This is a genomic window from Streptomyces erythrochromogenes (assembly GCF_040684695.1).
Lineage (GTDB): Bacteria > Actinomycetota > Actinomycetes > Streptomycetales > Streptomycetaceae > Streptomyces > Streptomyces erythrochromogenes_C.
In genome coordinates this window covers 1-110,199 of record NZ_JBFBGM010000028.1, presented here as the reverse complement: position 1 = coordinate 110,199, position 110,199 = coordinate 1, and the positions used below count along the sequence as shown (strand labels likewise).

101 protein-coding genes, 5 tRNA genes and 2 pseudogenes are annotated in these 110,199 nt (G+C 71.6%); 81 read left to right on the top strand and 27 right to left on the bottom strand.

Annotated features, from left to right (window positions below; translation table 11 throughout):
- The first annotated feature begins 201 nt into the window (after positions 1-201).
- Positions 202-1,203 (top strand): ketol-acid reductoisomerase, encoded by a 1,002-nt coding sequence (ilvC, locus tag AB0O53_RS31435; protein WP_030664757.1) that lies wholly within the window; start codon positions 202-204, stop codon positions 1,201-1,203.
- Positions 1,204-1,512: 309 nt separating this feature from the next.
- Positions 1,513-3,102 carry a phosphoglycerate dehydrogenase gene (serA, locus tag AB0O53_RS31430; protein WP_350987781.1) on the top strand — a complete coding sequence of 530 codons (1,590 nt, stop codon included), beginning with the start codon at positions 1,513-1,515 and terminating at the stop codon, positions 3,100-3,102.
- A gap of 91 nt (positions 3,103-3,193) precedes the next feature.
- Here the strand turns inward: serA and AB0O53_RS31425 are convergent, their stop codons facing one another.
- Positions 3,194-4,744 carry an MFS transporter gene (locus AB0O53_RS31425; protein ID WP_365200129.1) on the bottom strand — a complete coding sequence of 517 codons (1,551 nt, stop codon included), beginning with the start codon at positions 4,742-4,744 and terminating at the stop codon, positions 3,194-3,196.
- Between the two features lie 89 nt (positions 4,745-4,833).
- Here AB0O53_RS31425 and AB0O53_RS31420 point away from each other — a divergent pair, with 89 nt between their 5' ends.
- Entirely contained in the window at positions 4,834-5,421 is a 588-nt protein-coding gene (locus AB0O53_RS31420; protein WP_350987779.1) for a TetR/AcrR family transcriptional regulator, read from the top strand.
- Positions 5,422-5,459: 38 nt separating this feature from the next.
- Here AB0O53_RS31420 and AB0O53_RS31415 read toward each other — a convergent pair whose 3' ends face one another.
- Positions 5,460-6,851, bottom strand: coding sequence for a PucR family transcriptional regulator (locus tag AB0O53_RS31415; RefSeq protein ID WP_365200126.1), 1,392 nt, complete (start codon positions 6,849-6,851; stop codon positions 5,460-5,462).
- 159 nt (positions 6,852-7,010) lie between these two features.
- Here AB0O53_RS31415 and AB0O53_RS31410 point away from each other — a divergent pair, with 159 nt between their 5' ends.
- Together AB0O53_RS31410 and pruA are read left to right on the top strand one after the other, a co-directional pair.
- Positions 7,011-7,937: a proline dehydrogenase family protein gene (locus AB0O53_RS31410; RefSeq protein WP_365200124.1), complete on the top strand. Its 927-nt coding sequence runs from the start codon at positions 7,011-7,013 to the stop codon at positions 7,935-7,937.
- Positions 7,938-7,969: 32 nt separating this feature from the next.
- Complete coding sequence (pruA, locus tag AB0O53_RS31405) at positions 7,970-9,601, top strand: L-glutamate gamma-semialdehyde dehydrogenase (protein ID WP_350987776.1); 1,632 nt, start codon at positions 7,970-7,972, stop codon at positions 9,599-9,601.
- Positions 9,602-9,722: 121 nt separating this feature from the next.
- Here the strand turns inward: pruA and AB0O53_RS31400 are convergent, their stop codons facing one another.
- Positions 9,723-10,424, bottom strand: a complete 702-nt coding sequence (locus tag AB0O53_RS31400) for a nitroreductase family protein (protein ID WP_350987775.1) — start codon at positions 10,422-10,424, stop codon at positions 9,723-9,725.
- 176 nt (positions 10,425-10,600) lie between these two features.
- Between AB0O53_RS31400 and AB0O53_RS31395 the strand changes: the two genes are divergently transcribed.
- Positions 10,601-11,137, top strand: coding sequence for a GNAT family N-acetyltransferase (locus AB0O53_RS31395; RefSeq protein ID WP_365200121.1), 537 nt, complete (start codon positions 10,601-10,603; stop codon positions 11,135-11,137).
- Positions 11,138-11,165: 28 nt separating this feature from the next.
- On the opposite strand, the gene AB0O53_RS31390 is transcribed toward AB0O53_RS31395, so the two are convergent.
- Together AB0O53_RS31390 and AB0O53_RS31385 are read right to left on the bottom strand one after the other, a co-directional pair.
- Positions 11,166-13,193, bottom strand: coding sequence for a phosphocholine-specific phospholipase C (locus AB0O53_RS31390; RefSeq protein ID WP_365200119.1), 2,028 nt, complete (start codon positions 13,191-13,193; stop codon positions 11,166-11,168).
- A 119-nt stretch (positions 13,194-13,312) separates the two neighbouring features.
- On the bottom strand, positions 13,313-14,326 hold the full coding sequence (locus AB0O53_RS31385; protein ID WP_365200116.1) for an NADP-dependent oxidoreductase: 1,014 nt from the start codon (positions 14,324-14,326) through the stop codon (positions 13,313-13,315).
- Positions 14,327-14,427: 101 nt separating this feature from the next.
- Here AB0O53_RS31385 and AB0O53_RS31380 point away from each other — a divergent pair, with 101 nt between their 5' ends.
- The 4 genes from AB0O53_RS31380 (at position 14,428) to AB0O53_RS31365 (ending at position 18,146) form a co-directional block, all read left to right on the top strand.
- Positions 14,428-15,312 carry a LysR family transcriptional regulator gene (locus AB0O53_RS31380; RefSeq protein ID WP_365200113.1) on the top strand — a complete coding sequence of 295 codons (885 nt, stop codon included), beginning with the start codon at positions 14,428-14,430 and terminating at the stop codon, positions 15,310-15,312.
- A 259-nt stretch (positions 15,313-15,571) separates the two neighbouring features.
- Positions 15,572-15,700: a hypothetical protein gene (locus AB0O53_RS31375; RefSeq protein ID WP_350987770.1), complete on the top strand. Its 129-nt coding sequence runs from the start codon at positions 15,572-15,574 to the stop codon at positions 15,698-15,700.
- Between the two features lie 93 nt (positions 15,701-15,793).
- On the top strand, positions 15,794-16,834 hold the full coding sequence (locus tag AB0O53_RS31370; protein ID WP_350987769.1) for a 3-isopropylmalate dehydrogenase: 1,041 nt from the start codon (positions 15,794-15,796) through the stop codon (positions 16,832-16,834).
- Positions 16,835-17,060: 226 nt separating this feature from the next.
- Complete coding sequence (locus AB0O53_RS31365; protein WP_350987768.1) at positions 17,061-18,146, top strand: branched-chain amino acid aminotransferase; 1,086 nt, start codon at positions 17,061-17,063, stop codon at positions 18,144-18,146.
- A gap of 74 nt (positions 18,147-18,220) precedes the next feature.
- Here AB0O53_RS31365 and AB0O53_RS31360 read toward each other — a convergent pair whose 3' ends face one another.
- The gene (locus tag AB0O53_RS31360) at positions 18,221-19,645 is read right to left on the bottom strand and encodes a cytosine permease (RefSeq protein WP_350987767.1); all 1,425 of its coding nucleotides are present in this window, start codon (positions 19,643-19,645) and stop codon (positions 18,221-18,223) included.
- A gap of 157 nt (positions 19,646-19,802) precedes the next feature.
- Here AB0O53_RS31360 and AB0O53_RS31355 point away from each other — a divergent pair, with 157 nt between their 5' ends.
- The 4 genes from AB0O53_RS31355 to AB0O53_RS31340 all read left to right on the top strand — a co-directional run bounded on the left by AB0O53_RS31355 (position 19,803) and on the right by AB0O53_RS31340 (position 24,900).
- The gene (locus tag AB0O53_RS31355) at positions 19,803-20,852 is read left to right on the top strand and encodes an agmatine deiminase family protein (protein WP_365200107.1); all 1,050 of its coding nucleotides are present in this window, start codon (positions 19,803-19,805) and stop codon (positions 20,850-20,852) included.
- A 30-nt stretch (positions 20,853-20,882) separates the two neighbouring features.
- The gene (locus AB0O53_RS31350) at positions 20,883-21,506 is read left to right on the top strand and encodes a TetR/AcrR family transcriptional regulator (RefSeq protein WP_350987765.1); all 624 of its coding nucleotides are present in this window, start codon (positions 20,883-20,885) and stop codon (positions 21,504-21,506) included.
- 321 nt (positions 21,507-21,827) lie between these two features.
- On the top strand, positions 21,828-23,456 hold the full coding sequence (cimA, locus tag AB0O53_RS31345) for a citramalate synthase (RefSeq protein ID WP_350987764.1): 1,629 nt from the start codon (positions 21,828-21,830) through the stop codon (positions 23,454-23,456).
- An 88-nt stretch (positions 23,457-23,544) separates the two neighbouring features.
- Positions 23,545-24,900: a hypothetical protein gene (locus tag AB0O53_RS31340; RefSeq protein ID WP_365200103.1), complete on the top strand. Its 1,356-nt coding sequence runs from the start codon at positions 23,545-23,547 to the stop codon at positions 24,898-24,900.
- A 32-nt stretch (positions 24,901-24,932) separates the two neighbouring features.
- On the opposite strand, the gene AB0O53_RS31335 is transcribed toward AB0O53_RS31340, so the two are convergent.
- Positions 24,933-25,541, bottom strand: coding sequence for a YceI family protein (locus tag AB0O53_RS31335; RefSeq protein ID WP_350987762.1), 609 nt, complete (start codon positions 25,539-25,541; stop codon positions 24,933-24,935).
- Positions 25,542-25,816: 275 nt separating this feature from the next.
- On the opposite strand from AB0O53_RS31335, the gene AB0O53_RS31330 reads away from it, so the two are divergent.
- Positions 25,817-27,400 carry an acyl-CoA carboxylase subunit beta gene (locus AB0O53_RS31330; protein WP_359129351.1) on the top strand — a complete coding sequence of 528 codons (1,584 nt, stop codon included), beginning with the start codon at positions 25,817-25,819 and terminating at the stop codon, positions 27,398-27,400.
- 23 nt (positions 27,401-27,423) lie between these two features.
- On the top strand, positions 27,424-27,624 hold the full coding sequence (locus tag AB0O53_RS31325; RefSeq protein WP_136231844.1) for an acyl-CoA carboxylase subunit epsilon: 201 nt from the start codon (positions 27,424-27,426) through the stop codon (positions 27,622-27,624).
- Positions 27,625-27,778: 154 nt separating this feature from the next.
- Here the strand turns inward: AB0O53_RS31325 and AB0O53_RS31320 are convergent, their stop codons facing one another.
- The 8 genes from AB0O53_RS31320 to AB0O53_RS31285 all read right to left on the bottom strand — a co-directional run bounded on the left by AB0O53_RS31320 (position 27,779) and on the right by AB0O53_RS31285 (position 38,081).
- Positions 27,779-28,363, bottom strand: coding sequence for a GTP-binding protein (locus tag AB0O53_RS31320; RefSeq protein ID WP_007266770.1), 585 nt, complete (start codon positions 28,361-28,363; stop codon positions 27,779-27,781).
- Positions 28,344-28,886 (bottom strand): DUF742 domain-containing protein, encoded by a 543-nt coding sequence (locus AB0O53_RS31315; RefSeq protein ID WP_350987760.1) that lies wholly within the window; start codon positions 28,884-28,886, stop codon positions 28,344-28,346. Before AB0O53_RS31315 ends, AB0O53_RS31320 begins: the two co-directional genes overlap by 20 nt.
- 93 nt (positions 28,887-28,979) lie before the next feature.
- Positions 28,980-29,393, bottom strand: a complete 414-nt coding sequence (locus AB0O53_RS31310; protein WP_030037347.1) for a roadblock/LC7 domain-containing protein — start codon at positions 29,391-29,393, stop codon at positions 28,980-28,982.
- Between the two features lie 10 nt (positions 29,394-29,403).
- On the bottom strand, positions 29,404-32,595 hold the full coding sequence (locus AB0O53_RS31305) for a sensor histidine kinase (RefSeq protein WP_365200099.1): 3,192 nt from the start codon (positions 32,593-32,595) through the stop codon (positions 29,404-29,406).
- A 308-nt stretch (positions 32,596-32,903) separates the two neighbouring features.
- Complete coding sequence (locus tag AB0O53_RS31300; protein ID WP_046776286.1) at positions 32,904-33,485, bottom strand: GTP-binding protein; 582 nt, start codon at positions 33,483-33,485, stop codon at positions 32,904-32,906.
- A complete protein-coding gene (locus AB0O53_RS31295) occupies positions 33,466-33,858 on the bottom strand; it encodes a DUF742 domain-containing protein (RefSeq protein WP_030037344.1) in 393 nt (130 codons plus the stop codon). The genes AB0O53_RS31300 and AB0O53_RS31295 overlap by 20 nt, the downstream gene beginning before the upstream one ends.
- A gap of 152 nt (positions 33,859-34,010) precedes the next feature.
- Complete coding sequence (locus AB0O53_RS31290; protein ID WP_030846990.1) at positions 34,011-34,424, bottom strand: roadblock/LC7 domain-containing protein; 414 nt, start codon at positions 34,422-34,424, stop codon at positions 34,011-34,013.
- A gap of 9 nt (positions 34,425-34,433) precedes the next feature.
- Positions 34,434-38,081, bottom strand: coding sequence for a sensor histidine kinase (locus AB0O53_RS31285; protein ID WP_365200096.1), 3,648 nt, complete (start codon positions 38,079-38,081; stop codon positions 34,434-34,436).
- Between the two features lie 576 nt (positions 38,082-38,657).
- Between AB0O53_RS31285 and AB0O53_RS31280 the strand changes: the two genes are divergently transcribed.
- The 10 genes from AB0O53_RS31280 to AB0O53_RS31235 all read left to right on the top strand — a co-directional run bounded on the left by AB0O53_RS31280 (position 38,658) and on the right by AB0O53_RS31235 (position 43,320).
- Entirely contained in the window at positions 38,658-38,846 is a 189-nt protein-coding gene (locus AB0O53_RS31280; protein ID WP_030029864.1) for a hypothetical protein, read from the top strand.
- Between the two features lie 97 nt (positions 38,847-38,943).
- On the top strand, positions 38,944-39,732 hold the full coding sequence (locus tag AB0O53_RS31275) for a fumarylacetoacetate hydrolase family protein (RefSeq protein ID WP_350987757.1): 789 nt from the start codon (positions 38,944-38,946) through the stop codon (positions 39,730-39,732).
- Positions 39,725-41,200: a glutamate--tRNA ligase gene (gene gltX, locus AB0O53_RS31270; RefSeq protein ID WP_350987756.1), complete on the top strand. Its 1,476-nt coding sequence runs from the start codon at positions 39,725-39,727 to the stop codon at positions 41,198-41,200. The genes AB0O53_RS31275 and gltX overlap by 8 nt, the downstream gene beginning before the upstream one ends.
- 135 nt (positions 41,201-41,335) lie before the next feature.
- Positions 41,336-42,007, top strand: coding sequence for a DUF4241 domain-containing protein (locus AB0O53_RS31265; protein WP_350987755.1), 672 nt, complete (start codon positions 41,336-41,338; stop codon positions 42,005-42,007).
- 10 nt (positions 42,008-42,017) lie between these two features.
- Complete coding sequence (locus AB0O53_RS31260) at positions 42,018-42,746, top strand: HAD family hydrolase (protein WP_350987754.1); 729 nt, start codon at positions 42,018-42,020, stop codon at positions 42,744-42,746.
- An 85-nt stretch (positions 42,747-42,831) separates the two neighbouring features.
- Positions 42,832-42,903: transfer RNA gene (locus AB0O53_RS31255), tRNA-Gln, on the top strand.
- Between the two features lie 27 nt (positions 42,904-42,930).
- Positions 42,931-43,003, top strand: a tRNA-Glu gene (locus tag AB0O53_RS31250).
- A gap of 64 nt (positions 43,004-43,067) precedes the next feature.
- Positions 43,068-43,140 (top strand) — tRNA-Glu (locus AB0O53_RS31245).
- A gap of 21 nt (positions 43,141-43,161) precedes the next feature.
- Positions 43,162-43,233: transfer RNA gene (locus AB0O53_RS31240), tRNA-Gln, on the top strand.
- Positions 43,234-43,247: 14 nt separating this feature from the next.
- A tRNA-Glu gene (locus AB0O53_RS31235) sits at positions 43,248-43,320 on the top strand.
- Between the two features lie 160 nt (positions 43,321-43,480).
- Here AB0O53_RS31235 and ndgR read toward each other — a convergent pair.
- Positions 43,481-44,197: an IclR family transcriptional regulator NdgR gene (gene ndgR / locus AB0O53_RS31230; protein ID WP_007266782.1), complete on the bottom strand. Its 717-nt coding sequence runs from the start codon at positions 44,195-44,197 to the stop codon at positions 43,481-43,483.
- Positions 44,198-44,380: 183 nt separating this feature from the next.
- On the opposite strand from ndgR, the gene leuC reads away from it, so the two are divergent.
- The 4 genes from leuC to AB0O53_RS31210 all read left to right on the top strand — a co-directional run bounded on the left by leuC (position 44,381) and on the right by AB0O53_RS31210 (position 47,589).
- The gene (leuC, locus tag AB0O53_RS31225; RefSeq protein ID WP_350987753.1) at positions 44,381-45,805 is read left to right on the top strand and encodes a 3-isopropylmalate dehydratase large subunit; all 1,425 of its coding nucleotides are present in this window, start codon (positions 44,381-44,383) and stop codon (positions 45,803-45,805) included.
- A gap of 3 nt (positions 45,806-45,808) precedes the next feature.
- Complete coding sequence (leuD, locus tag AB0O53_RS31220; RefSeq protein ID WP_350987752.1) at positions 45,809-46,402, top strand: 3-isopropylmalate dehydratase small subunit; 594 nt, start codon at positions 45,809-45,811, stop codon at positions 46,400-46,402.
- 137 nt (positions 46,403-46,539) lie between these two features.
- Complete coding sequence (locus AB0O53_RS31215; protein ID WP_030009267.1) at positions 46,540-46,767, top strand: SCO5555 family protein; 228 nt, start codon at positions 46,540-46,542, stop codon at positions 46,765-46,767.
- Between the two features lie 144 nt (positions 46,768-46,911).
- Positions 46,912-47,589: an HU family DNA-binding protein gene (locus tag AB0O53_RS31210; RefSeq protein WP_350987751.1), complete on the top strand. Its 678-nt coding sequence runs from the start codon at positions 46,912-46,914 to the stop codon at positions 47,587-47,589.
- A gap of 307 nt (positions 47,590-47,896) precedes the next feature.
- On the opposite strand, the pseudogene cofC reads toward AB0O53_RS31210, so the two are convergent.
- Positions 47,897-48,502: pseudogene (gene cofC / locus AB0O53_RS31205) on the bottom strand (2-phospho-L-lactate guanylyltransferase); the annotation flags it as partial.
- 241 nt (positions 48,503-48,743) lie between these two features.
- Between cofC and AB0O53_RS31200 the strand changes: the two are divergent.
- From AB0O53_RS31200 to AB0O53_RS31190, 3 genes are read left to right on the top strand one after another with little or no spacing between them, the layout of a single operon-like run.
- Positions 48,744-49,496, top strand: a complete 753-nt coding sequence (locus AB0O53_RS31200; RefSeq protein ID WP_350987750.1) for a lysophospholipid acyltransferase family protein — start codon at positions 48,744-48,746, stop codon at positions 49,494-49,496.
- Positions 49,493-50,503, top strand: a complete 1,011-nt coding sequence (locus AB0O53_RS31195; protein WP_350987749.1) for an NAD(P)H-dependent glycerol-3-phosphate dehydrogenase — start codon at positions 49,493-49,495, stop codon at positions 50,501-50,503. The genes AB0O53_RS31200 and AB0O53_RS31195 overlap by 4 nt, the downstream gene beginning before the upstream one ends.
- Before the next feature lie 39 nt (positions 50,504-50,542).
- On the top strand, positions 50,543-51,700 hold the full coding sequence (locus AB0O53_RS31190; protein WP_350987748.1) for a D-alanine--D-alanine ligase family protein: 1,158 nt from the start codon (positions 50,543-50,545) through the stop codon (positions 51,698-51,700).
- A gap of 71 nt (positions 51,701-51,771) precedes the next feature.
- Here AB0O53_RS31190 and AB0O53_RS31185 read toward each other — a convergent pair whose 3' ends face one another.
- Together AB0O53_RS31185 and AB0O53_RS31180 are read right to left on the bottom strand one after the other, a co-directional pair.
- Positions 51,772-52,263, bottom strand: coding sequence for a DUF3515 family protein (locus AB0O53_RS31185; protein WP_350987747.1), 492 nt, complete (start codon positions 52,261-52,263; stop codon positions 51,772-51,774).
- 23 nt (positions 52,264-52,286) lie between these two features.
- Positions 52,287-52,520, bottom strand: a complete 234-nt coding sequence (locus AB0O53_RS31180; RefSeq protein WP_030028650.1) for an Lrp/AsnC family transcriptional regulator — start codon at positions 52,518-52,520, stop codon at positions 52,287-52,289.
- A gap of 245 nt (positions 52,521-52,765) precedes the next feature.
- On the opposite strand from AB0O53_RS31180, the gene AB0O53_RS31175 reads away from it, so the two are divergent.
- Positions 52,766-53,749 (top strand): thiamine-phosphate kinase, encoded by a 984-nt coding sequence (locus AB0O53_RS31175; protein ID WP_350987746.1) that lies wholly within the window; start codon positions 52,766-52,768, stop codon positions 53,747-53,749.
- Positions 53,746-54,546, top strand: a complete 801-nt coding sequence (gene thiD, locus AB0O53_RS31170; protein ID WP_350987745.1) for a bifunctional hydroxymethylpyrimidine kinase/phosphomethylpyrimidine kinase — start codon at positions 53,746-53,748, stop codon at positions 54,544-54,546. The genes AB0O53_RS31175 and thiD overlap by 4 nt, the downstream gene beginning before the upstream one ends.
- A 118-nt stretch (positions 54,547-54,664) precedes the next feature.
- Here the strand turns inward: thiD and rpmB are convergent, their stop codons facing one another.
- Entirely contained in the window at positions 54,665-54,850 is a 186-nt protein-coding gene (gene rpmB, locus AB0O53_RS31165) for a 50S ribosomal protein L28 (protein ID WP_007266795.1), read from the bottom strand.
- Positions 54,851-55,094: 244 nt separating this feature from the next.
- Between rpmB and AB0O53_RS31160 the strand changes: the two genes are divergently transcribed.
- From AB0O53_RS31160 to mutM, 9 genes are all read left to right on the top strand, one after another.
- A complete protein-coding gene (locus AB0O53_RS31160; protein ID WP_350987744.1) occupies positions 55,095-56,768 on the top strand; it encodes a DAK2 domain-containing protein in 1,674 nt (557 codons plus the stop codon).
- 26 nt (positions 56,769-56,794) lie between these two features.
- Positions 56,795-58,987 (top strand): ATP-dependent DNA helicase RecG, encoded by a 2,193-nt coding sequence (gene recG, locus AB0O53_RS31155; protein ID WP_350987743.1) that lies wholly within the window; start codon positions 56,795-56,797, stop codon positions 58,985-58,987.
- A 74-nt stretch (positions 58,988-59,061) separates the two neighbouring features.
- Positions 59,062-59,640, top strand: a complete 579-nt coding sequence (gene rsmD, locus AB0O53_RS31150) for a 16S rRNA (guanine(966)-N(2))-methyltransferase RsmD (RefSeq protein ID WP_350987742.1) — start codon at positions 59,062-59,064, stop codon at positions 59,638-59,640.
- Between the two features lie 14 nt (positions 59,641-59,654).
- The gene (gene coaD / locus AB0O53_RS31145) at positions 59,655-60,134 is read left to right on the top strand and encodes a pantetheine-phosphate adenylyltransferase (protein WP_350988380.1); all 480 of its coding nucleotides are present in this window, start codon (positions 59,655-59,657) and stop codon (positions 60,132-60,134) included.
- Positions 60,135-60,237: 103 nt separating this feature from the next.
- Complete coding sequence (locus AB0O53_RS31140; RefSeq protein ID WP_350987741.1) at positions 60,238-61,326, top strand: DivIVA domain-containing protein; 1,089 nt, start codon at positions 60,238-60,240, stop codon at positions 61,324-61,326.
- A 78-nt stretch (positions 61,327-61,404) separates the two neighbouring features.
- Positions 61,405-62,103, top strand: coding sequence for a YceD family protein (locus AB0O53_RS31135; protein ID WP_240803948.1), 699 nt, complete (start codon positions 61,405-61,407; stop codon positions 62,101-62,103).
- Between the two features lie 2 nt (positions 62,104-62,105).
- On the top strand, positions 62,106-62,279 hold the full coding sequence (rpmF, locus tag AB0O53_RS31130; protein WP_003965982.1) for a 50S ribosomal protein L32: 174 nt from the start codon (positions 62,106-62,108) through the stop codon (positions 62,277-62,279).
- Between the two features lie 19 nt (positions 62,280-62,298).
- On the top strand, positions 62,299-63,138 hold the full coding sequence (gene rnc, locus AB0O53_RS31125) for a ribonuclease III (protein ID WP_350987740.1): 840 nt from the start codon (positions 62,299-62,301) through the stop codon (positions 63,136-63,138).
- A gap of 115 nt (positions 63,139-63,253) precedes the next feature.
- Positions 63,254-64,123 carry a bifunctional DNA-formamidopyrimidine glycosylase/DNA-(apurinic or apyrimidinic site) lyase gene (mutM, locus tag AB0O53_RS31120; RefSeq protein ID WP_365200083.1) on the top strand — a complete coding sequence of 290 codons (870 nt, stop codon included), beginning with the start codon at positions 63,254-63,256 and terminating at the stop codon, positions 64,121-64,123.
- Here the strand turns inward: mutM and AB0O53_RS31115 are convergent.
- Entirely contained in the window at positions 64,096-64,506 is a 411-nt protein-coding gene (locus AB0O53_RS31115; protein ID WP_350987738.1) for a winged helix-turn-helix transcriptional regulator, read from the bottom strand. The two genes, mutM and AB0O53_RS31115, sit on opposite strands and share 28 nt — an antisense overlap.
- Positions 64,507-64,641: 135 nt before the next feature.
- On the opposite strand from AB0O53_RS31115, the gene AB0O53_RS31110 reads away from it, so the two are divergent.
- Entirely contained in the window at positions 64,642-65,244 is a 603-nt protein-coding gene (locus AB0O53_RS31110; protein WP_494517996.1) for a flavodoxin family protein, read from the top strand.
- Between the two features lie 9 nt (positions 65,245-65,253).
- Here AB0O53_RS31110 and AB0O53_RS31105 read toward each other — a convergent pair whose 3' ends face one another.
- Positions 65,254-66,264, bottom strand: coding sequence for a CAP domain-containing protein (locus tag AB0O53_RS31105; protein WP_365200076.1), 1,011 nt, complete (start codon positions 66,262-66,264; stop codon positions 65,254-65,256).
- Positions 66,265-66,401: 137 nt separating this feature from the next.
- Here AB0O53_RS31105 and AB0O53_RS31100 point away from each other — a divergent pair, with 137 nt between their 5' ends.
- The 4 genes from AB0O53_RS31100 (at position 66,402) to AB0O53_RS31085 (ending at position 73,034) form a co-directional block, all read left to right on the top strand.
- Positions 66,402-66,683: an acylphosphatase gene (locus AB0O53_RS31100; protein ID WP_350987735.1), complete on the top strand. Its 282-nt coding sequence runs from the start codon at positions 66,402-66,404 to the stop codon at positions 66,681-66,683.
- A 348-nt stretch (positions 66,684-67,031) separates the two neighbouring features.
- Positions 67,032-67,250, top strand: coding sequence for a hypothetical protein (locus AB0O53_RS31095; protein ID WP_030032603.1), 219 nt, complete (start codon positions 67,032-67,034; stop codon positions 67,248-67,250).
- 185 nt (positions 67,251-67,435) lie between these two features.
- Positions 67,436-71,416, top strand: coding sequence for an AAA family ATPase (locus AB0O53_RS31090; RefSeq protein ID WP_365200073.1), 3,981 nt, complete (start codon positions 67,436-67,438; stop codon positions 71,414-71,416).
- A 184-nt stretch (positions 71,417-71,600) separates the two neighbouring features.
- Complete coding sequence (locus tag AB0O53_RS31085; RefSeq protein WP_350987733.1) at positions 71,601-73,034, top strand: sugar porter family MFS transporter; 1,434 nt, start codon at positions 71,601-71,603, stop codon at positions 73,032-73,034.
- Between the two features lie 41 nt (positions 73,035-73,075).
- Here the strand turns inward: AB0O53_RS31085 and AB0O53_RS31080 are convergent, their stop codons facing one another.
- Entirely contained in the window at positions 73,076-74,062 is a 987-nt protein-coding gene (locus AB0O53_RS31080) for an LLM class flavin-dependent oxidoreductase (protein ID WP_350987732.1), read from the bottom strand.
- 62 nt (positions 74,063-74,124) lie between these two features.
- Positions 74,125-75,597, bottom strand: a complete 1,473-nt coding sequence (locus AB0O53_RS31075; protein ID WP_350987731.1) for a cytosine permease — start codon at positions 75,595-75,597, stop codon at positions 74,125-74,127.
- A gap of 141 nt (positions 75,598-75,738) precedes the next feature.
- Between AB0O53_RS31075 and ftsY the strand changes: the two genes are divergently transcribed.
- Positions 75,739-76,950 carry a signal recognition particle-docking protein FtsY gene (ftsY, locus tag AB0O53_RS31070; RefSeq protein WP_031148691.1) on the top strand — a complete coding sequence of 404 codons (1,212 nt, stop codon included), beginning with the start codon at positions 75,739-75,741 and terminating at the stop codon, positions 76,948-76,950.
- A gap of 75 nt (positions 76,951-77,025) precedes the next feature.
- On the opposite strand, the gene AB0O53_RS31065 is transcribed toward ftsY, so the two are convergent.
- On the bottom strand, positions 77,026-77,694 hold the full coding sequence (locus AB0O53_RS31065) for a bifunctional DNA primase/polymerase (protein WP_350987730.1): 669 nt from the start codon (positions 77,692-77,694) through the stop codon (positions 77,026-77,028).
- Positions 77,695-78,138: 444 nt separating this feature from the next.
- On the opposite strand from AB0O53_RS31065, the gene nsdA reads away from it, so the two are divergent.
- The 6 genes from nsdA (at position 78,139) to ftsH (ending at position 87,844) form a co-directional block, all read left to right on the top strand.
- Positions 78,139-79,629 (top strand): transcriptional repressor NsdA, encoded by a 1,491-nt coding sequence (gene nsdA, locus AB0O53_RS31060; protein WP_491590504.1) that lies wholly within the window; start codon positions 78,139-78,141, stop codon positions 79,627-79,629.
- Positions 79,630-79,920: 291 nt separating this feature from the next.
- Complete coding sequence (locus tag AB0O53_RS31055) at positions 79,921-81,264, top strand: ammonium transporter (RefSeq protein WP_350987728.1); 1,344 nt, start codon at positions 79,921-79,923, stop codon at positions 81,262-81,264.
- Positions 81,261-81,599 carry a P-II family nitrogen regulator gene (locus AB0O53_RS31050; RefSeq protein WP_037928327.1) on the top strand — a complete coding sequence of 113 codons (339 nt, stop codon included), beginning with the start codon at positions 81,261-81,263 and terminating at the stop codon, positions 81,597-81,599. The genes AB0O53_RS31055 and AB0O53_RS31050 overlap by 4 nt, the downstream gene beginning before the upstream one ends.
- Before the next feature lie 16 nt (positions 81,600-81,615).
- Positions 81,616-84,042: a [protein-PII] uridylyltransferase gene (locus AB0O53_RS31045; protein WP_350987727.1), complete on the top strand. Its 2,427-nt coding sequence runs from the start codon at positions 81,616-81,618 to the stop codon at positions 84,040-84,042.
- Positions 84,043-84,175: 133 nt separating this feature from the next.
- Positions 84,176-85,747: a signal recognition particle protein gene (ffh, locus tag AB0O53_RS31040; RefSeq protein WP_350987726.1), complete on the top strand. Its 1,572-nt coding sequence runs from the start codon at positions 84,176-84,178 to the stop codon at positions 85,745-85,747.
- Positions 85,748-85,879: 132 nt separating this feature from the next.
- Complete coding sequence (gene ftsH / locus AB0O53_RS31035) at positions 85,880-87,844, top strand: ATP-dependent zinc metalloprotease FtsH (RefSeq protein ID WP_435886699.1); 1,965 nt, start codon at positions 85,880-85,882, stop codon at positions 87,842-87,844.
- Positions 87,845-87,854: 10 nt separating this feature from the next.
- Here ftsH and AB0O53_RS31030 read toward each other — a convergent pair whose 3' ends face one another.
- Positions 87,855-88,541 (bottom strand): methyltransferase type 11, encoded by a 687-nt coding sequence (locus tag AB0O53_RS31030; protein ID WP_350987724.1) that lies wholly within the window; start codon positions 88,539-88,541, stop codon positions 87,855-87,857.
- A 131-nt stretch (positions 88,542-88,672) separates the two neighbouring features.
- Here AB0O53_RS31030 and proS point away from each other — a divergent pair, with 131 nt between their 5' ends.
- From proS to AB0O53_RS30940, 18 genes are all read left to right on the top strand, one after another.
- Positions 88,673-90,085: a proline--tRNA ligase gene (proS, locus tag AB0O53_RS31025; RefSeq protein ID WP_359126673.1), complete on the top strand. Its 1,413-nt coding sequence runs from the start codon at positions 88,673-88,675 to the stop codon at positions 90,083-90,085.
- Between the two features lie 210 nt (positions 90,086-90,295).
- Positions 90,296-90,892 (top strand): hypothetical protein, encoded by a 597-nt coding sequence (locus AB0O53_RS31020; RefSeq protein WP_031148710.1) that lies wholly within the window; start codon positions 90,296-90,298, stop codon positions 90,890-90,892.
- Positions 90,893-91,128: 236 nt separating this feature from the next.
- Positions 91,129-91,566, top strand: coding sequence for a 30S ribosomal protein S16 (gene rpsP, locus AB0O53_RS31015; RefSeq protein ID WP_031148712.1), 438 nt, complete (start codon positions 91,129-91,131; stop codon positions 91,564-91,566).
- Between the two features lie 2 nt (positions 91,567-91,568).
- Complete coding sequence (locus AB0O53_RS31010; protein ID WP_030011889.1) at positions 91,569-91,808, top strand: RNA-binding protein; 240 nt, start codon at positions 91,569-91,571, stop codon at positions 91,806-91,808.
- Positions 91,809-91,891: 83 nt separating this feature from the next.
- On the top strand, positions 91,892-92,482 hold the full coding sequence (gene rimM / locus AB0O53_RS31005) for a ribosome maturation factor RimM (protein WP_365200060.1): 591 nt from the start codon (positions 91,892-91,894) through the stop codon (positions 92,480-92,482).
- Positions 92,482-93,303 carry a tRNA (guanosine(37)-N1)-methyltransferase TrmD gene (trmD, locus tag AB0O53_RS31000; protein WP_350987721.1) on the top strand — a complete coding sequence of 274 codons (822 nt, stop codon included), beginning with the start codon at positions 92,482-92,484 and terminating at the stop codon, positions 93,301-93,303. The genes rimM and trmD overlap by 1 nt, the downstream gene beginning before the upstream one ends.
- A 134-nt stretch (positions 93,304-93,437) precedes the next feature.
- Complete coding sequence (rplS, locus tag AB0O53_RS30995; protein ID WP_030823745.1) at positions 93,438-93,788, top strand: 50S ribosomal protein L19; 351 nt, start codon at positions 93,438-93,440, stop codon at positions 93,786-93,788.
- A gap of 45 nt (positions 93,789-93,833) precedes the next feature.
- Entirely contained in the window at positions 93,834-94,601 is a 768-nt protein-coding gene (gene lepB, locus AB0O53_RS30990) for a signal peptidase I (protein WP_350987720.1), read from the top strand.
- Positions 94,594-95,568 (top strand): signal peptidase I, encoded by a 975-nt coding sequence (lepB, locus tag AB0O53_RS30985; RefSeq protein WP_403140494.1) that lies wholly within the window; start codon positions 94,594-94,596, stop codon positions 95,566-95,568. Before lepB (AB0O53_RS30990) ends, lepB (AB0O53_RS30985) begins: the two co-directional genes overlap by 8 nt.
- 112 nt (positions 95,569-95,680) lie before the next feature.
- Positions 95,681-96,577 carry a signal peptidase I gene (gene lepB / locus AB0O53_RS30980; protein ID WP_350988378.1) on the top strand — a complete coding sequence of 299 codons (897 nt, stop codon included), beginning with the start codon at positions 95,681-95,683 and terminating at the stop codon, positions 96,575-96,577.
- Between the two features lie 41 nt (positions 96,578-96,618).
- Positions 96,619-97,398: a signal peptidase I gene (gene lepB, locus AB0O53_RS30975; RefSeq protein WP_365200055.1), complete on the top strand. Its 780-nt coding sequence runs from the start codon at positions 96,619-96,621 to the stop codon at positions 97,396-97,398.
- On the top strand, positions 97,388-97,894 hold the full coding sequence (locus tag AB0O53_RS30970; protein ID WP_350987718.1) for an NUDIX hydrolase: 507 nt from the start codon (positions 97,388-97,390) through the stop codon (positions 97,892-97,894). Before lepB (AB0O53_RS30975) ends, AB0O53_RS30970 begins: the two co-directional genes overlap by 11 nt.
- Positions 97,895-97,949: 55 nt before the next feature.
- Complete coding sequence (locus tag AB0O53_RS30965) at positions 97,950-98,258, top strand: DUF2469 domain-containing protein (protein WP_008737534.1); 309 nt, start codon at positions 97,950-97,952, stop codon at positions 98,256-98,258.
- 109 nt (positions 98,259-98,367) lie between these two features.
- The gene (locus tag AB0O53_RS30960) at positions 98,368-98,739 is read left to right on the top strand and encodes a YraN family protein (RefSeq protein WP_350987717.1); all 372 of its coding nucleotides are present in this window, start codon (positions 98,368-98,370) and stop codon (positions 98,737-98,739) included.
- Entirely contained in the window at positions 98,739-100,370 is a 1,632-nt protein-coding gene (locus AB0O53_RS30955) for a YifB family Mg chelatase-like AAA ATPase (RefSeq protein WP_365200052.1), read from the top strand. Before AB0O53_RS30960 ends, AB0O53_RS30955 begins: the two co-directional genes overlap by 1 nt.
- Positions 100,367-101,545: a DNA-processing protein DprA gene (dprA, locus tag AB0O53_RS30950; protein WP_365200050.1), complete on the top strand. Its 1,179-nt coding sequence runs from the start codon at positions 100,367-100,369 to the stop codon at positions 101,543-101,545. Before AB0O53_RS30955 ends, dprA begins: the two co-directional genes overlap by 4 nt.
- A gap of 209 nt (positions 101,546-101,754) precedes the next feature.
- Positions 101,755-102,591 (top strand): RNA polymerase sigma factor WhiG, encoded by an 837-nt coding sequence (whiG, locus tag AB0O53_RS30945; protein WP_350987714.1) that lies wholly within the window; start codon positions 101,755-101,757, stop codon positions 102,589-102,591.
- A gap of 52 nt (positions 102,592-102,643) precedes the next feature.
- Positions 102,644-103,201 carry a TetR/AcrR family transcriptional regulator gene (locus tag AB0O53_RS30940; protein WP_350988376.1) on the top strand — a complete coding sequence of 186 codons (558 nt, stop codon included), beginning with the start codon at positions 102,644-102,646 and terminating at the stop codon, positions 103,199-103,201.
- Positions 103,202-103,232: 31 nt separating this feature from the next.
- On the opposite strand, the gene AB0O53_RS30935 is transcribed toward AB0O53_RS30940, so the two are convergent.
- Entirely contained in the window at positions 103,233-103,769 is a 537-nt protein-coding gene (locus AB0O53_RS30935; RefSeq protein ID WP_365200045.1) for a M23 family metallopeptidase, read from the bottom strand.
- A gap of 251 nt (positions 103,770-104,020) precedes the next feature.
- Between AB0O53_RS30935 and rpsB the strand changes: the two genes are divergently transcribed.
- From rpsB to AB0O53_RS30900, 7 genes and pseudogenes are all read left to right on the top strand, one after another.
- Positions 104,021-104,881 (top strand): 30S ribosomal protein S2, encoded by an 861-nt coding sequence (rpsB, locus tag AB0O53_RS30930; protein ID WP_350987712.1) that lies wholly within the window; start codon positions 104,021-104,023, stop codon positions 104,879-104,881.
- A gap of 135 nt (positions 104,882-105,016) precedes the next feature.
- Positions 105,017-105,853, top strand: coding sequence for a translation elongation factor Ts (tsf, locus tag AB0O53_RS30925; RefSeq protein WP_350987711.1), 837 nt, complete (start codon positions 105,017-105,019; stop codon positions 105,851-105,853).
- Positions 105,854-106,015: 162 nt separating this feature from the next.
- A complete protein-coding gene (gene pyrH, locus AB0O53_RS30920; RefSeq protein ID WP_030028671.1) occupies positions 106,016-106,795 on the top strand; it encodes a UMP kinase in 780 nt (259 codons plus the stop codon).
- An 82-nt stretch (positions 106,796-106,877) separates the two neighbouring features.
- Positions 106,878-107,435: a ribosome recycling factor gene (gene frr, locus AB0O53_RS30915; protein ID WP_030028670.1), complete on the top strand. Its 558-nt coding sequence runs from the start codon at positions 106,878-106,880 to the stop codon at positions 107,433-107,435.
- Positions 107,435-108,511, top strand: coding sequence for a phosphatidate cytidylyltransferase (locus AB0O53_RS30910; RefSeq protein WP_350987710.1), 1,077 nt, complete (start codon positions 107,435-107,437; stop codon positions 108,509-108,511). Before frr ends, AB0O53_RS30910 begins: the two co-directional genes overlap by 1 nt.
- Positions 108,512-108,643: 132 nt before the next feature.
- Positions 108,644-109,759 carry a dual-specificity RNA methyltransferase RlmN gene (gene rlmN, locus AB0O53_RS30905; protein ID WP_350987709.1) on the top strand — a complete coding sequence of 372 codons (1,116 nt, stop codon included), beginning with the start codon at positions 108,644-108,646 and terminating at the stop codon, positions 109,757-109,759.
- A gap of 252 nt (positions 109,760-110,011) precedes the next feature.
- Positions 110,012-110,199, top strand: a pseudogene (locus AB0O53_RS30900) (thiamine ABC transporter substrate-binding protein); the annotation flags it as partial.

Below are 110,199 nucleotides of genomic sequence, written 5' to 3'. Positions count from 1 at the left end.
GACGGACGCCCTGGCCATGACGGTGCCGGGCGAGTGTCCCTCGGCGGCGTACGCGCGCAGGACGATCCGCAGCTGGCCCATGACGGCGGCCGCGTCAGGCCGCTCCGGACACGCTCGGCCCGCATAGCGAGACCGACAAACTCAGATTCCGTTCCCCGCCGTACGGTGGGAGCAACACCAGCGCACCAAGGAGATATCCCAGTGGCCGAGCTGTTCTACGAGAACGACGCCGACCTGTCCATCATCCAGGGCCGCAAGGTCGCGGTCATCGGTTACGGCAGCCAGGGCCACGCCCACGCGCTGTCGCTCCGTGACTCCGGCGTCGACGTCGTCGTCGGCCTCAAGGAGGGCTCGAAGTCCAAGGCCAAGGCCGAGGAGCAGGGCCTGAAGGTCGTCCCCGTGGCCGAGGCCGCCGAGTGGGCGAACGTCATCATGATCCTCACCCCGGACCCGCTGCAGGCCGAGATCTACGAGGAGTCCATCAAGGACCACCTCAAGGAGGGCGACGCGCTCTTCTTCGGCCACGGCTTCAACGTCCGCTACGGCTTCATCAAGCCCCCCACCAACGTGGACGTCGCGCTGGTCGCCCCGAAGGGCCCCGGTCACCTGGTCCGCCGCCAGTACGAGGAGGGCCGCGGCGTTCCGTGCATCGCCGCCGTCGAGCAGGACGCCACCGGCAAGGCCTTCGACCTGGCGCTCTCCTACGCGGCCGGCATCGGCGGCACCCGCGCCGGCGTCATCAAGACCACCTTCACCGAGGAGACCGAGACCGACCTGTTCGGTGAGCAGGCCGTCCTCTGCGGTGGTGCGTCCGCGCTGGTCAAGGCCGGTTTCGAGACCCTGACCGAGGCGGGCTACCAGCCGGAGATCGCCTACTTCGAGTGCCTGCACGAGCTGAAGCTCATCGTCGACCTCATGTACGAGGGCGGCCTGGAGAAGATGCGCTGGTCGGTCTCCGAGACCGCCGAGTGGGGCGACTACATCACCGGCCCGCGCGTCATCACCGACGCCACCAAGGCCGAGATGAAGAAGGTCCTCGAGGAGATCCAGAGCGGCAAGTTCGCCGAGGAGTGGATGGCCGAGTACAAGGCCGGTCTGCCCAAGTACAACGAGTACAAGAAGGCCGACTCCGAGCACCTGCTCGAGACCACCGGCAAGAAGCTGCGCAAGCTGATGAGCTGGGTCGACAACGACGAGAGCTGATCTCGTGGCGGCGGGGCCGGGACGGTCGAGTCCCGGCCCCGCCGCGCATCACCGTGCGGTACGGCACCTGCCGCACCGGTGACCGGAGCGCCGGGGCCGCCGCCCTCGCGGGGGCCGCTTGTCCACCCCGGCCAACCACGGAAGAGTGATCCTTCCGTACAGGCGGAAAACCGGTCCGCCCGCGCCACTACACTGCTCAACACATACGCGTCAGGCCCACAGTGTCGTGCGTCTTCCACGCGGCTACCCCCTCCACCGCCTGCGGCCGTCGGGACGGCCGTCCGCACTGGACTTGTGAGGATGACCCACGTGAGCTCGAAACCTGTCGTACTCATCGCCGAAGAGCTGTCGCCCGCCACGGTGGACGCGCTCGGTCCGGACTTCGAGATCCGGCACGTCAACGGAGCCGACCGCGCGGAGCTGCTTCCCGCGATCGTCGACGTCGACGCGATCCTCGTCCGCTCCGCGACGAAGGTCGACGCCGAGGCCATCGCCGCGGCGAAGAAGCTGAAGGTCGTCGCCCGTGCCGGCGTCGGTCTGGACAACGTCGACGTCTCCGCCGCCACCAAGGCCGGCGTGATGGTCGTCAACGCCCCGACCTCGAACATCGTGACCGCCGCCGAGCTCGCCTGCGGCCTGCTCGTCGCCACCGCCCGCAACATCCCGCAGGCCAACACCGCCCTGAAGAACGGCGAGTGGAAGCGGAACAAGTACACGGGTGTCGAGCTCAGCGAGAAGACCCTGGGTGTCGTCGGCCTCGGCCGCATCGGTGTCCTCGTCGCCCAGCGCATGTCGGCCTTCGGCATGAAGATCGTCGCGTACGACCCCTACGTCCAGCCCGCGCGCGCCGCCCAGATGGGCGTCAAGATGCTGACGCTGGACGAGCTGCTGGAGGTCGCCGACTTCATCACGGTGCACCTGCCCAAGACGCCCGAGACCCTCGGTCTCATCGGCGACGAGGCCCTGCACAAGGTCAAGCCGTCCGTCCGCATCGTCAACGCCGCGCGCGGCGGCATCGTGGACGAGGCCGCCCTGTACTCGGCCATCAAGGAGGGTCGCGTCGCCGGCGCCGGCCTCGACGTGTACGCGAAGGAGCCCTGCACGGACTCCCCGCTCTTCGAGCTCGACCAGGTCGTCTGCACCCCGCACCTCGGCGCGTCCACGGACGAGGCCCAGGAGAAGGCCGGTGTCTCGGTCGCCAAGTCGGTGCGCCTCGCCCTCGCCGGTGAGCTCGTACCGGACGCGGTCAACGTCCAGGGCGGCGTCATCGCCGAGGACGTCCGTCCGGGTCTGCCGCTCGCCGAGAAGCTCGGCCGCATCTTCACCGCCCTCGCGGGCGAGGTCGCGGTCCGCCTCGATGTCGAGGTCTGCGGCGAGATCACCCAGCACGACGTCAAGGTGCTCGAACTGTCCGCGCTCAAGGGTGTCTTCGAGGACGTCGTCGACGAGACGGTCTCCTACGTCAACGCCCCGCTGTTCGCGCAGGAGCGCGGTGTCGAGGTGCGCCTGACCACCAGCTCGGAGTCCCCGGACCACCGCAACGTGGTGACCGTCCGCGGCACCCTGTCGGACGGTCAGGAGGTCTCGGTCTCCGGCACGCTCGCGGGCCCGAAGCACCTTCAGAAGATCGTGGGCATCGGCGAGTACGACGTGGACCTGGCGCTCGCCGACTACATGGTCGTCCTGCGCTACACCGACCGCCCCGGCGTGGTCGGCACCGTCGGCCGCGTCCTCGGCGAGGGCGGCCTGAACATCGCGGGCATGCAGGTCGCCCGTGCGGAGGAGCACGGCGAGGCCCTCGCGGTCCTCACCGTCGACGCAGAGGTGCCGGCGGGCGTCCTCGCGGACATCGCCTCCGAGATCGGCGCCGCCTCGGCGCGCACCGTCAGCCTCGCCTGACGCCGCCGCGGCAGTGACATGAGGAGGGGCCCGGGGGAGACCCCGGGCCCTTGCTCGTTCCCCGTGCGTCCGACGCACCGCGCCGCACCGGTCAGTTGTACGTCGTCTCGTGCTCCCGCGCCCCGGCGGCCCGGGCGGGCCGCGCCGCGGCCGGGGCGCCGATCCCCCGCATCAGGGCCGCGGCGAGCACGGCCGCCCCGAGCAGCAGCGCCGTACCGCCCCAGGCCGCGTACTGCATCGCGTGGACGAAGGCCTCGCGGGCCGACGTCAGGAGCTGCTCGCCGGCCGCCCCGCCGAGCCGGTGGGCGGTGGCGACGGCGCCGCCGAGGGTCTCCCGTGCGGCGGGCTCGGCGCCGGCCAGGTCGCTGCGGTAGACCGCGGTGCCCAGGCTGCCGAGGACGGCCATGCCCAGGGCGCCGCCGAACTCCGTACCGGTCTCCAGCAGGGAGGCGGCGGAACCGGCCTTCTCGGCGGGGGCCGCACCCAGGGCCATGTCGGAGACCAGGGACATCACGGTGACGATGCCCGAGGCCAGGACGCCCGCGCCGGTCAGCAGCAGCCACAGGGAGTCGGTGCCCACCAGGCCGATCAGCGCGAATCCGGTGGCGGCGAGGACGAACCCGCCGGCGACGACGTGGGCCCGGTCCACCTTCTGGGCGAGGGCCGCGGAGACGGGGGCCGATGCACCGATGACGACGGAGGGCGCCAGGCTCCACAGCGCGGCTTCCAGGGCGCCCATGCCGAGCACCGACTGGAGGTACTGGGTGGTGAAGTAGGCCGAACCCATCATGGCGAAGGCGGCGACGGTGTTCAGGCCGATGCCCGCCCCGAAACCGCGGCCCCGGAACAGCGTCCGGCTCACCATGGCGTCGTCACGGGTGCGCTGGCGGCGGAGGAAGACGTATCCGAAGGCCAGGCCGACGGCGAGGCAGCCCAGGTAGAGGGGTTCGAAGCCCTCGGCGGCGATCTCCTTGAGCCCGTAGACGACTGGCAGTACGGCGGCCATGGAGAGCGGGACGGACCACAGGTCGAAGCGGCCGGGGGCGGGGTCCTTGAACTCCGGTACCAGGACCGGGACCAGGAGCAGCAGGAGCAGCATGGCGGGCACGTTGATGAGGAAGACGGAGCCCCAGTAGAAGTGGTTCAGCATCACGCCGCTGAGCACCGAGCCGAGGGCGATGCCGCCGGTCATGGCCCCGGACCAGAGGGCGATGGCCTTGCCGCGCTGCCGGTCGTCCTGGAAGAGGTTCCGTACGAGGGCCAGCGTGGAGGGCATCAGCGTCGCGCCGCCGATGCCGAGCAGGACGCGGGCCGCGATGAGCATCTCGGCGCTGGTGGCGCAGCCGGCGCCGATCGAGGCGAGGCCGAAGGCGGTCGCGCCGATCAGCAGCAGCCTGCGGCGGCCGATCCGGTCGCCGAGCGAGCCCATCGTGATCAGCAGACCGGAGAGGGCGAAGGCGTAGCTGTCGAAGATCCAGAGCTGCTGTGTGGCGCTCGGGTCGAGCTGCTCGGTGATGGCCGGGATGGCGAAGTAGAGGACCGAGACGTCCATCGAGACCAGGAGCAGGGGCAGCAGCAGGACGGTGAAGGCGGTCCATTCGCGGCGGCCGGCGCGTCGCGCTGTGGCGGCGGGGTTCGTCATGCCGAGAAACATACACACGTATAAAACGCTTGTCTATGACGCTTGTATAGAACTGCCGTCTAGGACAGTTGTCTTGCTACCGTGAGGTCATGGGACACCGCGAAGATCTGCTCGAAGGCGCCAAGAAGTGCCTGGTGGAAAAGGGGTTCGTGCGCACGACCGCGCGCGACATCGTGAGCGCCTCGGGGACGAACCTCGCCTCCATCGGCTACCACTACGGCTCGAAGGACGCCCTGCTCGCCGAGGCCTTCATCGGCCTGATGGAGGAGTGGGGGGCGCCCTTCCAGGACGGCCTGGCCGGTGAGGGCGGCTCGCTGGAGCGCTTCCGCGCCCTGTGGGAAGGCGTCCTCGCGCAGCACGAGAAGTCCGCGCCCGTCTGGGCGGCGAGCCTGGAGGTGGCGCTCGGCCGCGACCGGCGGCCGGAGTTGCGGGAGATGCTCGCGGCCTCGCAGGCCGAGGGGCGCCGCGGGCTGATCTCGATGCTCACCGGCACCCCGGAGGACGAGCTCGACGAGCGGGACGTGCGCACCCTGGGCACCTTCTACCAGGCGCTGCTCAACGGCCTGATGATCCAGTGGCTCTTCGACCCGGAATCGGCGGCCACGGCCGAGGAGTTCACCGAGGGCATGCGACGGGCCGCCGGGATGATGGCCCGGCCGCAGGAGCAGACCGGCTGAGTGGGCCGGGCCCGCGCCGTGACGCCCCGGGTGCCCCCTCAGGCCAGGCGGGAGGCCTTCAGGGCCATGTGGAGCAGGAGGCGGTCCTCGCCCGCGTCGAGGTCGAGGCCGGTCAGTTGTTCCACGCGGCCGAGGCGGTAGTAGAGGGTCTGGCGGTGGATGCCGAGGGCGGCGGCGGCGCGGCCCGCCTGGCCGGCGCAGTCCAGGAACACCTCGGCGGTGCGGGCGAGTTCGCGGTGGGCGGGGGTGAGCAGGGTCCGGGCCGCCGGATCGTCCACCGGGTCGCAGGCCAGGCTCGCGAGCAGCCGGTACGGGCCGATCTGCGCCCACTGGGCGACCGGGCCGAAGCGCGGCTCGGCCGCGGCCGCGCGGGCCGCGGCCATGGCCTGCTCCCAGGCGGCGGGCAGTTCGGCGAGGCCGCGGACGGGGTCGGCGACGCCCGCGGTCATCCGCTGCGGGCCGGTCGGGCCCGCGGACCCGGTCCCCGTGGACGCGCCGGCCGCCGCCGCGGTCCGGGATCCGGCGGCGCCCACCCCGCCCCGGGATCCTGCGGTGCCCGCACCGGTCCGGGATCCGGCCGTGCCCGCACTGCCCCGGGATCCGGCCGTGCCCGCACCGGCCGCACTGCCCGCCGCGGCCGCGGCCGGTTCCGCGGCCCGCGGCAGCAGCCGCGCCACGGCCGTCAGCGCCGGAGCCAGCGCGTCCGTCGACCGCAGCCGGAGCAGTACGGCCAGGGCCAGGCCGCCCGCGGGCCCGGCGGCGGCCGCGTCGCCCGGCTCGCCCGCGCCACCGCCCCGCAGGGGCACGACGCACACGGCCGCCGCGCCCGGCACGGACGCCGGGGTCTCGCCGGGCCACGGCGCGACGCAGACCGCCGCGTGCAGGCCGTCGCCGCCCGGTCCGAGGGCGGCCCGCAGCGCGGCCACCGCCATGTCCTGCTGCCACCCCCGCCCGGCCGTGAGCACCGCCTGGAACTCCCGTGACAGGTCCGCGCCCGCCTTCGCCTCCTCGGCGAGCAGCACCCCGATCCGCTGGGCCACCTCCATGGCCGCGGCCAGCGCCGCAGGGTCGGGGCCGGGCTTGCCGGGCTCCTGGTCGAGCAGCCACACGTAGCCCTGAACGATGCCCCGGGACCGCACCGGCAGGCAGATCCGCCCCCGGAACACCCCCGCGTCGGGCGCGGCCGGGATGCGGACGGGGCCGGTGGCGCGGGCGATGCCGAAGCCCTCGAACCAGGCCCGGACGGCGGCCGTCGACTGCCGGGTCAGGATCGACCGGGTCCGCACGGGGTCCAGCGTGAGCTCGCCGGAATCGCTGTCGCTGTCGTGGGCGCCGAAGGCGATCAGGCGGAAGTCCCGGTTCTCCAGGGTCGCCGGGGCGCCGAGCAGCGCCGAGATCTCGTCCACCAGGTCCTGGTAATCGCCCTTCACGCGGACATTCTCCCACCCGCGGCCCGACTCTTCAGACAGATGTATGAGATCGCGGACACGGATGCGTGACAGCTGTCGATGGCAGAGGATCAAAGCGATCCTTAGGTTTCACGGTGGTTTTACTTGCGCTTTTCTTCTGCCACCCGCTGGAGGTGCCCCGTGCTGGGTCCCGTGATCCTCGCCGCTTCGCGCAGCGACAAGATGCGTCGTATCGTCTCCGCCGCCCCGGTGACCAAGCCCGTGGTCAACCGTTTCATCCCCGGCGAGACGGTCGACCAGGTCATCCCGATCGTGGAGGACCTCACGCAGGCCGGCCTGGAGGTCACCCTCGACGTCGTCGGTGAGGACATCACCGAGGTGGAGCAGTCCTACGCCGCGCGTGACGCCTACCTCCTGCTCATCGAGCGCCTCGCGGAGCTCGGCCTCGGCGAGAAGGCCGAGATGTCCGTCAAGCTGTCCATGTTCGGCCAGGCCCTGGAGGGCGGCCACGAGCTGGCGCTCGCCAACGTCCGCCCGGTGGTCGAGGCCGCCGCCGCCATCGGCACCACCGTGACGCTGGACGCCGAGGACCACACCACCCTCGACTCGATGTTCGCCATCCACGAGGAGCTGCGGAAGGACTTCCCGCAGACCGGCTGCGTGATCCAGGCGTACCTCTTCCGCACCGAGGCCGACGCCCGCCGCCTGGCCGCCAACGGCAGCCGCGTGCGCATCGTCAAGGGCGCCTACAAGGAGCCCGCCGAGGTCGCGTACCTCGTCAAGGCCGAGATCGACAAGGCCTACGTCCGCATCCTGAAGATCCTGATGGACGGCGAGGGCTACCCGATGATCGGGTCCCACGACCCGCGCCTGATCGCCATCGGCCAGGAGCTCGCCCGCAAGGCCGGGCGCAAGCTGGACGAGTACGAATTCCAGATGCTCTACGGCATCCGCAGCGAGGAGCACCTGCGGCTGGCCGCCGAGGGCCACCGGATGCGCGTCTACACCGCGTACGGGACGGACTGGTACGGCTACTTCATGCGCCGCCTCGCGGAGAAGCCGGCCAACCTGCTCTTCTTCGTCCGCTCGATGATCACCAAGAACTAGGCACCCCACTAGCTCAAGGAGTTACCAGCCCCATGGATGCTGTGACCCAGGTCCCCGCGCCGGTCAACGAGCCGGTCCACTCGTACGCCCCCGGGACCCCGGAGCGCGCGCGTCTCGAGGCGCAGCTGAAGCTGCTGTCCGAGAACCCGGTCGACCTCCCGATGACGATCAACGGCGTCAAGCGGATGGGTGGCGGCGAGCGTTTCGACGTGGTCCAGCCGCACGACCACAAGTCGGTGCTCGGCACCTACGCCAACGCCACCCAGGCCGACGCCCAGGAGGCCATCGACGCCGCCCTGGCCGCCGCCCCGGCCTGGCGCTCGATGTCCTTCGACGACCGCGCCGCGATCATCCTGCGCGCCGCCGAGCTGCTGTCCGGCCCGTGGCGCGAGAAGCTCGCCGCCTCCACCATGCTGGGCCAGTCGAAGACCGCCCAGCAGGCGGAGATCGACACCCCCTGCGAGCTCGTCGACTTCTGGCGCTTCAACGTCCACTTCGCCCGCCAGATCCTGGCCGAGCAGCCGGTCGCGAACTCCGCCGGCGTGTGGAACCGCAGCGACCACCGCCCGCTCGAAGGCTTCGTCTACGCGATCACGCCGTTCAACTTCACGGCCATCGCCGGCAACCTGCCGACCGCCCCCGCCCTGATGGGCAACGTGGTCCTGTGGAAGCCGTCCCCGACGCAGACCCACTCCGCGGTCCTCCTCATGGAGCTCCTGGAGGAGGCCGGCCTGCCCAAGGGCGTCATCAACCTGGTGACGGGCGACGGGATCGCCGTCTCCGAGGTGGCCCTGAACCACCCCGAGCTGGCCGGCATCCACTTCACCGGCTCGACCAAGACCTTCCAGTACCTGTGGAAGACGGTCGGCAACAACATCGAGACGTACAAGTCCTACCCGCGCCTGGTCGGCGAGACCGGCGGCAAGGACTTCGTCGTCGCGCACCCGTCCGCGGACCGCGCGATCCTGAAGACCGCCCTGACCCGCGGCTCCTTCGAGTTCCAGGGCCAGAAGTGCTCGGCGTCCTCGCGCGCCTACGTCCCGGCCTCCATCTGGAACGACGGCTTCAAGGAGGCCTTCGCGGCCGAGGTCGACGGCATCACGATGGGTCCGGTCACCGACCTGACCAACTTCATCGGCGCCGTCATCGACGACCGCTCCTTCGCGAAGAACAAGGCCGCGATCGACCGCGCCAAGGCCGACCCGACCTGCGAGATCGTCGCCGGCGGCACCTACGACGACTCGGAGGGCTACTTCGTCCGCCCGACCGTCATCGTGTGCACCGACCCGGAGAACGAGGTCTTCACGACCGAGTACTTCGGCCCGATCCTGGCGATCCACGTCTACGAGGACGAGAACTACGAAGCCATGCTGGCGCAGATGGAGTCCGTCTCGGCGTACGCCCTGACCGGCTCGATCATCGCCGCGGACCGCTACGCGGCGGCGGACGCGATGGAGAAGCTCCGCTTCGCGGCGGGCAACTTCTACATCAACGACAAGTCCACCGGCGCCGTCGTCGGCCAGCAGCCCTTCGGCGGCGGCCGCGCCTCCGGCACCAACGACAAGGCCGGCGCCGCGTCGAACCTGCTCCGCTGGACCTCGACCCGCTCCATCAAGGAGACCCTGGTCCCGCCGACCGAGTACGGCTACCCCCACATGGGCTGATCACGGCCCCAGCGACCCCGCCCCCGCTCCGGTACCCCCAAGTCCGGAGCGGGGGCGGTTTCCATTTCCCCGCCGCCGGTCCGTAGGGGGGGGCGCCGCCCACCGGGCCGCAGGGCGAGCCCTAGACCTCGACGATGACCTGGTCGAGGGACTTGCGGATCAGGTCCGGGACCACGCAGTCGTCCGCGGGGTAGCCGACCGGGATGACGGCGAAGGCCTTCTCGTTCGCCGGCCGGTTCAGGACGTGGCTCAGGAAGCGCATCGGGCTCGGCGTGTGGATCAGGGCCGCGAGGCCGCTCAGGTGCAGGGCGGACAGGAGCATGCCGACCGCGATGCCGACCGATTCGTCCACGTAGTAGTGCTTGCGCTTGGTGCCGTCGGGGCCGAGCCAGTACCGCTGCTGGAAGACGACGATCAGGGCCGGCGCGTCCGTCAGGTGGGTCTTCACCGCGTCCGTGCCCAGCGGGCGCAGCGCCGCCAGCCACTCGTCGCCGAGGCGGCCGTCGTAGGAGAGCTCCTCCTCCTGCTCCGCCGCCGCGCGGATCTGCCGGCGCACGGCCGGGTCCTTGACCAGCACGAAGGTCCACGGCTGCTGGTGCGCGCCGGACGGCGCCGTCGCCGCGCACGCGATGGCGTCCCGGACGGCCTGCTCGGGCACCGGGTCGGGGGAGAAGTGGCGTACGGTGCGGCGCTCGTCCATCCTGGCCCGCAACTCGGCGGCGCGCGCCAGGGATTCGTGCTGCGGCATGCGCTCGGGCCGGTAGGCGGCGGGGCGGTACGGCTGGCCGTGGGTGGGGGTCCACTGCTGGGTATCGGGCGACATGGAGCGAGTGTGCCGACGCATTGGTCCGGACCGCCAGTGCCGCTTCGGCCGATGGCGGCCGGTGTGCGGCGTTCGGCGTCCGCAATGCGGTGCCGGGCGCGGCCGGGTCCTTGGTACGTTCGCGGGACGAGCGACTGGGACGCGCGAACCCGGTACACCGACCGGCTGGAGCAGTGATGGACATCAGGACCGCGCACACCTGCGAACTGACCGCCGGCGAGCTCCGCGCGATCCGGTCGCTGCTCGACGACGCCTTCGACGGGGACTTCGCCGACGAGGACTTCGAGCACGCGCTCGGCGGGATGCACGTGCTGATCGGCGCGGACGGCCGGCTCGCCGCGCACGGCAGCGTCGTGCAGCGGCGGGTCCTGCACCGGGGCCGCGCCCTGCGGACCGGATACGTCGAGGCGGTGGCCGTACGGGCGGACCTGCGCCGCCGCGGCCTCGGCGGCAGGGTGATGGCCCGGCTGGAACAGGTCGTGGCGGGTGCCTACGTGCTGGGCGCGCTGTCCGCCTCGGAGGAGGGCGCGGGGCTGTACCTGGCCCGCGGCTGGTCGGTGTGGCCGGGCGAGGTGGGGGCGCTCTCGCCGGACGGGCCGGTGCGGCTGCCCGAGGAGGAGGGCTCCACCTACGTGTGGGCACCGCCCGGCGGGGTCCGGCCGGACCCCGCCGCGCGGCTCGACTTCGACTGGCGCGACGGGGACGTCCTGTAGGACACCGGCACGATCCGAAAGAGACGGCCTAGCCCGAGACGCTCGCCGAGCCCGTCTCGATGTGGCCGGTGTAGCGGCGCGACCAGGTGCCGTCGGAGTCGGCCAGGATCGTGAAGTCGTACCAGCCCTTGTGGTAGGCCACCGCGTTGAAGAAGTCCTCGCGGGAGGAGTTCGCCGGGACGGTGTACGTCCACGGGCCGTCCGTGCGGTAGGCGTTCGAGCGGATGGTGAAGGTGACGGGGGAGGCGGAGGAGTTCGTCATCTTGAACCAGATCGCCGTCTTGCCGGTACCGGGCTCCACCGCGAACCGCGCCGCCACCTCGATGGCGCTCCCCGCCTTGGACGCGTCGCCGATGAAGCGCCGCAGGAAGCGGTTCGGCCCGTACATCGAGATGTCGTACTTGCCGGAGCCGTGCCCGAGCCCGATGTGGAAGTAGTCCGCCGCCGTGCCGCCCGGGTCCACCGTGTACTGCCAGGCCGTCGTGTCCCGGTGCTGGTGCGGGTGGATCGAGAAGTGCGCCGGGCGCTTGGCCCGGGCGCCCTGGTTGGTCATCGAGAACCAGGCCGTGATCTGGCCGGCCGCCCCGAATTCGAAGCGGTCGAGGTTGCCGTTGACCTGGTAGGGCAGGGCGCGTGCCGGGCGGGTGCCGGGCTCCTGCGCCGGGAGGGCGTTGTCCTGGGGCACCGGGTTGGGCAGCGGGGCGCAGGTGGCCTGGCCGATCACCTTGGCTGTCGACGGGAGGCCCGCGGGCACCCCGTACACCGGGTGCGCGAAGTCGAAGACGCCGGTCAGGTCGCCCACCACCCTGCGGCGCCAGTCGCTGATGTTCGGGCAGGTGGCGGGGGTGCCGAGGGCGGCGGTCCAGGTCTCCATGAAGCGGAGCACCGAGGTGTGGTCGAAGACCTCCGAGCTGACCCATCCGCCGCGCGTCCAGGGGGACATGACCAGCATGGGGACGCGGAAGCCGAGCCCGATCGGGAGGCCGTCCAGGTACTCGCCGGGGGTGCCGGGCGGGGCGACCGGCGGCGGCACGTGGTCGAAGAAGCCGTCGTTCTCGTCGTAGTTGAGGAACAGGACGGTGGAGTCGAAGACCTCGGGGTTCGCGGCGAGGGCGCGGTGGACGAGGTCCACGAAGTGCGCGCCGTCGCCGGGCGGGGCGTAGGGGTGCTCGGAGAAGGCCTCGTTCGCGACGACCCAGGACACCTGGGGCAGGGTGCCGGCGACGACGTCGGCGCGGATCGCGGCCGCGATGTCGTCCGGGGTGGAGCCGGTGACCCTGGGGACCGAGCCCATGCCCCGGTCCCACAGCGGGTTGCCGGGGGCCGCGTCGGTGAAGTTCTTGAAGTAGGCGAGACCGTTGTCGCCGTAGTTGTCCTGGGCGTTCTGGTAGACCTTCCAGGTCATTCCGGCGCGCTGCAGGGCCTCCGCGTACGTCTCCCAGGTCAGCCCCGATTCGTCGCCGCCGTCCTTGCTGGCCGCGTCGATCTTCCCGCTCCACAGGAACGTGCGGTTCGGGCCCGTCGCGCTGAGGGCGGAGCAGAAGTACGCGTCGCAGATCGTGTAGTGGTCGGCGAGGGCGTAGTGGAAGGGGATGTCGCCCCGGTCCAGGTGTCCGAGGGTGCGGGTGTTGCCGACGCCCAGGACCCAGTTGTCCATCCGGCCCTTGTTCCAGGCCGCGTGCTGGGAGGTCCAGCTGTGCGGGAGGTCGCCGCTGCACTGGGCCAGGGTCGCGCCGTCCGCGCCGCCCGCCGGCGGGGTCGCGGACAGCTTCCACGGGTACTGCCGGGCCCCCCAGTTGGGCTGGTTGAAGGTGCCCCAGCCGCCCGGAATGTTGCCGGCGGCCCGGTCGCCGAACCCGCGGACGCCCTTGAGCCGGCCGAAGTAGTGGTCGAAACTGCGGTTCTCCTGCATCAGGACCACCACGTGCTTCACGTCGGTGATGGTGCCGCTCGCCGCGGCCGCGGCCGCCGACGAGGGCGCCGCGACGGGCAGGGCCGCCCCCGCCACCAGCCCGGCGCCGATTCCCACGAAACCTCTTCGGCTGATCGGTGTCACTGGCCCCTCGCCTCCCCCTGTGGTGCCCCGGTGGCACATCGACGGCAAGGGTGGCGGGGACGGCTTCAAAGGTCTACAGCCGTGCGGTAAGAGTTCGGTGAACTTCCGGGTGGCCGGAATCAGCCGTCGATCCGCACCAGCATCTTGCCGGTGTTCTCCCCGCGGAGCATGCCCCGGAAGGCGTCCACGGTGTGCTCGAAGCCCTGCACAACGGTGGTGTCGGTGCCGATCCGGCCGGAGCGCAGATGGGGGACGAGGAAGTCCTCCAACTCGTCCTGAAGATTGGTGTGATGGCGGACCAATACGCCTTCCAGGCGCAGCGACTTGTGTACGACCTCGAAGAGGTTGCGGGGCGCGGCGGGGGAGCGGTCGCCGTTGTAGGTCGAGACGGCGCCGACCCAGGCGATCCGGCCGAACTCCCGCAGCGCGCCGATCGCCCCCTCCAGGTGCTCGCCGCCCACGTTGTCCACGTAGACGTCGATGCCGTCCGGAGCCGCCTTCGCCAACTGCTCGCCGACCGGGCCGTCGTGGTAGTCGAAGGCCGCGTCGAAGCCGAGGGTTTCCGTGAGGTGGCGGACCTTCGCCGCGGACCCGGCGCTGCCGATGATCCGCCGGGCGCCCAGCAGCCGCGCGATGTGCCCGGTGGCGGTGCCGACCCCGCCCGCGGCGGCGGAGACGAACAGGTCCTCGCCCTCACGGAGCGCCGCGGTCCGGGTCAGCGCGGCGTACGCCGTCAGGCCGGTGCCGCCGAGGATCGAGAGGTACGCCTCCAGCGGGACGCCCTCGTGGCCGCGCAGCGTGCGGGTGCCGTCCACACCGAGGGTGACGAGGGCGTGCGTGCGCCAGCCCGCGCGGTGGAAGACCAGGTCGCCGTCGCGCAGTCCCGGGTCCCGGGAGGCGGTCACCCGGCCCACCGAGCGGCCCTCCAGCGGGGCGTTCAGCTCGAAGCCGCCCTCGCCGCCGTCCATCAGGCCGCGGTGGTACGGGTCCACGGACAGCAGCAGGTTCTCCACCAGGGCGGTGCCGGGCCGGGGCTCGGGGACGGGGAAGGTGACGTGGGCGAAGTCGGAGGCGGCGGGGAAGCCCTCGGGGCGGGCGATCTGGTGGACGGCGCGAGCGGTGTTCGTGGTCATGCTCCGAACGCTAGGAAGGAATCCCGGAGCCGGGCAGGGGGTTGGGTTCATGGACGTCACACATCCATGAACATCGCTCATACAACGAGGTGGGGGCCCCGGTGTCCGATCTCCTCCCGCAGGAACTGCGGATCCTGGTGGCCGTCGCGGAAGCCCGCGGCTTCTCCGCCGCGGCCGCGGCGCTGGGCCTCACCCAGTCGGCCGTGTCGCACTCGGTGCGCGGCAGCGAGGCCAAGCTCGGCGCGGTGCTCTTCGAGCGCGGGCGGTCCGGGGCGTCGCCCACGCCGGCGGGGGAGCGGGCGGTCGGCCACGCCCGCCGCATCCTGCGGCTGTACGAGGTCATGGGCGCCGAGGCGCGCGGGGCGGGCCGGGACGGCGGCCCCGACACGCTCGGCGGCGTCCTGCGGATCGCGGCGTTCCGCAGCGCCGCCCTGCACCTGCTGCCCCCCGCCCTCCAGCGGCTGACCGCCCGGCACCCGGGCCTGCGTCCCGAGGTCCGCGTGGTGCGCGAGATCGGCGCCGGCGCGGCCGGGGAAGTCGCGGCGGGACGCGCGGACCTGGCCATCGCCACCCTGGGCGGCTCGCCGGACGCGGCGCCGCCCGGCCTGCTGACCGGGGTGCTCACGCAGGAGGCGTACCACCTGGTGCACCCGGCAGGGCATCCCGACCCGAGGGCGCTGCCCCTCATGGACTGGGACGAGAACTGCGGCTCCTACACCCGCGCCTGGTGGCGGGCGCAGGACTGGATCCCGCGGGCGACGGTCAAGGCGGAGGACGACGCGATGGTGCTGACCATGGTCGCCCGGGGCCTCGGGATGGCGATCATGCCCGAGCTCTCGCTGAGGGAGGCGACCGAGGCCGTGGAGATCACCGGACTGGGCCCGCGGGGGCCGGTGAGGCAGGTGGGATACGTCACTACGGCGGAAGCGGCCTCCACTCTCGCCATCAGGGCTCTGATCAGGGAACTTCGCTCCGAGAGGGGCTGAAACGGACTCCCGGGAAGCGGCTTTTCGAGGGGATTCGCGTCTCAGATAGTAGGAAGTCCGAGTAACTGCCGAGACATACAGCGGGACCTGCCCTAGCTTTGTAGGAGCCGAACGTCTCGCCGATCAGGCGAATGGCGGTCGAGAGCGCGCGCCCCTGGCAGGCAACCCCTGCGGCGCCGGCTCCCCGCCTCTTCCGGCGCCTTGAAGGAACCCCTCATCCGTGGCCCCGCCACGCCGTGATCTCAAGGAGTCGATCACCATGAACGCAACCACCACCGCCCGCCGCACCCGCCACGCCTCCGCCTCGGCCGACGAGCGCAAGAACGCCGCCGCCGCCCTGCAGCGCGCCCTCGACCGCCGCGACAACGGCGGCTCGACCGGCCACTGACGGCACCCCTGACACAACGCCCGCCCGGGACATTTCACGTCCACATCGTGGACGTGAAATGTCTGAGGGCTGGACACGGAGTACGGTTTCGCCATGTCGACCAGCATCAATCTCGCAGTGATCCCCGGTGATGGCATCGGCCAGGAAGTCGTGGCTCAGGGACTCAAGGTCCTTACCGCGGTCCTGCCCCAGGATGTGAAGCTGGAGACCAAGCAATACGACCTCGGTGCCCAGCGCTGGCACCGCACCGGCGAGACCCTCCCGGACGCCGAGCTCGAAGCCCTGCGGCACCACGACGCGATCCTTCTGGGCGCGATCGGCGACCCCTCGGTCCCGTCCGGCGTGCTGGAGCGCGGCCTGCTGCTGAAGCTGCGCTTCGCCTTCGACCACTTCATCAACCTGCGCCCGTCGAAGCTGTTCCCCAACACCGCCACCCCGCTGGCGGGCCGCCCGGACATCGACTTCGTCGTGGTCCGTGAGGGCACCGAGGGGCCGTACACCGGCAACGGCGGCAGCCTGCGCACGGGTACCCCGGCCGAGGTGGCCACCGAGGTCAGCATCAACACGGCGTACGGCGTCGAGCGCGTCATCCGCGACGCGTACGAGCGGGCCGACTCCCGCCCCCGCAAGAAGCTGACGCTGGTCCACAAGAACAACGTCCTCGTGTACGCGGGCCACATGTGGAAGAACATCTTCGACAAGGTCGGCCAGGAGTACCCCGAGGTCACCACGGACTACCTGCACGTCGACGCCGCGACGATCTTCTTCGTCACCCAGCCGGAGCGCTTCGACGTCATCGTCACGGACAACCTCTTCGGTGACATCCTCACCGACCTGGCCGCCGCCGTCACCGGTGGAATCGGCCTGGCCGCCTCCGGGAACATCAACCCGACCGGCGCCTTCCCGTCCATGTTCGAGCCCGTCCACGGCTCGGCCCCGGACATCGCCGGCACCGGCAAGGCCGACCCGACCGCGACGATCCTCTCCGTCGCGCTCCTGCTGCGCCACCTGGGCTACGAGGCCGAGGCCGTCCGCATCGAGGACGCGGTCTCCGCGGACCTCGCCGAGCGCGACGGAACCTTCCGCTCCACCGACGCGATCGGCGACGCCCTCGCCGCGCGAGTAGCCGGCTGACCCGGCCGCTCCGCCTCAGGAAGCCGCCGGGTCACAATGGGACCCGGCGGCTTCTCCTGTGCGGCCCCGGGTGCCACCATCTCCCCTGGGCCGCAATCCCCCGCTTCTCCGAAGCCTGCCCGCGCGCGATAATCGAACGCGAGGCCGCGGAATGCGGGGAAGCTCGGACGTCCTAGTACGCCGTGAGCGCGGTCCGCCATACACAACCGGTGAAGGACAAGCACTCATGACGACGCCCACGATCGAGCTCAAGCCCTCCTCGAACCCGCTGTCCGACGCGGAGCGCGAAGCGATCCTGGCCAGCCCCGGCTTCGGCCGCCACTTCACCGACCACATGGTGACGATCAAGTGGACCGAGGGCCGCGGTTGGCACGACGCCGAACTGGTCCCGTACGCGCCGCTCTCGATCGACCCGGCGAACATGACCCTGCACTACGCGCAGACGATCTTCGAGGGCCTCAAGGCCTACCGCCAGCCCGACGGCACCGTCGCCACGTTCCGCCCCGAGGCCAACGCCGCGCGCTTCCAGGCCTCGGCCCGCCGCATGGCCATGCCCGAGCTGCCGGTCGAGCTCTTCATCGAGGCCTGCGACGCCCTGATCAAGCAGGACCGCGCCTGGGTGCCGGACTCCGGCGAGGCCTCGCTGTACCTGCGGCCCTTCATGTTCGCCTCCGAGGTGGGCCTCGGCGTCCGCCCGGCCAACGAGTTCCTCTTCATCGTCATCGCCTCGCCCGCCGGCGCGTACTTCCCCGGCGGCGTCAAGCCCGTCTCCGTCTGGCTCTCCGAGGACTACGTCCGCGCGGTCAAGGGCGGTACCGGCGCGGCCAAGACCGGTGGCAACTACGCCGCGTCGCTGGTCGCCCAGGCCCAGGCCGCCGCTCACGGCTGCGACCAGGTGGTCTGGCTGGACGCCGTCGAGCACCGCTGGATCGAGGAGATGGGCGGGATGAACCTGTACTTCGTGTACGGCGACCGCATCGTCACCCCCGAACTCACCGGCTCGCTGCTCCCCGGCATCACCCGCGACTCCCTCCTCACCATCGCCCGCGACCTCGGCTACACCGCCGAAGAGGGCCGCCTGACCACCGAGGACTGGCAGCGCGACAACGCCAACGGCACCCTCACCGAGGTGTTCGCCTGCGGCACGGCCGCCGTCATCACCCCCGTCGGCTCGGTCAAGTCCGAGCGCGCCGACTGGACCCAGGGCGACGGCGAGCCCGGCGAGGTCACCATGCGCCTGCGCAAGGCGCTGCTGGAGCTCCAGACCGGCCGCGCCGCCGACACCCACGGCTGGATGCACCCCCTGGGCTAGTTCTTCCCCGCGTACGCCGACGGGCCCGCACCTTCCGGATCTCCGGGGGCGCGGGCCCGCTCGCGTACGGGGCCTCAGGCGTTCGCCGGCTCCTCCACGGCCGCCGCCGGGGCCTCGGCGGGAGCGCGGCGGGCGGTGAGCGCGGCGTACACGAGGCCTCCGGTGAGCCCGGAGAGGACGAAGGAGCAGTCCACGCCGCCGGTGAGGGCCAGCAGCGGCCCCTCGTAGAAGGGGGTGGTCACGGCGAGCAGGCCGACGGCCGCGCCGATCGCCCAGGACGCCGTGGCCGCGAGGTTCCAGCCGGAGCGGTACCAGTAGATCCCGCCCACCGAGCGGCGGTTGAAGACCTGGAGCGCGTCGGCGTCGTAGACCCCGCGGCAGCGCACGTGCCCGATCAGGGTGACCACGGCCCACGGGGTGCCGATCGCGGTCAGCACCAGCACGAACGAGGTCATCGCGGACTGCACGTCCCACTCGAAGGACCCGACGAAGACGAAGGCGGTCGCGACGGCCGCGGCGATCACGGTGGCCGTGGTGCGGGTCGCCCGGGGGACGATCGCGTCGAGGTCCAGGCCCATGGAGTAGAGCATCAGCCCGGCGTTGCCGACCGAGCCCGCCGCGGCGGCCGTCAGCAGGGGGAGCAGGTACCACAGCGGTGCGGCCTCGACCAGCGGACCGGCGTAGTCCAGGCCCGCCCGGGCCGCGAGCGCCGTGTAGGTGCCGAAGAGCTGCGGGATCAGCAGGCCGATCAGCAGCCCGAAGGCGGTGGCCCACAGGACCTTGCGCGAGCCGTGCCGGCGCGGGGAGATGTAGCGCGTGTAGTCGCCCAGCAGGGTGATGAAGGCGACGGGCCCGCTGAGCCCGGCGGCGACGGCGGCCAGCAGCCACGTCGGCCAGAAGGAGCCGAGCAGGTACGCCGTCTCGGGCGGCGCGGCGGTGGTGAAGTCCGGGGCGTACGCGACGAAGCCCGCCGCCAGCAAGACCACCATGGCGATGGACAGGACCTTGCTCATGCGCAGCAGCAGCCGGTAGCCGAAGACGGCCGCGACGACGGTGCACGCGGCGAGCAGGCCGTACATCACCGCACGCGAGAGCCCGGTGTCCGGGAGCCCGGTGAGCCGCGCGAGGGTGCCGACCATCACGTCGCCGCCGATCCACAGCGTGAGGGCGGTGTATCCGAGCGAGAGCAGCAGACCCACCACCGAGCCCACGAGCCGTCCGCGGACACCGAACTGCGCGCCGCTGGAGGTGGAGAGGTTGGTCGCGGTGCGCAGGGAGACGAGCGCCAGCGGCGCGGTGAAGGCGATGCCGACCAGGGTGCCGGTCACGATGGCCGTGACCGAGGGCCACAGGCCCAGTCCGAAGGACGGGGGCAGCCAGCCGAAGACGATCACACCGAGGCACAGGTTGGAGCCGAGCAGGATCGACACCAGGTCACGGGGTCCGCTGGTCCGCTCCTCCTCCGGGATGGTGTCGACTCCGCGCTGTTCGATGGGCATGGGGGACTCCCTTGGCAGGGCGGGGGGTGGGTGCGCTTGTATTTGAGCGACACTCAATGTGACTCAAGCCCTGTGTTCAGGTCAATGATTCCCAGCAAGGAAATGAAGAGTTAGAGTGATGCTCTAAGTCAGCACAGCCCGTAAGGACCTGCCTGCCATGACCACCAAGCCCGTGCACAACGGATTCCGGATGCCCGCCGAGTGGACGCCCCACGAGCGCACCTGGATGGCCTGGCCCAGCCCGAACCCGACCTTCACCGACGAGCAGGAGCTGGCCGAGGCCCGCGAGGCCTGGGGCGCCGTCGCCCGCGCCGTCCGCGCGTTCGAGCCCGTGACCCTCGTCGTCCCCCCGGGCGACGCCGAGAACGCCCGGGCGATCGCCGGCGCCGGCGACGGCCATCCGCTCGACGTGGTCGAGTGCGAACTCGACGACGCCTGGATGCGCGACATCGGCCCGACCTTCGTCATCAGCGACGCCGGCGAGCTGGCCGCCGTCGACTGGACCTTCAACGGCTGGGGCGCCCAGGAGTGGGCCCGCTGGGACCACGACTCCAAGATCGCCCGCCAGGTCTCGGACCTGCTCGGCACCCGCACGTTCAGCACCCCGCTGGTCAACGAGGGCGGCGCCATCCACGTCGACGGCGAGGGCACCGTGCTGCTCACCGACACCGTCCAGCTGGGCAAGGGCCGCAACCCCGACTGGACCCGCGAGCAGGTCGAGGCCGAGATCCACGCCCACCTCGGCACCACCAGGGCGATCTGGCTGCCGTACGGCCTGGCCGGCGACTACGGCACCTACGGCACCCAGGGGCACGTCGACATCGTCGCGGCCTTCGCCCGCCCCGGCGTGGTCATGGTGCACACCCAGCCCGACCCGACCCACCCGGACCACGAGCGCTGCAAGACCATCGCGGCGATCCTGCGCGCCTCCACCGACGCCCGGGGCCGGCAGCTGGAGGTCGTGGAGATCCCGGCGCCGACCGTGCTGGAGGAGGACGGCGAGTGGGTCGACTACTCCTACATCAACCACTACCTGTGCAACGACGGCGTCGTGCTGTGCTCCTTCGACGACCCGCGCGACGAGGAGGCCGCCGAGATCTTCCGCGGCCTGTTCCCCGAACGGACCGTGACCCTCGTCGACGCACGTACGATTTTCGCCGGGGGTGGCGGCATCCACTGCATCACCCAGCAGCAGCCGAAGGTCTGACCTGCGGCGGACCTCACGAAGGAGTGACCCATGGCGGCGGGTGGAGTACCGGTACGGGCGGCGCGCAAGAACGCGCCCCCGCGCGAGGACGTACTCGTCGCCGCCATGGCCACGATCGCCGAGCGCGGGCTGGAAGGCCTGACCATGGCCGGTCTGGGCCGCGAGGTCGGCATGAGCAGCGGCCACCTCCTCTACTACTTCCGCAGCAAGGACGAGCTCCTGCTCCAGACGCTGGAGTGGAGCGAGGCCGAACTGGGCGGCGCGCGGCGGGCCCTGCTCGCCCGCCGCGGGCCGGTGGCCGAGCGCCTCCGGGCGTACGTGGACCTGTACGTGCCCACGCAGGCCCGCGACCCGCACTGGACGCTGTGGCTGGAAGTGTGGAACCGCTCCCAGAACGCCGGACCCCAGGAACGCGACCGGCAGGCGGCCATCGAGGGCGCCTGGCACCGCGACCTGGTCGCACTCCTCGCCGAGGGCATCTCGCGCGGGGAGTTCCGTCCCGTGGACGCCGAGCGCGTGGCCACCCGCATCCGGGCCCTGCTCGACGGCTTCAGCATCCAGCTGGCGGTGGGCCTGCCCACCGCCTCCCGCGAGGAGATCCTGGAGCACGTGCGCGAGTACGTCAGCGAGGCGCTCGCCCCGCACGGCACGTAGGCCGACCTCCGTGCCCGCATGGTGAGATGGCTGTCCATCCGCGGCGGGCGGTGTGCCACACTGCGGGCGTGCCTGCTCAGCTCATGATTATTGCCAGCAGCGCGCCGGTCCCCCGTGGCCGCTGAACCGTGGAAGAACTCCGCGGTGGCGGCCACCGTGCCTCGGACCCGCGTGCAGACCTCTCGCTACCCGCGAGAGGTTTTTTCGTTTCCCGGCCCATCCCTGCCGGGAGCGGACTGCGCGCGATGATGGGGGCAGTGACGGCGGCCTTCCCCCTTGGCGGGTTTCCGGAACCACTCATCCGACAGGAGTCAGATCAGCATGACGACGACACCAGAGGCGGCAACCGCGCTCGCCGGGGGCCTGGACGACAGCTTCCACGTCTTCGACACCACCCTGCGCGACGGCGCCCAGCGTGAGGGCATCAACCTCACGGTCGCCGACAAGCTGACGATCGCCCGCCATCTGGACGACTTCGGAGTGGGCTTCATCGAGGGCGGCTGGCCCGGCGCCAACCCCCGCGACACCGAGTTCTTCGCCCGCGCCCAGGCGGAGATCGACTTCAAGAACGCCCAACTGGTCGCCTTCGGCGCCACCCGCCGGGCCGGCGGCTCGGCCGACCAGGACCCGCAGGTGCGGGCCCTGCTGGAGTCCGGCGCCCCCGTGATCACGCTCGTTGCCAAGTCCCACGACCGCCACGTCGAGCTCGCCCTGCGCACCACCCTGGACGAAAACCTGGAGATGGTCCGGGACACCGTCTCCCACCTGGTCGCCCAGGGCCGCCGGGTCTTCGTCGACTGCGAGCACTTCTTCGACGGCTACCGGGCCAACGCCGAGTACGCGAAGGCCGTCGTGCGCACGGCCCACGAGGCCGGCGCCGACGTCGTCATCCTCTGCGACACCAACGGGGGCATGCTGCCCGCCCAGGTGACGGCGACCGTCGCCACCGTCCTCGCCGACACCGGCGCCCGGCTCGGCATCCACGCCCAGGACGACACCGGCTGCGCCGTCGCCAACACCCTGGCCGCCGTCGACGCCGGCGCCACCCACGTCCAGTGCACCGCCAACGGGTACGGCGAGCGCGTCGGCAACGCCAACCTGTTCCCCGTCGTCGCCGCACTGGAGATCAAGTACGGGCGCAAGGTGCTCCCCGACGGCGCGCTCGCCGAGATGACCCGGATCTCGCACGCCATCGCCGAGGTCGTCAACCTCACGCCCTCCACCCACCAGCCCTACGTCGGCGTCTCCGCCTTCGCGCACAAGGCGGGCCTGCACGCCTCGGCGATCAAGGTCGACCCGGACCTCTACCAGCACATCGACCCCGAGCGGGTCGGCAACACCATGCGGATGCTGGTCTCCGACATGGCGGGCCGCGCCTCCATCGAACTCAAGGGCAAGGAGCTCGGCGTCGAGCTCGGCGGGGACCGCGCGCTGATCTCCCGCGTCGTGGAGCGGGTCAAGGAGCGCGAGCTCCAGGGCTACACCTACGAGGCGGCCGACGCCTCCTTCGAGCTGCTCCTGCGGGCCGAGGCCGAGGGGCGGGCCCGCAAGTACTTCCGCATCGAGTCCTGGCGCGCGATCGTCGAGGACCGCCCGGACGGCACCCACGCCAACGAGGCCACGGTCAAGCTGTGGGCCAAGGGCGAGCGGATCGTCGCGACGGCCGAGGGCAACGGACCGGTCAACGCGCTGGACCGGGCCCTGCGGGTGGCGCTGGAGCGGTTCTACCCGCAGCTCGCCAAATTCGAGCTGGTCGACTACAAGGTCCGCATCCTGGAGGGCACGCACGGCACGGAGTCCACGACGCGCGTGCTCGTCGCCACGACGGACGGGGTCCGCGAGTGGTCGACGGTCGGCGTCGCCCCGAACGTGATCGCCGCCTCCTGGCAGGCCCTGGAGGACGCCTTCACCTACGGCCTCCTCCACGCGGGCGTCGAGCCGGCCGAGTAGAGCTCGGCGCCGCACCGGTGGCCACCGGCCGGGCGGCCCTTATGTCCTGCTCACACGGGAAAGTACCGGTTCGGGTAGCGTCATGGATATGAGGACCAGGCTGATATCCATACGTTGGGGATCGTTGCTGTCCGGTCTGCTGCTGGCCCTCGGTGCGACCGCCCTGGCGGCCGCACCGCAGGCGTCGGCCGCCACCGGAGTCGCCGCCGTGGCCGAGGCCCTCAAGGAGGGGCCCGTCTACGTCGATCCGCGGGCCCAGGCGCAGCTGCCGAAGGCCGAGGCCGATGCGCTCGCGAAGAAGATCAAGGACGCCGGAAAGCCGGTCTTCGTCGCCGTGCTCCCGGCCACCGCCGAGTTCCCGCAGGACAAGGTGCTCGCCGCGGTCCGCGCGGAGACCGGCATCACCGGGCTCTACGCGATCCGGCTCGGCGACGGCTTCAACGCCGGCGCCGACCGGGCGGTCATGCCGACCAACGCCGTGCGCAACCTCACCGAGGCGGTCAAGACGGGCGCCCCGGTCGACGCGAGCACCCAGCTCAACAACTTCGTGGACCAGGCCCTGACGCAGACCGGGGGCAGCGCCCCCGGCTCCTGGGGCACCACCGGCGCCGACGCCGGCGTCCCGGTCGGCGGGCTGGTCACCCTCGGGGCGGTGGCCGCGATCGGCGGCGGCGGTGCCTACGCGCTGGTCCGCCGCAACCGCAGGAAGAAGGAAGAGGCCCGCCGCGAGGCCGTGGAGCGGCTGAGCGTGGTCGTCGACGAGGACATCACGGCCTTCGGCGAGGAGCTGGAGCGCCTCGACTTCCACCCCGGCGAGCCCGGCGCCGACGACGCCATGCGCGAGGACTACGAGCGCGGGCTCGACTCCTACGAGAAGGCCAAGCAGATCATGGCCTCCGTCCGGTACCCGGAGGAGGTCACCGGGGTGACCCAGGCCCTGGAGGACGGCCGGTACGCCCTGGCCCGTCTGGACGCGCGCCGGCGGGGCGAGCCGGTGCCGGAGCGCCGCGCCCCGTGCTTCTTCGACCCGCGCCACGGGCCGAGCACCGAGGACGCCACGTGGGCCCCGGCCGCCGGTGCTGCGCGTACCGTGCCCGTCTGCACGGCGGACGCGGTGCGGCTGCGCGACGGTCTGGACCCGGCCGTGCGCACGGTCGACACCGAGCGCGGACCGCGGCCCTACTACGATGCCGGCCCGGCGTACGGGCCCTGGGCCGGCGGCTACTTCGGCGGCGGCATCCTGCCCGGCCTGCTCGTGGGCACGATGCTCGGTTCGGTGATGTCGACGCCGGCCTACGCCGCTGACTACGGCGGCGGCATGGGCGGCGGCTACGACGGAGGGGACTACTCCGGGGCCGACTTCAACCCGTCCGACTTCGGCGGCGGGGACTTCGGCGGCGGAGGCGGGTTCGACGGCGGCGGATTCGACGGGGGCGGTTTCTAGAGCGCGCCGCCCCCGGGTCGCCGTGCGGGCGGTCAGGCCTGCTTGATGGCGGAGATGTCGAAGGTCAGCTTCACCTTGTCGCTGACCACGACGCCGCCGGTCTCCAGCGCCGCGTTCCAGGTCAGGCCCCAGTCCGAGCGCAGGATGTCCGTGCTGCCCTCGAACCCGACGCGCTGGTTGCCGTACGGGTCGGTGGCGGAGCCGTTGAACTCCAGGTCGATGGAGAGCGGCCGGGTCACGTCCTTGATGGTCAGGTCGCCGGTGATCCGGTAGGTGTCCCCGCCGAGGAAGGCGGCCTCGGTGGAGCGGAAGGTCATCAGCGGGAAGGCCTCGGCGTCGAAGAAGTCGCCGCTGCGCAGGTGGCCGTCGCGGTCGGCGATGCCGGTGTCCACGGAGGCGATCTTGACGTCGATGGAGGCCGTGGAGCGGGCCGGGTCGGAGCCGTCCAGGTGCAGGGTGCCCTCGTGGTCGGCGAAGGAGCCGCGGACGTTGGTCACCATCGCGTGGCGCACGGTGAAGCCGATGCTGCTGTGGGCCGGGTCGATGACGTAGTCGCCGGTGAGGGCGGCCAGCGCCGGGTCCACTTCCAGGGTGGCGACGGCGGCGGTGTTCTCCGGGGTGCGGCGGTTGAAGAGACCCATGACTAACTCCTCGGTAGTGATTCCGTGTGGGGGGCGCCGAAGCTGTTTAAGTTTCAACGACTTCGACACCACAGACACTAGAACCATTCCGTTCAAATTTCAACCACTGGTCGGGGTGTCGGCGAATTCTGTGAGAGTCCTACAACCGGCGATGACGCCATCTGGCGGAGTCCTTACTTCCACCGGTGGTTCTGTGCGGGCCGGACAGCGGAAGACTCCCGAGACTGTGCGGAATGAACGGAGGTTTTTCATCACGATCTTCGTAAGGTCGGTACATGACCGTTGTGGACCAGATCCCGAGCGAGCCGACGGACGCCCGTGGGCGCGTGGCCGAGCTGCACTCCCTGCGCGAGCAGGCGCGGCGTGGACCGAGTGACCGTGCGACCGAGGCCCAGCACGCGAAGGGCAAGCTGACGGCGCGCGAGCGCATCGCACTGCTCCTCGACGAGGGTTCCTTCAGGGAGGTCGAGCAGCTGCGCCGCCACCGGGCGACCGGCTTCGGCCTCGAGAACAAGAAGCCGTACACCGACGGTGTCATCACCGGCTGGGGCACGGTCGAGGGCCGCACGGTCTTCGTCTACGCGCACGACTTCCGGATCTTCGGCGGCGCCCTGGGCGAGGCCCACGCCACCAAGATCCACAAGATCATGGACATGGCCATCGCGGCCGGTGCCCCGCTGGTCTCCCTCAACGACGGCGCCGGCGCCCGTATCCAGGAGGGCGTCTCCGCCCTCGCCGGCTACGGCGGCATCTTCCAGCGCAACACCAAGGCCTCGGGCGTCATCCCGCAGATCTCGGTGATGCTCGGCCCGTGCGCCGGCGGAGCCGCGTACTCCCCGGCCCTCACGGACTTCGTCTTCATGGTCCGCGACACCTCGCAGATGTTCATCACCGGCCCGGACGTGGTCCGCGCGGTGACCGGCGAGGAGATCACCCAGAACGGCCTCGGCGGCGCCGACGTGCACGCCGAGACCTCGGGCGTCGCGCACTTCGCGTACGACGACGAGGAGACCTGCATCTCCGAGGTCCGCTACCTCATCTCGATGCTCCCCTCGAACAACCGCGAGAACCCGCCCGTCCACGAGACGAGCGACCCGGCGGACCGGCGCAGCGAGGTCCTCCTGGACCTGGTGCCCGCGGACGGCAACCGCCCGTACGACATGCACAAGGTCATCGAGGAGCTCGTCGACGACGGCGACGTCCTGGAGATCCACGAGCGCTGGGCCCGCAACATCATCTGCGCCCTGGCGCGGATGGACGGCCAGGTCGTCGGCATCGTCGCCAACCAGCCCGCCCACCTCGCCGGCGTCCTCGACATCGAGGCCTCGGAGAAGTCCGCGCGCTTCGTCCAGATGTGCGACGCCTTCAACATCCCGATCATCACGCTGCTGGACGTCCCCGGCTTCCTGCCGGGCGTCGACCAGGAGCACGGCGGCATCATCCGCCACGGCGCCAAGCTGCTGTACGCGTACTGCAACGCCACCGTCCCGCGGATCTCGCTGATCCTGCGCAAGGCCTACGGCGGCGCGTACATCGTCATGGACTCCCAGTCCATCGGCGCCGACATCACCTACGCCTGGCCCACCAACGAGATCGCCGTGATGGGCGCCGAGGGCGCTGCCAACGTCATCTTCCGCAAGCAGATCGCGGACGCCGAGGACCCCGAGGCCATGCGCACGCGCATGGTCAAGGAGTACAAGTCCGAGCTGATGCACCCGTACTACGCGGCCGAGCGCGGCCTCGTCGACGACGTCATCGACCCCGCCGAGACCCGCGAGGTGCTCGTCAGCGCCCTCGCGATGCTCCGCAACAAGCACGCCGATCTGCCGTCCCGCAAGCACGGCAACCCGCCGCAGTAACCGCGAAGGAGATCTGCCACCCCATGACCCACGCCTCTGACACCCTGCTCCGCGTCGAGAAGGGCAACGCCGCGCCCGAGGAGCTGGCCGCGATCACCGCGATCCTGCTCGCCCGCGCCGCCGCCACTCCCGAGGAGACCGCGGTCCGCCTGCCCCGCCAGGCCGGCTGGCGCCGACTGGAGCGCACCCCGGGCTTCCGCGCCCCGCACAGCTGGCAGGGCTGAGTCCCGAAGCACCGAAGGCCCCGCACCCGTCCAGGGTGCGGGGCCTTCCGCGTACCGTCGCGCGTCCGTGCCACCGCGGAGCCCACGCAGGCGAAGGCCACGGCGAAGGCCCCCGCGTCGTGGACACAGGGGCCTGTCGGGACGCGGCCGGTTCCTACCGCAGGCGCGCCATGAGGGCGTGCTCGACGAGCGTGATGAGCGCGCTCTTGGCGTCCGCGCGGTGGCGGGCGTCCGTGGTGATGATGGGGGCGTCCGGGCCGATCTGCAGGGCCTCGCGGACTTCCTCCGGCGTGTAGGGCTGGTGCCCGTCGAAGCCGTTGAGGGCGATGACGAAGGGCAGGCCGCTGTTCTCGAAGTAGTCGACCGCGGGGAAGCAGTCGGCGAGACGGCGCGTGTCGACGAGCACGACGGCGCCGATGGCGCCGCGGACCAGGTCGTCCCACATGAACCAGAAGCGGTCCTGGCCGGGGGTGCCGAACAGGTACAGGATCAGGTCCTGGTCGAGCGTGATGCGGCCGAAGTCCATGGCGACCGTGGTGGTCGTCTTGTCACCGGTGTGGGTGAGGTCGTCGATGCCCGCGCTCGCGGACGTCATGACGGCTTCGGTGCGCAGCGGGTTGATCTCGGACACGGCCCCGACGAACGTGGTCTTGCCCACGCCGAAGCCGCCCGCCACCACGATCTTCGCGGAGGTGGTGGAGCGGGGAGCCGCTCCGCCGTTAGAGCTTGCGAAGTCCACTGAGCACCCTTTCGAGCAGTGTCACGTCTGGCTGGCCACCGGCAGACTCGTCGCCGCCGGGCTGGTGAATGGCGACAAGGCCCGCCTCCGCCAGGTCGGCTACGAGGATGCGGGCGACACCAAGAGGAATGGAGAGGAGTGCCGAGATCTCCGCGACGGATTTGATCTCCTGGCACAGGCGGCAGATGCGCTGGTGCTCGGGCAACTGCCCTTGCAGACGCGCGGGATCCGCCGTGGTACTGACCAGCGCCTCGATGGCGAGCTGGTAGCGCGGCCGAGTACGGCCGCCGGTCATCGCGTACGGGCGCACCAGCGGGTTGTGGGCCTTCGGCGCCGGCTGCCGCGGGGCGCGCGGAGGCGCCTGCGGGGGCATCTGGGGCTGCTGGGGCTGTCCGTACTGCTGGTAGTGGTTCTGCTCCGGCACGGGCCGGCTCGGTGCGGAGGGGAAGTTGAAGCGGTTCTGGTCGTGCCCACCCTGCGGCTGCTGCGCGCCGCCATAAGGATGTCCTCCGGGTGTTGTCACGTCTCCTCCTCCGACTCCAAGAACGCAGTACTCCCTGTGGAACCGCGCCACCGCACCCTACGGTGCGATGGCGCGAAACGCACTGCCTGTTTGCTAGTTGAGAAGGCTTCCCTGCAGTTCGGCGCGCAGGTCCGGGGTCAGGACACTGCCCGCGCGATCCACCAGAAGAGCCATCTCGTAGCCCACGAGGCCGATGTCGCACTCCGGGTGCGCCAGCACCGCGAGGGACGATCCGTCCGAGACGGACATGAGGAACAGGAATCCCCGGTCCATCTCGACCACGGTCTGGTTCACGGCGCCACCCTCGAAGATGCGGGAGGCACCGGCGGTCAGCGAGGTCAGTCCGGAGGCCACGGCCGCCAGCTGATCGGCGCGGTCGCGCGGAAATCCGTCGGACATCGCCAGAAGAAGGCCGTCGGCGGAGACCACCACCGTGTGCGACACCCCGGGGGTGTTGTCCACGAAATTGGTGATCAACCAGTTCAGGTTCTGTGCCGCCTGGCTCATCGGGCTCACACTAACGCTCCTGGTCATAGCTGTTACTTGACTGCTCAGTACCCGCGCTGCGTCCCTGCTGGACACCCCGCCGCAGGTTGCTCAACCTGCCGCGGACGTCCTCCGGAGCGCGGGAGACCTGGGGGCCGCCCTGCGGGGTCGTCTCCGCTGCGCCCTCGACCAGGTTGGCCTTGGGCACGCGCCGAGGGAGACCGGACGAGGTGACCCCGCCCGCCTTCGGCTCACGGAGTTTGGCGGCCTGCTGCCAGCGCTCGTCGTTGCCCGAGCGCCACGCCGTGCCACCGTCCTGGTCCTGGTCCTGCTCCGCCGCCGCGGCCTGCCGCTGACGCTGCGGCCGCTGCTCGAAGAGAGACCCGGGGGACTCCGCTTCCTGCTGTGCCGGCTGCCACTGCTGCTGGCTGCCGCGTCGCGGCAGGCCCGCTCCGGTCATTTGGTGACCGGTGTCGGCAGCGGCGCCCGGACGGTCGAAGCCTACGCGCTCCGCGGCCGGTTCGGGGACGGCCTGGGATTCCGATTCAGTCCCGTAATCCTGCTGGTAGGCAGCCGGATACGTGTTCTGCTCGGGCCACTCGGCCTGCCCCGACTGGGCTTCGTAGCCCCCGTCGTAGCTCTGAGTGCTCGACTGCTGGTCCGGGTAGCCGTCTTCCGTATAGGCGTAGTCCTGCTGCGGGTACGCCTCGTACCCCTGCTGCGCGCCCTGTCCGTCGTACGCAGGTTCGTAACCCTGCTCGGACTGCTGCTCGTAGCCCTGGTACGGCTGGTACCCGTGCTCAGGCTGAGGTTCCGGATAGCCCTGGCCGCCCTGCTCGGCGTAGCCCTGCTGCTCCTGCGAGGGGCCGACCTGGGCCTCCAGAGCGGCACGCCGCTCCTCGCGGCCGAGCGAACGGCCGACCGGGTCGAGCCCGGGAACCTCGCCGCCCTGCTCGTAGCGCGAGTCGTCGAAGCCGAGCTCCGCGGCCGTGCGCATCGGGGCGGCCTGCTGGCTCTTCTGCTCCGGAATGATCTGCGAGACCGTGAAGTCGTCGTCCGGGATGCCCTCGCCACCGCCACCGTGCGTGATGGCGTCGGGGAGCATGATCAGCGAGGTGGTGCCCGCGGCCTCGCCCGAGGGGCGCAGCTGGACGCGGATGTTGTGGCGGTCCGCCAGCCGGCCGACCACGAAAAGACCCATGCGCTGCGAGATCGCGGCGTCCACGGTCGGCGGGTTGGCGAGCTTGTGGTTGATGTCCGCGAAGTCCTCGGCGGTGAGGCCGATGCCCTTGTCGTGGATCTCGACCATCACGCGGCCGTCGGGCAGACGCGTGGCGTTGACGCGGACCTTGGTCTGCGGGGAGGAGAACGTGGTGGCGTTCTCCAGCAGCTCGGCGAGCAGGTGCACGAGGTCGGTCACGGCCTGGCCGTGGATCTCGGCCTCGGAGACGCCGGAGAGCTCGATGCGCTCGTACTGCTCCACCTCGGAGGAGGCGGCGCGGAGCACGTCCACGAGGGGCACCGGCTGGTCCCAGCGGCGGCCCGGCTCCTCACCCGCGAGGATGAGGAGGTTCTCGCCGTTGCGGCGCATGCGGGTGGCCAGGTGGTCCAGGCGGAAGAGGTTCTCCAGCTGGTCCGGGTCGGCCTCGTTGTTCTCCAGGTCGGTGATGAGGGTCAGCTGGCCCTCGATCAGCGACTGGTTGCGCATGGAGAGGTTGGTGAAGATCGCGTTGACGTTCCCTCGCAGGAGCGCCTGCTCGGCGGCGAGCCGGACCGCTTCCCGGTGGACCTGGTCGAAGGCGCGGGCGACCTCGCCGATCTCGTCCTGGGAGTCGATCGGGATCGGGTGGACACGGGTGTCGACCTTGCCCGGATCGGTGCGCGAGAGCTGGTCGACGAGCGACGGCAGGCGCTGCTCGGCGATGTCGAAGGCGGCGGTGCGCAGGCGGCCCATCGCACGGCCCATCTGGCGGGCCATCATGCCGGCCAGGATGAAGGCGGCGAGCAGGGCCACGACCACGATGGCGCCGTTGGTGATGGCGTCGGCGCGGGCGTCGTCGGAGACCGCGACGGCGTCGTTGACGGCCTTCTCGAGGAGTTCCTTCTCGACCTCGTCGTAGCCGTCGAACTTGGAGGTCGCGGCGAACTGCCACGCCGCCGGCGTGGTGCCGCCCTCGATGACCTTCTTCTTCGGCTCGCCGCTGGCGATCGCCTCGGTCATGCCGGTGAGGATCGACTTGTTGATCGGCGAGACGGGCGGGGCCTTGAAGGGGGTGCCGGCCTGCTCGGCGGCGGCCTTCGCCTCCGCGAGCTTCGCCGCGCCCTCCTCGGACTTCTTCGCCATGACCGTCTTCAGACGGTTCACGTCCTCCTCGGTACCCGCCGCGACGTACTCGCCGATGGCGATTTCCTCGAGGTAGGCGTAGGAGGAGAAGGCGACGAGCTGGGCCTTGCGGGTGTTCTCGTCGTTGCTCGGGCGCACCAGCAGGTGCGTGCCCACGGAGCGCTGGAGCGAGTTCGCCGCCTTGGCCAGCTGGATCGCGTAGACCATGCGGCCGTACGAGGTCACGTTGCCGGTGCCGAGCCCGAGCTCGTTGGCGAACTGCATCAGGTAGTGCTGGACGGTGACGTAGCCCTCTTCGGTCGGGATGGGGCCGAACGAAGCGGGCGGGTTCTTCTTGGGGCTCTCGATCGCGGCCTGGTAGGCCGTCTGACGGACGTCCGTCAGCTTGGGCTCCTCCGCGCGGAAGAGCTCCAGACGCCGTTCCATGCCCTGGTTCTCGGGCAGGTCCTGGACGGCCTTGTCGAACTTCTCCTTGGCCGCGGTGGTCGCCGCGTAGGCCTTGGTGACCTTGTCGTCCTTGGTCAGGCCGTTCAGGAGCGGCTCGGCGGTCAGGTCACGCTCGTTGAGCAGTGCCTGGCTGTATTCCGAGGCGGCCTGGACGACCCGGGCTATCTGCTCGGCGTCCTTGGCCTCGTTCCACGTGTCGACGGAGCCCTTCACCTGGAATCCGCCCATGACCAGGCCCACGAGGGCCGGCACGAGCAGGATGGCGTTCAGGCGGGTCGGCACGCGCCAGTTGCGGGGAGAGAACCTGCTGGTGCTCCCGCTCTTCACAGGCGGTTCCACGGGCACGTCGGCGGGCGACGTGGCCGCTCGCGGCGGCGGGGTGAAGTTGCCGCGCGCGGGTTCATCCGCGGGGCTTGCGTTGCTTCGCCTCACTCGACCAACAACCTCTCGGCGGTGCTACTAGCTAGTTCGTTGAATTCCAGCACGGTTGACGGCCCTGTTCCAAACAGTTGAAATCCGTGAGTCCTGGAGACTTATGCCTCACATAAACCGGACATAAAGAGCGTCCTGCGGCAAAAGCCGGGGCGGTTGTGAGCGCAGCGGCACCGGCCGAACGCATCCCGTTGCCAACTGGCGTCAATTCTCTGTCGAAACGTTATGAACGACAGGGGCGGGCCGTGTCATAAGACACAGCCCGCCCCTCCCGTGCGGCAGTTGGAGCCGCCCTGCTGCCCGCTCCGCTACTTGAGCCGCGCCATGAGGGCGTGCTCGACGAGCGTGATGAGCGCGCTCTTGGCGTCCGCGCGGTGGCGGGCGTCCGTGGTGATGATGGGGGCGCCGGGGCCGATCTGCAGGGCCTCGCGCACCTCCTCCGGCGTGTACGGCTGGTGTCCCTCGAAGCCGTTGAGCGCGACGACGAAGGGCAGGCCGCTGTTCTCGAAGTAGTCGACCGCGGGGAAGCAGTCGGCCAGACGGCGCGTGTCGACGAGCACGATCGCACCGATCGCGCCGCGGACCAGGTCGTCCCACATGAACCAGAAGCGGTCCTGGCCCGGCGTACCGAAGAGGTACAGGATCAGGTCCTGGTCGAGCGTGATGCGGCCGAAGTCCATGGCGACCGTCGTGGTCGTCTTGTCACCGGTGTGCGTGAGGTCGTCGATACCGGCGGAGGCGCTGGTCATGACGGCTTCGGTGCGCAGCGGGTTGATCTCGGACACGGCTCCGACGAACGTGGTCTTGCCCACGCCGAAGCCGCCCGCCACCACGATCTTCGCGGAGGTGGTGGAGCGGGGAGCCGCTCCGCTAGATGTTCCGAAGGCCACTGAGCACCCTTTCGAGCAGTGTTACATCCGGCGTGCCGCCGGCCTCTCCATTGCCCGGCTGGTGGATGGCCACCATGCCGGCCTCGGCCAGGTCGGCGACGAGGATGCGCGCCACACCGAGCGGCATGGACAGCAGCGCGGAGACCTCGGCGACCGACTTGACCTCACGGCACAGGGTGCAGATGCGCTGGTGCTCGGGGAGCAGGCCGGACAGGTGCATCGGATCGGCGGTGGTGCTGACCAGTGCCTCGATGGCGAGCTGGTAGCGGGGCCGGGTCCGGCCGCCGGTCATCGCATAGGGACGCACCAGCGGCTGATCGCCTTCCGAGTACGAATCTCCGTACGCATCGGGGTAGGCGGGGGGCGGGGTCATGGATCCTCCGGGCTGGACAGCAGTGGTCAGCGTGCCGTCTGACGGGGCGGCCGGTGGGGGGAACGGTATGACGGCCTGGCGGTGGTACTGGATTCCGGGGCGTGGGCCCCGGTCTCCCGGCCGGTAGTACCGTCCGGCCGGGAGAGGGGAAGTCAGCCGAGCAGGCTTCCCTGCAGTTCGGCGCGCAGGTCCGGGGTGAGGACACTGCCCGCGCGATCCACCAGAAGAGCCATCTCGTAGCCCACGAGGCCGATGTCGCACTCCGGGTGCGCCAGTACGGCCAGCGAGGATCCGTCGGACACGGACATGAGGAACAGGAATCCCCGGTCCATCTCGACCACGGTCTGGTTGACGGCGCCACCCTCGAAGATGCGGGAGGCACCGGCGGTCAGCGAGGTCAGTCCGGAGGCCACGGCCGCCAGCTGATCGGCGCGGTCGCGGGGGAATCCGTCGGACATCGCCAGAAGGAGGCCGTCGGCGGAGACCACCACCGTGTGGGACACCCCGGGGGTGTTGTCCACGAAGTTGGTGATCAACCAGTTCAGGTTCTGTGCCGCCTGGCTCATCGAACTCAACTAACGCTCCTGCTGGTAAGTGGGGTCGATGTGGTAACTGCCGGTCGTCTGGCTGTTGTTGCCAGCCTGACGGCCCTGCTGGATACCGCGTCGGAGGTTGGTCAGACGGCCGCGGACGTCGTCCGGCGCCCGCGAGACCTGCGGACCCGCCTGTGCGTCGGCCTGCTGCTGCGCGGTGCCGGCCACGAGGTTCGCTCGCGGGACCCGGCGGGGCAGCCCCGACGTCGTGATGCCGCCGGCGGCGGGCTGGCGCACGCGCTCGGCCTGCCGCATCAGCTCGTCGTTCGGCGACGACTTCCAGCTGACGGTCGGCATGCTGCCGGTCGCCGACTGGGCGGACTCGGCCGCGTGCTCCTGGCCGCGCTGCGGCAGCTGGTGCTGCTGCGGGGCCGGCGGAGCGGACTGCTGCGGCTGCTGGGGTACGGCCGGGACCTGCGCGGGGGGCTGCTGCCCCTCCTCGCGGAACCAGTTCGACTCCAGCGTGTCGAAGATCGGGCTGCGGGCCTCGCCGGGGCTCTGGGCCGGCGGCAGCGCCTCGGGCCGGTGGCCCTGCGGCAGCCGCGGAGCCTCGGGCCGCGCGGACGGTACGGGGGCGTACTCGCCGACCGGCTGCTGACCCTGCGGCTGCACGTGCTGCGGCTGGGGCTGCTGCGGGGCCTGCGGCTGGCGGGCGAAGCCGCCGACACCGGGACCGCCCGGCCGCTGGGGCTGGTAGCCCGGGCGCTCGAACTGACCGGTGCTGGACGGGTCGATGGGGCCCCGTACGTCCGGACGCTCGAACTGGCCGGTGGTGCTGCCCGCGCCGTCGCCCTGGGGCATCGGCGCGTTGAAGTCGGGGCGCGCGAACTCGGCCGTCGAGCCGGGGCCCGAGAGCTCGTCGTGACCGCGGGCCTGGTCCGACCCCCAGCTGGTGGTCTGCGGCCCGGGCAGCTCCGCACGGGCACCGGCGCCGGCGCCGCCGCGCGGCGGCAGCTGCGGCCGCTGGCCGCCCGCGGCCGGAGCCGCGGGACCGGTCGGCTGCTGCTGAGCCTGCTGGGGCTGGGGCTGCTGCGGACGCTCGAAGGCGTTGCCCTGCTGGAAGCCGGAGGCACCGGCGGGAGCCGGACGGGACTGCGGGTTGCCGCCGAAGCCGACGCTGGGGACCGGACCGCGCGTCGGCAGCGGCCCGGCGGCGCCGAAGCCGCCCTGGCCCTGTCCGGCGGTGGTCTGACCCGGCTGCTGTGGACGGGCGCCGGGAGCACCCGGGCCGCCCTGCTGCGGGGACCGGCCGCCCTGCGGACGCTGCTGGCCGGCGCCGCCGTCGCGACCCGGCAGGGCGGCGCGCTGGCCACCCCCGCCGACCTGGCCGCGCTGCGGGCCCGCGGCCACGGTGGGGCGTCCGCCCGGACCGGGCACGGAGGCCTGGGCACCGGGGCCGCCCTGGGCACCGCCCGGACCGCCCTGACCCGGCGTCGGACCCGGCTTCTTGCCGCCCTGGGCGACGTCCACCGGGAGCATGACGAGGGCCGTCGTGCCGCCCGAGTCGGAGGGGCGCAGCTGGATGCGGATGCCGTGTCGCAGGGACAGGCGGCCGACCACGAACAGACCCATGCGTCGGGAGACGGAGACGTCCACGGTGGGCGGCGACGCGAGCCGCTCGTTGATCGCGGCGAGGTCCTCCGGGGAGAGACCGATGCCGGTGTCGTGGATCTCGACGAGCACGCGGCCGTCGGGCAGCGCGTGACCGGTGACCTTGACCTTGGTCTGCGGGGAGGAGAACGAGGTGGCGTTCTCCAGCAGCTCTGCGAGGACGTGCACGAGGTCGTTGACGACGCGGCCGGCGACATCGGTGCCGGGCACCGACGCCAGCTCGACGCGCTCGTACTGCTCCACCTCGGACGCGGCGGCGCGGAGCACGTCGACGAGCGGGACGGGGCGGGTCCACCGGCGGCCCGGCTCCTCGCCCGCGAGGACGAGGAGGTTTTCGCCGTTACGGCGCATGCGGGTCGCGAGGTGGTCGAGCTTGAAGAGGGAGGACAGCTGGTCCGGGTCGGCCTCGCGCGACTCCAGTTCGGAGATGAGCGAGAGCTGACGCTGGATGAGGCCCTGCGAGCGGCGCGAGAGGTTGGTGAACATCGCGTTGACGTTGCCTCGCAGGAGGGCCTGCTCGGCGGCGAGGCGGACGGCCTCGCGGTGCACGTCGTCGAATGCCGCGGCCACCTGGCCGATCTCGTCGCGGGTGTGCACACCGACCGACTCCACGGACGTGTCCACGTCCTGCGGGTCGGACTCGGAGAGCTGCTTGACGAGCTCGGGCAGACGGTCCTGGGCGACCCGCGTCGCGGTGTCCTGCAGGCGGCGCAGCGAGCGGATCATCGAGCGGGCCATGACGAAGGCGCCGACGAGGGAGACACCGAGGACGAGGAGGATCAGCGCACCGTTGATGATGGCGTCCTGCTGGGCCTCGTTCTTCAGCTCGCGGGCCTTCTGCTCCATCTCCTCGAGCAGGGTCAGCTCGATGACCTTCATCGCCTGGAGCTTGGTGCCGTCCGCGTCGTACCAGTCCAGCCAGGACCGGTTCTTCTCGCGGAGGAAGGCGTCCTGGCTGGCCAGCACGCGGCGTGCGTAGTGGTCGGCGCTGGAGATCTCGGAGTTGCTGTCGCCCAGACCCGCGAGGAGTTCCTCGGTGCGGCCCTGGTAGACGAGCTCGAAGGTCGTCTTCGCCTGCTGCTCGCCCTTCTGGGCGGAGAGGGCGTAGAGACGGTCGTTCTCCTGGAGCCGGCCCTGCTTGTCCGAGGTCTCGGGCAGCGAGGCGGCGATGATCGCGCGCTGGATGGAGGCGTACTCCTTGGCGGCGGAGAACGCGGCCAGGGCACGGGTACGCTTGATCATCTCCGGGTTGGAGGTGGCCTGCGCCATGTCCTGGGAGAGCGAGAGCAGCGAGACGATCATCGCGTTGTACTCGCTGACGGTCTGCTGGGCGCCGTTGGCGTACGCCTTGGTGCGGATCGTCTCGATGTTCGTGAGCTGACGACCGATCTGCAGCACGTTGTTGCGGATCGACTTGAGGGTGTCGTCCTTCTCGCCCGTGCTGTCGACCTTGTCGGTCGCGGCGGCGAAGGCCTTGGCGGCGGTGTCGGTCTGCGCGCGGGCGCCGTCGACACTGCTGTTGCTCTTGCCCCCGGAGAGCGAGAGCGGACCCGCGGAGAGGTCGCGCTCCTCCTGGAGCATGGCGGCCAGGTTGGTGGCCTGTCGCGTCATGGTCGTCAGCAGCTGCATGTGCTCGAGCTGCGCGATGTCATTGAGCGAGTCGTTGATGCGGAAGCCACCGAGCGTGGTGGCGGCGACGACCGGCAGGGTCAGCAGCGACACGAGTCGCGTGCTGATGCGCCAGTTCTGCATGGCGAGGCGAGAGCCGGGCCCACTGGGGGCCTTCGGTATCGCCACGTCCTGCTCGGTCGACCCGGCCTTGTCCTTGGACCTGGCCTTCACGGACTTCACGGACTTCACACGGCCCTTGGCCTTCACCGCTGCGGAAGCGTCGGGGCCTGCGCCCTCGACAGCCGGCCCGCGGTTCTGGGCGTGCTGGGGCGAGGAGCCACGGTCGGTCCCGCCGCGCGGCTCCTGCTCCGCCGCAGCGCTGCCATCCCTCTTGAATCGTCCCTGCACTAGCGTCGCAACCTCTGGACCAGGCGTCCCGCCGGGCGACCGGCGGAACGGTGTCGAGTCGTGGGGCGCTTTCGGCCCCATGGTGGTCGTCGGTGACCGGCGCGTCTCCCTTTCTTTCCGCCGCTCGGCGCGGTGTCGCGCCACCTGCGCGCCGGACTGAGTCCCGCGGCGGTCCCGCGAATTCCAGCACAGTGGCGGATCTCCAACAAGGTGCGCGCGTTCCCCGGAGAGTCGGTCACTTCACGTGACAGACGCACTACGCGATGTGCGACCGCATTCGGTTGAAATCGGACTTACGCCATCCAAACAACATGGCTGGCAAGGTGTCCCAGTCGCGATGATCAGGAGCGGAATGGCGCATTCAGTGGCGCAATGTCCGTTTCGACGGGTCTCGTTGACTGTCCGATATGGAAGCAATGTCTGGTCACGGGTGAGCAAACTCACATAGCCGTGGCCATTACTTCCCGGTTCGGCGGGGGATTCAGATGTTTAGCCTTGCCCCTTAAAGGGTTGGCGCATGGGTTGGTGTGTGCGCCGGCCGACATCCACAGACCGAACCGAGGACCCCGAACTCCGATGAAGACGACGACGATGTTCCGCAACATAGCCAACCCCCGCCGCACCACCCTCGCGCACCTCAAGGACGCCGAGGAGCTGCAGGCGGCACCGGCCACCCCGGAGCACGCCGTCGAGCTGCCGACGCAGACCGCCAACCCCCGGCGCACGGTCCTCATGGACGCGCCGGTCGCCGCCGCCGCGCAGTAAGCCGCCCCGCACGGAACGTGAAGCGCCGCTGCCCGCCGCGTTAGCCTGGAGACCGCAGACTCCAGCCAGCGGAAATACAGAGGGGCAGACGCAACACGTGCGCATCGCCAGGTTCTCGATCGACGGCAATGTCGCGTTCGGCGCGGTCGAGGGCGACGCCGCCCCCGGCAACGAAGCGTCGCTCGTGCTCGACATCATCAAGGGCATCCCGTTCGCGGACTTCGAGCTCTCGGGCACCAAGGTCCCGCTGAGCAAGGTCCGGCTCCTGCCGCCCGTGCTCCCGAACAAGGTCGTGGCCATCGGCCGCAACTACGCGGAGCACGCGGCGGAGCTCGGCAACGAGGTCCCGGACGCCCCCATCACGTTCTTCAAGCCGTCCACCTCGGTGGTCGGCCCGGGTGACCCGATCACCTACCCCTCCTTCTCCCAGGACCTCCACCACGAGGCAGAGCTCGCCGTGGTCATCGGCCGCATGTGCCGCGAGGTCCCCAAGGAGCGCGTCAAGGACGTCATCCTCGGCTACACCTGCGCCAACGACGTCACGGCGCGCGACGTCCAGCAGCGGGAGAAGCAGTGGGCCCGGGCCAAGGGCTTCGACAGCTCCTGCCCCCTCGGCCCCTGGATCGAGACCGACCTGGACCCGGGCGACCTGACCATCCAGTGCACGGTCAACGGCCGGCAGCGCCAGCTGGGCCGCACCAGTGACATGGTCCGCTCCATCGAGGACCTGGTCGTCCACATCACCGAGGCCATGACGCTGCTCCCCGGCGACGTCATCCTCACGGGGACCCCGGCCGGAGTCGGCCCCCTCAACGTCGGCGACGAGGTCGCCGTCACCATCGAAGGCATCGGCACTCTCACCAACAAGGTGATCAAGCGTGGTTAACGGACCCGTCCGCGTACGTTTCTGTCCCTCCCCGACCGGCAACCCCCACGTGGGCCTGGTCCGCACCGCCCTCTTCAACTGGGCGTTCGCGCGCCACCACGGCGGTACGTTCGTCTTCCGCATCGAGGACACCGACGCGGCCCGCGACTCCGAGGAGTCCTACGACCAGCTGCTCGACTCGCTGCGCTGGCTCGGCTTCACCTGGGACGAGGGCCCCGAGGTCGGCGGCCCGCACGCCCCGTACCGCCAGTCCGAGCGCATGGACATCTACCAGGACGTCGCCCGGAAGCTGCTGGACGGCGGCTACGCCTACCACTGCTACTGCAGCACCGAGGAGCTCGACGCGCGCCGCGCCGCCGCCCGCGCGGCCGGCAAGCCCTCCGGCTACGACGGCCACTGCCGCGAGCTCACCGCCGCGCAGGTCGAGGCGTACCAGGGCGAGAACCGCCCCGCGATCGTCCGCTTCCGGATGCCCGACGAGCCCATCACCTTCACCGACCTGGTGCGCGGCGAGCTGACCTTCACCCCCGACAACGTGCCGGACTTCGGCATCGTCCGGGCCAACGGCGCCCCGCTCTACACCCTGGTCAACCCGGTGGACGACGCCCTGATGGAGATCACGCACGTCCTGCGCGGCGAGGACCTCCTCTCGTCGACCCCGCGCCAGATCGCCCTGTACAAGGCGCTGATCGAGCTGGGCGTCGCCAAGGGCACCCCCGCCTTCGGCCACCTGCCGTACGTGATGGGCGAGGGCAACAAGAAGCTCTCCAAGCGCGACCCCGAGGCCTCGCTCAACCTGTACCGCGAGCGCGGCTTCCTCCCCGAGGGCCTGCTGAACTACCTCTCGCTCCTCGGCTGGTCCTTCTCCAAGGACCAGGACGTCTTCTCGATCGAGGAGATGGTCCAGAAGTTCGACATCGACGGCGTGAACGCCAACCCGGCGCGCTTCGACCTGAAGAAGGCCGAGTCGATCAACGGCGACCACATCCGCCTGCTCGACCCGAAGGTCTTCGCGGACCGCTGCGCCCCGTGGCTGCAGGCCCCGCACGCCAACTGGGCGCCGGAGGACTTCGACACCGAGGCCTGGGAGCGCATCGCGCCGTACGCCCAGACCCGCGTGGGCGTCCTGTCGGAGATCACGGCCAACGTCGACTTCCTGTTCCGCAAGGAGCCCGTCGAGGACCAGGCCTCCTGGGACAAGGCGATGAAGGGCGAGCCGGCGGCCCTGCTGACCACCGCCCGCGAGAACCTGGCCGGTGCCGACTGGGCGGACCCCGAGTCCCTCAAGCAGGCCGTGCTGACCGCCGGCGAGGCCCACGGCCTCAAGCTCGGCAAGGCCCAGGCCCCCGTCCGCGTGGCCGTCACCGGCCGCACGGTCGGCCTGCCGCTCTTCGAGTCCCTGGAGATCCTGGGCAAGGAGCGCTCGCTGGCCCGCATCGACGCGGCCCTGGCCAAGCTGGCCGGCTGACCCGCCGCAGCACCCGTACGTCCCGCAGGGGGCGGCGCCCGATTCCGGGCCGCCGCCCCCTGCGGCGTTGTCGGCGGCGCCCCGTAGGCTCCGGCGCAACCGATCGCCCCCCCCGCATCCCCGGAAGGCTCCGCCGTGCCGATGACCCCGCCCGACTACGCCTGGCACTTCACGCCGGGTTCCGCCTTCGCCCACCACAACGGGACGACGGGGACGCTCGCCCCGGTCGTCATCGGGGACGTGACCCTGCCCACGGGGCGGGTCGTCGCCTGCGACCCCTTCGTCCTCCTCGGGTCGGGCGACGCGGAGCCGTTCGCCGTGACCGTGGCCCCGGGCCGCTACCGCGCCGAGGCGGCCGTCGCCACCCTGGTCCGCCCCGACACCCCGCAGGGCGCCGTCCCCCACACGCGGGTCGCCGCGGCGCGCCTGGTCATCCGGGACGCTCCGGCCGTGAGCTGGGAGATGGCCGTCGAGGAGGGCCAGGACCCGTCCCTCCTCGGCGAGGACGAGTTCTACGGGTACGGCGTGGACGCGGGCACCGGCTGCTTCTACGACGCCGCCGCCGACGGCTCGTTCCCCGGCACCGAGGAGGAGGAGGGCGCGGTGTGGGCCGCCATGGAGACGGTCGGCCACGGCCCGGCGGTCTTCCTGGCCGAGGGGGAGGAGGGCCACACCCTCGCGGGCTTCACCTCCGGGTGGGGCGACGGCTGCTATCCGACCTGGATCGGGCGCGACGCCGAGGGCCGGGTTACCTGCTTCGTCACGGACTTCCTCGTCGTGCCCCCGCAGGCGAGCGCTTCGGCATAGGCTCGGGCACATGCCGATCCGCGCCGTGCTGTGGGACATCGACGACACCCTCTTCGACTACACGGGGGCCGACGCGGCCGGTCTCGCGGCGCAGCTGGAGGCCGTGCGGCTCGCCGAGCGGTACGGGACCCCCGCGCAGGCCCTCGCGCGCTGGCGGGAGATCACCGACCGCCACTGGGCGAACTTCGCCGCGGGCGTGGGCACCTTCCAGGGGCAGCGCCAGGAGCGGGTACGGGAGTTCCTCGACCGGCCCGGCATGACCGCGGCCGAGGCCGACGCCTGGTTCGACAGCTACGTCGAGCACTACAAGGCCGCCTGGACCGTCTTCCCCGACGTCGTGCCGGCGCTCGACGCCCTCGCGGCCGACTACCGCCACGGGGTGCTCTCCAACTCCTCCACGGCCAACCAGGACCCCAAGCTGCGTCAGCTCGGCCTGCGCGAACGCTTCGAGGTGCTGGTCTGCGCCGTCGAGCTCGGGGTCAGCAAGCCCGAGGCGGGGGCGTTCCTCGCCGCCTGCGAGGCGCTCGGACTGCCGCCCGGGGACGTGGCGTACGTGGGGGACCAGCCCGAGATCGACGCGCGGGGCGCCCGCGACGCCGGGCTGCTCGCCGTCTGGATCGACCGGGACGGGGGCCGGGGACCCGGCCCCGAAGGGGCGCACCGGATCGAAGCCCTTGACCGGCTGCCCGAGCTGCTGGCGCGGGATACCCGTTTTGGAGCACGGTCAGGCATCCGGTAATGTTCTTTCTGCGCCGCCGGAGCGGGCCGAAAGGCCGGACGGAGGCGCCACTCGAAAGAAAAACCCCCAGGGGCTTGACTTTCGGTGGGGTATAGTGTAATTGGCAACACGAGGGTTTCTGGTTCCCTTATTCTAGGTTCGAGTCCTGGTACCCCAGCGCAGTGCAGCAGTAACGCAGTGCTTTGCCCCCGTTGTGTAGCGGCCTAGCACGCCGCCCTCTCAAGGCGGTAGCGCCGGTTCGAATCCGGTCGGGGGTACAGATCCTTCCCGCAAGATCTCCTTTTGGGTAGCTCCCGGACGTCTTGATGCAGGATCGCTAGGGCCCCCGTTGTGTAGCGGCCTAGCACGCCGCCCTCTCAAGGCGGTAGCGCCGGTTCGAATCCGGTCGGGGGTACTGGTCTGGTATAGACCACATTGGGCTATGGTGTAATTGGCAACACGAAGGTTTCTGGTTCCTTTGTTCTAGGTTCGAGTCCTGGTAGCCCAGCGCAGTACAAGCAAGCCCCCGTTGTGTAGCGGCCTAGCACGCCGCCCTCTCAAGGCGGTAGCGCCGGTTCGAATCCGGTCGGGGGTACGCATCGAAGAGGCCCTCCGCGTTCGTCGCGGAGGGCCTCTTCGCTGTGCTCCGGACGCGCCGGCCGCAGGTACAAGTACGGGCCCGGAGGCGCGTGTTCGGACGTGTGCGGCGTCGAACGCGCCCCCGGGCCCGGGGGTGAGCGGATGGGGTCGGGGCGTCAGCCGGAGCGGCGCAGCGCCTCCGTGAGACGGGCGGCCGCGTCGATGACGGCCTGGGCGTGCATCCGGCCCGGGTGGCGGGTCAGCCGCTCGATCGGCCCGGAGACCGACACGGAGGCCACCACGCGGTTCGACGGCCCGCGCACCGGCGCCGAGACGGACGCCACGCCGGGCTCCCGCTCGCCGATCGACTGCGCCCAGCCGCGGCGACGTACGCCCGAGAGCGCCGTCGCCGTGAAGCGCGCGCCCTGGAGCCCGCGGTGGAGCCGCTCGGGCTCCTCCCAGGCCATCAGGATCTGCGCGGCCGAGCCGGCCTTCATCGGAAGGGTCGAGCCCACCGGGACCGTGTCCCGAAGGCCGGACAGCCGTTCCGCCGCCGCCACGCAGATGCGCATGTCTCCCTGACGGCGGTAGAGCTGCGCGCTCTCGCCCGTCACGTCACGGAGGTGGGTGAGTACCGGTCCCGCCGTGGCCAGCAGTCGGTCCTCGCCGGCCGCGGCGGCGAGCTCCGCCAGCCGCGGACCGAGGATGAACCGGCCCTGCATGTCCCTCGCCACCATCCGGTGGTGTTCCAGTGCCACGGCAAGGCGATGTGCCGTGGGTCGTGCGAGCCCTGTCGCCGCGACCAGCCCGGCGAGGGTGGCCGGACCGGACTCCAGTGCGCTCAATACCAGAGCTGCCTTGTCGAGAACGCCGACGCCGCTAGAGTTGTCCATGAAACGATATTCGCGTCTCACACTGTGAAACGCAAGTTCAATTTTTCCAAGAACCAGCGAGTCTGTATGTGCGGGTCCACGAACCACTGGGTCCGAGCCGTCGTCCGGGACGTGGGGTACGGGCGGCCGGCGGCACAGATCTCTAGGAAGCGCCGGCACAACCCGCCGGCCGGAGGGAAAGCGATGGGTAGGACTCTCGCGGAGAAGGTCTGGGACGACCATGTCGTCCGGCGCGCCGAAGGCGAGCCCGACCTCCTCTTCATCGATCTGCACCTGCTGCACGAGGTGACCAGCCCGCAGGCCTTCGAAGGGCTCAGGGCGGCCGGCCGCAAGGTCCGGCGCCTCGACCTCACCATCGCCACCGAGGACCACAACACCCCCACCCTCGACATCGACAAGCCCATCGCGGACCCGGTCTCCCGCGCCCAGCTGGAGACGCTGCGGGCGAACTGCGCCGAGTTCGGCGTGCGCCTGCACTCGCTGGGTGACGTCGAGCAGGGCGTCGTCCACGTCGTGGGACCGCAGCTGGGCCTGACCCAGCCCGGTACCACCGTGGTCTGCGGCGACTCGCACACCTCCACGCACGGCGCCTTCGGCGCGCTGGCCTTCGGCATCGGCACCAGCCAGGTCGAGCACGTGCTGGCCACCCAGACCCTGCCGCTGGCCCGCCCCAAGACGATGGCGATCACGGTCACCGGCGAGCTGGCCGAGGGCGTCACCGCCAAGGACCTGATCCTGGCGATCATCGCGAAGATCGGCACCGGCGGCGGCCAGGGCTACATCCTGGAGTACCGCGGCGAAGCCATCGAGCGGCTCTCGATGGAAGCCCGCATGACCATCTGCAACATGTCGATCGAGGCCGGCGCCCGGGCGGGCATGATCGCCCCCGACCGGACCACCTTCGACTACCTCCAGGGCCGCGACCACGCCCCCGTGGGCGAGGACTGGGACGCGGCCGTCGCGTACTGGAAGACCCTGCGCACCGACGAGGACGCGGTCTTCGACGCCGAGGTCGTCATCGACGGCGCCGCGCTGTCCCCGTTCGTCACCTGGGGCACCAACCCGGGCCAGGGCGCGCCCCTGTCGGCCGACGTCCCCGACCCGGCTTCGTACGAGGACGCTTCGGAGCGCCTCGCCGCCGAAAAGGCCCTGGAGTACATGGGCTTGACCGCCGGACAGCCGCTGCGCGACATCAAGGTCGACACCGTCTTCGTAGGTTCCTGCACCAACGGCCGCATCGAGGACCTGCGCGCCGTCGCCGGGATCATCGAGGGCCGCAAAGTCGCCGACGGCGTACGGATGCTGGTCGTCCCGGGCTCGGTCCGCGTCGCCCTCCAGGCCGTGGAAGAGGGCCTGGACAAGGTCTTCAAGGAGGCCGGCGCCGAGTGGCGGCACGCGGGCTGTTCGATGTGCCTGGGCATGAACCCCGACCAACTGGCGCCCGGTGAACGCTCCGCGTCCACCTCCAACCGCAACTTCGAGGGCCGGCAGGGCAAGGGCGGGCGCACCCACCTGGTCTCCCCGCAGGTGGCCGCCGCCACCGCGGTGCTGGGCCATCTGGCCTCGCCCGCCGACCTGTCCGCCGCCGACGCGACCGCCGGAGTCTGAACCATGGAAGCCTTCACCGTCCACACCGGCCGGGCCGTCCCGCTGCGCCGCAGCAACGTCGACACCGACCAGATCATCCCGGCCCACTGGCTCAAGAAGATCACCCGCGACGGCTTCGAGGACGGGCTCTTCGAGGCCTGGCGCAAGGACCCGGAGTTCGTCACGAACCGCCCGGAGCGCGCCGGCGCGACCGTGCTCGTCGCCGGCCCCGACTTCGGCACCGGCTCCTCGCGCGAGCACGCCGTCTGGGCCCTGCAGAACTTCGGGTTCAAGACGGTCATCTCCTCCCGCTTCGCCGACATCTTCCGCGGGAACTCGCTGAAGAACGGCCTGCTGACCGTCGTGCTCCCGCAGGAGACCGTCGACCGGCTGTGGGAGCTGACCGAGGCCGACCCCACCGCCGAGATCACGGTCGACCTGGTCGACCGCCAGGTCCGCGCGGAAGGCGTCGTGGCCGAGTTCGAACTGGACGACAACGCCCGCTGGCGTCTGCTGGAGGGCCTGGACGACATCTCGCTCACCCTTCAGAACGAAGCGGACATCGCCACCTACGAAAGCACCCGCCCGGCCTTCAAGCCGCGCACGATTCAGGCCTGATTCCTGCCTGATCAGCGGTTATTCACCCCCGGGTGATCACATCGACAACACTGTGCCCCCCGCCCTCCGGCGGGGGGCACAGCCGTTTGTTGAGGCCCCGTGAGGCGACAACTCGCCCCAGATGGCACAATCTGTGCATGGAACGCGACAGTCAACTCGAGCTCTACGAACTCGTCGCGGACCGGCTGAAAGAAGCACACACACGGGTGCGCTCACTGCAAGTCCCGGAGGGCGTAAGGATGGCGCTGTCCCGGAAGCTGTTGGTCGTCACAGCCGCGGCGAAGCACGATCTCGCCGATGCGGCAAGGCGCCTGGACAGGTTGATGAAGGACCTCGACGAGGGTCGATTCCCTGAAGGCGACTGATGCGAAGGAACTCCGTAACCGCCTCCGGCGTTGCGGCACTAGGGTGATTAGCCCGTTTCGTGTTTGATTTGCGGTATATATCCGCCTAACGTGCGAAATAAGCTTGAACACATTCGTTCTGGCGAAGTCTCCGAAGGGGAAGACGTGAACAAGGCGCAGCTCGTAGAAGCGATTGCCGACAAGCTGGGCGGCCGCCAGCAGGCCGCGGACGCTGTCGACGCGGTACTGGACGCCATCGTCCGCGCTACCGTCGCGGGCGACCGGGTCTCGGTCACGGGCTTCGGCTCGTTCGAGAAGGTCGACCGTCCGGCCCGTTACGCCCGCAACCCGCAGACGGGTGAGCGCGTCCGGGTCAAGAAGACCTCGGTGCCCCGATTCCGTGCCGGCCAGGGCTTCAAGGACCTGGTCAGCGGCACCAAGAAGCTGCCCAAGGGCGGCGAGGTGTCGGTGAAGAAGGCGCCGAAGGGCAGCCTCACCGGCGGTGCCTCCGCGACGGTCAAGAAGGCCGCGGCGAAGAAGGCCACCACCGCCAAGAAGGCCGCGGCAAAGACCACGGTCGCAAAGAAGGTCGCGGCGAAGAAGACCACCGCCACCGCCAAGAAGGCGGCGGTGAAGAGCACGGCCGCGGCGAAGAAGGCGACGACCGCCGCCAAGAAGGCGACCACCGCCAAGAAGGCCACGGCCGCGGCGAAGAAGACCACCACCGCCGCGAAGAAGACCGCCCCGGCGGCCAAGAAGGTCACCGCAGCGACGAAGGCGCCGGCCAAGAAGACGGCGACCCGCAAGGCCACCGCGAAGAAGACCACCGCCCGCAAGAAGTAGGGGCACGAGTCACACACGCCGGGCCGGCTTCCCTCCTCTGGGGGAGCCGGCCCGCGGTGCGTTCCGGAGCCGCCGGACGCCCTGCGGGCGTCGGGCGGGACCGGTTTCAGAAGGTCTGGAGCGTGATCAGGGTGATCCTCAGGCCCGCGCCCTTGCCGTCCGTCTCGATGCGGACCCGCTGACCCGGACGCAGCAGCCGCAGCCCGCCCGCGTCGAACGCCGGTGCCTCGAAGGACACCGGGGTGCCGTCGTCCAGCAGCACGCTGCCGCTGCGGGTCTGGGAGTCGTACGTGTACGCGGTCGCCTGCATACCCGCACTGTATCGGGCCGTGTGACGCCCCACGCCGAGGGCGAGCGCCGTCCGCAGGTCCGCCGCGGTGTCCACGTCCCGCCGCACGCTGTCGACGTCCGCCAGTGCGATTTCGACGGCTCCCGAGGCGGAATGCCGGGCCCGCGACGGACCCCCGAAGGACGGTGCCAATTCCACGTCCGGTGCGGCGGAAAGAAGAGTCGTCCCGATTCCGGCCGCATCGGCCAGAAATGCCCGGGGAAATACCGAGGCGTTTTCGAGCACGCGTAGCAATTCGGGGGGCCGCAGCGCCGGCAGGTCGGCGTTCATCGCCGCGACCGCGGCGCCGGGCCGCCGCTCCCGCGCCGCCCGCGCCCCGTGGGCCAGCGCCGCGTTGAGCCCGGCCGCCGGGGCGTCGGGGACGATCCGCGCCCCCAGCCTGGCCAGTTCCCGGCCGGCCGCCGCGTCGTCCGTGACCACCACCACATCCGCGACCGCGGCGCAGGCCAGCGCCCCCGCGACGGTGTCCTGGGCGAAGGCCAGGGCCAGCCCCGGACGGGAGGCCCCCACCGCCGCCGCGAGACGGCTCTTGGCCACCGACAGAGGCTTCAGCGGAACCACCAGACTCCAGACGGCGTTCGTGACGGACCCCTTCCCCGCGGTGCGCTCCGACCCCTCCCCGGGCCAAGGTCAGGTCATGGCCGGGTCATGTGTCGGCCCATTGTCGCCCCCGCCCGGGCGGCCCGGGGGCCCGGCGGTGTGAGCGGGGCGTACGGTGTTCTCGACAGAGACCGGGCCCGGGGTGACACTTGTCCGGCCGACGAGGTGCCCCAGCCGCGCACCGGTCCTAGAGGAAGGTGTCCGAGTGTCCCGCCGCAGAATCGGCTTCTGGTACCGCCTGGCGGCGGTCATCGCAAAACCGCCGCTGGTAGTGCTCTTCAAGCGGGACTGGCGGGGAATGGAGCACATTCCGGCCGAGGGCGGCTTTATCACCGCCGTCAATCACAACTCGTATCTGGACCCGCTCTCCTACGCGCACTTCCAGTACAACACCGGCCGGGTGCCCCGATTGCTCGCCAAGGCCGCCCTCTTCAAGGTCCCCATTGTCGGGTCGATCCTGCGCGGCAGCGGGCAGATCCCCGTCTACCGCGAGAGCACCAACGCCCTCGACGCATTCCGGGCCGCCGTCGACGCCATCGAGGGCGGCGAATGCGTGGCCTTTTACCCGGAGGGCACCCTCACCCGCGACCCCGACATGTGGCCGATGGCCGGCAAGACCGGCGCCGCCCGCGTCGCGCTGATGACCAGGGCGCCCGTCATTCCGGTGGCCCAGTGGGGCGCGAACCTCGCGATGCCGCCCTACGCCAAGGAGAACAAGGTCCGCCTGTTCCCGCGCAAGACCCTCCAGGTGCTCGCCGGACCGCCCGTGGACCTCTCGGCCTTCTACGACCGGGAGCCCACCCCGGACGTGCTCAAGCAGGCCACCGAGGTCATCATGGCGGCCATCACCGTCCTCCTGGAGGAGGTGCGGGGGGAGACCGCCCCCGAGCAGCCGTACGACCATCGCAACGCCAGGGCGGAACAGCGGCGCAAGGCCGCAGGGGAGGGCAAGAAGTGACACGTCCCGTGAAGGCGACCGTCTTCGGAACAGGCTCCTGGGGCACGGCCTTCGCCATCGTGCTCGCCGACGCCGGCTGCGAGGTCACCCTCTGGGGCCGCCGCACCGAGGTCGTCGACGCCATCAACACCGGCCGGACCAACCCGGACTACTTCCCCGACGTCGAACTCCCCGCGAACATCCGGGCCACCGGCGACCCGGCCGAGGCCGCCGCGGGCGCCGACTTCACCGTCCTGGCCGTCCCCTCCCAGACCCTGCGCGACAACCTCGCCGCCTGGGCCCCGCTGCTGGCCGCCGACACGGTGCTCGTCTCCCTCATGAAGGGCATCGAACTGGGCACGGCCAAGCGGATGAGCGAGGTCATCGAGGAGGTGGCCAAGGTCCCGGCCGAGCGCATCGCCGTCGTCACCGGCCCCAACCTGGCCGCCGAGATCGCCGCCCGCCAGCCCGCCGCCTCCGTCGTCGCCTGCGTGGACGAGGCCGTGGCCCAGCGCCTCCAGGCCGCCTGCCACACCGCGTACTTCCGCCCGTACACCAGCACCGACGTCATCGGCTGCGAACTCGGCGGCGCCGTCAAGAACGTCATCGGCCTCGCCGTCGGCATCGCGGACGGCATGGGCCTGGGCGACAACACCAAGGGCTCGCTCATCACCCGGGGCCTGGCCGAAGCGACCCGCCTGGGCGTGGCCATGGGCGCCGACCCGCTCACCTTCTCCGGCCTGGCCGGCCTCGGCGACCTGGTCGCCACCTGCTCCTCGCCGCTCTCCCGGAACCACACCTTCGGCACGAACCTCGGCCGCGGGATGACCCTGGAGGAGACCATCGCGGTCACCAAGCAGACCGCCGAGGGAGTCAAGTCCTGCCAGTCGGTGGCCGATCTGGCGGGCCGCCACGGGGTGGACATGCCGATCACCGAGACCGTCGTGGACATCGTCCACCACGGCAAGCCGACCCTCGTGGCCCTGAAGGAGCTGATGGGCCGCAGCGCGAAACCGGAACGTCGCTGACTCCGATCCGGACGCTTGAGCGGGTACTCTCATGCCGATATGAGCAGCGAGAACCTCCCCCAGACCCCTGAGCAGCAGGGCCGCAAGCCCCGCGTGGCCGTCGTGTTCGGCGGCCGCAGCTCGGAACACGCCATCTCGGTCGTCACGGCGGGCGCCGTACTGCGCTCCATCGACCGGTCCAAGTACGAGGTGCTGCCCATCGGCATCACCACGGACGGCCGGTGGGCGCTGACCGCCGACGAGCCCGCGCGGATGGCCATCGCCGACCGCACGCTCCCGAGCGTCGAGGACCTCGCCGAGTCCGAGGACGGCGCCGTCGTGCTCTCGGTCGACCCGGCCAGCCGCCAGGTCGTCTACACCGAGCCGGGCGCCGTCCCGAAGGCCCTGGGCGAGGTCGACGTCGTCTTCCCCGTGCTGCACGGCCCCTACGGCGAGGACGGCACCCTCCAGGGCCTCCTGGAGCTCTCCGGCATCCCGTACGTCGGCTCGGGCGTCCTCGCCTCGGCCGTCGGGCAGGACAAGGACTACATGAAGCGGGTGTTCACGTCCTTCGGGCTGAGCGTCGGCCCGTACCTGACGATCCGCCCCCGCGAGTGGGAGGCCGACCGGGACGCCGCCACGGCCAGGATCCTGGACTTCGCCGCCGAGCACGGCTGGCCGCTCTTCGTGAAGCCCGCCCGCGCCGGCTCCTCCATCGGCATCACCAAGGTCGACGACGCCTCCGGCCTGGAGGCCGCCGTCAAGGAGGCCCGCCGCCACGACCCGAAGATCATCGTGGAGGCGCTGCTGCGCGGCCGCGAGATCGAGTGCGGCGTCCTGGAGTTCGAGGACGGGCCCCGCGCCAGCGTGCCCGCCGAGATCCCGCCGGTCTCCAGCCACGACTTCTACGACTTCGAGGCGAAGTACATCGACTCCGCCTCCGGGATCGTGCCCGCCCCGATCACCCCGGAGCAGACCGCCGAGGTCCAGCGGCTCGCGGTCGAGGCCTTCGAGGCCGCCTCGTGCGAGGGTCTCGTGCGCGCCGACTTCTTCCTCACCGAGGACGGCGAGTTCGTCATCAACGAGATCAACACGATGCCCGGTTTCACGCCGATCTCGATGTACCCGCTGATGTGGGAGAAGTCCGGCATCGCGTACCCGGAGCTGGTGGACCGCCTGATCCAGGCCGCCCTGCGCCGCTCCACGGGGCTGCGCTAGCACCCACGCAAGGCCGCCGCCCGCCGGCCGCCCCTCCACGGGGCGGCCGGCGGGCGGCGGTGTACCGGAACTCAGTAGGAGGAGACGCCCTCGGGCACGGTCGCGGCGATCGCCGTGGACAGACCGACGAGCATCCCCGCGTCCGTGGCATGCTCCTTGTCGACCCGGACCTCCGTGTAAGCCAGCCGCAGACCGGTGGTGAAACGGAAACCGCCGTCGTCGAGCTTCTCCAGCAGCCAGGCCACGTCGTTGACGTGGACGCCCTCCTGCTTCGGATCCAGCATCTTGGGGGGCTTGGCGATACCGCACCGCAGTACGATCGCCGAGCCGCCCCACGAGGCGGTCAGGTCGGACTCCGGTTCGGTCCGGGTCCGGGCCAGGCCGGCCACCGTCTCCGGGAGTTCCTCGTGCAGCGCCGCACAGAACCCCGCGACGTCGGACGGCGGCGCGGGCGGTGGTTCCACCCGGGCCTCGGAACCGCCCGGGGAGCACGCCGCCATGGCGGACACGGCCAGGGCGACGGGCATGGCCAGGACACGGACGGGCCGGCGGTGGAGGGACATCACCGGCCAAGAGTAGACGGGGGCTACAGATGGACCACCGGGCAGGTCAGGGTGCGGGTGATCCCCTCCACCTGCTGGACCTTGGCCACGACCATGCGGCCGAGCTCGTCCACGGTGTCGGCCTGGGCGCGCACGATCACGTCGTACGGACCCGTCACGTCCTCGGCCTGGATCACCCCCGGGATCTGGCCGATGGACTCGGCGACGAACGACGCCTTGCCCACTTCGGTCTGGATAAGGATGTACGCCTGTACCACGGAACCTCCAGGGCGGCCACGAGGATCATTTCCCCTAATCTTCGGGTGGACCCCACACGATGGACAGGGCCGGGGGAAGAAGGGACGCCACGGTACCGCGTCGCCGTGCGCCACGGGGAGACCTGCGGGCCCGGCGCCACGCACAGCGGGGCGTACGGAGAGCAGAAGTTGACGTATCTGTTGACGGTACCCAGAGCTGTGACGGCTCGCGACCGCAAGCGGACTGGGCAAGAAGGGGCACAGCGATGAAGGGCACTGTCGGCGAGCTGGGGGAGTTCGGGCTGATCAGGGAGCTCACCTCACGGCTCACCACCACCCCGGCGGTCCGGCTCGGACCCGGCGACGACGCCGCCGTGGTGTCGGCCCCCGACCGGCGGGTCGTGGCGAGCACCGACATCCTCCTGGAGGGCCGGCACTTCCGGCGCGACTGGTCCACGGCCTACGACGTGGGCCGCAAGGCCGCCGCGCAGAACCTGGCGGACATCGCGGCCATGGGAGCGGTGCCGACCGCGCTGCTGCTCGGCCTCGTCGTACCCGCCGAGCTCCCGGTCACCTGGCCCACCGAACTCATGGACGGCATCCGCGACGAGTGCCAGGTCGCCGGCGCCGCCGTGGTCGGCGGGGACGTCGTACGGGGGGACACCATCACCGTCTCCATCACCGCCCTCGGCGACCTGCGCAACCACGAGCCGGTCCTGCGCTCCGGCGCCCAGCCCGGCGACGTCGTCGCCGTCACCGGCTGGCTCGGCTGGTCGGCGGCCGGCTTCGCCGTGCTCTCGCGCGGCTTCCGCTCCCCGCGGGCCTTCGTCGAGGCCCACCGGCGCCCCGAGCCGCCGTACCACGCCGGTCCCGCGGCCGCCGGGCTCGGCGCCAGCGCCATGACCGACGTCAGCGACGGCCTGATCGCCGACCTCGGCCACATCGCCGAGGCCAGCAAGGTACGGATCGACCTGCGCTCGGCCGCCGTCGACATCCCGACCCAGATGCACGACATCGGGCAGGCCGTCGGCGTCGACCCGCTCCAGTGGGTGCTCACCGGGGGAGAGGACCACGCGATCGTGGCGACCTTCCCGCCCGACGTGAAGCTCCCCGCCCGCTGGAAGGTCATCGGCGAGGTCCTCAACCGCTCCGCGCTGCCCCAGGTGACCGTCGACGGCGCGCCCTGGACCAGCACCGGCGGCTGGGACCACTTCGGGGCCGACCCGGCCGCCCCGGAGGGCGCGCTGTGAACACGGCGCCGCCGCTGTGCCTGACCGTCGCCGGATCGGACTCCGGCGGCGGCGCGGGCATCCAGGCCGACCTCAAGACCATGCTGGCGCTCGGCGTCCACGGGATGAGCGTGGTGACCGCCGTGACCGCGCAGAACTCGCTCGGGGTACGGGGAGCCTGGGAGCTGCCCGCCGAGGCCGTCACGGCCCAGTACCGGGCCGTCGTGGACGACATCGGGGTCCAGGCCGTGAAGACCGGGATGCTCTCCTCCGCCGTACTGGTGGAGACCGTGGCCGCGCTGCTCGCCGACACCGCCGCCCCGGCCGTCGTGGACCCCGTCGGCGTCTCCAAGCACGGGGACGCCCTGCTCGCCGCCTCGGCGCTGGACGCCGTACGCACCGAACTGCTGCCGCGGGCCACCGTGGCCACGCCCAACCTGGACGAGGTCGCCCAGCTCACCGGCATCGTCGTGGAGAGCGAGGACGACATGCGCCGGGCCGCCGACGCGATCCTCGGCCACGGGCCCCGCTGGGCGCTGATCAAGGGCGGCCACCTCGCGGCGCACGGCGACGAGGCCGTGGACCTGCTCACCGACGGAACGGGGGAGTGGTGGCTGCGCGCCCCGCGCCACTCCAACCGGCACACGCACGGCACGGGCTGCACCCTGGCCAGCGCCATCGCGGCCGGCCTGGCCAGGGGCCTGGCCGTCCCGGAGGCGGTCACGGCCGCCAAGGAGTACGTCACGGGCGGCATCGCCGCCGGCTTCGCGCTCGGCGCGGGCATCGGCCCGGTGGATCACGCCTGGCGGCTGCGCTGACCCCGCCCGGAGCACCGGGATCCGCGCCGGCGGAACCCCCCGGACAAGGCAAAAGGCCGGTTCACCAGAGGTGAACCGGCCTTCTTGGCAACCGGAAGGGGCTGCGCTACGACGGGCGTCAGCGCGAGACCTTGCCGGCCTTGATGCACGAGGTGCAGGCGTTGAGGCGCTTCGGCGTCCCATTGACCACGGCACGGACGCGCTGGATGTTCGGGTTCCAGCGACGCGAGGTGCGGCGGTGCGAGTGGGAGATGTTGTTGCCGAAGCTCGGCCCCTTGGCGCAAACGTCGCAGTTGGCAGCCACAGGTCACTCCAAAGACTTCAGATGCAATTACAGTGAATCCGGCGCACCGGAATCAGAGGTCTGAAGTGGTTTGCCGGGGAAAAGACCCGACTCTCATCGGGCAACCGGAGCAGCATACAACGACTGCGCCCGTCCAAGAAAACTACCATGACGGCCGGCGGCCCCGTCCCGCGGTCCTGACCCCGGGAGCGCGGTCCTTCGTTACCCTGCGGTGAACCCTGGCCCGCACAAGGAGGAACGCCCGGTGCCGCACGAGCCGCAGCCGCAGTCCGCCGACGAGCTCGACGCCGAGGCCGTGCGCACCTGGAGCTCGCTCGCCCTGGCCGCACTGGGCCGGGCCCGCGAGGACATCGACGCGATCAACGTATACCCGGTCGCCGACGCGGACACCGGCACCAACCTCTACCTCACCGCCGAGTCCGCCGACCGCGCGCTGGCCGAGACCTTCGACAGCGCCGCCCGCGCCGCCGCGGCACCCACCACCCTGCCCGAGGCCGTACGGGCCTGGGCGCACGGCGCGCTCGTCGGCGCCCGCGGCAACTCCGGGACGATCCTCGCGCAGCTGCTGCGCGGGGTGGCCGACGTGCTCGGCGCCGAGCACGCGGACCGGCAGAGCGCCCCCGGCGGCATGCTGGCGCACGCGCTCACCCGGGCCGCCGAGGAGGCGTACGCGGCCGTCGCGCACCCGGTGGAGGGCACCATGCTCACCGTCGCGGGCGCCGCCGCGCGGGCCGGCGAAGCGGCCTCGGCGGCCGCCGGCACCGCGGCCGACGTGGCACGCGCCGCCTACGACGCCGCCCGCGCCGCACTCGCCGAGACCCCCGGGCAGCTCGCCGCGCTGGGCCGGGCCGGAGTCGTCGACGCCGGCGGCTGCGGACTGGTCGCCGTACTCGGCGCCCTCTGGCAGGCGCTGTCGGGGCAGGAACCGCCCGCCGGACCCGTGGCCGGCCGGGCCGCGGCCGCCGCGGCCCCCGCCGCGCAGCCGGACGACCCGTGCGAGCAGCACGAGGACGGGCCCGCCTACGAGGTCATCTACCTGCTGGAAGCCTCGGACGCGGCGGTCGCGGAACTGCGCGCGCAGCTCGACGGCCTCGGCGACTCCCTGGTCGTGGTCGGCGGGGACGGGCTGTGGAACGTCCACGTCCACGTCGACGACCCCGGCGCGGCCGTGGAAGCGGGGGTCGTCGCGGGGCGGCCGTACCGGATACGGATCACGCACTTCGGCGACGAGCGCCGCCGCGGCCGCGGCGAGCGCGCCCAGCGGGCCGTGGTCGCCGTCGTGCCCGGCGAGGGACTGGCCGGACTGTGCGCCGAGGCCGGCGCGACCACCGTGCTCGTGCGCCCCGGCGAGGTCCCGGCCACCGCCGAACTCCTCGACGCCGTCCGCCGCGCCCATGCCCGCGAGGTGGTGCTCCTGCCGGGCGGCACGGAACTGCGCGCGGCGGCGGCCACGGCCGCCGAACAGGCCCGCGCCGAGGGCGTGCGGGTCGCCGTGATCCCCACCCGCTCCGCCGTCCAGGGCCTGGCCGCACTCGCCGTGCACGACCCGGACGGCAGCTTCGACGAGGACGTGGTGGCCATGACCGCGGCCGCCGGCGCCACCCGCTACGGGGAACTGGCCGTCGCCGAACGCCAGTCCTTCACCTCGGCCGGCATCTGCCAGGCCGGCGACGTGCTCGGCCTCATCGACGGCGACGTCGCCGTGATCGGCGCGGGCCTGACCGAGACCGCCGAGGCGGTGCTGGACCGGATGCTCGGCTCCGGCGGCGAACTGGTCACCCTGGTCCTCGGACCCGAGGTGCCGGACGGCGTCGCCGAACGCCTGGAGGCGTACGTCCAGCACGGCCACCTCGCCGTGGACACCGTCACCTACCGGGGCGGCCGGTACTCGGCGCCGCTCCTCATCGGGGTGGAATAGCGGGCTTGTCAGCGCCATGGTGTGCAATGGAACACGTGCCCGCGCTCGACGAAGACCTCAAGAAGACGCTCGGTCCCGCCACCGCCAAGGTGCTGGCCGAGCAGCTCGGCCTGCACACGGCCCTGGACCTGCTCCACCACTACCCGAGGCGGTACGCCGAGCGCGGTGAGCTGACCTCGCTGGCCGAGCTCGCCGACCAGATCGACGAGCACGTGACCGTCGTCGCGCAGGTCGCCGACGCCCGCGTCCTGACCTTCAACGGGGGCCGGGGCAAGCGGCTGGAGGTGACCATCACCGACGGCAGCGGCCGCCTCCAGCTGGTCTTCTTCGGCGCAGGGGTCCACAAGCCGCACAAGGAACTGCTCCCCGGCAGCCGCGCGATGTTCGCCGGCAAGGTGTCCAGGTTCAACCACAAGCTCCAGCTCGCGCACCCCGCGTACGAGCCGCTCGGCGCGGACGCCTCCGACCGGGACGCCGCCACCGCCTTCGCGAACCAGCTGATCCCGATCTACCCGGCCTGCGCGAAGCTGGAGTCCTGGAAGATCGCCAAGTGCGTGGACGCGGTGCTGCCCAGCGCCCAGGAGGCGGTGGACCCGCTGCCGCCCGCCCTGCGCGAGGGCCGCGGACTGGTCCCGCTCACCGAGGCACTGCTGAAGATCCACCGGCCGGCCACCAAGGCCGACATCGAGGACGCCCGCCAACGCCTGAAGTGGGACGAGGCCTTCGTCCTCCAGGTCGCCCTGGCCCGCCGCCGCCACGCCGACGCCCAGCTCCCGGCCGTCCCGCGCCGCGCCGCCCCCGGCGGCCTGCTCGACGCCTTCGACGCCAAGCTCCCCTTCACCCTCACCGAGGGCCAGCAGAAGGTCTCGAAGGAGATCTTCGACGACCTCGCCACCAGCCACCCCATGCACCGCCTCCTCCAGGGCGAGGTCGGAAGCGGAAAGACCATGGTGGCCCTGCGGGCGATGCTGGCCGTCGTGGACTCCGGCGGGCAGGCGGCGATGCTCGCGCCCACCGAGGTGCTCGCCCAGCAGCACCACCGCTCCATCGTCGAGATGATGGGCGAACTGGCCGAGGGCGGCATGCTCGGCGGCTCCGACCAGGGCACCAAGGTCGTGCTGCTCACCGGCTCGATGGGGATGCCGGCACGCCGCCAGGCCCTGCTCGACCTGGTCACCGGCGAGGCCGGGATCGTCATCGGCACGCACGCCCTGATCGAGGACAAGGTGCAGTTCCACGACCTCGGCCTGGTCGTCGTGGACGAACAGCACCGCTTCGGCGTGGAGCAGCGCGACGCGCTCCGCTCCAAGGGCAAGCAGCCCCCGCACCTGCTGGTGATGACCGCCACCCCGATCCCGCGCACCGTCGCCATGACCGTCTTCGGCGACCTGGAGACCTCCGTCCTGGACCAGCTGCCCGCCGGGCGCTCGCCGATCGCCACCCACGTGGTGCCGTCCCAGGACAAGCCGCACTTCCTCGCCCGGGCCTGGGAGCGGGTCCGCGAGGAGGTGGAGAAGGGCCACCAGGCGTACGTGGTCTGCCCGCGCATCGGCGACGGGGAGGACGACCCCAAGAAGAAGCAGGCCGCGGAGGAGGCCGACCGGCGGCCGCCGCTCGCCGTCCTGGAGATCGCCGAACAGCTCGGCCGCGGACCGCTGGCCGGGCTGAGCGTCGAGGTGCTGCACGGCCGGATGGACCCCGCCGACAAGGACGACGTCATGCGCCGGTTCGCGGCCGGCGAGGTGAAGGTGCTGGTCGCCACCACCGTCATCGAGGTCGGCGTGAACGTCCCCAACTCCACCGTCATGGTGATCATGGACGCGGACCGGTTCGGCGTCTCCCAGCTCCACCAGCTGCGCGGCCGCGTCGGCCGCGGCTCCGCCCCCGGGCTGTGCCTGCTGGTCAGCGAGATGCACGAGGCGAGCCCCGCCCGGGCCCGGCTCGCCGCCGTCGCCGCCACCCTCGACGGCTTCGAGCTCTCCCGCATCGACCTGGAGCAGCGGCGCGAGGGCGACGTCCTGGGCCAGGCCCAGTCGGGTGTGCGCTCCTCGCTGCGCATGCTCGCCGTCATCGACGACGAGGAGGTCATCGCCCAGGCCCGGGAGGAAGCCACCCGCGTGGTGGCCGAGGACCCGGCCCTGGAGCGGCTGCCGGGCCTGCGGACCGCGCTGGAGGCCCTGCTCGACACCGAGCGCGAGCAGTACCTGGAGAAGGGCTGAGCGGTACGACCTATCGTTGGAGTGCCGCGGCGGACCGCCGCGCGCCCCCCTACCGCCGTACCGAAGGACCCCAGATGACCCGCGTGATCGCCGGCAGCGCCGGCGGGCGACGGCTGGCCGTGCCCCCCGGCACCGGCACCCGGCCGACCTCGGACCGGATGCGCGAAGGCCTCTTCTCCACCTGGGAGTCGCTCCACGGGGTCGAAGGGGCCCGGGTGCTCGACCTCTACGGCGGCTCCGGCGCCGTCGGCCTGGAAGCCCTCTCCCGGGGCGCGGACCACGCCCTGCTGGTCGAAGCCGACCCCAAGGCCGCCAAGGCGATCCGGGACAACATCAGGACGCTGGGCCTGCCCGGGGCCGAGTTCCGGGCCGGCCGGGCCGAGCAGATCGTGGCGGCCCGCGCCGGCGGGGACCCGTACGACGTCGTCTTCCTGGACCCGCCGTACGCCGTGGACAGCGCGGACCTGCGGGAGATCCTCCTCACACTCCGGTCCAACGGCTGGATCACGGACGACGCGCTCGTCACCGTGGAGCGCAGCACCAGGAGCGGCGCCTTCCCGTGGCCCGAGGGCTTCGAGCCGCTCCGGTCGCGCAAGTACGGCGAGGGCACCCTTTGGTACGGCCGCGCCGCATTCACCAGCGAAGACTCATGAACGAGGGAGTTCAGTTGCGCCGCGCCGTCTGTCCGGGGTCCTTCGATCCCATCCACAACGGACACCTCGACATCATCGGACGCGCCTCCAGGCTGTACGACGTCGTGTACGTCGCCGTGGGGATCAACGAGTCGAAGCAGGGCCTGTTCACCGTCGAGGAGCGGATCGAGCTGATCCGCGAGGCGACGGCGGACTACGGCAACGTCCAGGTGGAGGCCTTCCGCGGACTGCTCGTCGACTTCTGCAAGCAGCGGGACATCCCGGCGATCGTCAAGGGCCTGCGCGCGGTCAGCGACTTCGACTACGAGCTCCAGATGGCCCAGATGAACCTGGGCCTGTCGGGCGTCGAGACGCTGTTCGTCCCGACGGTCCCCTCCTACAGCTTCCTGTCCTCCTCGCTGGTCAAGGAAGTCGCGGCATGGGGCGGCGACGTCGCCCACCTGCTGCCCGCGCACGTGCACGCGGCGCTCCTGGAGCGGCTGCGCGAGCGCTGAGCATCTGACGGGCCGTCAGTCGGTGTCGGGGGCCCGCCCGGTGGCCTTACAGTCGACCCGTCCGTCTCAGGAACCGCCTGAGGCCGAGAGAGTGCGAGCCCCCATGGACGTGCAGAAGAAGCTCGACGAGATCGTCGCGGCCGTCGGCGGCGCCCGGTCCATGCCGATGTCGGCCTCCTGCGTGATCAACCGCGCCGAGCTGCTCGCCCAGCTGGAAGAGGTCCGCCAGGCCCTCCCCGGCTCGCTCGCCCAGGCCCAGGAGCTCATCGGCGGCCGGGAGCAGATGGTCGAGGACGCCCGCCGGGAGGCGGAGCGGATCATCGACGCGGCCCACGACCAGCGCGGTTCGCTGATCGCCGACACCGAGATCGCGCGGCGCTCCCAGGCCGAGGCGGACCGGATCCTGGAGGACGCCCGCCGGGAGGCCGAGGAGATCCGGGCCGAGGCCGACGACTACGTCGACAGCAAGCTCGCGAACTTCGAGGTCGTGCTGACCAAGACGATCGGCTCGGTGGACCGGGGCCGGGAGAAGCTGCTGGGCCGCGGCCCGGGCCTGGACGAGGACGGCTACCCGGACGCGGACGCGCCCGAGCGCAGCCACGACCCCGAGACGCAGCGGCAGCAGGCGGACGCGTACGTGGACACCAAGCTCGCGACCTTCGAGGCGGTGCTCTCCAAGACCCTGGAGGCCGTGGGCCGCGGCCGCCAGAAGCTGCTCGGCCGGGTCCCGACCGACGACCTGGGCGTGCACATGGCCGCCCAGGACGCGGCGGCCGGCCAGCCCTCCCGCTCCGCGAGCGACTCGGACTTCCTGGCCGGCCTGGCGGAACCGGAGCCGGGGCCCGTGCAGGCGCACATCCCGGCCCAGCCGGAGCCCGTGTACGACGCGTACGGCTATCAGCAGCCCGCCGCCCAGCAGCAGGACCCGTACGCCTACCAGGACCCGTACGGGGGCTACCAGCAGCAGCCGGACCCGTACTCCGGTGCGAGCACCGGCTCCACTGGAGCGGCTTACGCCGCGCACTACGATGCGCAGCAGTCCGACCCGTACGCCGCCTACCAGCAGCCGCAGCAGTCGCAGCAGCCCCAGCACCCGCAGCAGGCCCAGCAGCCCTCGCTCGACGAGACCAGTTTCTTCGACACGAGCATGATCAACCTGGACCAACTGCGCCAGTACGAACAGGGCCGCTGACACCGGATTGGGCGCACGGCCCCGCTGCGGGTATCCTGGCTCTTCGGTCGCGCGTATGCGTCGCGATCCATGCTGCCCGTGAGCGGCGGAATCTTTGATCTTCAGCGATCCGTGAAAGCAGGAACAGCCCTGAACACCCGCCTCGACCACCGCAACCCCCTCGTGTTCGACACGCACGAGCTGGGTCGGCGTCCTGGTGCCATGCAGCGGTTGTCCCGTGAGATCGACGCACCGGCGGACCTCGGTCTGGCCGACGTGATCGGAGTGCCGGAAGGCGCCCCGGTGAAGCTCAACCTCCGCCTCGAGTCGGTCATGGAAGGGGTGCTTGTCACAGGCACCGTCCGTGCATCGGCGACGGGGGAGTGCGTAAGGTGTCTGGAGACCGTCGAGCGCGAGCTCAAGGCGGACTTCCAGGAGATGTTCTCGTACCCTGACGCCGACGACCGGGGCCGCGCCAAGGCGGAGCCGGCCGACGACGCCGAGGACGACGAGGACACGCTCTTCCTCGAGGACGGATTGTTCGACCTCGAACCCGTGCTGCGGGATGCGGTGGTGCTCGCACTGCCGATGCAGCCGGTGTGCCGGGAGGACTGTCTCGGACTGTGCCCCGAATGCGGAGCCGGTCTGAACGACGACCCGGACCACCACCACGACGCCGTCGACATCCGTTGGGCGGCATTGCAGGGACTCGTCACCGATCAGGGCGATGAGAAGGACAACATGAGCGGCACTGCGTCTGACGGAGTTCAGAGCGCCGCCGAGAAGCAGGAGAAGTAGCCGTGGCTGTTCCGAAGCGGAAGATGTCGCGCAGCAACACGCGCCACCGCCGGTCGCAGTGGAAGGCTGCGGTCCCCACCCTGGTTTCGTGTGAGCGTTGCCAGGAGCCGAAGCTCCAGCACATCGCGTGCCCGAGCTGCGGCACCTACAACAAGCGCCAGGTCCTCGAGGTCTGAGCGGCTGGTGAGAGGCGCAATGTCTGAGCTGTCCAACGCTGAGAAGCAGGCAGACAGTAACAACGCGGCCTCGTCCCACACGCTTCTGGAAGGGCGGCTCGGGTACCGACTCGAGACCGCCCTTCTGGTGCGTGCACTGACCCACCGCTCGTACGCGTACGAGAACGGCGGTCTGCCCACCAACGAACGCCTGGAGTTCCTCGGGGACTCCGTGCTGGGCCTGGTGGTCACGGACACGCTGTACACGACCCACCCGGACCTCCCCGAAGGCCAGCTGGCCAAGCTTCGGGCCGCGGTGGTCAACTCGCGCGCACTGGCGGAGGTCGGGCGCGGCCTCGACCTCGGCTCCTTCATCCGGCTCGGCCGGGGCGAAGAGGGCACGGGCGGCCGGGACAAGGCCTCCATCCTCGCCGACACGCTGGAAGCGGTCATCGGCGCGGTCTACCTCGACCAGGGCCTCGACGCGGCCTCGGAGCTGGTCCACCGGCTCTTCGACCCGCTCATCGAGAAGTCCTCGAACCTCGGGGCCGGCCTGGACTGGAAGACCAGTCTCCAGGAGCTCACGGCGGCCGAAGGTCTTGGCGTACCGGAATACCTGGTCACCGAGACCGGTCCGGACCACGAGAAGACCTTCACTGCTGCCGCCCGCGTCGGTGGTGTCTCGTACGGCACCGGCACCGGCCGCAGCAAGAAGGAAGCGGAACAGCAGGCCGCCGAGTCGGCGTGGCGCGGGATCCGCGCCGCGGCGGACGAGCGGATCGCGGCGGCGGCTGCCGCCGCTCCGGCAGAGGTCCCGGCTTCGGCCGAGGCCGTGGACGGCGGGGTGCCGACGCCCGCCGATCCTGCGCCGGACGCCTGACCTTCCTTCGGGCATTCCTTCGCCCGCCCCTGCACAGCAGGGGCGGGCGTTGCCGTTTCCGGGCGGCCGGTACGCTCGCGGCAGCGCCCAGATCCGCACCCACCGGAGGTTCCCCGTGCCCGAGCTGCCCGAAGTCGAAGTCGTGCGGCGGGGGCTGGAGCGCTGGGTCGCCGGGCGGACCGTCGAGGCCGTCGAGGTCCTGCACCCGCGTGCGGTGCGGCGCCACCCGGGCGGCGGGGCCGACTTCGCGGCGCGGCTTCGGGGGGAGACCCTCGGGGTGCCGCAGCGGCGCGGGAAGTACCTGTGGCTGCCGCTGGCGGGGCGGGACCTGTCGGTGCTCGGGCACCTGGGCATGAGCGGGCAGCTGCTCGTGCAGCCCGAGGGCGCCGCGGACGAGAAGCACCTGCGGATCCGGGTGCGCTTCGAGGACGACGCCGGGACGGAGCTGCGCTTCGTGGACCAGCGGACCTTCGGCGGGCTCTCGCTGCACGAGACCGTCGCCGACAGCGCCGAGGGCCTGCCCGACGTCATCGCGCACATCGCGCGCGACCCCCTGGACCCGCTGTTCGACGAGGCGGCCTACCACCTCGCGCTGCGCGCCAAGCGGACCACGGTCAAGCGGGCGCTGCTGGACCAGTCGCTGATCAGCGGGGTCGGCAACATCTACGCGGACGAGGCGCTGTGGCGCTCGAAGCTGCACTACGAACGCCCGACGGCCAACCTCACGCGCCCCCGCAGCGCGGAACTCCTCGGCCATGTCCGGGACGTCATGAACGCGGCCCTCGCCGTGGGCGGCACGAGCTTCGACAGCCTGTACGTCAACGTGAACGGGGAGTCGGGGTACTTCGACCGTTCGCTCGACGCCTACGGGCGCGAGGACGAGCCCTGCCGGCGCTGCGGCACCCCGATGCGGCGGCGGCCCTGGATGAACAGGTCGAGCTACTTCTGCCCGCGCTGTCAGCGGCCGCCGCGGGTCGCGTCGTAGGAGTCCCGGGCGGACAGCACCGCCGGCATGCTCCCCTCCAGGTGGTGGATCAGCGCGAGGAGCCGGTCCGCCACCTCGATGCCGAGGGGGGTCAGTTCGTAGTCCACGCGCGGCGGGTTGGTCGGCTGCGCCTCGCGGTGGACGATCCCGTCGCGCTCCAGCGCGTGCAGGGTCTGCGAGAGCATCTTCTCGCTCACGCCGTCCACCCGGCGGCGCAGCTCGTTGAAGCGGACCGGGCCCTCGCGCAGGGCGCCCACGGTGAGGCTTCCCCAGCGACCGGTGACGTGTTCCAGCGTCTCGCGGGACGGGCAGGAGCGGGCGAACACGTCGAACGGCAGGTCGCCGTGCGCGGCGTCGGCTTCGGTACAGGCAGGGGTCTCCATAGAACAAGCGTACCCGCAGGCAGCGCTAACCCGGAGCTTGCGCTTTCTAAAAGTTAGTGGTTCTCTTCTTCTCGTCGCGGCACGCCCCGTGCTGCGGCGAGAGTCTTTCCGAGGGAGAAACCCGCCGTGTCCGGTATCACGCACACCCCCGTCGTCTCGATCGCCTACCACTCGGGCTACGGCCACACCGCCGTCGTCGCCGAGGCGGTCCGCAGCGGAGCCCTCGACGCCGGGGCGACCGTCCACCTGATCAAGGTCGACGAGATCGACGACGCGCATTGGGAGCTGCTCGACGCCTCCGACGCGATCGTCTTCGGCTCCCCGACGTACATGGGCACCGCCTCGGGCGCCTTCCACGTCTTCGCAGAGGCGTCCTCGAAGCGGTGGTTCGGCGACGCCTGGCAGGACAAGGTGGCCGCGGGCTTCACGAATTCGGCCTCGAAGAGCGGCGACAAGCTGCACACGCTGCAGTTCTTCCAGGTGCTGGCGGCGCAGCACGGCATGAACTGGGTGAACCTGGGTCTGAAGCCGGGCTGGAACTCCAGCACCGCCTCCGAGAACGACCTCAACCGCCTGGGCTTCTTCTCCGGCGCGGCCGCCCAGTCCAACTCCGACGAGGGTGCGGACGCGGTCCACAAGGCCGACATCGCCACGGCCGAGCACCTGGGCCGCCGCGTGGCCGAGCACACCCGCATCGTCGTCGCGGGCCGCGCGACCCTGGCGGCCGCGTCCGCCTGACGCCGGCTGTCAGAAGCCGAAGTCCTGCGTCCACCAGGGGCCGCCGGCGGCGAAGTGGGCGCCGACACCGAGGGTGCGGAACTCGCAGTTGAGGATGTTCGCCTTGTGGTCGGGGCTGTTCATCCAGGCCCGCATCACGGACTGCGCGTCACCCTGGCCGCGGGCGATGTTCTCGGCGCCGAGGCCCGAGAGGCCGGCCTTCGCGGCACGGTCCCAGGGGGTGTTGCCCTCGGGGTCGTCGTGGCCGAAGAAGCCGCGGGCGGCCATGTCCTTGCTGAAGGCGCCGGCCAGCGCCGCCAGCGGAGGGTTGGCGCGGACCGGACCGCAGCCGGCCTGGGCGCGCTCCTGGTTCACCAGGGTGACCACGGCCGCCTCCTCCGCCGAATGGGTGTCGAGGCTCGGCCGGGTCGCGGTGGCGGTCGGGGCGGGAGCCGATGCGGAAGGCGCCGGGGCCTCGGTCTTCTCGGGAGTCTCGGTCTTCTTCGGGGCTTCGGTCCTCTTCGGAGCCTCGGAGGAGGGGACCGGTGCGGCCGGGACGGGTGCGGCCGGGGTCCGGCGCGCGGTGCTCGGCGGAGCGGAGGGCGCCGCGGTGCCGGGGGACGGCTTCTGCGGTGCGGACGTGGGCGCGGACGCGGACGGGGTCGGCGAAGCCGACGCCGAGGGGGAGCCCGACGGGGAGGGCGAGGCCGATGCGGCGGGCGGGGCCGGCCGGGTCGCGGGGGGAGTCGGTGCGCCGCTCGTCGCCGAGCCGCGACCGGACAGGCTCGCGAGGCCGCCCTGCCGCTCGATCCCGGAGTCGGAGGCGGAGTCGGGCGCGGACTTGGCGGCCCCCGCCTTCGCGGTGGTGTCCGTACCGCTGACCCCCACGTACGGGAACGAGGCGCCGACCGGCACCATGCCGGTCGTGACGGCGGCGGCGCCCAGGGCGACGGCCACCGAGACCCCCAGCAGGCCGGTGCGCAGGGCGGTACCGCGCTTGCCGCCGCGGCGCGGCGCGGCGTGGAGTCCGTGGCGTCCCATCGGTGTCGTGCCTTCCTGAATGGATCAAGATCGTCCCTTACTCACCCAAATGGGTGAGTTCATTGGTGCGCGACTGTACGGCATGGGGCCCTGGGGGCGATGTGACCGGAAAGTTCGCACCCCGATAGCGTTCGCGCATGAATGAAGAGGTCCGTCTGACCGCCTGGGTGCGCGGCCGTGTGCAGGGAGTGGGCTTCCGCTGGTTCACCAGGGAGAACGCCCTGGAGATCGGCGGGATGGTCGGCTTCGCGCTCAACCTCGACGACGGGCGGGTGCAGGTGGTCGCCGAAGGTCAACGTGAGAATTGCCACCGGCTGCTGGACTGGTTGCGGTCCTCCGACACGCCCGGCCGGGTGGACGGGGTGACAGAGATCTGGGGCACACCGCGCGGTGGCTACGACGGTTTCGGGATGCGGTGAGCGATCGACTGATCATGCACTCATCACATCTCTGATCGCCCGGACCCGGTCGGAACTGGGCATTCGTCGTCGACGCGTTGCCGCCGGGGTCGATCCGTGGAAGGCTCGGAGATGAGGATGATCTCCACGCCCCATGCGGGGGCCGGGATGCCCGCCGATACGGGGCGTGATCGTGTTGACCGTCAAACTTTTTGGTGAGACGCTGGAAGCCCCGCGCACCTGAGCTGTTTGGCAGTGTTGGCAGTAGTAAGCGCAGTGACTGACAGTCGCTGCCGGACATCCGCGGGTGCGATTCCCTCACGACCCACACCGCTTCGGTCGGTCACTCAGTGTGGAGGACCATCCATCATGGCAAAGGCGCTTCTCGGTTACGTCGGCGGTTCCGACCCGCGACTCCTCGCCGAGATGCGACGGCTTCAGCAGCGCGTCCAGGACCTCGAGTCCGAGCTCGTACGGATTCAGTCCGAAAATGACGCGCTGAACGCGGCCGCCGCTCAGCACGACGGAGACTCGCTGCTGGACAGCATCGACATCGACGTACCCCAGGCGGAGCCTGCGCTCACCTGATCCGCGCTCACTCGTCGCTCGAATCCAGCCCCGCATGATCTGCAAGGGACGCTCCGGCGTCCCTTCTTTCTTTGGACTCCTCATCCGGGACCACAGGGCCAGGCGGGGGGCCTGATGCCTTTGACGTCAGTCGTGCCCTGCACCTTCATGGGTGAAACCGAACGTGAAAGGTAGAGTCCGGCGGCGTGCACCTCAAGTCCCTGACCCTGCGTGGCTTCAAGTCCTTCGCCTCCGCCACCACCCTGCGCTTCGAACCCGGCATCACCTGCGTCGTCGGTCCGAACGGCTCGGGCAAGTCCAACGTCGTCGACGCGCTCTCCTGGGTCATGGGCGAACAAGGGGCCAAGTCCCTGCGCGGCGGGAAGATGGAGGACGTCATCTTCGCCGGGACCACCGGCCGTCCGCCGCTCGGGCGCGCCGAGGTCTCCCTGACGATCGACAACTCCGACGGCGCGCTGCCCATCGACTACGCCGAAGTCACCATCACCCGGATCATGTTCCGCGGCGGCAGCAGCGAGTACCAGATCAACGGTGACACCTGCCGGCTGCTCGACATCCAGGAGCTGCTCTCCGACTCCGGCATCGGCCGCGAGATGCACGTCATCGTCGGTCAGGGCCAGCTGGACTCCGTCCTGCACGCCGACCCCATGGGCCGCCGCGCCTTCATCGAGGAGGCGGCCGGCGTACTGAAGCACCGCAAGCGCAAGGAGAAGGCGCTGCGGAAGCTCGACGCGATGCAGGCCAACCTCGCCCGCGTGCAGGACCTCGGGGACGAGCTGCGCCGACAGCTCAAGCCCCTGGGGCGCCAGGCGGCCGTCGCCCGGCGGGCCGCCGTGATCCAGGCGGACCTGCGCGACGCGCGGCTGCGCCTGCTCGCAGACGACCTGGTCGCCCTGCGGCGCGCGCTCGACGCGGAGATCGCGGACGAGGCCGCGCTCAAGGAGCGCAAGGAGGCCGCCGAGGCCCGGCTCGCGCAGGCGCTGCGGCGCGAGGCGGAGCTGGAGGAGGCGGTGCGGGAGCTCACGCCGCGGCTCCAGCGGGCGCAGCAGACCTGGTACGAGCTGTCGCAGCTCGCCGAACGGGTACGGGGCACCGCGTCCCTGGCGGATGCACGGGTCAAGAGCGCCACGGCCCCCGTCGAGGAGGAGCGCAGGGGCCGCGACCCCGAGGACATGGAGCGGGAGGCCGAGCGGATCCGCGAGCAGGAGGCGGAGCTGACGGCCGCGCTGGAGGCGGCCTCGCGGGCCCTGGAGGACACCACCGGGCACCGCGCGGAGCTGGAGCGGGAACTCGCCGAGGAGGAACGCCGGCTGCGGGACGCCGCCCGGGCCATCGCCGACCGGCGCGAGGGGCTGGCCCGGCTGACCGGGCGGCTCGGCGCGGCCCGCTCCCGGGCCGGGGCCGCCCAGGCCGAGATCGACCGGCTCTCCCTGGCGCGGGACGAGGCCCGCAGCCGGGCCGAGGCCGCACAGGCGGAGTACGAGGCGCTGGCGGAGGAGGTCGGCGGGCTCGACGACCCGTCGGCGGAGACGGACCACGAGGCCGCGCGGGCGGAGCTGAAGGAGGCGGAGGCCGCGCTCGGCGCCGCGCGGGAGGCGCTGGCGGCGGCGGAGCGCTCGCGGGCGGCGGTGTCGGCCCGCCGGGACGCACTGGCGCTGGGGCTGCGCCGCAAGGACGGTACGGGGGCGCTGCTCGCGGCCCGGGAGCGGCTGGCCGGCGTGCTCGGTCCGGCGGCGGAGCGGCTGTCGGTGACTCCGGGGTACGAAGCGGCCGTGGCCGCCGCGCTCGGCTCGGCGGCGGACGCCCTGGCGGTGGCCTCCCCGTCGGCGGCGGCCGGGGCGATCCGCCACCTGCGCGAAGCGGACGCGGGCCGCGCCACGCTCCTGATCACCCCTGTGCCTGCGCCTGCCCTCCCGGGCGGGGGTGCGGGTACGGGCGCTTCGGCCGTCCTGCCCGGCCAGGGATCCGGACCAGGGGCCGCTCCGGCCCGGCCGGACACCGCCGTTGAGGGCCGTGCCGCGGGCGGTCCGGCCGTCCTGCCGGGGCAGGGCGGGGCGCCCGGGCCTGCGGTCGCAGCCGCCGACGCCCTTTCCGGTGCGGACGGTTCGGCGCCCGCGCCGGGCCGGTTCGCAGGGGATGGGTCCGCCCCGGACGCGGGTACGCCGGTCGCGCTGCCGGGGCAGGGGGGCGGGACCGAGGCCGTTCCCGTGCCCGCGCCGGACGGCGGACGGGCGGCACCGGGCCGGGTCGCCGGCCCCGAGACCGCTTCGGCGGCCGCCGTCGGCGGTGGCGAGCCGGTGTCCGCAGCGGCCGGGGGAGACGGGCCCCACCCGGCCCCGGCCCTGGCGCCGGGCGCAGCCGTCCGGCCCGTACCCGCCGTGGCGCTGCTGTCCGGGGACGAGGAGGTGCGGCGGGCACTCGCGTGGGTGCTGCGCGACCACGTCGTCGTCGGCACGCTCGACGAGGCCGAGGCGTTCGTCGCGCGGCACCCCGACGCCGTGGCCGTGACCGTGGAGGGCGATGTCCTCGGTGCGCACCTCGCCCAGGGCGGGTCCGCCGGGGCGCCGAGCCTGATCGAGGTGCAGGCAGCCGTCGACGAGGCCGCGGCGGAGCTGACCCGGTTGGGCGTGCGCTGCGGGGAACTCGCCGCCGCGCAGGCCGCCGCGCAGTCCCGGCGGCAGGACGCGGCCACCCTGGTCGAGGAGCTCGCCGAGCGGCGGCGCGCCGCGGAGCAGGCCCGGGCCGGGGTCGCCCAGCAGCTCGGACGGCTCGCCGGGCAGGCGAAGGGCGCGGCCGGCGAGGCCGAGCGCGGCGCCGCGGCCGCGGCCAAGGCGCAGGACGCCCTGGAGCAGGCGCTGGCCGAGGTCGAGGAGTGCGCGGAGCGGCTCGCCGTCGCCGAGGAGATGCCGGTGGAGGAGGAGCCGGACAGCTCCCGAAGGGACCGGCTCGCCGCCGACGGGGCCAACGCCCGACAGACCGAGATGGAGGCCCGGCTGCAGCTGCGCACCCACGAGGAGCGGGTCAAGGGGCTGGCCGGACGGGCCGACTCCCTCGACCGGGCGGCCCGGGCGGAACGTGAGGCGCGGACCCGTGCCGAACGCCGCCGCGCCCGCCGGCGCCACGAGGCGGACGTGGCCCGCGCGGTGGCCGACGGGGCCCGCCAGCTCCTCGCCCACGTGGAGGTCTCCCTCCGCAGGGCGGAGGAGGAACGCTCCCTGGCCGAGCGGGCCAAGGGACTGCGCGAGCGCGAGCTCACCGACGCCCGCAACTGCGGCCGCGACCTGAAGGGCGAGCTCGACAAGCTCACCGACTCCGTCCACCGGGGCGAGGTGCTCGGCGCCGAGCAGCGGCTGCGCATCGAGGCCCTGGAGGCCAAGGCACTGGAGGAGCTCGGGATGGAGCCGCGCGCGCTCGTCGCCGAGTACGGCCCGGACCAGCCGGTGCCCCCCTCCCCGCCGGCCGACGGCGAGGAGCTCCCGCAGGACCCCGAGCACCCCCGCAACCGGCCGGGCCCCTTCGTCCGGGCGCAGCAGGAGAAGCGGTTCAAGGCGGCCGAACGGGCGTACCAGCAGCTCGGCAAGGTCAACCCGCTGGCCCTGGAGGAGTTCGCGGCGCTGGAAGAGCGCCACAAGTTCCTCAGCGAGCAGCTGGAGGACCTCCGTAAGACCCGGGCCGATCTCCTTCAAGTGGTGAAGGAGGTCGACGAGCGCGTCGAGCAGGTGTTCACCGAGGCCTACCGCGACACCGCCCGAGAATTCGAGGGGGTGTTCTCGCGCTTGTTCCCGGGCGGCGAGGGCAGGTTGGTGCTGACCGACCCGGACAACATGCTGACCACCGGGGTGGACGTGGAGGCCCGCCCACCGGGCAAGAAGGTCAAGCGCCTGTCGCTGCTCTCCGGCGGCGAGCGCTCGCTGACGGCCGTGGCAATGCTGGTGTCGATCTTCAAGGCGCGCCCCAGTCCGTTCTACGTGATGGACGAGGTCGAGGCCGCGCTCGACGACACCAACCTGCAGCGGCTGATCCGGATCATGGAGGAACTCCAGGAGAGCTCACAGCTGATCGTGATCACGCACCAGAAGCGGACGATGGAGGTCGCCGACGCGCTCTACGGCGTCTCCATGCAGGGCGACGGGGTCTCCAAGGTCATCAGCCAGAGGCTGCGCTGACGCGCTTTTAGTTCAAGAAGTGAATTCATCGGGACCGCTCTGCGCCTCACGAGAAGTTCATCCCGGGTATTGACTTCAGAAACTGAACGCATAGGCTCGCTCCGCTGTCCCCCGCCTTCGGGTGGTGCCCGATCTTGAACTGTGCGCCACTGTAAGGACGGACGAAACCCCCACGGAGCACACCTTGACCAGCAGCACTGCGCAGACCCCGGCGTCCGGCGGCGGATCCTCGCCCCAGCCCGACCACCTCGGCCACGTCATCTTCATCACCGCGGCCGCTGCCATGGGCGGCTTCCTCTTCGGGTACGACAGCTCCGTCATCAACGGCGCCGTCGTCGCGATCCGCGAACGCTTCGACGTCGGCTCGGAGGCACTCGCCCAGGTGATCGCCGCCGCGCTGATCGGCTGCGCCATCGGCGCCGCCACCGCGGGGCGCCTCGCCGACCGGATCGGCCGAATCCGCTGCATGCAGATCGCGGCCGTCCTCTTCACCGCCAGCGCCATCGGCTCGGCCCTGCCGTTCGCCCTCTGGGACCTCGCCATGTGGCGCGTGATCGGCGGCTTCGGCATCGGCATGGCCTCGGTCATCGGCCCCGCCTACATCGCCGAGGTCTCCCCGCCCGCCTACCGCGGCCGGCTCGCCTCCTTCCAGCAGGCCGCCATCGTCATCGGCATCGCCGTCTCCCAGCTCGTCAACTGGGGCATCCTCAACCTCGCCGACGGCGACCAGCGCGGCGAGCTCGGCGGCCTGGAGGCCTGGCAGTGGATGCTGGGCGTCATGGTCGTCCCGGCCGTGCTCTACGGCCTGCTGTCCTTCGTCATCCCCGAGTCCCCGCGCTTCCTGGTCTCCGTCGGCCGCACCGACGACGCCAAGAAGGTGCTGGCCGAGGTCGAGGGCTCCAAGGTCGACCTCGACGGGCGGGTCCGCGAGATCCAGCACGCGATGCACTCCGAGACCAAGTCCACCTTCAAGGACCTGCTCGGCGGCCGCTTCGGCTTCCTGCCCATCGTCTGGATCGGCATCGGCCTCTCCGTCTTCCAGCAGCTCGTCGGCATCAACGTGATCTTCTACTACAGCTCCTCGCTGTGGCAGTCCGTCGGCATCGACCCGAGCAGCTCGTTCCTCTACTCCTTCACCACGTCGATCATCAACATCATCGGCACCGTGATCGCGATGATCTTCGTCGACCGGATCGGCCGCAAGCCGCTCGCCCTCATCGGCTCGGCGGGCATGGCCGTCTCCCTCGGCCTGTGCGCCTGGGCCTTCTCCTTCACGACCGGCACCGGCGACGACATCACCATGCCCGACGCCCAGGCCACGGTGGCCCTGGTCGCCGCGCACTCCTTCGTGCTCTTCTTCGCCCTCTCCTGGGGCGTGGTGGTCTGGGTGCTGCTCGGCGAGATGTTCCCGAACCGCATCCGTGCCGCGGCCCTCGGCGTCGCCGCCTCGGCCCAGTGGATCGCCAACTGGGTCATCACCGTCTCGTTCCCGTCCCTCGCGGACTGGAGCCTGTCCGGTGCGTACGTGATCTACACCGTCTTCGCACTGCTCTCGATCCCGTTCGTCCTCAAGTGGGTGCCGGAGACCAAGGGCAAGGCGCTGGAGGAGATGGGGTAACCACCCCCGCCACCACCCCTTCTCCTCGGTACTGCCCCGGCTCAGCCCTTGAGCCGGGGCAGTACCTGTTCGCACAGCAGGTGCAGGCTGCGCCAGCCCTCGTCCAGCGGCATCCCGCCGCACAGCGGGTGCAGCACCAGATTCCCCGCCTCGCCCGCGCCCCGCCCGTACGCCACCGCCTCGTCCGGGGTCAGGACCCGGTAGACGCCCTCCGCGCGCAGCTCCGCCACCGAGCGCGCGGACGACCGTACGGCGCTGCGGATGTCCTTGGACTGCCAGGACGCGTACATGCCCGCCTCGTGCAGGAAGTGCTCTCCGTACTCGGCCCACACCCGGTCCGGGTCCTCGGCGATGTGCAGCAGCGGGGTCTCGGCCGCCGGCATCATGCAGAAGCCCTCCGTGCCGTACTCCGCCAGCCGCGCCGTGTAGTACGCCTCCAGCTCCGGCAGGTGCGCGCTGGGGAAGAAGGGCAGCCCCAGCCGGGCGGCGCGCCGCGCGGCCGCCTGTGAGCTGCCTCCCACCAGCAGCAGCGGGTGCGGCCGGGTGAAGGGCGTCGGGGTGACCCGTACCGTGCGGCCACGGAACTCGAACGGCTCACCGGTCCACGCCTTCAGCAGGGTCTCCAGCAGCTCGTCCTGGAGCCGGCCGCGCCGGCCCCACTCCACGCCGTGCTGCTCGTACTCCTCGGGCCGGTAGCCGATGCCCGCGACGGTGACCAGGCGGCCGCCGCTCAGCAGGTCGAGGACGGCGATGTCCTCGGCGACCTTCAGCGGGTCGTACAGCGGGCCGATGATCGCCGAGACCGTGACCGCGATCCGCCGGGTCGCGCCGAAGACCGCGCCCGCGAAGGCGAAGGGGGAGGGCAGCCAGTTGTTGTCCGTGCCGTGGTGCTCCTCGGTCTGGACGGTGTCGATCCCGCGGTCGTCCGCGTAGCGGGCCATCTCCAGCGCCGCCTTGTAGCGGGCGGAGAGGGACTCGGGGGTGCCGTTCGGGTCGACGAGATTGAACCGGGCCACGGTGATGGGCATGGAGAAGTCCCCCTTCGCCGGATGGGGTGGGCTGGCGAAGGGGGACGTTAGCTGACGTGGCGTCAGTTGGACAGGGATCCGGCGCGCTCCGGCTCCGGCTCGGCCTCCCGCTCCGGCGCGGGAGCCGGACCGGCGGGCGCCGTGCGGGGCAGTACGGCGTACAGCACGCCGGAGGTCACGATGCCGGCCACCCAGCCGAGGCCGTTCTGCCCGATCCAGGTGGTGGCCAGCGGGCCGCTGAACCAGTCCACCTTGGTGAACAGCAGACCCACCGCGAGGGCGATCGCCCAGGCCGCCATGGCCTGCCAGGCGAAGCCGCCCTTGTACCAGTAGGCGCTGGTCCGCGTGGTGTCCAGCAGCGCGGGCCCGTCGTAGTCCGTACGGCGCAGCATGTCCACGCCGAAGACGCCGATCCACGCCGAGAAGGCCACGGCCAGCAGCGTCAGGAAGGAGATGAACGAGCCGAAGAAGCTGGTCGCGACGACCATCAGCAGGAAGCCGAAGACCAGGCTGATGACCGCGTTGACGCTGACCGCCCAGGCGCGCGGGACCTTGATGCCGAGGGTCTGCGCGGTGAAGCCGGCCGAGTACATGGACATCGAGTTGATCAGCAGCATGCCGACGAGTGCGATCAGCAGGTACGGGACGGCGATCCAGGTGGGCAGCAGCTCGCCGATGAAGGACACCGGGTCCTGGGCGGTGGCCAGGTCCGGGGTGCCGACGGCCATGACCGCGCCCATCAGGACCATCGGGAGCACGACGATGCCGGCGCCGCCGATCGTCGCGCCGACCATGCCCCTGGAGGAGGCGGTGCGCGGCAGGTAGCGGGTGAAGTCCGGGCCCGAGGGCACCCAGCTGATGCCGCCGGCCGCGATGGTGCCGATGCCCGCGACCATCATCGCGGTGGAGCCGGCCGGCTTGCCGAAGACGGCCGACCAGTCCGTGGTGAAGAGCAGGTAGCCGAGGACGAGCACGCTGAAGGCGCCGAAGAGGTACGTCGACCACGTCGAGCACACCCGCAGGGCGCTGATGCCGAGGCCCGAGACCACGAAGGTGCAGCCCACGAAGAACAGCAGGGTGACCACGATGAGGGTGGTGTTGCTCTTGATCCCGAAGAGCAGGTCGAGCACGGTCAGCACGGCGTAGGCGCCGCTGACCGCGTTGATGGTCTCCCAGCCCCAGCGGGCCACCCAGATCAGGGCGCCGGGGAAGAGGTTGCCGCGCTGCCCGAAGACGGCCCGCGACAGGGCCATGCCGGGAGCCCCGCCGCGCTTGCCCGCGATCGAGATCAGGCCGACGATCCCGTACGACACCACCGGCGCGGCCACGGCGACGACGAGCACCTGCCAGATGTTCAGCTTGTTGAAGATGACCAGGCCCGCGCCCATGGTCAGCAGCAGCACGCTGATGTTGGCGGCGACCCAGGTGGGGACCAGCTCGCGGACCCGCCCGCCGCGCTCGGCGTCCGGGACCGGCTCCAGGCCGCGGGTCTCTATCGCGGTTTCGGTTCCGCCGTCGGCGGGCTCGGCAGGCATGCGGATGCTCCCTGGGAGGTGTGAGGGGAAGTCGCCCATCATCAGGGATTTGCCGCTAAAACCACAAACCGCGGCGTACGTCCTGGTCCGAGCGCCCGGGTTCCCGGCTCCGAGGTGGCCGTGGCCGATACTGGTGGGGTTATGGACATCCTCATCCTTGCTGTAGTCATCGCCCTGGTCGCGGTCGGCGCGATCAGCGGGCTCGTGGTCAGCAGCCGCAAGAAGAAGCAGCTGCCGCCCCCGGCACCGCCGAGCACGCCGACCATCACTGCCCCGCCTGCCGAGCCGCAGGTGGGGGAGGACGCCGTAGAGACGGCGGAAGAGCCGCGCCGCACGATCGAGGAGGTCGGACTCCCGGAGGCCGAGGCTCCCGTCGAGGCGCCGGCAGCCGAGCCGGAGGCCCCGGCCGCGCCCGAGATCGAGGTGCCCGAGCCCACCGCCGGCCGCCTGGTCCGGCTGCGCGCCCGCCTCGCCCGGTCGCAGAACTCCCTCGGCAAGGGGCTGCTCACGCTGCTCTCGCGCGAGCACCTCGACGAGGACACGTGGGAGGAGATCGAGGAGACCCTCCTCGTCGCCGACGTCGGCGTCGTGCCCACCCAGGAGCTCGTCGAGCGGCTCCGCTCGCGGGTCAAGGTCCTCGGCACCCGCACCCCGGCGGACCTGCGCGCCCTGCTCAAGGAAGAGCTGCTGACCCTGGTCGGCACCGACTTCGACCGCGCCGTGAAGACGGAGAGCGGCGAGGACACCCCCGGCGTGATCATGGTCGTCGGCGTCAACGGCACCGGCAAGACCACCACCACCGGCAAGCTGGCCCGGGTGCTCGTCGCCGACGGCCGCAGCGTGGTGCTCGGCGCGGCCGACACCTTCCGCGCCGCCGCCGCCGACCAGCTGCAGACCTGGGGCGACCGCGTCGGCGCCCGTACCGTGCGCGGCCCCGAGGGCGGCGACCCGGCGTCGATCGCCTACGACGCGGTCAAGGAGGGCATCGCCGAGGGCGCCGACGTCGTGCTCATCGACACCGCCGGCCGGCTGCACACCAAGACCGGCCTCATGGACGAGCTCGGCAAGGTCAAGCGCGTCGTCGAGAAGCACGGCCCGCTCGACGAGATCCTGCTGGTCCTGGACGCCACCACCGGCCAGAACGGCCTGACCCAGGCGCGCGTCTTCGCCGAGGTCGTGGACATCACCGGCATCGTGCTGACCAAGCTCGACGGCACGGCCAAGGGCGGCATCGTCGTCGCCGTCCAGCGCGAGCTGGGCGTCCCGGTCAAGCTCGTCGGTCTCGGCGAGGGCGCCGACGACCTGGCGCCCTTCGAGCCGGAGGCGTTCGTGGACGCCCTGATCGGCGACTGAGCACGGCTCCCGCGCACACACCGGTGCCCCCGCCTTCCGTGAGGAACGCGGGGGCACCGGCGCGTACGGGACCGCTCAGCGGCGGAACCGGTGACAGATGTACGCCAGGGTCCCCAGCAGCAGCCGCGCCTGCGGCGGACCCCCGGCCGAGTCGAGCGCGGGCGGGCGCAGCCAGCAGACCTGGCCGAGCCCGGCCCGGTCGGAGGGCGGGGCGGTGACGAAGGCCCCCGGCCCCAGGGCGCGCAGGTCCAGGTCCGCGTCGTCCCAGCCCATCCGGTACAGCAGCTGCGGCAGCTCCGCCGCCGCGCCGGGGGCCACGAAGAACTGCGCCCGGCCGTCCGCGGTGACGATGACCGGGCCGAGCGGCAGGCCCATCCGCTCCAGACGCACCAGCGCGCGCCGGCCGGCCTCCTCGGAGACCTCGATGACGTCGAAGGCGCGGCCCACCGGGAGCATCACCGCCGCGCCGGGGTAGTCGCCCCAGGCGTCGGTGACCTCGTCCAGGGTGGCGCCGGCCGGGACCGTGGGCGCGAAGGCCAGAGGATGCGCCCCGGGGGAGGCGCACCGGCCGTCCCCGCAGGAGCAGTCGCGGGAGGGTGCCGCGGCGCGCGCCCCGGGAACCACGTCCCAGCCCCACAGCCCGGTGTACTCCGCCACCGTCGTGCACTCCGAGGTCCGGCCGCGGCGCCGGGTACCGGAACGGAACTCCTTGGTGCCGCGGCTGCTGCCGATCGTGAAGCCCATGCCCATGCCCCCTCCAACGGGTCGGACGCGCCGGTGGTTACGACGCCTGTGGTGAGGGCGCCGGCGGAGCCCGCCGCCGGGGCCGCGCGGATGCCCGCCGCGTGGCCGCCGGGGGAGTGGCCGCGTCGTCCGCCCGGCGCACTCCTCGCCGCGCGCGCCCCGGACGCACTCCAGTCCAACCGGTCCGTTTCACCTTCGTGTCAAGTGAATCGCGCCTGGCCGGTGGCGAGTTCATTCGAAGGGGTGGCGAATGGTGGCGTTTCTGGAAACGACCTCGCCGCAGGGGTGATCGTAGGATTACTTTCGGTACACGAACCCCGGGACGGGCCCCGCGCGTGGGTATGCCGGAGGCAATGAGTGGAGGACCTGTGAAGGTCCGTGGAGACGCTCGGCTTCCCGGCCAGGGTTTCGTAAGGAAGAGGCTGAGCGGATGGGGGCGTTCCAGTGAGCGGCAATGGCGCAAGCGGAACGATGGACGATGCTGCTGCGCGCAACGACCAGCTGACGTCGTGGTTCGTCCGCAGCGGCTGGTCCAAGGGCGAGCTCGCCCGGCAGGTCAACCGCAGGGCCCGGCAGATGGGCGCGCACCACATCAGCACGGACACCTCCCGGGTGCGCCGCTGGCTGGACGGCGAACAGCCCCGCGAACCCGTTCCGCGCATCCTGTCCGAGCTGTTCTCCGAGCGCTTCGGCTCCGTCGTCGCCATCGAACAGCTCGGTCTGCGCACCGCCCACCAGACCCCCTCCGTCTCCGGGGTCGACCTGCCCTGGGCCGGCCCGCAGACCGTCGAGCTGCTCGGCGAGTTCTCCCGCAGCGACCTGATGCTGGCCCGCCGCGGCTTCCTCGGGACCTCCCTCGCGCTCTCCGCCGGCCCGGCCCTCATCGAGCCCATGCAGCGCTGGCTCGTCCCTGCCCCGGCCGCCGACCCGGGACCGCGCGGGGCGGGGCCGACGGGGGCCCTCGGCGGCCACCGCCCGCCCCGGCTCTCCGAGCCGGAGCTCGACCTCCTCGACGCCACCACCGTCATGTTCCGCCAGTGGGACGCCCAGTGCGGCGGCGGCCTGCGCCGCAAGGCCGTCGTGGGCCAGCTCCACGAGGTCACCGACCTGCTCCAGGAGAACCACCCCGCCCCGGTCATGAAGCGGCTCTTCAAGGTCGCCGCGGAACTGGCCGAGCTGGCCGGCTGGATGAGCTACGACATCGGCCTGCACCCCACCGCGCAGAAGTACTTCGTCCTCGCGCTGCACGCCGCGAAGGAGGCCGGGGACAAGCCGCTCGGCTCGTACATCCTCTCCGGGATGAGCCGGCAGATGATCCACCTGGGCCGGCCCGAGGACGCCCTCGAACTCATCCACCTCGCGCAGTACGGCAGCCGCGACTGCGCCGGCCCGCGCACCCAGGCCATGCTGTATGCGATGGAGGCCCGCGCCTACGCCAACATGGGCCAGCCCAGCCGCTGCAAGCGGGCCGTGCGGATGGCCGAGGACACCTTCGGCGACGTCGGCTTCGCGGGCGAGCCCGAACCCGACTGGATCCGCTTCTTCTCCGAGGCCGAGCTGAACGGCGAGAACTCCCACTCGTACCGGGACCTGGCCTATGTCGCCGGGCGCAGCCCCATGTACGCCTCCCTCGCCGAACCCGTCATGGAACGGGCCGTCGAGCTCTTCGAGAAGGACCAGGAGCACCAGCGCTCGTACGCCCTCAACCTCATCGGCATGGCCACCGTCCACCTGCTCCAGCGCGAGCCCGAGCAGGCCGCGGCCCTCGTCGACCGCGCCCTCGACGTGGCGGGAAAGGTGCGCTCCGAACGGGTGAACACCCGCCTGCGCAAGACCGTCGACAGCGCCGCCCGTGAATACGGCGACGTCGCCGAGGTGGTCCGGCTCACCGACCACCTCGCCTCGCGGCTCCCCGAAGCCGCGGAGGCCGTCTGACGGCCCCTGCGGCCGGCCCCCAGACTCCGGCCGCGGCAGTCACCCCGTGAAGCCCGATCAGGCTCCCCCAGCCAGGACGTCCGGGTCACTGCCGCGGCCGGTTGCACCCCGGACCAGTTCATGGACGCGTAACACGCCCGACCTCTTCGTCATCGGAGCGAAACACCGAGCGGCGCCGCCGGAAACCGGCCTGCGCGAATCTCATGGCCAATAACCGGCCAGTTCCTTCTGCCGCCGCTCAGGTTCTCACGATCGCCCGCACGCGAACGTACCGACGACGAGGAGACGCCGATGGCATCAGCCATCACGACCCTCGCAGCAGACGCCCCGACGCTGTCTGCCGCGAACACCGGGTTCATGCTCATCTGCTCCGCCCTGGTCATGCTGATGACCCCGGGACTCGCCTTCTTCTACGGAGGCATGGTCCGCGTCAAGAGCAGCCTCAACATGCTGATGATGAGCTTCATCAGCCTCGGGATCGTCACGATCCTCTGGGTCCTCTACGGCTTCAGCCTCGCCTTCGGCACCGACTCCGGCTCCCTCATCGGCTGGAACTCCGACTACGTGGGCCTGAGCGGCATCGGGATCACCGAGCTCTGGGACGGCTACACCATCCCGGTCTACGTCTTCGCCGTCTTCCAGCTGATGTTCGCCGTCATCACCCCGGCCCTGATCAGCGGCGCCCTCGCCGACCGCGTGAAGTTCGGCGCCTGGGTCCTGTTCACCGCGCTCTGGGTCACCGTCGTCTACTTCCCCGTCGCCCACTGGGTGTGGGGCGCGGGCGGCTGGCTCTTCGAGATGGGCGTCATCGACTTCGCCGGCGGCACCGCCGTCCACATCAACGCGGGCGCCGCGGCCCTCGGCGTGATCCTCGTCATCGGCAAGCGCGTCGGCTTCAAGAAGGACCCGATGCGCCCGCACAGCCTCCCCCTCGTGATGCTGGGCGCCGGTCTCCTGTGGTTCGGCTGGTTCGGCTTCAACGCGGGCTCCTGGCTCGGCAACGACGACGGCGTCGGCGCGGTCATGTTCGTCAACACCCAGGTCGCCACCGCCGCCGCCATGCTGGCCTGGCTCGCCTACGAGAAGCTGCGCCACGGCTCCTTCACCACCCTCGGCGCCGCCTCCGGCGCGGTCGCCGGCCTCGTCGCCATCACCCCCGCGGGCGGTGCCGTCAGCCCGCTCGGCGCGATCGCCGTCGGCGCCATCGCCGGCGTGCTGTGCGCCATGGCGGTGGGCCTCAAGTACAAGTTCGGCTACGACGACTCCCTCGACGTCGTCGGCGTCCACCTCGTCGGCGGTGTCGCCGGCTCCCTGCTCGTCGGCCTCTTCGCCACCGGCGGGGTCCAGTCCGACGTCGCCGGCCTCTTCTACGGCGGCGGCCTGGAGCAGCTCGGCAAGCAGGCCGTCGGAGTCTTCTCCGTCCTCGCCTACTCTCTGGTGGCATCCGCGGTGCTCGCCCTCCTCCTCGACAAGACGATCGGGATGCGGGTCTCCGAGGACGACGAGGTCGCCGGCATCGACCAGATCGAACACGCCGAGACCGCATACGACTTCAGCGGAGCCGGTGGCGGAGCCGCCGCGCGGAGCACCGCCGCCCCCGCCCCCTCCGCCGCGAGCAAGAAGGTTGACGCATGAAGCTGATCACCGCGATCGTCAAGCCGCACAAGCTGGACGAGATCAAGGAAGCACTCCAGGCCTTCGGAGTGCAGGGCCTCACGGTCAGCGAGGCCAGCGGCTACGGTCGCCAGCGCGGCCACACCGAGGTCTACCGGGGCGCCGAGTACCAGGTCGACCTCGTCCCCAAGATCCGCATCGAGGTGCTGGTCGACGACTCCGACGCCGAAGAGCTCATCCGGGTCGTGGTCAGCGCGGCGTCCACCGGCAAGATCGGTGACGGCAAGGTGTGGAGCGTCCCCGTGGACTCGGTCGTCCGGGTCCGCACCGGCGAGCGCGGCGCGGACGCGCTGTAGGAACGGGAGCTCCCGGGTGACGAGCGTCGAAGACACCACCGACCACACGGCCGACCCGGGACCCGGCGGGTACGCCGCGGCCCGGCTGCGACTCCTCCAGGAGGAGTCGCAGTCCGGGCCCGCGCGGCGTTCCGCCCTGGCCGGGCTGACCGACGCATGGCTCAGCGCCCTGTTCACCACCGCGGCCCGCGAGACGGGCGTCCGCGGCGCCACCCTCGTGGCCGTCGGCGGCTACGGCAGGGCCGAACTCTCCCCCCGCAGCGACCTCGACCTCCTGCTGCTGCACGACGGCAAGGCCGAGCCCCGGGCCCTCGGCGCCCTGGCCGACCGCCTCTGGTACCCGGTGTGGGACCTCGGCGTGGCCCTCGACCACTCGGTGCGCACCCCCGGCGAGGCCCGCAGGACGGCCGCCGAGGACCTGAAGGTGCACCTGGGCCTGCTGGACGCCCGGACGGTCGCGGGCGACGCCGGGCTCCTCGCCGGCCTGCGGACCTCCGTACTGGCCGACTGGCGCAACCAGGCCACGAAACGCCTCCCGGAGCTGCACTCCCTGTGCCGCGAGCGGAGCGAGCGGGCCGGTGAACTCCGCTTCCTGCTGGAACCCGACCTCAAGGAGGCCCGCGGGGGCCTGCGGGACGCCACCGCACTGCGGGCGGTCGCCGCCTCCTGGCTCGCCGACGCCCCGCGCGAGGGCCTCGCCGAGGCCCGCCGCCGCCTCCTGGACGCGCGCGACGCCCTCCACCTGGTCACCGGCCGGGCCACCGACCGGCTCTCGCTCCAGGAACAGGACCAGGTCGCCGCCCGACTCGGACTGCTCGACGCCGACGCCCTGCTGCGCGAGGTCTACGAGGCCGCGCGCGTGGTCGCGTACGCCGGCGACGTGACCTGGCGGGAGGTCGGGCGGGTCCTGCGGGCCCGCGCCGCCCGGCCCCGGCTGCGCGGACTGCTCGGCGGCCGCGGCGCCCCCGCCGCCGCCCGGGCCCCCCTGGCCGAAGGCGTCGTCGAGTCCGACGGCGAGGCCGTCCTGGCCCTGGCCGCCCGCCCGGACCGCGACGCCGTACTGCCCCTGCGGCTGGCTGCGGCCGCCGCGCAGGCGGGGCTCCCCGTGTCGCCGCACGCCGTACGCCGGCTCGCGCAGCAGGCCAAGGCGCTGCCGGTGCCCTGGCCCGCCGAGGCCCGGGAGCAGCTCCTCACGCTCCTGGGGGCCGGGGAGCCCACCGTGGCCGTCTGGGAGGCCATGGAGGCGGAAGGGCTGATCACCCGGCTGCTCCCCGACTGGGAACGGGTGCGCTGCCGCCCGCAGCGCAACCCCGTCCACACCTGGACGGTGGACCGGCACCTGATCGAGACGGCCGTGCGGGCCGCCGCCCTCACCCGCCGGGTGGGCCGCCCCGACCTGCTGCTGATGGCCGCGCTCCTGCACGACATCGGCAAGGGCTGGCCCGGCGACCACTCCGTGGCCGGCGAGACCATCGCCCGGGACGTCGCCGCACGGGTGGGCTTCGACGCCCGGGACACCGCCGTGCTGGGCGCACTCGTACGGCACCACCTGCTGCTGATCGACACCGCGACCCGGCGCGACCTGGACGACCCGGCCACCCTGCGCACGGTCGCCGAGGCCGTCGGGTCGGTGGGCACGCTGGAGATACTGCACGCCCTGACCGAGGCGGACGCCCTGGCCACCGGGCCGGCCGCGTGGAGCGCCTGGCGCGGCTCGCTCGTGGCCGACCTCGTCGCGCGCGTCGCCGCCGTGCTGCGGGGCGCGGCCCCCGCGGAGCGGGAACCGGAGATCCCGAGCGCCGAGCAGGAACGCCTGGCCGTGGAGGCCCTGCGCACCCGCGAGCCGGTGCTGGCGCTGCACGCCCGCCAGGAGGCGGACGCGGTCGGTGTGGAACTCGTGGTGGCGGTGCCCGACCAGCCGGGGGTCCTCCCCGCCGCGGCCGGGGTACTGGCCCTGCACCGGCTCACCGTACGGGCCGCGGACCTGCGCTCCGTGGAACTCCCGGACCGCCTCGGCGAGGTCCTGGTGCTGCGGTGGCGGGTCGCGGCCGAGTACGGGGCGCTGCCCGAGGCCGCCCGGCTGCGCACCGACCTCGTGCGCGCCCTGGACGGCTCGCTGGACGTCCCGGCGAAGCTGGCCGACCGCGAGGCGGCCTACCCGCGCCGGCGCGGGGTCGTCCCGCCGCCGCCCCGGGTCACGGTGGTCCCGGACGTCTCCCCGCTGGCCACGGTGCTGGAGGTGCGGGCGCCCGACGCCGTGGGCCTGCTGCACCGGATCGGGCGGGCCCTGGAGACGGCGGGCGTCAGGGTGCGCAGCGCCCACGTCTCCACGCTGGGAGCCAACGCGGTGGACACGCTGTACGTGACCACGCCCGAGGGCAAGCCCCTGGACCCCGCGGCGGCGACCGCCCTGGCGGCCTCGGTGACGACCGCCCTGACATGACCCGGCGGGGGTCCGGAGACCTCCCGGACCCCCGCCGTACGAGGGAAACCCGCCCGCCGGGCCGGACGGACGGCGCGGGCGGATACCCTGGGGGACGACCACAACGCCCCCGACCCGAGGAATCGCGACCACCGTGTTCGATACGCTCTCCGACCGCTTGGCGAATACCTTCAAGGGCCTGCGCGGCAAAGGCCGGCTGTCCGAGGCTGACATCGACGCAGCGGCCCGGGAAATCCGTATCGCCCTCCTCGAGGCCGACGTCGCCCTCCCGGTCGTCCGCTCCTTCATCGCGAACGTCAAGGAACGCGCGCGCGGCGAAGAGGTCAGCAAGGCCCTGAACCCGGGCCAGCAGGTCCTGAAGATCGTCAACGACGAGCTCATCACCATCCTGGGCGGCGAGACCCGGCGGCTGCGCTTCGCCAAGACCGCCCCCACCGTGATCATGCTCGCCGGCCTCCAGGGCGCCGGTAAGACCACCCTCGCCGGAAAGCTCGGCCTCTGGCTGAAGGGGCAGGGCCACACCCCGCTCCTCGTCGCGTGCGACCTCCAGCGCCCGAACGCCGTCAACCAGCTCTCCGTCGTCGCCGACCGCGCGGGCGTGGCCTTCTACGGCCCCCAGCCGGGCAACGGCGTCGGCGACCCGGTCCAGGTCGCGAAGGACTCCGTCGAGTACGCGCGCACCAAGCAGTTCGACATCGTCATCGTCGACACCGCCGGCCGCCTCGGCATCGACGCCGAGCTGATGCAGCAGGCCGCGGACATCCGCGACGCCGTCAGCCCCGACGAGATCCTCTTCGTCGTCGACGCCATGATCGGCCAGGACGCGGTCAACACCGCCGAGGCCTTCCGCGACGGCGTCGGCTTCGACGGCGTCGTGCTCTCCAAGCTCGACGGCGACGCCCGCGGCGGTGCCGCGCTCTCCATCGCGCACGTCACCGGCAAGCAGATCATGTTCGCCTCGAACGGCGAGAAGCTCGACGAGTTCGACGCGTTCCACCCCGACCGCATGGCGGGCCGGATCCTCGACATGGGTGACATGCTCACCCTCATCGAGCAGGCCGAGAAGACCTTCTCGCAGGCCGAGGCCGAGAAGATGGCGGCCAAGCTCGCCAAGGGCCCCAAGGAGTTCACGCTCGACGACTTCCTGGCCCAGATGGAGCAGGTCCGCAAGATGGGCTCCATCTCCAAGCTGCTCGGCATGCTCCCCGGCATGGGGCAGATCAAGGACCAGATCAACAACATCGACGAGCGCGACGTCGACCGCACCGCGGCGATCATCAAGTCGATGACCCCGGCCGAGCGCCAGGACCCGACGATCATCAACGGCTCGCGCCGCGCCCGTATCGCCAAGGGCTCCGGCACCGAGGTCAGCGCCGTGAAGTCGCTGGTCGAGCGGTTCTTCGATGCCCGCAAGATGATGTCGCGCATGGCCCAGGGCGGCGGCATGCCCGGTATGCCGGGCATCCCCGGGATGGGCGGCGGCCCCGGCCGGCAGAAGAAGCAGGTCAAGCAGGCCAAGGGCAAGCGCAAGAGCGGCAACCCGATGAAGCGCAAGGAAGAGGAGGCCGCCGCCGCGGCCCGCCGCGAGCAGGGCCCGCAGGCGATCGACCCGGCGGCCGCGTCCAACCCGTTCGGCCTGCCCGCCGGCGGCCAGGACGGCCAGGACTTCGACCTTCCGGACGAGTTCAAGAAGTTCATGAAGTAAGAGGCGCGGCAGGCCGCGGACATCCGCGACGAGGGCCCCGACCAGGGTGCGAGCAGCAGCTCGTACGGTCGGGGCCCTTGCCGTCTCCACCCGGGCAGGAGGGCGATTCGTCCCTTATCGTCGGCCGGGAGGATGGACGGCAGAAGGAGGCGCCCCGTGCCCAGCCCCACCCCCGTACCTCCCCGGGACCGGGCCGACACGCCCTGGCGCTCGGAAGGCGCACCGGCCGCCCCGTCCCCCAGGAAGCGGATGCCGGGCGGCTGGCGGGGCCTGGTCCTCGCCGCCCTGATCGTCTTCCTGATCGCCAACCTCGTGCTGTCCTTCTTCAACGAGGGCGACGAGCCGACGATCTCGTACACGGAGTTCAGCAAGCAGGTCGCGAACGGCAACGTCTCGAAGATCTACTCCAAGGGCGACGCGATCCAGGGCGAGCTCAAGGCCGGGCAGCCGCTGCCCGACGGTGACAAGGGGGACTACACCAAGTTCGTCACGCAGCGCCCGGCCTTCGCCGACGACGCGCTGTGGGCCGAGCTCACCCGGCAGAACGTCACCGTGACCGCCTCCCCGGTCGTCGTGCAGCGCAGCTTCCTCGCCAACCTGCTGCTCTCCCTCGCCCCGATGATCCTGCTGGTCCTGCTGTGGGTCGTCATCGCCCGCCGGATGGGCGGCGCGGCCGGCGCCGGCATGGGAGCGCTGGGACGCAAGGCGCCGCCCCGGCCGGTGGAACTGCAGACGGGCGCCGCGCGCACCACCTTCGAGGACGTCGCCGGCATCGACGAGGTCGAGGGAGAACTGGGCGACGTCGTCGACTTCCTCAAGAACCCTCAGCAGTACCGCAGGATGGGCGCCCGCATGCCCGGCGGGGTCCTGCTGTCCGGCCCGCCCGGCACCGGCAAGACCCTGCTCGCGCGCGCGGTCGCGGGCGAGGCCGGGGTGCCCTTCTTCTCCGCCTCCGCCTCCGAGTTCATCGAGATGATCGTCGGGGTCGGAGCCTCCCGGGTGCGGGAACTGTTCGCCGAGGCGCGCAAGGTGGCTCCCGCGATCATCTTCATCGACGAGATCGACACCATCGGCCGGGCCCGCGGCGGCGGCGCCGGACTGGGCGGACACGACGAACGCGAACAGACCCTGAACCAGATCCTCACCGAGATGGACGGCTTCTCCGGCTCGGAGGGCGTGGTCGTGCTCGCCGCCACCAACCGCGCCGACGTGCTGGACCCGGCGCTGACCCGCCCCGGCCGCTTCGACCGGATGGTGGTCGTCCCCCCGCCCGACCGGGCCGGACGCGAGGCCATCCTGCGCATCCACACCCGCGACATCCCGCTCGCCGGGGACGTCGACCTGCGCCAGGTCGCCCGTACCACCCCCGGCATGACCGGGGCCGAGCTCGCCAACCTCGCCAACGAGGCCGCGCTGCTCGCCGTCAAACGGCAGCAGACGCAGGTCACCCAGGCCGACCTGTCGGACGCCCTGGAGAAGGTGCAACTGGGCGCCGAGCGGCCCCTGGTCATGCCGGAGGAGGAGCGGCGGCGCACCGCCTACCACGAGAGCGGCCACGCCCTGCTGGGCATGCTCCAGCCGGGAGCGGACCCCGTCCGCAAGATCACGATCGTGCCCCGCGGACGCGCCCTCGGCGTCACCCTCTCGACCCCGGACGCGGACCGCTACGCGTACACCGAGCCGTACCTGCGCGGCCGCATCATCGGCGCGCTCGGCGGCATGGCGGCCGAGCAGATCGTCTACGAGGTCATCACCACGGGCGCGGAGAACGACCTGGAACAGGTCACCACCATCGTCCGCGGCATGGTCGGCCGCTGGGGCATGAGCGAGCGCATCGGCCGCCTGACCGCGATCCCCGGCGACGGGCAGAGCCCCTACGGCCTGTCCGCCGCGCCCGCCACGCTCGACGCGGTGGACCACGAGATGCGCCGGATCGTGGACGAGTGCTACGTCGAGGCCTGCCGCCTGCTGCGCGAGCACCGGCCGAAACTGGACGCCCTGGCCCAGGCCCTCCTCGCCAACGAGACCCTCGACGAACCGGCCGCCTACGCCGCCGCGGGCATCCACCGGTCGGTGAAGGACCACGGAACCGACTGACACCCGGCCGTTACGCCACCCGGGCGATCACGTACCGGAAGATGTTCGGCAGCCACACGGCGCCGTCGGCTCGCTCGAACGGGTGAAGCGCCTCGGCGAGCTCCTTCTCGGCGAGCGCGGCGTCCGACGCGCCGTCGTAGAGCCCGGTCGACAGCAGCCCGCGCACCGCGCTGTCCACGTCCGCGTAGCCGAAGGGGCAGAACACCCGCCCCGACCCGTCCGGCCGCAGCCCGGCCCGCTCCACGACCGCGTCCAGGTCCCGGGGCACGGGGCCGCCGCCCAGCACCGAGGGCACCGTGCAGCGCTCGGCGGGACCCCAGTCGGCCAGCACCACGGCGCCGCCGCGTCTGACGGCCGGCAGGGCGGAGGCCAGGGCCGCCGGAGCGGGGGAGAAGGCCAGCAGGGCGTCGTAGGGGCGGGCGGCGGAGGAGGCCGGCGGCGGCGCCGCCAGTACCTCCAGCAGCCGTTCGCGGGCCAGCGCCCGCCGGGCCGGATCCGCCTCCACGCCCGTGGCCGCGGCTCCCCTCGCGGCCGCCAGCAGCAGGGCCAGGCCGGCCCCGCAGTCGAGGTCCAGCAGCCGGTCGCCCGGCCCGACCTCCAGCCGGTCGTAGACCGCCTCGTACAGCGGTACCAGCATCCGTTCCTGGATCTCCGCCCAGTCCCGGGCGACGAGCGTCGCGGTCGGCGTCGGTGTCATCGAAAGAGCGCTCCTGATTCCGTCTCGCCCCCCAGCCCCCGTTGCCAGAGAACTCCCCATTCGCCCCCGCGTCCAGAGGAGCGCGGCACCCGATTCACGCATCCCGTGCCGGGCGCCGTACGATTCGCGGCATGGCAAAGGCACCCGTTCTCACCCCGCAGGCGGAGGATTTCCCCCGCTGGTACCAGGATCTGATCAACAAGGCCGAGCTGGCCGACAACGGTCCGGTCCGCGGCACCATGGTCATCCGACCGTACGGCTACGGCCTGTGGGAGCGGATGCAGCAGGAGATGGACGCCCGCATCAAGGACCAGGGCGCCCAGAACGCGTACTTCCCCCTCTTCATCCCGCAGTCGTACCTGACGAAGGAAGCCGAGCACGTCGAGGGCTTCGCCCCCGAGCTCGCGGTCGTCACGCACGGCGGCGGCAAGGAGCTGGAGGAGCCGGTCGTCGTCCGCCCCACGTCCGAGACGATCATCAACGACTACTTCTCCAAGTGGGTCCAGAGCTACCGCGACCTGCCGCTGCTGATCAACCAGTGGGCCAACGTGGTCCGCTGGGAGATGCGCCCCCGCGTCTTCCTCCGCACGAGCGAGTTCCTCTGGCAGGAGGGCCACACCGCCCACGCCACCTACGAGGACGCCCGCGAGTACGCCGCCCGCATCCACCGCGACGTCTACGGCGACTTCATGACGAACGTGCTCGGCATCGACGTCGTGCTCGGCCGCAAGACCGCCAAGGAGCGTTTCGCCGGCGCCATCAACACCCTCACCCTCGAGGGCATGATGGGCGACGGCAAGGCCCTGCAGATGGGCACCAGCCACGAGCTCGGCACCAACTTCGCCAAGGCCTTCAACACCCAGTACCTGTCGAAGGAAGGCAAGCAGGAGCTCGTCTGGCAGACCTCGTGGGGCGTCTCGACCCGCATGGTCGGCGGCCTGATCATGTCCCACGGCGATGACAACGGCCTGCGCGTCCCGCCGCGCCTCGCGCACGTCCAGGTCGTCGTCATGGCGATCAAGGGCGACGAGGCCGTCGCCAAGGTCCGCGAGCTGGGCGACCGGCTGAAGGCCGCCGGCATCCGCGTGCAGGTCGACGACCGCGTCGACACCCCCTTCGGCCGCCGCGCCGTGGACTGGGAGCTCAAGGGCGTACCGGTCCGCATCGAGATCGGCCCCCGCGACCTGGAGGCCGGCACCGCGATGCTCGCCCGCCGGATCCCGGGCGGGAAGACCCCGGTCCAGATCGACGCGCTCGTCGACCTGCTGCCGAAGGTGCTGGACGAGGACCAGGCGCAGCTGCTGCGCGAGTCCCGCGAGCGCCGCGAGTCCCGTACGTCCGACGTCGCGACCATCGAGGAGGCCGCCGAGGCCGCCGTCGCCGGCGGCTGGGCGCGGATCCCGTGGGCCGACCTCGGTCCGGAGGGCGAGGCGAAGCTGGCCGAGCAGGCCGTCTCCGTGCGCTGCCTGGTGGCGGAGGACGGTTCCGTTCCGGACGCCGACGACGCTCCCGGTACCCTCGCGATCGTGGCGCGCTCCTACTGATCTCGTCGCCGAAGGCTTCCGGGCCCCGGCGTGCGGCTGGTGCCGCGCGCCGGGGCCGGTGCTTTTTGGTCGACGTTACGTACCGACTCCTCCGGAGTTCGGCGCACCCGTCCTCGTCGGGACGCATGAGGCTGAACTGACTGGTACGTGCAAAAAATTTGGAATGGCCCGGAATCGGAACACCCGGGCACCCCGGCTCGTTGTCACGACGTGAGCACGACACCACCTGTTCTCGCCGCAGAGCTGGCGCAGGCGTGGGCCGACATTCAGCGGTACCACCCCGAGCTGCCCGACCTTGCCGCGCCCGAGTCCCTGATCGGAGAATCCTCGTCCGCCTGCGGCGCCGAGCTCTCCTTCGAGCGACTGCTGCACGAGGCAGTCCACGGCATCGCGGCCGCCCGCGGTGTCCGGGACACCTCGCGCGCAGGCCGCTACCACAACCGCAGATTCCTCGCGATCGCCGAGGAGATGGGGCTGGACCACTCCGACGAGCCGCACGCCAGCAGCGGCTTCTCGCTGGTCACCCTCAATCCCGAGGCGAAGCGGCGCTACCGTCCCACCATGGAGCGCCTCCAGCGGGCGCTGAAGGCACACACGGCCGCCACCGCCGCCGACACCAAGCGCAGCTTCCGCGGGCCGGCCGCCCGGCACGGCTCCTCGGGCGGCGGCGTGCGGGTCAAGGCGGTCTGCGACTGCGGGCGCAACGTACGGGTCGTCCCCTCCGTGCTCGCCCAGGCGCCGATCGTGTGCGGGGGCTGCATGAAGCCCTTCCGCATCCCCGAAGTCGCCATCGCGGCGGCCTCCTGACGCTGCGGGCGCCCGGCGCACGACGCCGGGCGTGACGTGCGGGCTCGTCCGACCGGAGTGATCCTCCCCGTCGGCCGAGCGCGCCGCAGGCGTATGGCACAATGGCTAGCTGTACTCGACAGTCGCATAGGACCCCTCTCTCCTCCGGCTGACGCGTCCATCGGGCACCCGAGTACCGCAACCCCACGTGGCATCTCATGTGCCCAACCACGTCAAGTTCAGGAGACACCACTCCAGTGGCAGTCAAGATCAAGCTCAAGCGCCTCGGTAAGATCCGCTCTCCCCACTACCGCATCGTCGTCGCCGACGCCCGCACCCGTCGGGACGGCCGCGCGATCGAGGAGATCGGCATCTACCAGCCGACCTACAACCCCTCGCGCATCGAGGTCAACGGCGAGCGCGCCCAGTACTGGCTCTCCGTCGGCGCCCAGCCGACCGAGGCCGTTCTCGCCATCCTGAAGCTCACCGGTGACTGGCAGGCGCACAAGGGCCTCCCGGCCCCCGCGCCGCTGCTGCAGCCGGCCACGAAGGAAGACAAGCGTCGCTCCTTCGACGAGTTCGCCAAGGCCCTCGAGGGCATCGGCGAGGGCAAGGGCGAGGCCATCACGCAGAAGAAGAAGGCCGACAAGAAGGCGGACGAGGCTGACGCCGCCGCCGAGTCGACCGAGGCCTGAGCATGCTCGAGGAGGCTCTTGAGCACCTCGTAAAGGGCATTGTGGACAACCCCGACGAAGTGCAGGTCGCCTCGCGCAACCTGCGCCGCGGACAGGTGCTCGAGGTCCGGGTCCACCCCGACGACCTCGGCAAGGTGATCGGCCGCAACGGCCGCACCGCACGTGCTCTGCGCACCGTCGTGGGCGCCATCGGCGGCCGGGGGATCCGCGTCGACCTCGTCGACGTGGACCAGGTCCGCTGAGCAGTTGAATCACCGGCACGGGCCGGGGAGGGCATACGTGCCCGCCCCGGCCCGTCGTCGTCTGAACAGGAGAGGCACAGACAGTGGAGCTGGTAGTCGCGCGGATCGGCCGCGCCCACGGCATCAAGGGTGAGGTCACCGTCGAGGTGCGCACGGACGAGCCGGAACTGCGGCTCAGCCCCGGCGCCGTGCTGCGCACCGAACCGGCTTCGGCGGGCCCGCTGACCATCGAGACGGGCCGTGTGCACAGCGGCCGGCTGATGCTGCGCTTCGCCGGCGTCAAGGACCGCACCGCCGCGGAGGGCCTCCGCAACATCCTCCTCATCGCCGACGTGGACCCGGCGGAGCTGCCCGAGGAGGAGGACGAGTACTACGACCACCAGCTCATGGACCTGGACGTGGTGCTCGAGGACGGCACCGAGATCGGCCGGATCACCGAGATCTCCCACCTGCCCTCGCAGGACCTCTTCATCGTCGAGCGCCCCGACGGCACCGAGGTGATGATCCCCTTCGTCGAGGAGATCGTCGCCGAGATCGACCTGGAGGAGCAGCGCTGCGTCATCACCCCGCCGCCGGGGCTGATCGACGACCGCGCCGAAGTCGCCTCCGCCCGTGACGCCGAGGCCGCGAGCACCGACGCGAGCACCGGCGCGAGCACCGAGGGCGACGCCTGATGCGGCTCGACGTCGTCACGATCTTCCCCGAGTACCTGGAACCGCTGAACGTCTCGCTCGTCGGCAAGGCGCGCGCCCGCGGACAGCTGGACGTGCACGTCCACGACCTGCGGGACTGGACCCACGACCGGCACAACACGGTCGACGACACCCCGTACGGCGGTGGCCCCGGCATGGTCATGAAGACCGAGCCCTGGGGCGAGGCGCTGGACGAGGCGCTGGCCGACGGGTACGAGGCCGGCGCGCGCGGCCCCGTCATGGTGGTCCCCACGCCCAGCGGCCGTCCGTTCACCCAGGAGCTGGCCGTCGAGCTCTCCGAGCGGCCGTGGCTGATCTTCACGCCGGCCCGCTACGAGGGCATCGACCGCCGCGTCATGGACGAGTACGCCACGCGCATGCCGGTGTACGAGGTATCCATCGGCGACTACGTCCTGGCCGGCGGCGAGGCGGCCGTCCTGGTCGTCACCGAGGCCGTGGCGCGGCTGCTGCCCGGGGTCCTCGGCAACGCCGAGTCGCACCGGGACGACTCCTTCGCGCCCGGCGAGATGGCGAACCTCCTGGAGGGGCCCGTCTACACCAAGCCGCCGGTGTGGCGCGGGCGGGACATCCCCGACGTGCTGCTCAGCGGCCACCACGGCAAGATCGCCCGGTGGCGCCGGGACGAGGCGTTCCGCCGGACCGCGGCCAACCGCCCCGACCTGATCGAGCGCTGCGAGGCCTCCGCCTTCGACAAGAAGGACCGCGAGATGCTGTCGATCCTGGGCTGGCAGCCGTCGCCGGACGGCCGATTTTGGCGCAGGCCGCAGGCCGTGGAAGAATAGGCGGCTGCTGTGTGCTCGCCGGACGCCCCTGCCACAGGGGGACCGTCGGCCGCCGAGTGGCACGGCTCCCGAATTCTCTACGGAAACCCGCACTGGCGACCTGTGGCGTCATGCGAAGAAAGCAGACGAAGAACATGTCTCACCTGCTCGATGGCGTCAACGCCGCCGCGCTCCGCTCGGACGTCCCGGCCTTCCGCCCGGGTGACACGATCAACGTGCACGTCCGCGTGATCGAGGGCAACCGCTCCCGTATCCAGCAGTTCAAGGGTGTCGTCATCCGCCGCCAGGGCGCCGGTGTCTCCGAGACCTTCACCGTTCGCAAGGTCTCCTTCAGCGTCGGCGTGGAGCGTACCTTCCCGGTCCACTCCCCGATCTTCGAGAAGATCGAGCTCGTCACCCGCGGTGACGTCCGCCGTGCGAAGCTGTACTACCTCCGTGAGCTCCGCGGCAAGGCCGCGAAGATCAAGGAGAAGCGCGACAAGTAAGGTCGCCTCCGGTGTCCGGCGGCGGCCGGATAGGCTCGCCCCACGATGGACACCGAAGCACCTCACACGCAGCGCGGTCACTCTTCCCCCCGCGAGGGGCGAGGGTGGCCGCGTTCTGCGTTCTCCCGGACGGCCGACGGGACGCCCTCGGAGGGATCCGACGCGGACCGGCCCTCCGGGCGTCAGCTGACCTGGCGCCGGGCCGGGGCACTCGGTGTGATCTGCACGGTCTTCCTGCTGCTGCTCAGCAACTTCGTCGTCCAGCCCTTCCTCATCCCGAGCCACTCCATGGAGCCGACGCTCCGGGTCGGCGACCGGGTACTGGTCAACAAGCTGGCGTACCGTTTCGGCGATCAGCCGCGCCGCGGGGACCTGGTGGTCTTCGACGGCACGGGCTCCTTCGTGCGGGAACGCGCGGGCGGCGGACCGGTCGGCGACCTGGTGCAGGGCGCCGCCTCGGCGCTCGGGCTCGCGGAGCCCTCCGACACCGACTTCGTGAAGCGGGTGGTGGGCGTGGGCGGTGACGACGTGGTCTGTTGCGACGCGGGCGGGCGGGTGTCGGTCAACGGCGTCCCGCTGGACGAGCCGTACCTGTATCCCGGGGACGCCCCCTCGAAGGTGCCCTTCCGGATCGTCGTACCGCTGGGGACCCTGTGGGTCATGGGCGACCATCGTTCCCAGTCCCGGGACTCACGGGACCACCTCGGGGAACCGGGCGGGGGGATGGTGCCGGTGGAGAAGGTGATCGGGCGGGCCGACTGGATCGGCTGGCCGGTGTCGCGCTGGGGCGCCGTCGGCGGCGGCCATGGGTAGCCGGGGGCGGCCGAGGGGCCGACGGGAGCGCGAGCCCGAACCGGAGCCGCGCGGGCGGACGCGGAGCCCCCGGGACTGGCTCGACGACGAGCCCGAGCCCGAGCCGCAGCCGCGCGGACGGGCCCGGAGCCGGCGCGAGCCCGAGCCCGAGCAGCGGGAGCCCGAACGCGAGCCCCAGCCGTTCGTGGCGGAGGGCGGCCGGGCCCAGCGGCGCCGGCTCGCCCGCAAGGTGCGGCGGCGCCGCCGCACGCGCCGGGCCGGCGAACTGCCGCTGCTCGTGGTGGTGGCGCTGTGCATAGCCCTGCTCCTGAAGACCTTCCTGGTGCAGGCCTTCTTCATTCCGTCGGGCTCGATGGAGCAGACCATCCGGATCGGCGACCGCGTGCTCGTGGACAAGCTGACGCCGTGGTTCGGCTCCAAGATCGAGCGCGGCGACATCGTCGTGTTCAAGGACCCCGGCGGCTGGCTCAAGGGCGAGGCGGCCCGGCCCCCCAAGGACCCGGTCGTGGTCAAGCAGATCAAGCAGACCCTGACCTTCATCGGCCTGCTGCCCTCGGCCGACGAACAGGACCTGATCAAGCGCGTCATCGGCGTCGGCGGCGACACCGTCAAATGCTGCGACGCCCGGGGCCGGGTCACGGTCAACGGTTCGCCGCTCGAAGAGCCGTACGTCAACCCGGGCAACACGCCGTCGGACATCCCCTTCGAGGTGCAGGTGCCCGCCGGAAGGCTCTTCGTCATGGGCGACCACCGAGCGAATTCGGCCGATTCCCGCTTCCATCTCGACGAGGCCTTCGAGGGCACCATCGACGAGAACGGAGTCGTCGGAGAGGCCGTGGTGATCGCCTGGCCCTTCGGGCACTGGACCCGTCTGGAGCAGCCCGCGACCTTCCGCATGGTGCCCGATCAGGCGCGCCGCGAGGGACGCGGCCGCAGGCGACGCCGCACGGGCGTGACGTTCGCATAGTGTGTCCTCGGTCTCCCGCGCCTTAGGGAACTCCCGCTCGTTAAGGGAGGGGAGAGCCCGTGTCAGGTTCGGCACGGGCGGCGAACGTGAGTGAGGAGTGGATGTGGGGGACGTGGCGGTGGGCGCACGGTCCGGACGCGACGAGGGCGAGGAGCGGCCGGACGACGCCGTCGCGCACGAGACCGAGGAGGACGGCGCTCTGGAGAAGCCGCACCGCTCCTTCTGGAAGGAGCTCCCGCTCCTCATCGGCATCGCGCTGCTGCTGGCCCTGCTGATCAAGACCTTCCTGGTCCAGGCGTTCTCGATCCCCTCCGACTCGATGCAGGACACCCTGCAGCGCGGGGACCGGGTGCTGGTCGACAAGCTCACGCCGTGGTTCGGCTCCGAGCCGGAGCGCGGCGAGGTCGTGGTCTTCCACGACCCGGCGAACTGGCTCTCGGGCGAGCCCACGCCGGAGCCGAACATCGTGCAGAAGGCCCTCAGCTGGATCGGCCTCATGCCGTCCGCCGAGGAGAAGGACCTGATCAAGCGGACCATCGCCGTCGGCGGTGACACGGTCGAGTGCAAGAAGGGCGGACCGGTCGTCGTCAACGGCAAGGCGCTCGACGAGCCGTACATCTACCCCGGCAACACCCCGTGCGACGACGCCCCCTTCGGCCCGCTCAAGGTGCCCGAGGGCAAGATCTGGGTGATGGGCGACCACCGGCAGAACTCCCAGGACTCCCGCTACCACATGCAGGACTCCACCGGGGGCTTCGTGCCGGTCGACAAGGTCGTCGGGCGGGCCGTCGTGATCGCGTGGCCGGTCACCCGCTGGTCCACCCTGCCGATCCCGGACACCTTCGACCAGCCGGGCATCGGCAACCAGGCCGCGGCCACCGCGCTCGGCCTCGGGGCCGCCGGACTGGCGCCCGTCGGACTCGGCCCGGCCGCGCTGGGGCTCGCCGGAGCGGTCCCGCTGGTGATGTGGCGTCGCCGGAAGCTGACCGGCGGCCGTACCGACGGGTAGGGTGCCGCCCAGGTCGACGATCCCGATGTGGGGGCGCTGGAATGGGCGGAACAGAAGCGATACGCAGTGGCAAGGACGGCCGCGGCGGCCTCGGCAACGTGTTGTCGGGGATCGCCGTGGCCATCGGCTTTGCGCTCTTCCTCGGCGGCTTCGTGTGGGGGGCGGTCGTCTACCAGCCCTACACGGTCCCGACCGACTCGATGATGCCGACGGTGCGCCCGGGCGACCGGGTGCTGGCGCAGCGCATCGACGGCGCCGAGGTGCGCCGCGGCGACGTGGTCGTCTTCACTGATTCCATGTGGAGCGATTCGCCCATGGTCAAGCGGGTCGTCGGCATCGGCGGCGACACCGTGAAGTGCTGCGGGGCCGAGGGCGGGCTGACCGTGAACGGCACCCCGCTGGACGAGCCCTACGCCGACACCAGCCGGCCGGACTCGGGCCTCGCGATGCCGCCCGGGCAGGCCCCGCCCCCCGGGACCCCCTTCGAGGTGACGGTCCCCGAGGGGAACCTCTTCCTGCTGGGCGACCGGCGTGCCGCCTCGCTGGACTCGCGGGCCCACCTCCAGGAGGCCGGGCAGGGGACCGTGCCCCGGTCGGCCGTCAGCGCCCGCGTCGACGCCCTGGCCTGGCCTTCCATGGCGATGCTGGAGCGCCCGAAGACGTACGCGGCCCTGCCCGGCGGGATCTCCGGGCACGGGCCGCTCCGGCTCCAGGTGGCCGCCGTGGCCGCCGGGGCGGCCCTGGTGGTGCTGGGGGCCGCGTACGGGCCCCTCGTACGGATCCTGGGGCGCGGACGGCGGGAGCGGGCCGGTGTCGCCTGAACCGGCCGGCGGCCATGCCCCCCGGCAGGTGTCCCGGGTGATCCTCCTCGACCCGGCGGACCGGATCCTGCTGCTGCACGGCTTCGAACCGGCCGACCCCTCGGACGACTGGTGGTTCACCCCGGGCGGCGGCCTCGAAGGGACGGAGACCCGGGCCGAGGCCGCGCTGCGCGAGCTGGCGGAGGAGACCGGGATCACCGAGGTGGAGCTGGGGCCGGTGCTGTGGCACCGCTTCTGCTCCTTCCCCTTCGACGGCCGCCGCTGGGAACAGGACGAGTGGTACTTCCTGGCCCGGACCAGCCGGACCACGACCTGGATGGGCGGTCTGACCGAGCTGGAGCGGCGCAGCGTCACCGGAGCCAGGTGGTGGACCTCCGAGGAACTTCTCGCGGCACGTGAGACGGTGTACCCGACCAGGCTCGCCGAGCTGCTCCGCACGCTGCTCGACGAGGGTCCTCCGGGTGCGCCGGTGGTCCTGGCCCCGGAAATCGTTTAGGGGCGCACGGCGCTGGCGCACAATAGGGGGACGCACGGCTGAAGGGGAACATGCCATGAGTGCCGAGGACCTCGAAAAGTACGAGACCGAGATGGAGCTGAAGCTCTATCGGGAGTACCGCGACGTCGTCGGGCTGTTCAAGTACGTGATCGAGACCGAACGCCGTTTCTACCTCACCAACGACTACGAGATGCAGGTGCACTCGGTCCAGGGCGAGGTGTTCTTCGAGGTCTCGATGGCCGATGCGTGGGTCTGGGACATGTACCGGCCGGCCCGCTTCGTGAAGCAGGTCCGCGTGCTGACCTTCAAGGACGTGAACATCGAGGAGCTCAACAAGACCGACCTCGAACTGCCCGGGAGCTGAGCCGCCTCACCCGCACGGGTGACGGGACCGTCCACAGACGCCGGGTTGTCCACCAAGATCCACACGGTGGGCGGGGACGCGGGAGCGTGGGTGCCGGAGGTGGTGCCCGATGGACGCGAAGAGCGTGGCACGGCAGGCGATGGGGCGGTACGGCGAGGAGCTCGCGGCACGACGGCTGACCGAGGCCGGGATGACCGTGATCGCGCGGAACTGGCGGTGCCGCGGCGGGGAGATCGACATCGTCGCGCGCGACGGGGACGCCCTCGTCGTGTGCGAGGTCAAGACCCGGCGCACGGGGGACTTCGAGCATCCGATGGCCGCCGTGCGGGCCGCGAAGGCGGACCGGCTGCGCCGGCTCGCCGGGCGATGGCTCGCCGACCACGGCGGACCACCGCCGGGCGGGGTCCGCATCGACCTCGTCGGAGTCCTGCTGCCGCGGCGCGGCGCGCCCCTGGTGGAACACGTCAGGGGGGTGGCCTGATGGGGTTCGCGCGGGCCTGCTCCGTGGCCCTGGTCGGCGTCGACGGCGTGGTGGTCGAGGTCCAGGCCGACCTGGAGCCCGGAGTCGCGGCCTTCACCCTGGTGGGTTTGCCGGACAAGACCCTCGTCGAGAGCCGGGACCGGGTGCGTGCCGCCGTGGTCAACTCCGGCGCGGCCTGGCCGCAGAAGAAGCTCACGGTCGGGCTGAGCCCGGCCTCCGTCCCGAAGGCGGGCGCCGGCTTCGACCTCGCCGTGGCGATCGCGGTGCTCGGGGCCGCCGAGGTGGTCGACCCGGCGGCCATCGCCGACCTGGTGCTGATCGGCGAGCTGGGGCTGGACGGGCGGGTGCGCCCGGTCCGGGGCATCCTGCCGGCCGTCCTCGCCGCGGCCGAGGCGGGCTACCGGCAGGTGGTCGTGCCGCAGCAGTGCGCCACCGAGGCCGCGCTCGTGCCGGACGTCTCGGTGCTCGGCGTGCGCAGCCTGCGGCAGCTGATCGCCGTCCTGACCGACGGGGAGGTGCCCGAGGAGGATCCCGGGGAGCCGGCGGGCCGACCGGACCCGATGCTGGCCGGTCTGCTCGTTCCCGGGGCCGGCCTGGGCACCGGCCTCGCCCCGGGCCGCCCGGGCGGGGACTGCGCCGACTTCCCCGACCTCGCCGATGTGACGGGGCAGCACACGGCCCGCCGCGCCCTCGAAGTCGCGGCGGCCGGAGGGCACCACCTGTTCCTGAGCGGGCCGCCCGGCGCCGGCAAGACGATGCTGGCCGAGCGGCTGCCCTGGATCCTGCCGCCGCTCACCCGGCAGGACTCCCTGGAGGTCACGGCGGTCCACTCGGTCGCGGGAATCCTGCCGCCCGGCGAGCCACTGGTCTCCCGGCCGCCGTACTGCGCGCCGCACCACTCGGCGACCATGCAGTCCCTGGTGGGCGGCGGGACCGGGGTGCCCAGGCCCGGAGCGGTCTCCCTCGCCCACCGCGGGGTGCTCTTCCTGGACGAGGCCGCGGAGTTCCACAGCAGGGCGCTGGACGCGCTGCGCCAGCCCCTCGAATCGGGGCACGTGGTCATCGCCCGCGCGGCCGGGGTGGTACGGCTGCCCGCGAGGTTCCTGATGGTCCTCGCCGCGAATCCCTGCCCCTGCGGGCGGCACACCGTGCACGGGGCGGGATGTGAATGCCCGCCCTCGGTGATCCGGCGCTACCAGGCACGGCTGTCCGGGCCGTTGCTCGACCGGGTCGACCTGAGGGTGGAGGTGGAACCCGTGACCCGCAGCGACCTGCTGGGACAGGGCGGCCGGGGCGAGTCCAGCGAGGTGGTCGCCGACCGGGTGCGCCAGGCCCGGGAACGCGCCGCGGCCCGGCTCGCCGGCACTCCATGGCGGCTCAACTCGGAAGTGCCCGGGCAGGAGTTGAGGACCCGTTGGCGGCCGGCCCCGGGGGCTCCGGCACAGGCCGAGCGGGAACTGGAGCGGGGGCTGCTCACCGCGCGCGGCCTGGACCGGGTCCTGCGGGTCGCCTGGACCGTCGCCGACCTGCGGGGGCGGGACCGGCCCGAGGCGCTCGACGTGGCCGTGGCGCTGGAACTGCGGACCGGCGTCGCCCGGGGGGCCATGTCGCTGACGGAGGCCGGGACATGAGCGCCGCCGGGGAGGAGGAGCAGCTGGCCCGGGCGGCGCTGACACGGGTGCTGGAGCCCGGGGACGCACACGGCGGGCGCTGGATCCGGGAGCACGGCGCCACGGGGCTGCTCCGGCTGCTGACCGGCCCGGAGACGCAGTGGCCGTCTCCGCCCGGGGTGGGGCCGGATCGGCTCGCCGCGTACCGCAGGCGGGCGGCGCTGGCCGACCCCCGCCGGGACCTGGAGCTCGCCGCCGGCGCGGGAGGCCGGTTCGTGTTCCCGGGGTCGGCGCAGTGGCCGACGCAGCTGGACGACCTCGGGGACGAACGCCCCGTCGGGCTCTGGCTCCGGGGCCGGCCGAACCTGCGTACCTGGGCGCTGCGTTCGGTCGCCGTGGTCGGGGCCAGGGCCTGTACCCCGTACGGTGCGCACATGGCGCAGACGCTGGCCGCCGGCCTCGCCGAACGGGGCTGGGTCGTCGTCTCCGGTGCGGCCTTCGGCATCGACGGCGCCGCCCATCGCGGGGCCCTCGCCTCCGGCGGCGCGACCGCGGCGGTGCTGGCCTGCGGGGTGGACGTCGCCTATCCCCGCGGACACGCCGGGCTGCTGGGCCGGATCGCCCGCCAGGGGCTGGTCGTGGGGGAGCTGCCGCCCGGCAGCCATCCCACGCCCAGCCGGTTCGTCCTGCGCAACCGGGTCATCGCCGCCCTCACCCGGGGCACCGTCGTCGTGGAGGCCGCCCACCGCAGCGGTTCCCTGGTGACCGCCCGGCGGGCCCAGCGGCTCGGGCGGTTCACCATGGGTGTCCCCGGGCCCGCCACCAGCGGACTCTCGGCAGGCGTGCACGAACTGCTCAGGGGCGGTGAGGCCGTGGTGGTCACCGACGCCGCGGAGGTGGTCGAACTCGTCGGCTCCATGGGGGAGCTGGCGCCCGAGCGGCGCGGCCCGGTGCTCGCCCGCGACCTGCTGGACCGGGACACGGCCCGCGTGCTCGAAGCCCTCCCGGCCGGACGCCCGGCGACCGCGGCCGAGCTGGCACTTGCCGCGGGCACCGGCACCGATGAAGTCATCGGCAGACTGTACGAACTTCACTCTCTGGGGTTCGTCGAACGGCAGGGCGACGGCTGGCGGTTGAGCGCGAATACGGCTGGAGAGGGCACGCAAACCCGGGTTCCCCGGCGAGGCGGTCGTTGACCTGGGGACTTCCGGTGAAAGAGTGAAACCGATGAGAGACGCGGTCCTCCCGGTGGCAGTCGCCGGGACCGTGCGCGAGGCGCCGGTCCCGGGTCGCCCGCGCGAGCCGGGGCGCCCCTCGGCCCCCGCGCCATCCCGTACTCTTCGCGCACCGCGACACTTCCGTCACGCTACGCTCCCAAGGAATCCGGCTCCGGCAAAGGCGACGCATGCCCCAGCACACCTCAGGGTCCGACCGCGCTGCGGTGCCCCCCGCTGCCCGCGGCAGCGTGCGGTCCACCGCGCCCTCGTCCCTGGAGGTGCTCTGGCGCTCGTACAAGGCCTCGGGTGACGAACGGCTGCGGGAGCAGCTGATCCTGCACTACTCGCCCCTGGTGAAGTACGTGGCCGGCCGCGTCAGCGTGGGCCTGCCGCCCAACGTCGAGCAGGCCGACTTCGTCTCCTCCGGGGTCTTCGGGCTGATCGACGCCATCGAGAAGTTCGACATCGAACGCTCGATCAAGTTCGAGACGTACGCGATCACCCGGATCCGCGGCGCCATGATCGACGAGCTGCGGGCGCTGGACTGGATCCCCCGCTCGGTCCGGCAGAAGGCGCGGGCCGTGGAGCGGGCCTACGCCACGCTGGAGGCCCAGCTGCGGCGCACCCCGACGGAGAGCGAGGTCGCCGGGGAGATGGGGATCGGGGTGGAGGACCTCCACACGGTCTTCAGCCAGCTGTCCCTGGCGAACGTGGTCGCCCTGGAGGAGCTGCTGCACGTCGGCGGGGAGGGCGGCGACCGCCTCTCGCTGATGGACACGCTGGAGGACACGGCCGCCGACAACCCGGTGGAGGTGGCGGAGGACCGCGAACTGCGGCGCCTGCTGGCCCGGGCCATCAACACGCTGCCCGAACGGGAGAAGACCGTGGTGACCCTCTACTACTACGAGGGGCTCACCCTGGCCGAGATCGGCAACGTGCTGGGCGTCACCGAGAGCCGGGTCAGCCAGATCCACACCAAGTCCGTGCTGCAACTACGCGCAAAGTTGGCAGATGTGGGGCGGTGAGCTTGCGGTACCTCCGTAGAGTGGACGTGTGCCCAGGATTCGAGCGGCCTCCGTGGCCGAGCACCGGTCGATGCAGCGCGGCGCCCTCTTGGACGCCGCGCGCTCCCTGCTGTCCGAAGGCGGTACGGAGGCCCTGACCTTCCCCGCCCTGGCGGAGCGGACCGGACTCGCCCGGTCCTCCGTGTACGAGTACTTCCGCTCCCGTGCGGCCGTGGTCGAAGAACTGTGCGCCGTGGACTTCCCCGTATGGGCCGCCGAGATCGAGGCGGCGATGGAACGGGCCGATGCGCCGGAGGCGAAGGTCGAGGCCTACGTGCGCAGCCAGCTGGCCCTCGTGGGGGACCGGCGGCACCGGGCGGTCGTGGCGATCTCGGCCAGTGAGCTGGACGCCGGGGCCCGGGAGAAGATCCGTGCCGCGCACGGCGGGCTGATCGCGATGATCGTCGAGGCCCTGGCCGCACTCGGTCAGGAGCAGCCGAGGCTGGCCGCGATGCTGCTCCAGGGGGTCGTGGACGCCGCCGTGCGCCGCATCGAGCTCGGCGCGGCCGAGGACCCCGAGGTCATCACCGAGACGGCGCTCGCCATCGCCCTGCGGGGCGTCCGGGGCTGAAGCCCCGCCGCCGGCGCCGGCACGCCGCGCCTCACGGGCCGCCCGCCGCCGGGCCGGAGCCGGGGCCCGGCCCGGGAAGCGGCCCCGTTCCGGGCAGCAGGCGCGGAGTGGGCCGGGCCAGCAGCGCCAGCGGGTTGAGGTAGGCCTCCCCCGACAGCAGGCCCCAGTGCAGGCACGGCTCCGGGCAGTGGGACCCCTCCGTGAGTACCGCCACCACCTGCCCCGCCGCGACCTCCTCACCCTCCGCGACCAGCGGCCGGACCGGCTCGTACGTGGTGCGCAGACCGTTCGGCAGGGCGAGGGAGAGGACCCCGCGGCCCGCGACCTGCCCGGCGTGGTGGACCCGGCCGGCGGCGACCGCCCGCAGCTCCGCGCCCACCGGCGCGGCCAGGTCCACCCCGCGGTGGCCGGCCGCGTACGGGGTCGGGGGCGGATCCCACCAGCGCACCACCGCCAGCGGCGCGGGCAGCGGGCGGACCGGCGGCCCGGCCGACCCGGCTTGCGGGGACGGCGGGGCCGGCGGCAGGGCCAGGGCGGCCAGGAGCAGGCTGAGCAGCAGTGTCGTCATGCACCGCAGCCTCCCGCGGTCCCCGGGGGCGGCGGGCCGGGCTGTGGACGGTCCGGGCGCTGTGGACAACGGCGTCACCCGGCATACCGCCGGGTCCCGTACACTTCTTGTGGCGATCCGGGTCACCGGGTCGACTTCGCACGCCCCGGCACCAGCCCGAAACGGCCAGGTGGCAGCGTCTCTCGGTCCCCTCATGGGGGCAGGGCGCGGTGGGGCGTCAGGAACCAAACCGAGAAACCAAGGAGATGGCCATGGCCGTCGTCACGATGCGGGAGCTGCTGGAAAGCGGCGTCCACTTCGGTCACCAGACCCGTCGTTGGAACCCGAAGATGAAGCGCTTCATCTTCACGGAGCGCAACGGCATCTACATCATCGACCTGCTGCAGTCGCTGTCGTACATCGACCGCGCCTACGAGTTCGTGAAGGAGACCGTCGCGCACGGTGGCTCCATCATGTTCGTCGGTACCAAGAAGCAGGCCCAGGAGGCCATCGCCGAGCAGGCGACGCGCGTCGGCATGCCGTACGTCAACCAGCGCTGGCTGGGTGGCATGCTCACCAACTTCTCCACCGTCTACAAGCGCCTCCAGCGTCTGAAGGAGCTTGAGGCGATCGACTTCGAGGACGTCGCCGCCTCGGGTCTCACCAAGAAGGAGCTCCTGGTCCTCTCCCGCGAGAAGGCCAAGCTGGAGAAGACCCTCGGTGGTATCCGCGAGATGTCGAAGGTTCCCAGCGCCGTCTGGATCGTCGACACCAAGAAGGAGCACATCGCCGTCGGTGAGGCGCGCAAGCTGCACATCCCGGTCGTCGCGATCCTCGACACCAACTGCGACCCCGACGAGGTCGACTACAAGATCCCGGGCAACGACGACGCGATCCGTTCCGTCACCCTGCTCACCCGCGTGATCGCCGACGCCGTCGCCGAGGGCCTCATCGCCCGCTCCGGCGCTGCGACCGGTGACTCGAAGCCGGGCGAGAAGGCCGCCGCCGAGCCGCTCGCCGAGTGGGAGCGCGACCTGCTCGAGGGTGACAAGAAGGCTGACGAGGCCCCGGCCGCCGACGCCGAGGCCGCCCCGGCCGTCGAGGCCCCGGCCGCCGACGCCGAGCAGGCCTGACCCACTGAGAGCGCCCGGTGTTCACGCGCCGGGCACTCACAGCACGGACGATGACGGCGGGGGAGCCGCGCCACGAGCGCGGCGCCTCCGCCGTTCACCCGTAGATCTACGACTTCGAGAGAGAATCACAGACTCATGGCGAACTACACCGCCGCTGACGTCAAGAAGCTCCGCGAGCTCACCGGCGCCGGCATGCTGGACTGCAAGAACGCGCTCGTGGACGCCGACGGTGACGTCGACAAGGCCCAGGAAGCCCTCCGCATCAAGGGCCAGAAGGGCGTCGCCAAGCGCGAGGGCCGTTCTGCCGAGAACGGTGCCGTCGTCTCCCTCATCGCCGACGACAACACCTCCGGTGTCATCGTCGAGCTGAAGTGCGAGACCGACTTCGTCGCCAAGGGCGAGAAGTTCCTGGCCGTCGCCAACGAGCTGGCCGCGCACGTCGCCGCCACCTCCCCGGCCGACATCGAGGCGCTGCTCGCGTCCGAGATCAAGCCCGGTCAGACCGTCACCGCCTTCGTCGACGAGGCCAACGCCAACCTCGGCGAGAAGATCGTCCTGGACCGCTTCGCGCAGTTCTCCGGCGGCTACGTGACCGCGTACATGCACCGCACGATGCCCGACCTGCCGTTCCAGATCGGCGTCCTGGTCGAGCTCGACAAGGAGAACGCCGAGGTCGCCCGCGGCGTCGCGCAGCACATCGCCGCGTTCGCCCCGCAGTGGCTGTCCGCCGAGGACGTCCCGGCCGAGAAGGTCGAGTCCGAGCGCCGCATCGCCGAAGAGGTCACCCGCGCGGAGGGCAAGCCCGAGGCTGCCATCGCGAAGATCGTCGAGGGTCGCGTCAACGGCTTCTTCAAGGACGCCACGCTGCTCGGCCAGGCCTACGCCCTGGACAACAAGAAGTCCGTCCAGAAGGTCCTGGACGAGGCCGGTGTCACCCTGAAGCGCTTCACCCGCATCAAGGTCGGCATCTGAGTCCGTCCGTACGCGACGGACACCGGACCCCGGTAGGGTCTGAAGCAGTCGTCCGCGCTTGCGCGAGGCGACCGCAGATCTGACGAGGAGGCCATTGCCGAAGAGGGAACCGCAAGGACCCACCGGCAATGGCCTTCTTCGTATGTGCACGAGGAGATCTCCATGAATCAGGGCGTGGACCCCCACACCGCATCCGACGACAAGAGCGACCAGTTCAAGAAGGGCCGCCGCTTCATGCTGAAGCTGTCGGGCGAGGCCTTCTCCGGTGGCGGAGGACTGGGCGTCGACCCCGACGTCGTCCACGCCATCGCGCGTGAGATCGCCGCGGTGGTCCGCGACGGCGCGGAGATCGCCGTCGTGATCGGCGGCGGCAATTTCTTCCGAGGCGCCGAGCTCCAGCAGCGCGGCATGGACCGCGCGCGGTCCGACTACATGGGCATGCTCGGCACGGTCATGAACTGCCTCGCCCTCCAGGACTTCCTGGAGAAGGAGGGCATCGACTCCCGCGTGCAGACGGCCATCACCATGGGCCAGGTCGCGGAGCCGTACATCCCGCTGCGCGCCGTGCGCCACCTGGAGAAGGGCCGCGTCGTCATCTTCGGCGCCGGCATGGGCATGCCCTACTTCTCCACCGACACCACGGCCGCCCAGCGTGCCCTGGAGATCGACGCCGAGGCCCTCCTCATGGGCAAGAACGGCGTCGACGGGGTCTACGACTCCGACCCGAAGAAGAACCCGGACGCGGTGAAGTTCGACGCGCTGGAGTACGGCGAGGTGCTCTCGCGCGACCTCAAGGTCGCCGACGCCACCGCGATCACCCTCTGCCGTGACAACAAGCTGCCGATCCTCGTCTTCGAGCTGCTCGCCGAGGGCAATATCGCCCGCGCCGTCAAGGGTGAGAAGATCGGCACGCTCGTCAGCGACCAGGAAACCCGGGCCTGAGCAGTCCGCTGCCGGTCCGGGTGGCCCCGACCGGCCCGCCCGCCCGCCCGAACCATCCATTCAAGACATGCAGGAGCACGTGGTGATCGAAGAAATCCTCCTCGAGGCCGAGGAGAAGATGGAGAAGGCCGTCGTCGTCGCGAAGGAGGACTTCGCCGCGATCCGCACCGGCCGTGCGCACCCGGCGATGTTCAACAAGATCGTCGCCGACTACTACGGCGCCATCACGCCCATCAACCAGCTCGCCTCCTTCGCGGTTCCCGAGCCGCGCATGGCCATCGTGACGCCGTTCGACGCGTCCGCGCTGCGCAACATCGAGCAGGCCATCCGCGACTCCGACCTCGGGGTCAACCCGAGCAACGACGGCCGCATCATCCGGGTGACCTTCCCCGAGCTCACCGGGGAGCGCCGCAAGGAGTACATCAAGGTCGCCAAGAACAAGGCCGAGGACTCCAAGGTCTCCATCCGCTCCGTCCGCCGCAAGGCCAAGGACGCCCTCGACAAGCTCGTCAAGGACAAGGAGGCGGGCGAGGACGAGGTCCGTCGCGCGGAGAAGGAGCTCGACGACACCACCGCGAAGTACGTCGCGCAGGTGGACGAGCTCCTCAAGCACAAGGAAGCCGAGCTCCTCGAAGTCTGATGAACGACTCTTCCTGGCAGCCGGAGCCGGTTCCGGCGGGTCCCGCATACGATGCGCAGGTGGGCCCGCACACTCGGCCCATGCCCATCGTGCCCGATGCCGCCGGCCGTGACTTCGACGACCGGGAAGCACGCGATCGGGGGGCCGCCCCGCACGGCGGTCCCCTCTTCCGCGCCGATACGCCGCCGCAGGAGCCCATGCCCAGCCCCCCGCCCCCGCATGCCGAGCACCCGCAGGACTCCTCCCCCCCGCCGCAGAAGAAGCGGGCGGGGCGGGACCTGCGTGCCGCGATAGGGGTCGGGGTCGGTCTCGGCGCGGTGATCTTCGCATCGCTCCTGATCGTCAAGGCGGTCTTCGTCGGCGTCGTGGTCGTCGCCGTCGTCGTCGGCCTGTGGGAGCTCACCTCCCGCCTGCAGGAGAAGAAGGGCATCAAGGCCCCTCTGGTCCCGCTCGCGGTCGGTGGCGCCGCCATGGTCATCGCCGGATACGTCCGGGGGGCCGAGGGCGCCTGGGTGGCCATGGCACTGACCGTGCTGGCCGTCCTGGTGTGGCGGATGACCGAACCGCCCGAGGACTACCTCAAGGACGTCACGGCGGGCGCCTTCGCGGCGTTCTACGTGCCCTTCCTGGCCACCTTCGTCGCGATGCTGCTCACCGCCGACGACGGACCGCAGCGCGTGATCACCTTCCTGCTGCTGACCGTGGTCAGCGACACCGGGGCCTACGCGGTGGGCTGGCGCTTCGGCAGGACCAAGCTCGCGCCGCGCATCAGCCCCGGCAAGACCCGCGAGGGACTGTTCGGGGCGGTGGCCTTCGCCATGGTCGCCGGCGCCCTCTGCATGGAGTTCCTGATCGACGGCGGCGCCTGGTGGCAGGGCCTGCTGCTCGGCCTCGCGGTCGCGGTCAGCGCCACCCTGGGCGACCTGGGCGAGTCGATGATCAAGAGGGACCTGGGCATCAAGGACATGGGCACCCTGCTGCCGGGGCACGGCGGCATCATGGACCGGCTGGACTCGCTCCTGCCCACCGCCCCGGTGGTGTGGCTGCTGCTGGCCGCTTTCGTCGGCACCGGCTGACCGGTCCCGGTCGGGTTATCCTGGAGGGCGCGCCGCGTGTACGCGGCGCGCCCTTTCCGTCCAGCGGCCGAGCCGCGGACCGGCCCTGCACGCGCGGGGTGACCCCCACCTCGTCGTACTGAGGAGTACCGCATGGCCCCCCGTCCCGCTCCGGGTGAGCTCACCTTCGTCGCTCCCCGCGGGGTCAAGAAGCCGCCCCGGCACCTCGCCGACATGACCCCGGCCGAGCGCCGCGAGGCCGTCGCCGCGATCGGCGAGAAGCCCTTCCGGGCCAAGCAGCTCTCCCAGCACTACTTCGCCCGCTACGCGCACGACCCGGCCGAGTGGACGGACATCCCGGCGGGCTCCCGGACCAAGCTCCAGCAGGAGCTCCTCCCGGACCTGATGAACGTCGTCCGGCACATCAGCTGCGACGACGACACCACCCGCAAGACCCTGTGGAAGCTGCACGACGGCACGCTCGTGGAGTCCGTGCTCATGCGCTACCCCGACCGGGTCACCATGTGCATCTCCTCGCAGGCCGGCTGCGGCATGAACTGCCCGTTCTGCGCCACCGGCCAGGCGGGCCTGGACCGCAACCTCTCCACCGCCGAGATCGTGCACCAGATCGTCGACGGCATGCGCGCGCTGCGCGACGGCGAGGTCCCCGGCGGCCCCGCCCGGCTGTCGAACATCGTCTTCATGGGCATGGGCGAGCCCCTGGCGAACTACAACCGCGTCGTCGGCGCCATCCGCCGGCTCACCGACCCGGAGCCCGACGGCCTGGGCCTGTCCCAGCGCGGCATCACCGTCTCCACCGTCGGCCTGGTCCCGGCCATGCTGCGCTTCGCGGACGAGGGCTTCAAGTGCCGTCTCGCCGTCTCGCTGCACGCGCCGGACGACGAGCTGCGCGACACCCTGGTCCCGGTGAACACCCGCTGGAAGGTCCGCGAGGTCCTCGACGCCGCCTGGACGTACGCCGAGAAGTCCGGCCGCCGCATCTCGATCGAGTACGCCCTGATCCGCGACATCAACGACCAGGCCTGGCGCGGCGACCTGCTGGGCCGACTGCTCAAGGGCAAGCGCGTACACGTCAACCTGATCCCGCTGAACCCGACGCCCGGTTCCAAGTGGACCGCCTCGCGCCCCGAGGACGAGAAGGCCTTCGTGGAGGCCATCGCCCGGCACGGCGTGCCCGTGACCGTACGGGACACCCGGGGCCAGGAGATCGACGGCGCGTGCGGCCAGCTGGCCGCTTCGGAGCGCTAGCGTCCGGTTCTGGCCGGTCACATTCGGCCACGGGGTACCCTGTGGCCGAACCAATTGCATATTCCGACAGGGGAGCGCCACAGCGCTGAGAGTGCGGTATCCGTCATCCGCAGACCCTCTGAACCTCGCCCCGGTCATTCGGGGTAGGAAGTTCGGTCACCACTCAAGCTGTTGCGCCCTGCCCGGCGTCCGCTCCCACAGAGCGCCGGGCAGGGCCGCGTCTTCTCCTGGTCATCCCAGGAGGAATCACCAGTGAGCACCACCAAGAAGATCGCGGGCGCCGTGCTCGCGGCAGCGCTGGGCGTCACCACGCTCGGCGCCTGCGGCGGCGGCGACGCCAAGGACAAGACCGCGGGCACCAGCGACGCCCCGAAGTCCAAGACCGTCACGCTCGTCTCCCACGACTCCTTCAACGTGACCGAAGCGGTGCTCAAGGAGTT

Excerpts from the sequence above, each read along its gene's own strand:
- rsmD (WP_350987742.1), top strand. The coding sequence starts at position 59,062 with ATGACCCGCGTGATCGCCGGCAGCGCCGGCGGGCGACGGCTGGCCGTG.
- AB0O53_RS31065 (WP_350987730.1), bottom strand. The coding sequence starts at position 77,694 with ATGGGCTTCACGATCGGCAGCAGCCGCGGCACCAAGGAGTTCCGTTCC.
- AB0O53_RS31330 (WP_359129351.1), top strand. The coding sequence starts at position 25,817 with ATGACCGTTGTGGACCAGATCCCGAGCGAGCCGACGGACGCCCGTGGG.
- AB0O53_RS31360 (WP_350987767.1), bottom strand. The coding sequence starts at position 19,645 with ATGCCCATCGAACAGCGCGGAGTCGACACCATCCCGGAGGAGGAGCGG.
- AB0O53_RS31190 (WP_350987748.1), top strand. The coding sequence starts at position 50,543 with ATGAGCAGCGAGAACCTCCCCCAGACCCCTGAGCAGCAGGGCCGCAAG.
- rplS (WP_030823745.1), top strand. The coding sequence starts at position 93,438 with ATGTCTCACCTGCTCGATGGCGTCAACGCCGCCGCGCTCCGCTCGGAC.
- AB0O53_RS31260 (WP_350987754.1), top strand. The coding sequence starts at position 42,018 with ATGCCGATCCGCGCCGTGCTGTGGGACATCGACGACACCCTCTTCGAC.
- AB0O53_RS31075 (WP_350987731.1), bottom strand. The coding sequence starts at position 75,597 with ATGCCTGCCGAGCCCGCCGACGGCGGAACCGAAACCGCGATAGAGACC.
- AB0O53_RS31080 (WP_350987732.1), bottom strand. The coding sequence starts at position 74,062 with ATGCCCATCACCGTGGCCCGGTTCAATCTCGTCGACCCGAACGGCACC.
- AB0O53_RS31100 (WP_350987735.1), top strand. The coding sequence starts at position 66,402 with ATGAATGAAGAGGTCCGTCTGACCGCCTGGGTGCGCGGCCGTGTGCAG.
- trmD (WP_350987721.1), top strand. The coding sequence starts at position 92,482 with ATGCGGCTCGACGTCGTCACGATCTTCCCCGAGTACCTGGAACCGCTG.
- cimA (WP_350987764.1), top strand. The coding sequence starts at position 21,828 with ATGACGACGACACCAGAGGCGGCAACCGCGCTCGCCGGGGGCCTGGAC.
- AB0O53_RS31280 (WP_030029864.1), top strand. The coding sequence starts at position 38,658 with ATGAAGACGACGACGATGTTCCGCAACATAGCCAACCCCCGCCGCACC.
- AB0O53_RS30960 (WP_350987717.1), top strand. The coding sequence starts at position 98,368 with ATGGACGCGAAGAGCGTGGCACGGCAGGCGATGGGGCGGTACGGCGAG.
- AB0O53_RS31095 (WP_030032603.1), top strand. The coding sequence starts at position 67,032 with ATGGCAAAGGCGCTTCTCGGTTACGTCGGCGGTTCCGACCCGCGACTC.
- AB0O53_RS31175 (WP_350987746.1), top strand. The coding sequence starts at position 52,766 with ATGAAGGGCACTGTCGGCGAGCTGGGGGAGTTCGGGCTGATCAGGGAG.
- lepB (WP_403140494.1), top strand. The coding sequence starts at position 94,594 with ATGGGTAGCCGGGGGCGGCCGAGGGGCCGACGGGAGCGCGAGCCCGAA.
- rnc (WP_350987740.1), top strand. The coding sequence starts at position 62,299 with ATGTCTGAGCTGTCCAACGCTGAGAAGCAGGCAGACAGTAACAACGCG.
- AB0O53_RS31115 (WP_350987738.1), bottom strand. The coding sequence starts at position 64,506 with ATGGAGACCCCTGCCTGTACCGAAGCCGACGCCGCGCACGGCGACCTG.
- AB0O53_RS31335 (WP_350987762.1), bottom strand. The coding sequence starts at position 25,541 with ATGGGTCTCTTCAACCGCCGCACCCCGGAGAACACCGCCGCCGTCGCC.
- AB0O53_RS31310 (WP_030037347.1), bottom strand. The coding sequence starts at position 29,393 with ATGAGCCAGGCGGCACAGAACCTGAACTGGTTGATCACCAATTTCGTG.
- lepB (WP_350987720.1), top strand. The coding sequence starts at position 93,834 with ATGGACACCGAAGCACCTCACACGCAGCGCGGTCACTCTTCCCCCCGC.
- AB0O53_RS31185 (WP_350987747.1), bottom strand. The coding sequence starts at position 52,263 with ATGTCCCTCCACCGCCGGCCCGTCCGTGTCCTGGCCATGCCCGTCGCC.
- pruA (WP_350987776.1), top strand. The coding sequence starts at position 7,970 with ATGGATGCTGTGACCCAGGTCCCCGCGCCGGTCAACGAGCCGGTCCAC.
- leuD (WP_350987752.1), top strand. The coding sequence starts at position 45,809 with ATGGAAGCCTTCACCGTCCACACCGGCCGGGCCGTCCCGCTGCGCCGC.
- rpsB (WP_350987712.1), top strand. The coding sequence starts at position 104,021 with ATGGCCGTCGTCACGATGCGGGAGCTGCTGGAAAGCGGCGTCCACTTC.
- tsf (WP_350987711.1), top strand. The coding sequence starts at position 105,017 with ATGGCGAACTACACCGCCGCTGACGTCAAGAAGCTCCGCGAGCTCACC.
- dprA (WP_365200050.1), top strand. The coding sequence starts at position 100,367 with ATGAGCGCCGCCGGGGAGGAGGAGCAGCTGGCCCGGGCGGCGCTGACA.
- AB0O53_RS31010 (WP_030011889.1), top strand. The coding sequence starts at position 91,569 with ATGCTCGAGGAGGCTCTTGAGCACCTCGTAAAGGGCATTGTGGACAAC.
- AB0O53_RS31375 (WP_350987770.1), top strand. The coding sequence starts at position 15,572 with ATGAACGCAACCACCACCGCCCGCCGCACCCGCCACGCCTCCGCCTCG.
- ndgR (WP_007266782.1), bottom strand. The coding sequence starts at position 44,197 with ATGGACAACTCTAGCGGCGTCGGCGTTCTCGACAAGGCAGCTCTGGTA.
- proS (WP_359126673.1), top strand. The coding sequence starts at position 88,673 with ATGGCAAAGGCACCCGTTCTCACCCCGCAGGCGGAGGATTTCCCCCGC.
- AB0O53_RS31215 (WP_030009267.1), top strand. The coding sequence starts at position 46,540 with ATGGAACGCGACAGTCAACTCGAGCTCTACGAACTCGTCGCGGACCGG.
- lepB (WP_365200055.1), top strand. The coding sequence starts at position 96,619 with ATGGGCGGAACAGAAGCGATACGCAGTGGCAAGGACGGCCGCGGCGGC.
- AB0O53_RS31325 (WP_136231844.1), top strand. The coding sequence starts at position 27,424 with ATGACCCACGCCTCTGACACCCTGCTCCGCGTCGAGAAGGGCAACGCC.
- AB0O53_RS31355 (WP_365200107.1), top strand. The coding sequence starts at position 19,803 with ATGACCACCAAGCCCGTGCACAACGGATTCCGGATGCCCGCCGAGTGG.
- AB0O53_RS31055 (WP_350987728.1), top strand. The coding sequence starts at position 79,921 with ATGGCATCAGCCATCACGACCCTCGCAGCAGACGCCCCGACGCTGTCT.
- AB0O53_RS31420 (WP_350987779.1), top strand. The coding sequence starts at position 4,834 with ATGGGACACCGCGAAGATCTGCTCGAAGGCGCCAAGAAGTGCCTGGTG.
- AB0O53_RS31365 (WP_350987768.1), top strand. The coding sequence starts at position 17,061 with ATGACGACGCCCACGATCGAGCTCAAGCCCTCCTCGAACCCGCTGTCC.
- AB0O53_RS31385 (WP_365200116.1), bottom strand. The coding sequence starts at position 14,326 with ATGACCACGAACACCGCTCGCGCCGTCCACCAGATCGCCCGCCCCGAG.
- AB0O53_RS31290 (WP_030846990.1), bottom strand. The coding sequence starts at position 34,424 with ATGAGCCAGGCGGCACAGAACCTGAACTGGTTGATCACCAACTTCGTG.
- ftsY (WP_031148691.1), top strand. The coding sequence starts at position 75,739 with ATGGACATCCTCATCCTTGCTGTAGTCATCGCCCTGGTCGCGGTCGGC.
- AB0O53_RS31340 (WP_365200103.1), top strand. The coding sequence starts at position 23,545 with ATGAGGACCAGGCTGATATCCATACGTTGGGGATCGTTGCTGTCCGGT.
- leuC (WP_350987753.1), top strand. The coding sequence starts at position 44,381 with ATGGGTAGGACTCTCGCGGAGAAGGTCTGGGACGACCATGTCGTCCGG.
- AB0O53_RS31295 (WP_030037344.1), bottom strand. The coding sequence starts at position 33,858 with ATGACCCCGCCCCCCGCCTACCCCGATGCGTACGGAGATTCGTACTCG.
- AB0O53_RS31395 (WP_365200121.1), top strand. The coding sequence starts at position 10,601 with ATGGACATCAGGACCGCGCACACCTGCGAACTGACCGCCGGCGAGCTC.
- AB0O53_RS31425 (WP_365200129.1), bottom strand. The coding sequence starts at position 4,744 with ATGACGAACCCCGCCGCCACAGCGCGACGCGCCGGCCGCCGCGAATGG.
- recG (WP_350987743.1), top strand. The coding sequence starts at position 56,795 with ATGGAACACGTGCCCGCGCTCGACGAAGACCTCAAGAAGACGCTCGGT.
- ftsH (WP_435886699.1), top strand. The coding sequence starts at position 85,880 with ATGGACGGCAGAAGGAGGCGCCCCGTGCCCAGCCCCACCCCCGTACCT.
- AB0O53_RS30910 (WP_350987710.1), top strand. The coding sequence starts at position 107,435 with ATGAACGACTCTTCCTGGCAGCCGGAGCCGGTTCCGGCGGGTCCCGCA.
- AB0O53_RS30965 (WP_008737534.1), top strand. The coding sequence starts at position 97,950 with ATGAGTGCCGAGGACCTCGAAAAGTACGAGACCGAGATGGAGCTGAAG.
- pyrH (WP_030028671.1), top strand. The coding sequence starts at position 106,016 with ATGAATCAGGGCGTGGACCCCCACACCGCATCCGACGACAAGAGCGAC.
- AB0O53_RS31370 (WP_350987769.1), top strand. The coding sequence starts at position 15,794 with ATGTCGACCAGCATCAATCTCGCAGTGATCCCCGGTGATGGCATCGGC.
- AB0O53_RS31030 (WP_350987724.1), bottom strand. The coding sequence starts at position 88,541 with ATGACACCGACGCCGACCGCGACGCTCGTCGCCCGGGACTGGGCGGAG.
- AB0O53_RS31140 (WP_350987741.1), top strand. The coding sequence starts at position 60,238 with ATGGACGTGCAGAAGAAGCTCGACGAGATCGTCGCGGCCGTCGGCGGC.
- rlmN (WP_350987709.1), top strand. The coding sequence starts at position 108,644 with ATGGCCCCCCGTCCCGCTCCGGGTGAGCTCACCTTCGTCGCTCCCCGC.
- AB0O53_RS31400 (WP_350987775.1), bottom strand. The coding sequence starts at position 10,424 with ATGTCGCCCGATACCCAGCAGTGGACCCCCACCCACGGCCAGCCGTAC.
- AB0O53_RS31350 (WP_350987765.1), top strand. The coding sequence starts at position 20,883 with ATGGCGGCGGGTGGAGTACCGGTACGGGCGGCGCGCAAGAACGCGCCC.
- AB0O53_RS31105 (WP_365200076.1), bottom strand. The coding sequence starts at position 66,264 with ATGGGACGCCACGGACTCCACGCCGCGCCGCGCCGCGGCGGCAAGCGC.
- whiG (WP_350987714.1), top strand. The coding sequence starts at position 101,755 with ATGCCCCAGCACACCTCAGGGTCCGACCGCGCTGCGGTGCCCCCCGCT.
- AB0O53_RS30935 (WP_365200045.1), bottom strand. The coding sequence starts at position 103,769 with ATGACGACACTGCTGCTCAGCCTGCTCCTGGCCGCCCTGGCCCTGCCG.
- AB0O53_RS30955 (WP_365200052.1), top strand. The coding sequence starts at position 98,739 with ATGGGGTTCGCGCGGGCCTGCTCCGTGGCCCTGGTCGGCGTCGACGGC.
- AB0O53_RS31050 (WP_037928327.1), top strand. The coding sequence starts at position 81,261 with ATGAAGCTGATCACCGCGATCGTCAAGCCGCACAAGCTGGACGAGATC.